Below are 114830 nucleotides of genomic sequence, written 5' to 3' on the forward strand. Positions count from 1 at the left end.
AATGCCACACCTGGCGACTACATCGAGAAAGCGGTGTCCTGGCAGAGGAATTCGCCGGACTCGCAGTTGAGGAAGGAATCCCTGCCTTACACGACCGACCTGCCGGATACGGGCGCTCACGGTTCGCGGTTCTCTGGCTGACAATGTTGCGTCTTACTCCGGATTACTAACCACAACTAATACGACACGTTACAAGCATGGCCGCACAGACTCACCCGCATCCAGCGCCAGCTCCCACACCCACATCAGCGCCACCCGGGCCGACTTCGGCGACTACGCCGCTAACGTGGCGCTACCCGTTTCCGGACAAGGACTACAAGGAGGTGACCAGCCCGCAGACCTTTTATCAGGCACTGGCCGGAATGGATGACGGCTTTTTCCCCCTTGGAGTCAACGGCTTTCCGCACGGCGGTATCCACTTGAACAACAGCGTCGGCATGTTCGGGACCAAGGACGGCGTGCGCTGCATTGCGGACGGGTACATCGTCGCTTACAAGATCGATGACGCGTATCCGCATCTGCAATTCAAGGACGGCAAATGGGCCATGTACTCGACCGGTTTCGTACTGGTACGCCATAGGTTGACGCTGCCACCTGCGCCCAACAGCACCGGCGTACAGCCCGCTGACGAATCACACGATATCTACAGTCTCTACATGCACACGGCGGACTGGGCAACCTACCTGGCCGATGAGAAACTGAAACGTCCGTGGTGGTGGCTGAACGTTGACGCGTTTCGGGTTCAGGGCAGGGATCGCCAGATGGCCGCGCCCAAGGACGGCACGACCGGGGCGGCAGGCGCATTTGTCTGGACGGAGCCGAAGGCTGGCAAGAAGCCAGGAAGCTTCACAGCGGGTGAGCGGGTTGGTTTCCTGCCTGAAGGCAGCGAGGTCATCATCAGCGAGACGCGTGGCCAGTGGGTGCACATCAAGCGCATCACTGCGGGTCATATGACCAGTCCGGTCAATGGCGGCTATTTCGGGGGTGAGGACGAGAATGTGCCGTGGAAAACCGAAACCAATAACGCAAAGGTCACGCCTGAGAACGACTGGGGCTGGCTCTACAAGCCGAACCTGAAGGGGATCAAGGAACCGGACCCGGTGGGTCAGGTGGTGATTCCGCCGGCACCGGTATTCGTCCAGGCCGGAACGCCGCTCGGGCAGATCGGTGAGTATCACGATTACGAGCGCGCGACGCCGCTGCCACCTGTACCGAAACGCCAGCTTTTGCACCTTGAAGTATTTGCCGACGATGGCTTCAGCGCGTTTCTCGACAAAAGCCGTGCGCGGGCGGCACAGTTCGTTCGCCCTGATCAGCTACCACTTCTCGTGATAAATGCCGGCGCGAAACTGGTGAAGGACGTCCTGCCGGCGGATCGCAAGCTGTGTGAGTGGCGTCCCCTGTACCGCGCCGACGTTACGCCGGATAGTCCGGCAAGCGGTCCCTGGGTCAAGGTGCAGCCGCGATATCAGGACTCAACCACGACCCTGCTTATGCAGGAGGGGACGCCTGTCTGGATTGAGCGGGAGAAACTTGCGACTGCAACGGCGACAACACCCGCCTGGACTCAGTTTCCGCTAAGCCTGCAAAAGGTGGCTGACCCGGCGAACGCGTTTACGCTCGTGTATTCACGCAGTCAACTCGATGGATTGAGTGCGCGGGAAAAGGCTGTGGATGATGCCAAAACGCAATGGTGGCGCGTGAAATTTGGCGACGCGGACGGGCATCCGGCTTCGGGCTGGGTCTGCGAAAAGAAGCATCCAAATACGCAGTGGCAGAGTCCGTGGGCGTGGCCTGGCTTTGAGAAGGTCGACGCCACTGGTATCAATCTCGCGGATGCCTTCAGGCGCAATCTGGTTCTCACCGGTTCCGCGGACTGGAAGGAGCAGACAGAATTCGAGCCGTCGGTTACGGCAGTCAACGGCAGTCCGCTGTTGCTGAAACTGGAGCAGACGATCGCAAAGCTGGCGCCCCCGCCGAGCTACGGTGCCAGTAGCAAGCCCAAAGAGAATCCGGCCGGCAAGGTCACGGCCAAGGCCATGCAGGCCGCCATGCGTACGCCGTGGCTCGCGCAGGCATTGTCACGTGTGATCCTTCGCTACGAAAGCGAATGGGGCGGTGACATGTCGCGATGGAACGCAATCACGCCGCTGATGCGAAACGCGAAAGATAACTGGCTGGTCGAGTTGCAGCGCATCCACGAGCTTCAATGGTGGAACGATGTGAAGGGCAAGGTTGCGGGGTTTCCTGTTAGTGCGACCGTGCATCACATTCATCCGATTGCGCTGGTTGCGAATTTCGCCACAAGACGAGGGCTGATTACTTTGGCAATGTTAAGAAAGATCTGGAAGAACGCCGCTGTGCCTGACGAGAGACTGCAAGGAATCGCCGATGAGATAAACGAGAATGCGGCACAGTATCGCCTTGATACCGAACAGCGGTTAACACATTTTTTCGCACAGGTTTTTCAGGAGGCTGGACCAGGATGCGCTCTTGAAGAAGACCTCCGTTACTACACCCCTCAGCGCCTGCATATTTTTGGATACTTTCAACGTCATCCTTCGGAAGCCCAACTCTACGGTTATCGCGCGCCGACGCCAGCAAATGCTGAAGCTATTGCCAATCGTGCATATGCTGGAAAAAATGGAAATAGTTCGGATGTAAATAGCGGCGAAGGCTGGAAATATCGGGGCAGAGGGCTGAAGCAGACTACCGGCCGAGGAAACTATAAGGCCTTCACTAATGGCTACGTGAAATACTGGACTTCCGATTATCAAAATTTTGAAGAAAATCCCGAGTTGCTGGCCACTACAAAATACGGGACGCGATCCGGCGTATATTATTGGATTTCGCACAAACTTTACGACATTGCTGATATAACAACTGAAGGGAATGCCAACTCGAAGGTTGATGCAATTACTGCTCAGATAAATAGAGGTACTGATAGCTACGGGCTTCGACGAGATAATTATCACAGAATCATGAAAGAAGGGGTATTTAAAGGTATCGGAGCATGAAGGGCGTTCTTCGCATTCTTGCAAAGCTCAATGTAGCTGTTGCGTTGATATTTTTGTCGACTTCAGTATGCGCGGAGTATTCTTCTGATGCGCCGAGTATTAAAAGGCTGCGTATTGATTTCGTTTCCGCTCCCGATTGGATCGAAATACACAATGTCGAAGAGGTGCCCGAAAAGCTTGTGATTCAACTTGCGCGAGGGGGAGGCATATTTCCCATTGCCGCATTTAATCAAGACGGCCCTGCCTTTCCGGAGTTGGTTAGCATTTTTAAGAATAAAGTTGGCGAGAGGAAGATTCTTTTTGTAATTGTCAAGTGGCGATACTATTTATCTGGGGTTGGCACAGAAGGCGATTATTATGAGGTGCATGCGTATGAGGCTAAAGGAGGTGGGCGCGGGGAAATTATTTTCTCTGAAAACAGGAGGATATCGGATTTTTTCGGTTCCGGATTTGACGGAAAGCAGGAAGGTAAGGTGGTGCATTTTCGATTTAAGGATGCTGCGGCGATTCGAAAGAGTCTGAGTCGTTGTAAGGACTGGACAACCAGGGAGTGATCTATTTATCCGTCGTGGGTGCGCGTAATCCGTGAGTTCGCGGGCGTCGCGAAATTCGATTAAACTTCTGATGTTTTTGATTATGATTAATTTAATTAAATTTCTTCGGTTCTGCCTGGCTTTTGTTTTTTTGCAACCTGCTCTGGTTTGGGCAGGGGGGCAATATCCCGATGCGCTTTCAGCCGGCAATATACAGCCTGGTTGCAATCTAAAAATTGTCAGATATGGGTATGACCCATCAGATGTTAAAAAATATGGATTGAGCCTAAACTGGCAATGTGCAGACTCGAATCCCTCTATTGTTGATTCATATGCTGTGGATAATGTTTCTCCAGAAGTGGTTACGGTCTTCTATACGAAAAAACGGGACGTGGTCGTTCTTGTAAGGTGGAAAAATCAGACGCAGGATTCAGTAACAACACGCTATAAGGTGTTTGCCTATCGCTATGTTGGTGACATCTCCGACACGCCTTTCGTGCGGTTGGACCGCCTGTCGGAACGGTTCGGGGAAGGGTTTGACGGAATAGTAAACGGCAAACAGACCGAGTATCCATTTAAAACCGCAGCGGATATTCGAAAACGCCTTGCGGAATTTGGGGAGTAAATTCTCATATCGACATGCCCTGCTCAATCCTGAGTTTGAGCAGTGGCATTTCGTCCCCTTCACAGACACACCTTAGCGGTGGCCTCTTAGAGATTTACTCAACGCATCACAGTCTTTCCAAGGAACCTATCATCAGTGAATCAACGTTTTGATATCTGCGATGGCGACACAACCACGGCGGGCGGCCGAGTCTTCGCCGGTTCTCGCGCGGATCTCCTCAACGGTCGCGCGGTCGCATATGAAGGCGATCAGGTTTCATGTCCCAAATGCGACTCGATGGGCTGGATTCTATGCGTCGGCGAGCGTCTTCCGAACAGGGGGGCCAATGGCCGCGAGCAGGCGTTGAGCTATGACTGGTGCGTGTGCAAGTGCGATCCGAAACCGTTATTGATTCCCTCGCAGAACCGGTCTGGGATGCGAGCATGACGGCGGTATGCATGGAAGGAAAACAACGACGGCTGAAAAGTGGATCGATTCAGATCAGTCAGTTAGCCAGGAACGAGTTACAAGCAGGAAAGTGGACTGGCAGCAGCAAAAAGCGTCGAGCACGTCGTCATTGACACGGTGTAGTTGTCCGAAGCGCGCGCCAGGCAACGGATTGTCGTCAATTTTGACAAGACCGTCGAGTGTCGCTTATTTGTCGACCGCCGCCCGACACGGTCGGCACAGCTTGACCCCAGCCGGCCATTGGCGCATCCAAGAGCATCGAACAATCGCGCTACGGCAAAGCGCCGACCGGCTTGCTGAACAGCATGAACGGCAAGACGGCCAAGATCCGGATCATCATTGCCGGAGGGTATCCGGGATGGCTGGGCAAGCCGTCTTCGGCCTCCGCTTCCGAGCGTTTGAATCGGGTGCAGATCCGCATTTCCACCGGCGGCGCATCCGCTCCGAAAGGGGAGCGGAACGCTGACACCCAGGGCCGCTTGTCGTCAAAAGCCATGTACATCGGTGTTGCGCAGCAACTCGCGATCATCCGTCTGGTCTTCGAGGGGGCGGTCAGCCTCATCGCCTGGAGTCGGTTTGCGCCCCGCGTGCAGGCAATGCGATCGCGGCGGAACACCATGAACTCCGTGGCGCCGTCGACGCTGGACGCTCGCCCTGAATTGGCGGGTGCGGCGAGACGTTGGGCTGCGGTCTGGCAGTCGTCGCAGTAGCACGCATTGACCATAATGGGCTGACCCCAGGCGCTGATCTCGACCGCGCCACATTGGCAGTGCGCCACGTGTGCTGGATTTTTTGTGGCCATAGGCTCTACTCAGTGAGGTTTGACTATCTCACGCGACAGTTTAAAAGCAATGCAGTTGGCAAGAGAGGCCAAAGCCGCAAGTTAGATGGCGGCGAACGAGCGAAACTGGCCGCAATGAGGCCAACGATGAACGGCTCAGGGCAACCCTGAGCGGCCCTTCGACTCGATGCGAGCGCTATGGCAGCTTCCAAACTGGAACTGCCAGGAGGTAGTTCAGGCGACGACCTTCTGCTCCCCGGCAGCCTGCTCGCGCATGCGACGGGCTTCGTCGCGCAGGAACTGCTGGTAATCGTCGAGATCACCGTCGAAGGGCTCGACGCCACCTTTGGTAACGAGCCAGAACTCGTCACAGACCGCGCGCAGCAGGGACCGGTCGTGACTGACCAGCAACACTGTGCCTTCGAATTCGTTGAGTGCCATGCCTAGCGCTTCGCGCGTGGCCAGGTCGAGGTGGTTGGTCGGCTCGTCGAGCAGCAGCAGGTTGGGACGTTGCCACACGATCATGCACAACACGAGCCGCGCCTTTTCGCCGCCGCTCATCGTGCCGACCGCCTGATGGACCATGTCACCACTGAAGTTGAAGGTGCCGAGGAAGGTGCGAAGCGATTGTTCGGTGCCGCTCTGGCCGGGGGCACGCAGGTGCGCCGGCGTGTCCTTCGCAAGGCGGATCATGTGTTCCAGCGGCGTGTCGAGGGGACGCAGCACGTCGAGTTCCTGCTGGGCGAAGTAGCCGATGTTCAGGCCTTTGCCTTCGCTGATTTCGCCGGCAATCGGCGCCAGCTCGTGCGCCACCGTCTTCACCAGCGTCGACTTGCCCTGACCGTTGGCACCGAGAATGCCGATGCGCTGCCCGGCCAGCACGGAGCGGTTGATGCCCCGCACGATGACCGTCGGCGGCGTGTCCGGCGCTGCGTCGGCCGGCGCGGGATAGCCGAAGCTCGCGTCCAGCATCGACAATAGCGGGTTCGGGACGTTGAGCGGCTCCTTGAACTCGAAGGTGAACTCCGCGTCGGCAAGCACCGGTGCGATCTTCTCCATGCGTTCGAGCGCCTTGACCCGGCTCTGCGCCTGCTTCGCCTTCGAGGCCTTGGCCTTGAAACGGTCGATGAATTTCTGCAGGTGGGCGATCTTGTCCGCCTGCCTCGCCATCGCGGCCTGCTGCAACAGCAGTTGCTCGGCGCGCATCTCTTCGAACTTGCTGTAGTTGCCGCCATAACGCACCAGCTTGGCGTTGTCGACGTGCACGGTCACCTGCGTCACCGCGTCGAGGAATTCGCGGTCGTGGCTGATCACAACCATGGTTCCCTCGTAGCGCTTGAGCCACGCTTCCAGCCAGACCAGCGCGTCGAGGTCGAGGTGATTGGTCGGTTCGTCGAGCAGCAGCAAGTCGGACGGACACATGAGCGCGCGCGCCAGCTGCAGTCGCATGCGCCAGCCGCCAGAGAAGCTGTTGACCGGCTGGCCAAGCTGCGCAGCACTGAAGCCCAGGCCTTGGATCAGCGCTTGGGCGCGTGAGGGAGCATCGTGTGCACCGGCGTCGTGCAGGGCCATGTAGGCGTGCGCCATGCGCATGCCATCGTCGCTGGCCTCAGCGGCGGTTACTTCGGCCTGCGCTGCCAGCAGGATGGTGTCACCCTCGATGACGAAGTCGGTCGCACTCTGCTCGGTCTCTGGCATCTCCTGCGCGACCTGGCCCATCTTCCACGCAGCGGGAATCGAGAACTCGCCACCGTCTTCGTGCAGCGTGCCGTTGAGAAGGCCGAAGAAGGATGACTTGCCGGCGCCATTGCGGCCGACAAGGCCAATCTTTTCGCCGGGGGTGAAGGTGACGGACGCGCGGTCGAGTACGACATTGACGCCACGGCGCAGCGTGACATTACGGACGGAAATCATAAGGAGCTACTTCGGAGAGGATAGGCATGATAGCCCACCGGACGTACAGGGCCGTTTCTTTTCTGGCCGAACGAGTGAAGAACCGCTTGCGCTTTGCGGCGCCCACCGGCCGCAAAGCGAGGCGGGCACTGGCGCACCGGGCGATCCGGATGCGGGGCCAGACGGTGAGTGACGGCTCCTGGCCGAACTCAGCTGGACGACGAGCGGCTCAGATCGACACAGTCCGCTCAGTCAAATTTCTACAAACCGGCCATTCGCTCGTCGTGGCGTGCAATAAGGCTACTGTCCCAGCGAGAACGAACCGAAGCGGCAAATGGCAACACCTACGCCAATCGCAGGTCCCACAACACATCAAGTACGTGTTGCGTGGAACGCTCAACGTACCCCGCGCGATGTGCAATGCCGAGTCGACGCCACAACGCCGGGCGCAGCGGACGCATGACAATGCGCTTGTCGGGTAGGGGCGTGGTGGCCTCATGGGGCAACAGCGCTGCGCCGTAACCTGCCGCTACGAGACTCTTGATCGCGTCGTTGTAGTTGAGCTGAATGCGCGGCACAGGATGGTGCCCCCCGGCCGCGAACCACTCCGCGGTCAGACGCGAGAGACGTGTGGTCGCGTCATTGAGAATGAGAGGCTGGGCGGCGAGCCATTCAGGCGTGACGCGGGCCGGGCACCGCCAATGCGCCGGCACGAAGGCCATCACGGGGTCGCGGCGCCAAGGCTTTATCACGAGTCCAGCCACCGGTGGCTGAGGCAGTGCGACCAGCCCGACATCCAGCGTTCCATCCGCCAGTCGGGACAGCGTTTCGTGCGACGTGAGTACTGCGATCTGAATGTCGATAGCGGGATGGTGTTGGCGCAGCACCTCAAGCGCTTGCGGCAACAGGTGCGCGATCGCGCCAGTCGACGCACCGAGCCGCGCGCGCCCTTCGAGGCCCTGCACCTGGCGTTGAATGTCGTCTAGTGCCTGCTCCGCATCGGCCAGCAGTCGACGCGCGCGCTCCACCAGCACCTCTCCTATCGCCGACGGCCGGACATGTCCGCGCTTGCGTGACAGGAGGGGAGCCCCAATTCGTTCTTCGAGTTCAGCGATGTGGAGGCTGACCGTTGGCGGCGCCAGGTTCAATGCACGCGCCGCATCGGCAAATGAGCCACGGTCGGTAATGGCGACCAGAGTGCGCAAGCGGTCCAGGCTGATCTCTCTCATGTCGGCGTCCAGATTCAGAAAAACTGAATATTCACGCTATGAAATTCAACTTTCTCTATTCTAGCCGTCCATGGAACATAAGGGCTCGTCTACTTGTTACAGCCCACAGTCAGCGGAGTATTCCATCTATGAGCTCTCCCGTTGTTTTCATCGACGGCGACCAAGGCACCACCGGGTTGCAAATTCACGAACGGCTGCGCGACCGGACCGATCTGAAACTGGTCACGCTTCCCGCGGCAGAACGCAAAGATCCGCGGCGTCGCGCAGAGGCCATCAACGCCTGCGACATCGCCATCCTCTGTCTGCCCGACGCTGCTGCGCGCGAGGCAGTGGACGCCATTGTTAATCCTGCCGTCCGAGTAATCGACGCAAGTTCCGCTCATCGCACGCAACCGGACTGGACATACGGCTTTCCGGAAATGACGCAGGGACAGGCTGAGCGCATTGTGAGCGCACGTCGGGTCACCAATCCCGGTTGCTATCCGACCGGTGCCATTGGCTTGCTGCGTCCGCTGTTGCAGGCTGGGCTCATACCAGGCAACTACCCTGTCAGCATTCATGCTGTGTCCGGCTACTCCGGACGGGGGCGTGCCGGCGTGGAGGAGCATGAGGGGCAGGGTGCTGCCAACGCGCCTTCATACCAGGTATATGGTCTAGAACTCGCGCACAAGCACACCCCGGAGATCCAGCAGCACGCCGGGCTCGCGCAGCGCCCCATCTTCGTCCCTGCGTATGGCGCATTCCGCCAGGGCATCGTACTGACGGTGCCCTTGGAGTTGCGGCTGCTGGCACCCGATGTGGATGGCGCCACGCTACACGCATGCCTCGCACGCCACTATGCCGAGGCGGCCCACGTACGTGTCTTGCCGCTGCACGAATCGTCCGTCTTGAAGCACCTGGATCCGCAAGTGCTGAACGGTACGAATGACATGCGCTTAAGCGTATTTCCTAACGTGGAACATGGGCACGTCCTGCTGTCCGCGGTTTTCGATAATCTTGGCAAGGGCGCATCCGGCGCTGCGGTTCAGAACTTGAACCTGATGCTTACGCGGCATTAGTGGTCGATGGCTTGAGCTAACGTTCGGCCGTAGCCATTTGCCAACGATTGTTGTCAGGCTGGTCGTGGCCCGTGGGCATTTGAGAGGCTTGCCCCTGGCCGACTTACTGCCTGCACCGTCATTTCGTTGGTAGCCCCAACTCGCGCAGAATTTGCCTGTTGTATGTCGGCCAGTCTCTTCCCGAATTTTCAATGGCGAGCTTGGTTAGCGGCAGTTCGCTAAATAAATCGTCGGTGAGCTGACGGTATTCCCGATAGAGGGAGATCAGCCCATCTAGTCCGGCGAACCCTTTGCGCACGCAGTAGGGAGCTGCGAGTTTCCAGTTGACCTGATAGTCGATCCATTCGGGGCCACGTTCTGCGCAGACCATTCTGACTGCTTCTTCGACATCTTCCTGCCAAAGGTAAAGGATGAGCGGATTGAGCGGCGCAATGATTTTTGCCAGATTCTGTATGTAGTCAAAAATGAGCGCGCGGTCGGCTTCCATCAGCAGTAGGTGAGTCAGGTCTCCGTGAAAAAGCTGACCGTCCAATACGGGAATCGAGATGTCTGTCCGCGTGTCGTCGACGAAAGCGCTCCATCTGGCCAATGCGCGGTCTGCGAGATTCTGTGGTGCTGCGTCTCGCCAAGGCTCAAACCAGTGTTCGAGTTCATCGGTCGCCCGCACGGGGTGTGGGTCGGTCCGTTCGTGGATAGGTAGCGCCGCGCGCCCCGCATCTTGTAGGCGTTTCGCAATGAAACGCATGGTCGTTGACTTGCCCGATCCCATGATGCCCTCAACAACCACCAGCCGATGGGGATTGCAAGATTCTCCCGCTAAGAGTCCGGTTTGACTTGGCATGTCAGTCACTCAACAGTCACGGACTTCGCAAGATTCCTCGGCTTGTCGATATCCGTGCCGCGCGCGAGCGCCGTGTGAAAAGCGAGCAGTTGCATTGGGATCGTGTGCAGGATAGGTGAGAGCAAGCCGTAGTATTCGGTAAGCCGGATCACCTCGATATCGGGACTCGGCGAAAGCCCGCAATCGATATCGGCGAAAACGAAAAGCTTGCCGTTACGCGCATTCACTTCATGCATATTTGATTTCAGCTTTTCGAGCAGGCGATCGTTCGGCGCGACGGCGACCACAGGCATCTGGTCGCTGATCAGTGCCAGCGGCCCATGCTTCAATTCGCCCGCCGCGTATCCTTCAGCGTGAATGTATGAGATCTCTTTCATCTTCAACGCGCCTTCGAGTGCAACCGGATAGTGCATGCCGCGCCCGAGAAACAGAATGTTTTCCTTGCGAGTGAGAATCTCGGACCACGCCATGATGTGCGGCTCGAGCGCGAGCACTTTGCCCATCGCATCAGGCAGATGACGCAGCGCACGCAGATGGGTTCTTTCGTCGTCCTCGGACAGACGGCCGCGCACTTGCGCCAACGTCAGCGCCAGCATGAAGAGCGCGACGAGTTGCGTCGTGAACGCCTTGGTCGACGCAACGCCAATCTCGATGCCGGCGCGCGTGATGAAATTCAATGCACATTCGCGGACCAGCGCACTGGTCGGCACATTGCAGATTGCGAGCGTCTTCAGCATGCCACGTTGTTTCGCGACTTGAATGGCGCCGAGTACATCCGCTGTTTCGCCGCTTTGCGATACCGCCACCACTAGCATGTTCGGATTGGCGACGCTTTCACGGTATCGGTACTCGCTTGCAATCTCGACATTGACGGGCAATTGCGCGAGGCTCTCGATCCAGTATTTGGCCGTTAGCGCTGCATGAAAACTGCCGCCGCACGCGAGCAGTACGACCGAGTCGACTGAATTCAGCACGCGCCAGGCGTTGTCGCCGAAGAGTTCCGGCATGATTGACGACACGTCCTGCAAGGTGTCCGCGACGGCGCGTGGCTGCTCGAAAATCTCCTTCTGCATGTAGTAGCGGTACAGGCCGAGGTCGGCCGCGCCGCTGTGCGCGGCAACTGTGTGAACGGGACGTTCGATGCGTCGCCCGGCAGCGTCCACGATCCAGTGGCGATGAAGCTGGACGTCCACGACGTCGCCGTTTTCGAGGTACGCGATCTTGTCCGTCACGCCCGACAGCGCAATCGCGTCAGACGCGAGGAAGTTCTCGCCTTCACCGATGCCGATCACAAGCGGCATGCCATCGCGCGCACCCACCAACCGATGCGGCTCGTCACGGCAAATCACCGCAATGGCGTAGCTGCCGCGCAGCCGTGCGACTGTTTCACGTACCGCGTCGAACAGATCGCCGTCGTACAGATAGTCGATCAGATGCGCGATGACTTCGCTATCGGTCTGGCTCGAAAATACATAACCGTGATCCCGAAGCGTCTCGCGCAATTCCTCATAGTTCTCGATGATTCCGTTGTGAGAGAGCGCGATTCGCGGTGATTCGGCATTGGGCGAGAAGTGCGGATGGGCGTTGGTCGTGACGGGCTTGCCATGCGTTGCCCACCGCGTGTGTGCAATGCCGGTATAGCCGGACAGGCCGCGATCGGATATCTCCTGTTGCAGGGTGGCGACGCGGTCTACGCTGCGTGCGCGCACGAGCTCCCGGTCCTGATAGAGCGCTACGCCACACGAGTCGTAGCCGCGATATTCGAGTCGCTTCAGGCCGTTGACGAGATCAGGCAGGATGTTTCGTTGGGCGACCGCACCGACAATTCCACACATCACTTTTCTCCGCAAAGGGTTCACAGGGAACCGATGCTGCGATAGTAAGGGTGGTCATATGAAAGTAAATTTCATAATTCATCAGAAAATAGAATTTTGAATCGGTGATGAAGTGTGGTGAAATTTAATTTCACTCTTTACTCGCTGCGAGGTCCGCGTGCCCGGCATCACACTTGACGAGCTTGACCTGCGCATTCTTGGCATTCTGCAAACCAATTGCTCGCTGTCGAATATCGAACTCGCGGAACGCGCGCATACGTCCCCGCCGACGTGTCTGCGTCGCGTGAACCGGCTTCGGGAGAGCGGCGTGATCAAGCGCGAGATTGCGATCCTCGATCACTCGAAGCTCGGCCCGACGCTGACCGCGATCATCGAGGTGAGTCTCGACCGGCAAACGGCGGAAGACCATCAGCGTTTCGAGTCGTATATCTGTGCGGAACCGGCCGTCACGCAGTGTTATCGCGTGTCGCCAGGGCCGGACTTCGTCGTGGTCGCAGATGTCATGGACATGGCTGCTTACGATGAGCTTGCTCGCCGTCTGTTCACGAGCTCATCGAACATTCGCAACGTCCGCACGTTTTTCTCGACGCATTGCGCCAAGTTCGAGGCGAACGCGCCCGTACGATCGCGCGGAGTCGGTTCAGACTGAAGTCAGTTAGACCCGACGCTCTCTGTCAACTATCTGAGAGCCGTGATTGAACGCCGGCTCCTGACCGGACAGTGCCCGGTCTCAGTGCACCGGTTCAATCTTGAAGTCGTCGACCGCTACACCAAGGTCCACGCCTTCACCGCTGCCGCTCAACGCCATCGACGTGGTTCCCTTGGTCAGCACCTGCGCAGTACCGCTCTTCCCCGCGCCGGCCGAAGCGCCGGCCTGCGCGTAACTGCCGAACACATCCTTGATGCTGTAGACATGGGTGATTTCGCCGCGGCCGCTGACGTGGAACTTGCCGGCGGTCAGGCCGCCGCCGTGCACGCTGATGGTGACAGCGGCCTTTTGTCCATTACTGCAGCTTACTTTGCCGCGTCCTTCGGCATGCTGATAAATCGCCGACCATCCGGACATGCTGTAGGTCAGATGGCATTTCACTGACGCGCTGCCTGCCTGAGCAGGGGTGGCGGTCAGACCCGTCAGGGCAACCGCGCACAGTAAGGTGGTGGTAATCGATACGAGGGCGTGCTTGCTCATAGAAGTCTCCTGGCACCTGAACATGGGTTATCGAGTGTAACCGTCATTTGCAGTGGGTCGGGTGACGGCCGCGAAAATGTCCATGAGACTGTGCGGGAGAATGCCGGTTCATGGCCAACCCGGTTCCGTGCCGGATTTCCGTGAACGACCCGCAACCGCCTGTCGAATCACCGTGACGAATGTCCGTAAGAGGGCTTCAAACTGGACACTCGATCGACGGCAAGTATTCTCCGTTGTCTGGACCCGGCAATGCGTCGATCTCCGCGCGAAGCGCAGCAACGACGCCAGTCCAATCGTCTCGCGTCGTTTGTCGAAACAAGCGCGCCTTTGCGTACCACGGACTATCGCTTCGGTCGAGTTGCCATCTCCAGTCCGGCATGAACGGCAAAGCAATCCATACCGGCTTCCCAAGCGCCCCAGCCAAATGCGCCACAGCTGTGTCGACGCTGATGACGAGGTCGAGGCGAGCGATCAGCGCAGCAGTCTCAGCGAATGTAGTGAGCCGCCCGGAAACATCACGCAGCACCCCGCGCTGCTCAAGTTGCGCGAGGCACGCGCGATCACTGTCGCGTACATCCGGTTGCAACGCGAAGAAATCCGCGTTTGCATCGAACACCGGCTTCAGTTGCTCAAGCGAAATGGACCGATTGTGATCGTTCAGATGCGTACGGCTTCCCGACCACACGATCCCAACGCTCGGCCGTCGAACGGAGCCTGTAAAAAGATCGTCCCATTGAGGGGCAAGCGCACCGTCTGCCTGCACATATGGACCGGATAGCGCGAGATCGGGTGCACGAACCTTGAGCGCAAACGGCAGACTCAGGGTTGGAATGTGATAGTCGAAATGTGGCACTTGCGCTGTCTCACCGATGACTTCGGCCGCACCCCGATAATTTTGGAGGAGCGGCAATAGGGCATCCTGAACACGCAACACGACGTGAGCGCCAGCTGCACTGAGCCGATCCACAAAGCGCACGAATTGCAGCGTGTCGCCGAACCCCTGCTCATGATGAACGAGCACTGTCTTGCCATCTATCGGTTGGTTGCCGGTCCATAGGGTGTTCTGCGGAAAACCGTGGCTGCAGGTGCCATCACGCCAACGCCATTCGTATTCGCGCCAGCCGTGTTCGAATTCGCCGAGCAGCAAATTCGTCTGAGCTCGATTGGTGCGTGCGCCGGCGTCGTTCGGATCGATCGAGAGCGCCTTCTTGAATTGAAGCAGTGCCTCATCAAAGCGCCCGAGATCTCGCAACGCGACTCCGAGATTAACGTATGCGCGTACGAACCGCGGCTTGAGCGTGATCGCCTGCCGGTAGGCATCCAGTTCGTCCTCATAGCGGGCCATCGTGCCGAGCAGCGTGCCACGGTTGTAATGCGCTTCGGCTGATTGTGGCTGGATCTTGCACAGATGCACCAACGCCTCGAGTGCCCGCTGCAATTCGCCAAGCTGTATCAGCGACATTGCGACACCATACAACGAGGCGGCATGGTGTGGAAACTGCGTCAGGCAGCGCTCGAACAGCGCTATCGCAGCATCGTGACGCTGCGCCAACTGACACACCTGTGCGGCGAAGTTCAGTTGATCCATAGACATTGACACGTGCGCTGATGCCTGCACCAGGTACTCCGCTGCGCGTGCATGATCGCCCTGGTTGGCGGCGATATAACCGAGACCTGAAAGGGCTTCGCCGTGGTCGGGGACGCTCGCCAGAATGCCGCGCAGCAGACCTGCGGCATCGTCGAGCCGACCGGCCTGGAGGTGCTCCTGCGCGGCTGCGAGAGCGTGTTCAATATCGTGATTCATGGCGCTGAAGGCTGGAGCAAAGTGCGATCTGTCGCGGGATTCGAAACGACTTATTGTACGGGATCGCGTATAGCGAGTCGCCAGAGCGAGCCGGCCAATTGCTGACGGCAATGGACGGGCGGTGAAGGAAGGGGAAAAGAGCTGAGCGTTGAGGTTTTCGCCGCGGCTGCGAACTTACGCTTCGTTACCTCGGTAAAAATGAAGTGTCCTGCGCTGTGTTTCGAGTATGTGAGGCCATGAAAGTCATGGAGCGTAAGGCGGCGAAACCGATGGAAACACCTATCCGGGGCTGTAATCGCTATGCTCTGAGTCATCTCCACCGGAAGACTCAAAGTGCATTCGATTCCCTTCTTTATCATTTTGGCAGTGTTGTGGTTTGTGCTCATCAAAGTCCCGCCGCACGACGAGTAACTCGGCTAGTGCGTGCCATCAATGCCAGCCCAATAACTGCTAAACCCGCGAAAAGCGCCGGCAGCAGGAAGACATTGGGAAGGCCGAGGAATGCCACTCCGAAACCGCCCGCGACGCCTCCTAACGCCGAGGCGAGAGCAGTCGAACTCATGAAGATTGCCGAGGCCGTCGCTACTGCATTGGGAAGCAGGCGTTGAGCGACGATGATGCCCAGAACCATAAATATGCCCCACACACCGCCCATGAGAATCTGTCCGGCGAACATGCCCGCTGCGGACGACCAGAGCGCAAAGCAAAGATTGGCACACACTCCCATGGCGGCCGCGATACACATCAACCACAGGTTGCCGAGCTTGCGGCCGAGGCCGATGCTGAAGGGCATGATGAGCAATTCGATGAACGGCTGTATTCCGATGACCGCTCCCCGTAGGGCCGGACTCAGCTTTAAGTGTTCTTCCATGTAGATCAGTAGGAATCCGTATTTCACTGGCTCCCCTGCGTAGACCAGAACGAAGAGTCCTGTGAACGTCAGCAGTGGAAGCATGGCACGTAGGCTGGAGTGATGCGCGTGCTCACTCGCCGACTCTGGCTTGATCCTGGCGGTCGGGTTCAGCGTTCCGAGGGGTACGATCTGTAAAAGCATGCAGATGGCGGTCATCCAAAGCATGGGGCGCAGGCCATAGGCAGCCGCCACCCACGCTCCCAGCACAGGCCCGATGATCCATCCGCCGGTCAGCGCCATACGGATGATGGCAACGACACTTTCATTTGCCTCGCCGGGCCTGTCGCTGAGTTCATCATGCACTGCCGCAAAAATTTGCGAGGCGGTCGCACCGGAAACGGCCAGCAAAGCGATGGCGATGACGAAGGGCATCCAGACCGAAGTAGAGAGGGCGAGCCCCGCCCAGCCCACAAAACCCGCCACAGCGCAAAGGCGAAAAAGACCGAGACGATTCCCTGTGCGATCGGAGTAGCGGCCGACGAAATACCCCGCGACTGGCGCGGCAAGGCTCGTCAAATAATAGAATCCCGCCAACGGCAGCGAGGCGCCGAGTTCTTTCGCGAGGAACAGAACAATCTGTGGCGCAGCCGCCGACGCGCCGAGACCCGACAGAAACATCGCAATCGTTGCGCCGAGAAAAAGTCTCGAAGCTGCAACTTGACGCAATGCAGATTGGCTACCGGTTGGGTCAGACATCGTGACAGTTTGACTACCGCGTTGGTCAGACATTGTGAAACGTCTCCCGGTTATGTTTCTGAACCTCTTTGGCAGCGACGGTCAGCGCGGCGCGCATGCTGGAGATTATCGCGACCGCTTCCCAATTGCTATGGTCAGGTCGAACTCGTTACTTTTTCCGCACTGCAGAAACAACGGGATGAGGCTTGAAATTGCAACTGCTCTAGCAAATCGCATTGCCGTCTAATAACGGATCTTCGATTTTATCTTTTATGCATAAATTTCTGTATCCCTAAACATTCCCACGTGCTGGGATAACAAAAAATTTTTGGAGTTCCAGAGCAGACCTGAATATAGTCACTCCCAAAACAGCCCTGCCGCAAGAGTCAAGCGTTCAACCAGGAGACAGACATGAACCTGCTCGTGTACAGACGTTGTGTCATTTCGCTGTTAACCGCATTAACCGTGAGTGTGTCGTTGGGTTTGTCGGGTTGTGGCGGAGATGCGTCGGACGGTAGTGGCGCCGCCGTCTCGCTGAAGAGTCAACAGACCGCCGCGGCGGTCTCTGCCGCGCAAAGCGAATCCGCGGCGCAACAAAGCCGCCGCCTCTCGCGTCAGATCGCCGTGGTGCCGCCGCCAACGGGATGGTCGTCATGGAACAGCCTTGCGGAGAACGTGAATTACAACACGATCAAGGCCGAAGCCGATGGCCTTTCCGCACTGAATGCGCAGATAAAATCCGGCGCGCAATACGAGTACGTGAACACCGATGAAGGCTGGTGGACCTCAGGAACGAGAGATGCCAACGGCAACTTCGTCATCGACAACACTCAATGGCCGGGCGGCATGCCAGCCATCGCGCAATATATCCACAGCAAAGGGCTGAAAGCGGGCATCTACATCGACGCCGGCCCGCAGGGTTGCGGCACCCGAACCAACGGCACGCATTTCGTCGGTAGTGATTTTGCGCATTACGATCACGACTTCCTGCAATTCGCGCAGTGGGGATTCGACTTCGTGAAGGTCGACTTCTGCGGGGGCAGCGCAGCCGGCTATGATCCGCAGCAAGCCTATACGGCCATTGCCGATGCAATCGACAAAGCGTACGTGCAGACCGGCCACCGCGTGACGCTCAGCATCTGCGACTGGGGCACCATCGCCAATAACAGCACGTACCCCGACTTCAACGAGGGACCGTGGGCGTGGGCCGCCGGAGTTGGCCGGATGTGGAGAACGACGGGCGACATCTATGGGCCGAACAGCGGCGCGCCGAATTTCGGCAGCGTGACCGGCAACTTTCTTGGCAACTATCACCCCGAGGGCCAGCACACCGGTTTCTACAACGACCCCGACATGATGGTGGTCGGCATGGGCATGACAGCGGTTCACGATCAGGCGCACATGAGCCTGTGGGCGATCGCCGGCGCACCGCTGATTCTCGGCAACGACCTGTCGAAGCCGCTGACCGCGGATGCCACGCAGTTGATGACCAATACCGGTGTCATTGCGGTCGACCAGGACCTGCTTGGCACACAAGGCGTAAAGGTCGCGCAGTCCGGCGCACAGCAGGTGTGGGCGAAGCTTCTGGCCGGCCAGGGACAGCGCGCTGTCGTGCTGTTCAACAACGGCGCGACGGACGCGCCGATGACGGTCACGTGGCAGCAACTCGGCCTGGTGTCGAACGCGCGCGCGAGTGTGCGTGATCTGTGGGCCAGCAAGCAACTCGGCTCGTTTGTCACTTCGTATACGGCCCCAACGGTGCCGGCGGGCGGCGCTGTGATGCTCCTGGTAAGCGGACAAGACATCGCCGCGACGACCTACCAGCCGACCTCACTTGGCGGTGGCGCGTCGTACACGCACTGCTCGGACTGCGACGGCGGCAAGATCGTTCGGGGACTTGGCACTGTAACCTTCGGCAACGTCGCATCGACCGGCACCGGCGGATACGTTGCGATTGCCTATGCGAACCGCTCTCGCGAAACGCTGACCGCGCAACTTTCGACAAACGGCGGCCAGCCGACCACCGTGGCATTTCCGCCGACCGGCGGCGAAGGGCGCATTGGCACGGTCGCGGTCTACGTGCCGCTGCAAACCGGTGGGGCTAATTCGCTGACGTTGTCGAGCGCGGACAGTAGCGCGCCCACGCCCGAGATCGGCACAGTCACTGTCGTCGCCGGCCCGGTGACGCTACCGCCGTTCAAGGCCGCTTACGAGGCAGAAGCGTCGACCAGCGTGCTCGCCGGTGGCGCGCGTATTTCGACATGCAGCGCTTGTTCGGGTGGCTCGGACGTCGGCTATATCGGCAACGGCGGGACGTTGACGATCAACGACATTAGTGTCCCCGCGGACGGTACCTACACCGTGTTGGTGGGTTATGCGAACGGCGACTCGGCGCCGCGCTCCGCGGACATCAGCTTTAACGGATCAACGCCTGTCACGGTGTCGTTTCCGCCGAGCGGTGGCTGGGGCACCGTCTCGACGCTCGCTGTAACGGGCACGTTCAAGGCGGGCAACACGAACGCGCTGATTTTCTCGAACCCTTCGGGTTGGGCGCCGGACATCGATGGCGTTAGCGCGCCGACAGCGCAATAGCTTCAGTTGAAGGAACTGCGCCGCCGTCTTCAACGGCGGCGCAGACTGCATGCGACCTGGGCGGTCGGCCAGGCTCCTCGACAACGGACATTCACATGCGCTAGTGATTGACCTCTCGCAGCACGTCTATGAACGCCCGCAGACCAGCAGGCACGTGGCGATGCCCGGGATAGTACAGGCAGAGCCCCGGGATGAACGGGCACCAGTCTTCCAGCACGGTAACCAGCCGGCCGTCGTCCAGCCAGTCGCGGGCCGTGGACTCCGGTACATACGCGAGGCCCAAACCATCGGACGCGGCCTCGACCATCAGACCGTTGTGATCCAGCGTGAGCACGCCGGGAACATCGATCGCCACCTCCTGCCCGTGCTTGCGAAACTCCCAGCGGTAGCGTTTGCCGCTCGGCAGACGTTGGCGAATACAGTCGTGGCTGTGAAGGTCGTCGGGCGTGATGAGTGGTGTTCGACCCGCGAGATACGAAGGCGCCGCAACGACTACGAAGCGAAGATCGTCGCTGATGCGCACCGCCACCATGTCGCGCGGGACCGACTCGCCAAGCCGTACTCCGGCATCGAAACCTTGCTCGACGATATCCACGAGCCGCCCCTCTGCAACCAGATCGAGCGCCATGCCGGGAAAGCGCTTCAGAAAACGCGGCACCACCGTTTTCAATAACAGTCGCGCTGCACCCTCATTGGCGTTGATCCTGAGCGTGCCGCTCGGATTGCCGCGCGCATCGGCGACGGCGTCCAGTGCCTCGTCGAGATCGCGGAGCACGGGCGCAAGCCGGGCGAGCAATGCTTCGCCGGCTTCTGTCGGCGACACGCTGCGCGTCGTGCGGTTGAGCAGGCGTACGCCCAATTCGCGCTCCAGGGCGAGCATGGCGTGACTTAGCGAGGAGCGCGAAACGCCGAGTGCATCGGCGGCACGGCGGAAACTCCGATGCGTTGCGACAGCGGAAAACGCGGTGAGATCGGCAAGTGTCGGCTTGGTCATTGGTGGCGAATTTTCACGGGGTCATACGTACTATAGAGACTTCTCTGACCAATGACGGGTCCCTAGACTGGTGATCAGGCAATGCCATTCCATCCACTCTATGGAGAGACACACCATGGTGAAGACCTGGTTTATCACCGGCACGTCGTCAGGCCTCGGCCGGCTACTCGCGGAGCGCCTGCTGCAACGCGGCGATCGGGTCGTCGCGACGCTGCGGCACGAGGGGGCGCTCGATGAGCTGAAGCAACAGTACGACGACCGGTTGCATGTGTTGACACTCGATGTCACCGACATCCGCGAGGTGCACACGAATATCTCCGCCGCATTCGAAGCGATGGGCCGCATCGATGTGGTCGTGAACAACGCGGGCTACGGGTTATTCGGCGCGGCCGAGGAAGTGACTGATGAACAGATTGAGCGGCAGATTGCCACCAATCTCACAGGATCGATTCAGGTCATCCGTGCGGCGCTGCCTCACCTGCGCCGCCAGGGCGGCGGCCGGATCGTTCAGGTTTCGTCCGAAGGTGGACAGATCGCTTACCCGAATTTCAGCCTCTATCACGCTACGAAATGGGGCATCGAAGGTTTCGTGGAGTCGGTAGCGAAGGAGGTGGGGCCATTCGGCATCGACTTCGTGATCGTGGAGCCGGGGCCGACGAGCACGCAGTTCGGTGCCGGTCTCGATCACGCGGTGCCGATGCCCGAGTACGACGATACCCCGGCGGGCGACGTCAGGCGGGCAATCGCATCCAACAGCTTTGCAATTCGGGGCGATGCCGGCAGGACGGTCACCGCAATGATCGTCGCGGCGGACTCGGCACATCCGCCGTTACGCCTGACGCTTGGCGGCGGTGCCTACGACTCGATCAGGGCTGCGTTGGCTGAGCGTCTGAGGGTGCTCGAAGCGCAAAAGGACATCGCGTTTTCAGTCGATTCGATAAGCTAGGCGTCGGAGCGCTTCAGTCGCCCCGCTCCGATAGCGCTCAGCGAGCCCACATCTAAGGGGCCGTCTCCGTTCGTGAACGCATCCCCTCGCGCTCGAGCCATGAGCGGAACAGCACGATCACGTCATCTGCAGACCTCCCATCCGGAACGTAAGTGCAATAGCTCCGCGACGGTAGGCGAGGGCCAGCGAACGGCGCGACAAGCCGGCCGGTAGCAAGGTCGTCTGAGACAAGCGCAGTCGGTCCCATCGCGATGCCTATGCCATCGATGGCAGCCTGCAACGTCAGATAGAAGTGATCGAAGGTGAGGGTGGCAGCCGGGCGGAGTGCGGAAATTTGTGCTTTCGCCAGCCAGTCCGGCCAGAGTCGCGGCAGACTCGACGTGTGCAGCAACGTATGCTCCCGTAGATCGTCTGGCATCCGAAGCGGCAGTCGCTGCAAGAGTGTCGGACTACAGACCGGGAGTCTCTCCTCGGACAGGAAAAGCTGCATCGAGTAGCCATAAAACGTGTCCGGGCCACCCCGGATAACGATGTCATAGATCTCTTTCAAGCTCTCCACCGACTCGTTCGACGTCTCCACCTTGACGTCCACGTCGGGATGCTCGGCGCGGAATTGCGCCAGTCTCGGCACCAGCCAGCGCAACGTGAAGGTCGCGGGCGCGTTCACGGACAGTGTTCGCGAGACCGTTTCGAGCAAACCATATCGGGCGGTTGCCTGCGAGAGCTGCTCGAACAAAGGACCGACTTCCGCCAGGTACGCCTCGGCCGCCGGGGTCAGCACCACGCGCCGGTTGTGCCGTTCGAATAAGGATGCGCCGAGCCACTCCTCGAGCAGTCGAACGTGCTGACTCACCGCACCGTGAGTGACGTGCAATTCCGCAGAGGCTTCCTTGAAGCTGCCGAGTCGGCCTGCGGCCTCGAAGGCACGCAATGCATTGAGTGGAGGCAATGTCCGCTTCATTCGAAATAGTTTATCTAACGCGAATGGCCAATTTATCTGGTTTGATGGTCCGCCACAAGATAGATATTCTTCTTAATACCTTCTCTTTCCGGAACTCGAATGCTCAGTTATACCGGCGGCTTCGTTCTCCTCGCCGCTCTGCTTCACGCGAGCTGGAACGCGATGCTGCACGGCAACGACGACCGGTTCCTGTCCATGACATGGATGAGCATCGCCATCGCGGCAGCCTCTACGGTCGTGATTCTGTTCACGCCGTTACCGTCCGACACGGCCTGGCCGTACATCGTCGCATCGGGGCTCGTGCATATCGTCTACAACGTGACGCTCGTACGGTCGTATCGCAGCAACGATCTGGCGCAGGCGTATCCGATCGCGCGCGGCTCGTCGCCCCTGCTCGTCACGCTCGGCGCGGCGCTCTTTGCGCATGAGTCGATCGGTCCGTTGCATGTGCTCGGGATCGTGATGATATCGGGTGGCATCGTCGCAATCGCCCTGGAGAGGGGGCGCGTGTCGCGTACAGGTTTGCTGGCCGCGCTGACGACCGGCGTGACGATCGCCATCTATACCGTGATCGACGGCATCGGCGTGCGTTTATCCGGTGGCGAGGCACTCGCCTACACCGCGTGGATGTTCCTGTTTTATTGGCTGATGCCGATGCTGTTCGTCGCAACGCGTGGGATTGCGGCGCTGTGGACTCCTGTAAAGACGGTGCCAATAGCAATCGGCTCATCGCTCTTCGGGGGCCTCGTGTCGATCGCGGCGTATGGCATCGTGATATGGGCGCTGCAGTCGGGCGCGATGGGTGCGGTATCGGCCTTGCGCGAGACCAGCGTGGTGTTCGCGGTGCTGATCGGGCGTGGGTTTCTGCGTGAAACGGTCAGTGGAAAACGCTGGCTCGCGTGCGTGATCGTCGCGGGTGGGGCGGTTTGTTTGGGCCTTTGACATTGCGCGTTTGCGCTCTTTTATACCGGCACTATCACGTGGAGGATCACTAAATGAATGCTGTTCCGCAGGCCCCGTTGATTCTGATAACGGGTGGAGGTCGCGGCGTAGGCGCGGCGACTGCGCGGCTTGCCGCCGCACAAGGTTACGATGTAGCGATCAGTTTCGTCTCCAACGAGTCTGCCGCCCTTGCGGTGGCGGCTGATGTGGAAGCGCTCGGGCGCCGGGCTTTAGCCATGCGCGCAGACAGCGCAGATCCAGAGCAGGTCGCTGAGCTATTCGCCGCGATCGACCGGAAGTTTGGCCGGATCGACGTGCTGGTGAACAACGCTGCGATCATTGCGCAGCAGTCCCGGCTGGAAGATCTCGAATTCGAGCGGATGCAGCGTATCTTCGCGATCAACTCGATCGGCGCCATCCTCTGTGCGCAGCAGGCGGTGAAGCGGATGTCGTATCGTCACAACGGGCGGGGCGGCGCCGTGATCAACATCTCATCGGCGTCGGCCCGGCTTGGCAGTCCAAACGAATATGTCGACTACGCGGCGTCGAAGGGTGCGCTTGAGACATTCACTATCGGCTTCGCCAAAGAAGTCGCGCGGGATGGGATACGCGTCAACTGCATTCGCCCTGGGCACATTTACACTGAGATGCATGCTAACGGCGGCGAGCCGGGACGGGTGGATCGCGTTAAAGACTCGATCCCCATGGGAAGAGGCGGTCAACCTGAAGAGGTTGCGCGGGCGATCCTATGGCTAGCAGGCGCCGAGGCTTCCTTCATCACCGGCACATTCCTCGATGTCACTGGCGGGAAGTAAGCAGCAGGGTACCGCTATGGCAGATTAGCGACCACCCGCTGACCCGATCCCGCGAAGCATGAGATCGATACCGGCTAGAAAATCGGCACGGTCGTCGTGACCGCGCAATATGCTCATGACTGTCTCGCCGGACCACGCGTGACACTTGCACCGGACTGTCTGCGCCGATAGTCGGTGTCCCGCGACGCGAGCCAGTAATACAGCGGCGATGTCAGAAGCAAGCCGATCACCCACGAGAGATCCGCACCGTCGAGATACTTCGGCACGGGACCCGTATACATCGGCGTGCTCATGAACGGAATCTGCACGACGATGCCGATCCCATAGGCAATCAGCGCTTGCGGATTGAAGCGGCCGTAGATGCCGCCGTCCACCTGGAAGATCGACTGGATGTCGTATTTCCCCTTGTGGATCACATAGAAGTCGATCAGGTTGATCGCAGTCCACGGCACCAGCACGACCAGCAGCGCGAGCACGAGATCAACCAGATTGCCGACGAAGTTCGTCGAAGCGCCGATCGCTCCGTAGCAGGATGCAAGGAGAATCGCAATCGACAGCACGGCACGCGCCTTCGCCGTGGGAATCCAGCGATAAGCGAATGTCTGCAGCGACGTGATGGCCGCGAGCACCGCGCCGTAAAGATTCAGCGCGTTATGGCTGATCACGCTCAGCAGGAAGAGGACGAGCATCGGCAGCCCGAGCGGTCCGGTGGCCTGCTTGACGGCGTCCATCGCGTCGGCGCCGGGCGGCACCGCGAGCACGGCTACTGCGCCGAAGACGAACGCGAGCGTTGAGCCAATCGTGCAGCCGAGGTAGGTCGCCCAGAACGTCGATGCGACGCGCACGTTTTGCGGCAGATAGCGCGAATAGTCGGACACGTACGGGGCGAACGCAATTTGCCAGAGCGCCGACAGCGAAACGGTCGCGAGCCAGCCGGCGAAGTTGAATCCGCCGCGCGTCAGGAAATCGCCTGTAGAGATATGCGTGAGGATATAGCCGAACCCGATGAAAATCCCGATTCCAAGCACCCAGGTGCCGATGCGATTCAAAATATGAATTAGCCGGTAACCGATGACCCCGATCAGCCCTGATCCCATCGCGCCGATCACGATGCCGACAGGAACCGGAATGCCATGTTCGATGCCATGCAGGGACTTCCCGGCAAGCACGATATTGGACGCGAAGAAGCCCACGTACATCACGCCTGCGATCACGGTGACGAGCAGCGCGCCCCATGAACCGAACTGCGCACGGCTTTGAATCATCTGCGGGATGCCCATCTGCGGGCCCTGCGCCGAATGCAACGCCATCAGCACGCCGCCGACCGCCTGACCGACGATGATCGCTACGATGCCCCACAGCAAGTTCAGGTGGAATATCTGCACGCCGAGTGCGCCGGTAACGATGGGCAATGGCGCGATATTGCCGCCGAACCATAGCGTGAACAGGTCGCGCACCTTGCCATGGCGATCTTCTGGCGGCACGTAGCCGATGGTGTGTTTTTCGATCAACGGCGAAGCGTCGCGTTCGGAAGTATTCAAGTTTGTCTCCAGTGTTGACAGGAGCTAGCGCGTTACTCTGGTCCCATGCAAAGCTCTTACTCCTGTCGCATGCTCTGCGCCTTGCGTAATCAGGCGTGTTCGGTCCACCGAATCGCCATGCCTGGCATTCGAAAGTATTTGAGTTACGTGGTCTTGCAGATCGTCTAACTTCGGCGCGAGACAGTGGTCTCGCTATTTGATGCATACGTCTCGCGACGCGGCCGTGGCCGAAATGTAATCTCCCAACCGAGCCAGCATCGCATCGCACTGGTGCAATTGCTCGACGGTGACGAATTCGTCCGGCTTATGCCCCTGGTCCATGCTGCCGGGTCCGCAGACAACCGTTGGAATGCCCGCCTTATCGAACAGTCCGCCCTCGGTGCCGAATGCAACCGTGCCGAACTCGTTGGAACCGCTGAGCAGCGCCAAAAGACGCGCCGCTTCACTGTCAGGCGACGTGGCTAATCCCGGATAGGCGGAGAGCGGCTGAAGGCGGATGTCAGTGTCGGATTGCACGGCGCGCATCTTCGGCAGCAGCTCAGCCTCGGCGTAGGTCAGCAACTCGTCGGCTACCTGGTTTGCGTCGAAACCAGGCAACGCGCGCACTTCAAAGTCGAATTCGCATTCGGCCGGCACGATGTTGAGCGCACGGCCGCCTTTTATCACGCCCGTCTGCACGGTCGAGAAGGGTGGATCGAATCGCTCGTCGTGATGCTGAGGCTGCGCCAACTGCTCGCCGATCTCTTCCAGGCGGCCGATCATCCGCGCCGCGTATTGAATCGCGTTGACGCCATACGGCGCATAAGCCGAATGACAAGGCGCACCTTTCACCTGACAGCGCATCGCCAGCTTGCCCTTGTGGCCCAGCACCGGCTTAAGCTCGGTCGGCTCGCCGATCAGGCACAGGGCCGGCTTGTGCGCACGCCGCTCAAGTTCCGCCAGCATCGGCCGCAGGCCGAGGCAGCCGACTTCCTCGTCGTACGAAAAGGCGAGGTGCACCGGCTGTTTCAGCTCGCGCTCGAGAAACCCGGGCACCGCTGCCAGCACCGAAGCGATGAAGCCCTTCATGTCGGCCGTGCCGCGGCCATACAGCCGCCCGTCGCGTTCAGTGAGACGGAATGGATCGACGGTCCACGCCTGACCATCGACAGGCACCACGTCGGTGTGGCCGGACAGCACGATGCCGCCGTGCTCACGCGGACCGATGGTCGCGAACAGATTCGCCTTGGTGCGCTCGGCGTTGTAGAACAGCTCGCTTTCGACACCGAGTTCTTCCAGGTAAGCCCGAATGAATTCGATCATGTCCAGATTGGAGTCCCGGCTGACCGTGGCGAAGCCGGTCAGCCGTTCGAGCAGCGCCCGGCTGGATCGGTCATTCATTGCCGGGCACTCCGTAGCTAGGCGCGGCGGTCGGATTCAACGCCCGGGTCAAGTAGTCCTGCATCTGCGGCCGATACGCTTGCCATAGTCCATCGAGATGGCCGATGGGGTCTTCATCAATCCAATCGACCCGCAAATCGACGATCGGCCAGCTCACGTCGCCTACGATCTTGAGCGCCGCTGAATGCACGGGCCCCGCTTCGCCGCCGGCAGCCATCGCGGCATGCATGGCCGCGAGCAGGCGATCGGCCAGTGTGCCGGATGCTTGCTCGAACGCCGGAAGCATTGCCTCGATTACTTCGATGCCGGCGAGCATGTTGCCTGCGGCTACGCACTGCTTGCCGGCGACAGCGTGATACGTGCCCAACGCTTCCTTGCCGCTGAAGAACGCCGTGCGCCCCTCGCTATCGATCACCGTCACTTGGCGGTACTCGCTCCACTCGCTCGCGCCGAGCACATGGTCCAATGCAACGGCGGGATCGAGTTGCCCGTTTCCGAGAAGATCGAGAATCTGCGGGCCGAGCGCGGGCAGGGTGACGTTCTGCGTCGCCACCGCGCCCACGCCTGCGCGCAACCATGGGCATCGAGCGCCCACCGCGATGCTGGACGAACTGATCGCGATGCCAAGCTGCCCGGATTCTGGACAACGTCCGACGATTGAGAATGTCATGTCCCTCTCCTTAGGCCGTCGGCGGCGTCCATCCATCCGGAATGACCGCGATAACGTCGATTTCCATCAACCACTGCGGCTGACCCAACGCGACCACAACCAGGCCCGTCGAAATAGGAAACACGCCCTTTAACCACTTGCCGACTTCCTGATAGACCGGCTCGCGGTAGCGGATGTCAGTCAGGAACGTTGTGGTCTTGACGATGTGAGACAGGTCGCTGCCGGCTTCTTCGAGCAACTGCTTAACGTTTTTCATCGCTTGCTCAGCCTGGGCGCGCGGATCGCCGATGCCGATCAGGCGACCTTCGAAGTCCGTGCCCACCTGGCCGCGGACATAGACTGTATTGCCGGCGCGCACGGCCTGACAAAGATCGTTGTCGAGCGTCTGGTTCGGATACGTATCCTTCGTGTTGAACATGCGGATACGGGTATGCGTAGGTTGGCTCATCAATGCACCTTAATGTAGGAAGAAATGGATCGCGGATTAAAGAGGCGTATGCATCAATTCACGCCCATCTCGCTGACTTTGTGGATGCGTGAGCCGGCGGAGGTGTTGTCAACGCTTTCAACCCTTTCCTCGCCGCGGCTCGGTGCCTGGCCTTGCGAGTCGTCGTAGTAAGCCAGGTATTTACGCTGCGTGACGATGTGATCGGCAATGTGCTTCGCGTCGTGCCACACGCCCCAGATGAATGCGGACCCTCGGCGCGATAGCCAGGGCAGGCCGATGAAATAGATGCCGGGCTCCTTCGATACGCCGCGCTGATGTTTCGGCTTACCCTTTTCATCGAAGGCGTTGACGTTCAACCAGCTAAAATCGACTGCATATCCGGTCGCCCAGACAATCGATGTCACGCCGGCTTTCGCCAGATCGAGATCGTGCAACGGGTGCGTCACGCATTCCGGATCCGCAGGAATGACGCGGGCTTCGGGCTCTTCGGGAAGATCGAGACCGTTACGCTCGGCGTACGCGTCGGCAGCGTCCAGCAGCGACAGATAGTTTTCGTCGCCGCGCGCGATGTTTTCCGCGAGATCGGCTTCGAAGGTCACCACGCCGTTATCGAACGATTTCGTGAGACCCACGAGCGTGATGCCCTGATTCGCGAGACGCCGAAAGTCCACCGTATGGCCGCCACGCGAACCGCTCACTGCAATGGTGACGTGCTCTCTGCCGGGCTTCATGACCTCTGCATCCCATTCGCCGAGCACGCCGAGCCACCAGCAGAAGTCGCGGCCGCGATAGGCGCGCGGTGGACGATCGTGCGCCCCGACCGACAGATAGACGCGCTTGCCCGCACGTTGCAACTCGTCCGCGATTTGCACGCCTGACGATCCGGCCCCGACCACCAACACGCCCCCTTCGGGCAATTGCCCGGGATTGCGATAGTCGGCGGAATGAATCTGCGTGAGACTCGAATCTTGCGGTGCGATTGGCGGAATGACAGGGCGCTGGAAGGGCCCCGTCGCGACTACCACGCGATTGGCCTCGATCGTGCCCTCCGATGTTTCGATGGTGAAGCCTGGGCGCCCCGCATTGCGCACGACCTTTTTCACTTCCACACCGGTGCGGATCGGCGCTTCAAACTTCTCCGCATAAGCGACGAAATAGTCCGCGACCTGCTCCTTCGACGCGAATGCGTTGGGGTCAAAGTCGGCGAACTCGAGATTGGGGAAACGATCGTGCCACGCGGGACCATTGGCAACCAGCGAATCCCAGCGTCCCGTGCGCCAGCGCTCGGCGATACGAGCGCGTTCGAGCACGAGATGCGGCACGCCAAGCTTGCTCAAATGTTCGCTCATGGCGACGCCGGCCTGGCCGGCGCCGACGACGAGCGTGTCGATTGACGTTGTTTCCACTGTCATAGCTGTGTCCTTCTGAAAAGGCGGAATGTTTCGATTCGATCGCAGCATCGAGGCATCGCGGCGCAGCGGCCTGCGAGGGCTCGCGATCGTGGCGGACCCGGTAGTGTTTTCCGACAGCGCGTCGCCACCTGGTCCGTTCGTCTTTCGTGAAAATCTACGCGCCCATTCAGAATCTGAAAAATATATTTAAAAAATGCATAGCATCGGATTTACCTATGCAAGCCTTTTTGATCGCTTCACAATGCCGCCCATTGGGGACTTTGAACACGGAGCGTTGCAGATGGAGAGTCAACCGTTGCGCTACTCGTTGCGCCAGTTGCGCTATTTCGTGGTTACCGCGGAAGCGCTGTCTTTCACTGCCGCCGCGAAGCGTCTGCACATTTCGCAGCCGTCGATCTCGACGGCGCTCGCGGACCTCGAAGTGTCGTTCGGTGTGCAACTCTTCATACGGCATCACGCGAGCGGTCTCTCGCTCACGCAAGCCGGTCGCGATCTGCTCGGGCAAGCGCGCAATCTGCTGAAGATTGCAGAGGAATTGCAGACGACCGCGAAGGAAATGGACGGCGGCATGACGGGCGTCATCACGCTCGGTTGCCTCGTCTCGCTTGCGCCGCCGCTCATGCCGCGGCTGATCAGCCGATTCGTCGACGAGCACGCGGGCATCTCGTTTCGCACAGTCGAGGCGCATCAGGATGGCCTCTTGCGTGGCCTGCACGACGGCTCGCTCGACATTGCGCTCACCTACAGCCTCGATTTGACAGAGGAAATCGCCTTCACGCCGCTGCTCTCGCTGCCGCCTTACGCAATCCTGCCGAGGACGCATCGTCTGGCACGCGCACGCAAGGTATCGCTCGCGGATCTCTTGCCCGAGCCCTACGTGATGCTCGACCTGCCGCACAGCCGCGAGTATTTCGCCGCGCTCTTCGATGCGGTGGGCAGCCGCCCCGTGCCCGCGTTCCGCTCGTCGCAGCCGGAAGTTGTGCGCGGCATGGTGGCCAACGGTCTCGGCTATAGCCTCCTGAACTTTCCGCTCAAATCGAATCGCACTGTGGATGGCGAAGAGTTCGTCATTAAGCGTTTCAAAGACAACGTCAACGCCACGATGCTCGGCATCGCGCAATCGCGCACGATGAAGCCGCGCCAGGTCGTCCATCGCTTCACATCATTCTGCGAAACCTATATACGGCGCCTGCATATCGACGCATGATCAGGAAAGCGCGATCGTCTGCTTTAAGCCCGCGCGCGCTGCATAGGCAAAACCTTTGCTTTGTATCTAAAAACAATATTTTGGCTTGCAATTTGGCTTGATAGATTGGTGTCCATGTTGAGCGCTACGCCGTAAAGCCTTGCGTTGCCGCGCTTTCACCGTGAAGAATCAAGGGGGACATCATGGCCAACCCGGCAAGGACGATCGCAGTGCAAGCGCTGGTCGACGAACTGCAGACGGGTTGCGAACGGTCATTCGGCGATGCGCATGCGATGCCGCCCGGTGTCTATACGTCGCCCGAATTCCTCACGCTGGAAGAGCGCGCTATCTTCGAGCGCGAATGGCAATGCGTCGGCCGCGCCAGTGCGCTCAAGGTGCCTGGCGATTACATGACGGCGCGACTTGGAGCGCAACCGATCGTCGTACTGCGCGACGAACAGATGCAGCTCAAGGCGATGTCGAACGTGTGCCTGCATCGCATGTCGGTGCTGCTCGAAGGACGTGGCAACGTACGCCGCATCGTCTGCCCCTATCACGCCTGGAACTATTCGCTGGATGGCGCCCTGCAAGGCGCGCCGCTCATGGATCGGCAAGAGGGCTTCTGCAAGGAAAGCTACAAGCTGCCCGCCGTGCGCTGCGAAGAATGGCAAGGCTGGATCTACGTGACACTCGACGAAAACGCACCGCCTGTTCACGCGCAGCTCGCCAAACTGAACGAGCTCATCGGTGCATACGGCATGTCGGACTACATCGAAACTTTCTATGAAGAGCACGTGTGGGACACGAACTGGAAGATCCTCGCGGAAAACTTCATGGAAAGCTATCACCTGCCCATGCTGCATCGCGCGACGGTAGGACCGCATTCGCGGCTCGATGAAATGGAATGTCCGCCGGGGTATCCAGCTTTTAACTATCACTGGATCACGAAGGAAGCGTCCTTGCCCATCGGCAACGCGCATCCGGACAATACGCGCCTCACGGGACATTGGCGCAAGACCACAGCGCTGCTCGCGATCTACCCGACGCATCTCGTCACGCTTACGCCGGGCTACTTCTGGTATCTCGTGCTGCAACCTCACGGCGTGGATCGCGTGCATATCCGCTTCGGCGGCGGGCTTGCGCCGGAGTTCGTCGCGGATACCGAGGCCAACGCGCACATGACGACGTTGAAGAAGCTGCTCGACGACGTGAACGCGGAAGACAAACGCGGCGTGGAAGCCGTCTTTCGCGGCGTGCACGCGCCGCTCGCGAAGCCCGGTCACTTAAGCCATCTCGAACGGCCCAACTATGATTTCGCCCGCTACATCGCTAGCAAAATCGCCGCGATGCAGCTCGAGAAAACGCATTGATCAAGACGCATCATCGACAGGACGCGATCACGATGTCAAACCCTTCCTTCATTTCGTTCTCGGGCGTAAGCAAGTCGTATGACGGCGCGCAATACGTCGTCGATGACTTGAACCTCGACGTGAGCAAGGGAGAATTCCTGTCGCTGCTGGGTCCGTCCGGTTCAGGCAAGACGACGACGCTCATGATGCTTGCGGGATTCGAATCGCCCACGCGCGGCGAGATACGCCTCGACGGACGGCGGCTCGACGACAAGCCTCCGCATCAGCGCGACATCGGCATGGTGTTTCAGAACTACGCGCTCTTTCCGCATCTGACGATTGCAGAGAATGTCGCGTTTCCGCTCTCTGTGCGGCGCGTCAGCCGCGCCGAGCAGAAGACGCGCGTGAAGCGCGCGCTCGAGATGGTCGAACTGCCGCATCTGGCGAACCGGCGTCCCGCGCAGCTCTCCGGCGGGCAGCAGCAGCGCGTGGCCCTCGCTCGCGCGCTCGTGTTCGAGCCGAGCGTCGTGCTGATGGACGAGCCGCTCGGTGCGCTTGACAAGCGCCTGCGCGAAACCATGCAGTACGAAATCATGCGCCTGCATCGCGAGTTGTCGCTTACGATCGTCTACGTGACGCACGATCAGGCCGAAGCGCTGACCATGTCGGACCGCGTCGCCGTGTTTTCCGATGGCCGTATTCAGCAAGCCGCCACGCCCAGCGAACTCTACGAGAACGCGCAGAACGCCTTCGTCGCCAACTTCGTCGGCGAAAACAACGGGCTGACCGGGCGCGTCGTCAATGCGAACGAGGAGTGGGCGACGCTCGCGCTCTCGGACGGCAGCGTCATTCGTGGCCGCTGCGAGCCCGGCCTGAGCATGGGCGACGAAGCGATGCTCGCTCTGCGCCCCGAGCGCGCACATATCCCGAGCGCCGAAGGCGCGCCCGTCGACGAACACAGCAACGTGGTGCGCGCACGCGTCGAGGAACTGGTGTATTGCGGCGATCATCATCGCGTGCACCTCGCGCTCGGTTCGCGCGACTCCTTCGTCGTGAAAGTGCCCAATACGCAGCGCCATGCGCTGCCTTCGCCCGGCAGCACGATCGAGATCGCATGGCGCCACGACGACTGCAAGATTCTCGCGATGAGCGTGCCACGCAGCGCGCCCGTGATTCCCGCATCCACACCGCTCTCACCTTCCATCATCACGACCGCACCAGCAGGAGCCAACTGACATGCGCACTCTCATCAAAGCACAAAGCGCCGCACTCGCCGTACTTGCATTCGCTACAGTGACTGTCCAGGCGGCGGAGACGCTTTCCGTCGTGACCTTCGGCGGCGCGTACGAAGCGGCGGCCAAGAAAGCCTATTTCGAGCCGTTCACGCAAGCCACCGGCATTGGCTTCTCGACCGAATCGTATGACGGCGGCCTCGCGAAGCTCTCCGCGATGGAGCAGGCGAAGAACACCACGTGGGACCTGATCGACCTCGAAACGAACGATGCGATCACTGCCTGCGACGAAGGCCTGCTGCAGAAGTTCGACAAGAAGACGCTCGGCAAGACGAGCGACTTCATCCCCGGCACGATCAGCGATTGCGCGGTTGCAAGCATGGTCTGGTCCACGGTCTACGCGTATGACACGAGCAAGCTGAAGACGGCTCCGACCACCGTCAACGACTTTTTCGATCTGCAGAAATTCCCCGGTAAGCGCGGCCTGCGCAAGTCGCCGAAGGTAACGATGGAATGGGCGTTGATTGCGGACGGCGTCGATCCGAAGGACGTCTACAAGGTGCTCGCTACGCCCGCCGGCGTGGATCGCGCGTTCAAAAAGCTCGACACGATCAAACAAAACATCGTGTGGTGGGAGTCGGGTGCCCAGGCGCCGCAGTTGCTCGCAGACGGCGCGGTCGTGATGACGCAGGCCTACAACGGCCGCATTTCCGACGCCGCGAAGAAGGACAACAAGCCGTTCAAGACTGTCTGGGACGCGCAGGTTTATGACTTCGACTGGTGGGCCGTTCCGACGGGCGCGAAGCACGCCGACGCCGCCGCGAAATTCATCGTCTCCGCTTCGCAGCCGAAGGCGTATGCGGATCTGTCGAAGTACATCGCGTATGCGCCGCCGCGCAAGGATGCAATCGCGCTGGTCGACAAGCAACGCCTCGCCGATCTGCCGACCGCACCCGAGAACTTCAAGCGCGCCTTGCAGATCAACGCGAACTTCTGGGCCGACAACGCGGACCAGATCAATAAGCGTTTCCAGGTGTGGCTGACGCAGTAACACGATCGTCCAACGAGAGCCCAACGTGACTACCCACATGCCCGTTTCGGCCCGAGCCACGGCCCCGGGCTCTCCGACGAGAGCCGACGGCCGCGCGTCGTTTCAAAAGGCGCGCCGCCGTGCGTCGGTGCAAGCGCTTTTGCTCGCGCTGCCGCTGATCGTGTTTCTGCTTTCGACGTTCATCGCTCCGATTGCGCTCCTGCTCGCGCGCAGCGTGGAGAACCATGAAGTGCCCGACAGCATGCCCGCGCTCACACGCGCGCTCGATGCATGGGACGGGCAGGGCGTGCCGGACGAGCGGATGTTCGCTCTGCTCGCTGCGGGGCTCAAAGAGGCGCAGCAAAGCGGGCAGCTCGGGACTGTCGCGCGGCGGCTGAACTTCGATCAGGCCGAGTTTCGTAGCCTGTTGATGCGCACCGCGCGCCAGTTGCCCCCCGATGCGCCGCCCGCGTGGAAACCGGCGCTCGTCGAACTCGACGCACGCTGGAATTCGCCGGAAATCTGGCGCTTGCTGAAGCGCGCCGCCACGTCGCCGACGCCGGACTTTCTGCTTGCGGCCGTCGATGCGCAAGTGACGCCGCAAGGTTCGGTCGCGTTCGTGCCGGACAACGCTTCGATCTATCGGCAGGCGTTCGTGCGCACGATTTCGATCAGCGCCACGGTCACGCTACTGTGCCTTGTGCTCGGCTATCCGGTCGCATGGCTGCTCGCGAATTTGCCCGCAAAAAGCAGTAACCGCCTGATGCTCTTTGTGATCGTGCCGTTCTGGACCTCGGTGCTCGTGCGCACAACTGCGTGGTACGTTTTGCTGCAACCTGGTGGCGTAATCAACAGCCTGCTGATGGGCCTTGGTCTCACTACCCATCCACTGCCGCTCATCTTCAATCGCGCGGGTGTGCTCATCGGTATGACGCACGTACTTTTGCCCTACATGATTCTCGCGATTTACTCGGTGATGAAGAGCGTATCGCCCGTGTATGTGCGGGCCGCGCAATCGCTTGGGGCGCACCCGTTCGTTGCGTTCGTGCGGATCTACATGCCGCAGACGCTGCCGGGCGTGGGGGCGGGCTGCTTCCTCGTGTTCGTGCTCGCGCTGGGCTACTACATCACGCCCGCGCTGCTCGGCGGTGCAGGCGACGAGATGATCAGTCAGCTCATCGCAATCCAGACCAACACGCAACTCAACTGGGGCCTCGCCGGTGCGCTCTCAGCCTATCTCGTGATCTTCACGGCGATCTTCTATTTCCTGTTCAACCGCATTGTCGGCATCGACCGTTTGCGCTTCGGTTGAGACCCGGTTGACACACGCGGATACGACGAGGGAACGATATGCCAGATAAACGCAACACGGTGCTGACGGAACGCGTCGCCGCGCGCTGGGTGCGGCTGCATACAGCGCTTGTCCTATTCTTCCTGATTGCGCCGATTCTCGCGATCATCCCGCTCTCGTTCAATTCGGGCTCGTATTTCTCGTACCCATTGCAGGGCTTTTCGCTGCGCTGGTATGAGCAGGCGCTCACGAGCGCGGCCTGGCAACGATCGCTCCTGAACAGCATCGGCATCGGCGCGGCTTCGACTTTGATCGCCACGTGTCTCGGCACGCTCGCCGCGCTGGGCATTTCGCGCGCGCAGTTTCCGCTGCGCTCGCTGATCATGCCGATCATCATCTCGCCGATGATCGTGCCGATTGTCGTTGTCGCCGCGGGCTTCTATCTGATCTTCGCGCCGCTTGGTCTTGTGAACTCGTATCCCGGCGTGGTGCTGGCGCATGCGGCCCTCGGCACACCATTCGTCGTGATCACCGTGACGGCCTCACTGCTTTCGTTCGATCAGAGTCTGTTGCGCGCGGCTTCCGGGCTCGGCGCGACGCCCTGGGTCACGTTCAGGCGCGTGACCTTACCGCTCATTACGCCGGCGGTTGCGACGGGCAGCGTCTTCGCTTTCGCGACCTCGTTCGACGAAGTCATCGTGATTCTGTTCATCGGCGGCCCGGATCAAACAACCGTGCCGCGACAGATGTGGAGCGGTATTCGCGACTCGATCGACCCGTCGATCCTCGCGGTGGCGACGATGCTGATCGTGTTCGCCGTGCTGCTCTTCGCGAGCATTAACTGGCTGCGCGGCCGCGCGGCCGCCGCCAGCAACGCTCTTATCTGACGCATCGAGGCTACCCAGGGCCATTCCCGACCGCTGCCAGGATGAGGGCAGGGAGCGGGCGGGGAGAAAAACAAAAGACCGCTGCCCTTACGGGCAGCGGTCTTTCTTATGATGGGTGGCGAACGAGGGACTCGAACTATTGGCCGGCCGGCGACGTTACGCTCGGAGTTGCCAGCGTGTTGTGACTCCCGGGAAGGTTGGTGAGGGACGTCGAGCTATTGCTCGTGCTATTCGGCATGCCTGAGTTCGGCGACGCGGCGCTCATGCCGCTGTCCGAATTGGTGGCGCCAGGCGTGCCGTAGCCGCTCGTTGCATTGGCTGGCGGCACGGCGGCCGGCGACACTACACTCGGGGTTGCCAGCGTGTTGTTGGCCTGTGCATAAGCGCCACCCGACAGCGTGAGTGCGGCGACGGCCGCGATTAATGTGCTGGTTGTCTTCTTCATGACCGGTTCCTCCTTGTTTTGACTGGAATTTCGACGCAAACGACTCATTCATATTTTTCCGTAGCGTCGTTGCACGCCTGGCTCGTGGCGATCAAACAAACTCACGCGACATTTCACGGTAATAACATGACGCAAACCACAGATCGCCGCCTAGGGCCATAGCAGGTAAAACAAAGTTTAGGGAAGCGGTCGCTGATAATTAAGCGCATTGTTCGCAAGGATGTATTTCGGTTTTTGGGGTTACCCCTAATCCGCTAAGGGAATGACCGCGGGCCTTTCAGGTCGCCGAGGCAAGCTGGAGGCGGAAGAATTGATATCCGAAATGCATTGACACTTCCTTCGGGTGCAATTAATTTCCCAATTCCTGGGACAAGTCATCCGGGTTATTCCGCGATGACACGGGCTAAATCAGTTGCGGCCCTTTTGAGCCGCGTTGCGTACACAGCAGAACCCATATTCGGTACGACGGCAATACTCAATGCGCAGAACGCTTTCACTTCTTATAGTGGTTACTGTATTGGCGGGGATAGTGCAGGCGGCGTCTGCCACCCAGATCGGTGTGGTGCTCGCCGGCTCGGGCCTGGATTTCTGGGGGCCGATGAGCAGGGGTATGCATCGTGCCGCTGACGATCTTCATGTCGAACTGCTAATGCGCAGCCCTTCCGACGGAATGTCACTCGGCGCAGAACCCAATATCCAGTTGAGAATGATCGACTACCTGGTGAAGAGCGGCGTAGCGGGTATCGTGTTGGCGCCCGAACCGCTGCAAGACGTAGCGACGCCGATTCCGATCGCCGTTCCTACGGTATTCGTCGACCGGAGCAGCACGGACTACAACGCGATTTCCACAGTCAGCACTGACAATTTCGCAGCAGGTAGAACGGCGGCCCTGAGTCTGGTACCCGTTCTGCGCAAAGGCGCCAGAATTGCAGTGCTGAGACTCGCGCCGAATATCAGTTCGACAACCGCGCGAGAAGAGGGGTTTTTGGCTGTCGCGCGTGAAATGGGGTGGCATGTGGTCATCGCCCCTTACGTCGGGTATCAGTTTCGTGAGACGGAAGCACAGGTGCGCAAGTCACTGTCCGGTGACGTAGGGCACCTCGACGCGGTCTTCGCTCCGAACGAGACGATAGCCTATGGGGCCTTGCACGTCGTCGAAGAGATGCCCGTGAGTACTCGTCCTCGTCTGGTTGTGTTCGATTGGCGCCCGGAATTTCTGCATGCGCTTGAGCACGGCGTGATACACGCGGACGTTGTGCAAGATTCTTACCGTATGGGTTATCGGTCGGTCGAGACGCTGGTCGCTGCCTTGCAGGGCCAGCCGCCTCGTCCCAAGATATTTGTCGACGTGGTGACGGTGACACGCGAAAACTTGAATGACCCGGCGATACGCGCCGTGTTAGCCAACTACAGGCGATAGCGGCGCGCGACAGGGCTTCCTAGGCCGGTATTTCACTGTATTGATGACATACAGTGCGGCGACAGCGTGATTCGGCATTGCGCGATGCATGCTACGTGACCCGCGAGGAACCGCTTCGCATAATCCGGTCGCCCACACTAGCCTCTTGCGTCATTTCGGAAGAATCAATTAAGACGTTTCAGCTCACCATCGTCCGCATACCAGTCGACGGTTTTGCCGCTTACATTGATCGTCACCGCGCGTGGCTCGCTGAACTGATCGAACGATTCGACGCCCGTCTCGCGCCCCACGCCGCTGTTCTTGAAACCGCCCCACGGCGAGGCCGGGTCGAGCCGGTGATGATCGTTGACCCAGACCATGCCGAATTCGAGTTTGCTCGCAACGCGATGCGCGCGCGCGACGTCCTGCGTCCACACGGAAGCGGCGAGGCCGAACTGCGTGTCGTTGGCGATGCGGATCGCGTCCGCCTCGTCGTCGAAGGGCATCACGACGGTGACGGGTCCGAACACTTCATCCTGACCGATCTCCGAGCGCGGATCGACGTCATACAGCACGGTCGGTTCGATGAAAAAGCCCTGCTTCAGGTTGGACGGTACGCCGCCGCCCGTCAGCACCTTCGCGCCCGCCGCCTGCGCGCGCTCCAGCATCGCGAGAATGCGCTGACGCGAACGGTCCGAAATCACTGGCCCGAGTTGGGTCTTTACATAGGCCGGATCGCCCACGCGAATGCCCGCGGCCTTCGCGCGGAAACGTTCGAGAAACTCCGTATAGATCGACTTCTGCACCAGAATCCGCGCGCCGCACACACAGGTCTGCCCCGCACCGATGAAGGCGGCGAACGCTGCGCCGTTGACCGCGCGCTCCATGTCGAAATCGTCGAACAGCATCACCGCGCCCTTGCCGCCGAGTTCGAGCGTCGTCAACGCGAAGGTGCGTGCCGCCGCTTCGCCAATCGAGCGGCCGACTTCCGTGCCACCCGTGAACACGACCTTGCGGATCAGCGGATGCTGCGCGAGCGCCGCGCCTGCCTCGCGTCCTTCGCCGTTCACGACGTTGACGGCACCCTTCGGCACGCCTGCTTCATCCAGCAGACGCACAAGGCGCACCGTGGTCAGCGGTGTCTGCTCGGATGCCTTGATGACGACGCTGTTACCCGTAGCGAGCGCGGGCGCAAGACTCTTCGACAGAATCATCAGCGGATGATTGAACGACGTCATCAACGCGACGACGCCGAGCGCCACGCGCTGCGTGTAGCACAGGTAGGGCCCTTCGATCGGAATCACGTCGCTGCGGCGCGTCAGCGCAAGCGCCGCGAAATAGCGGTAGAACTGCGGCAGACGTGAGATCTGCGCGCGCGTCTCCGAGATCGGTCGGCCGTTGTTCAGCGTTTCGAGTTTGTAAAACTGTTCGAGGTCCGCTTCGAACAGATCGGCGAAGCGGTTTAGCACACGCGCGCGTTGCTGGATCGGCATGTCGCGCCACGCACCGCTTTCGAACGCACGATGGCCCGCGCGCACCGCGCGGTCCACGTCCTGTTGCGACGCGGCCGCGAGCTCGCCGATCACTTCACCCGTCGCTGGATTAACGATGTCGAGCGTGCGGCCGGTGTCGGCGTCTATCCATGCGCCGTCGATGAAAAGCTGTGCATCGAGATGTGTCTGGTTCACTGTGTCCATAGAGATCAATTCCAGGTGGTTCACTTGAGAGACGATGCATGCGCATCGGCGCCCGGCGCGTCGGTGCGCATCGCATCGCTTGCTTGCAGGTTGGTGGGCTGTAGGTCTTCGAGACGCTGGCCGGTCGGCTCGACGCCGAGCCACGCGACCACGATGATCTGAATGACGAGCAGGCCGATCATCAACGCCAGCACACCGACAATGCCGTGCTGCGCATACAGTGCGACGACGATAAACGGCGTGACGATAGTTGCGCCGCGACCCAGCGTGTTGCAGATGCCCGATGCGCGCAGCCGGACTTCGGTCGGAAAGAGTTCGGGTACGTAAATCGCGAACAGCAGCGCGACCAGCACATAGATCGGAATGGTCAGTAACAGGCCGACAAGGGGCAGCAGCAGCGGATCCGAAACGAACGGATAGATCGCGCCGAACACGATTGCAGCGAACGACGCGCCGATGATGGTCGGCTTGCGGCCCCACGAGTCCGCCGTCAATGCGCCGATTGCGGAGCCGATTGGCGCGCCGAGCGACATGACGAGTGCGAAGCCGAACGACTTCGCGATGCTGAAGCCCTGATGCACGAAAAAGGTCGGCAGCCAGGTGACGAAGCCGTACAGCAGCGTATTGATGACGACGAGAGTGACGCAGCCCACGATCATCCGTTGCAGCATCGTGCCGCTGAAAAGCGATCCAAACGATAGCAAGGTTGCAGCTTGCCCGGGCGTCTTTGCCACAACAAGCGGGGGCAGCGGCTCGCCGCCGCGCGCTTCGATGACTTCGCCTTCGATGCGATTCAGGATCGCGTCGGCTTCCTCATGACGGCCGACGGAGTCGAGCCAGCGCGGCGACTCGGGCAGCGACTTGCGCGCATACCAGACACCTAGCGCGCCGAAGCCGCCCAGAACAAACATCGCGCGCCAGCCGAACGTGGGGATCAGCAGCAAACCGATCAGCCCGGCGACCGGCAATCCGGACACGACGAACACGGCCATCAGTCCTTGCAGCTTGCCGCGTTTTTGTGGCGGCACGAATTCGGTCAATGTCGAATAGCCGACGACATTTTCCGCGCCGAGTCCGAGGCCCATCACGAAGCGGCACGCGATCAGCACGCTCATGTTCGGCGCGAGGGCCGCACCGAGCGACGCGAGTCCGAACACCGCAAGATTTGCCTGATACGTGAAACGGCGGCCGAAGCGGTCGCCGAGAAAACCGGTGCCAAGCGAACCGAGCATCATGCCTAGAAACGTTAGCGACACGAACAGCGCACTCTGGCCGAGTGTCGAGAAACCGGTTTTGAGCGTTGCACCGAGCACGGTCGACGCGACGTAGATGTCGAAGCCGTCGAAGAACATGCCGATGCCAATCAACCACATGATGCGCCGATGAAATCCCGACATCGGCAAACGGTCGAGCCGCGGCCCTGCGTTGACGTTCATGTCTGTCTCCTGTCGACCGAGTTAGCGCTTTGGCACTTACTCTGGTCCCATGCAAGATGCTTGCTGCCGGCGTGCTGAAGAAACGCGGGCTTTCCCAGGACAAGTCCGCGCGCGCCATGTACGGACTTCGCTGGGTGAGCTCGCGCTCAGCGGCCGTGCATCAGTCGCAGGCTCGTGACGGTCAGCATGTCGGTCGCGCTGCGGAAGTTCTGTTCGATCGGGCTTTCTTCCGCCGCCTGAAAGAACGCCTTGCACTGGCGCACGCCCGCGTCGTCGAGCGCGAGGATGCGATCGGTGAGGGCGTCGGCGTCGCTGCGCAGCGCAGCAGGCTCGCAGACCTGCGTGATCAGCCCCGCCTGCAACGCGGCGGCAGGCGTCAACGTGTCGCCGAACAACACCATCGGAAACAGCGTCTTTGGCAAAGCGTAGCGGCCCACATAGGCCATGATCGCGGCGGGCGGCAAGCCCTTGCGCATCTCGGGAAACGCGAGCGTCGCGCGTGACGACACGAGCGTGAAGTCGCACAGAATCGCGAGTCCGAAGCCGAAGCCGTGCGCATCGCCATCCACTTCCGCTATCGAAATCATCGACGTGCCGCGCACGAGGCGCTTCAGTTCGATCAGCCGCGCGACCTCCGAACGGATCGACACGGCATCGCGCCCGGCGCGCTCGCGTCCGGTACAAAACACGTTGCCGCTCCCGCGGATGCGCAGCACGCGCGCGCTCGGCTCAGCGGCTTCGCTGCGTAACGCCGCCGTCATTGCCTCGAACATCAGGCCGGAAACCTCGTTGCCTGCGTCCGGGCGATTCAGCGTAAAACTCAGCACGTCGCCCGTTCGCTCGATCAAAACCGGCTGCGGGAATGGACTGCGATCCATAACTTCTCCTGTGTCGACCGGCGCTGACGCTTCAGCGCTTACGCCTGTGTCGTGCAAGTCATTGCGGGTGTATAATCTGTATACAGCGTATTCACATGATCACGAGGTGTCAATGCCTTCCAGTAAAACTGCAATGAAAACCGCCGAAGCCGCCGCACCGAAGCAGGCGAAAGGGGCACACGCAGGCGCACATTCGCTTGACAAGATCGCGAGCAAATATCACTCGCGCATGCGCACTGTCGATGCAACTAGTGACTCATTGAGCGAAGGCGTCGTGGTGCCCGCATTGCGCGAGGCGATCATCGAGGGCGTGCTTGCGCCGGGCAGCCGCCTTTCGGAAGTGCAGGTCGCGAAGCAGTTGAACGTAAGCCGCACGCCGATGCGCGAGGCGTTCGCGCAACTCGAACGCGAGGGACTGGTGACGGTGCTGCCGCGTGTCGGCGCGTACGTGCGTGCCGTGACGCTGCGTGACGTCGAGGAGATTTACACGGTGCGCGCGGCGCTCGAATGTCTTGCCGTACAACTCGCGTTGGAGCGCATCACGACGCTCGGCACCGCGCAACTCGACGACGTGATCGAGGCGATGCGAGTGAGCGTCGATGCCGGTGATCCGGTGGGTTACGTCGAAGCGCTAGACCGCTTCTACACAATCGTGATGACGATCGCCGACAACCGCACGCTGCAGGACAGTCACGCAGGATTGATCGGACCTGTGCGCCGCTTGCGGCGCATTGCGATGGCGCGTGGCGGCCGTATGCAGGCGTCGTTCAGTCAATCGGTCAAAATTCGCGATGCCATTGTTAACCGCTCGTCGAACGTGCAGGAGTTGATGCGCGAACAGCTGGCCGGCGCGTGTCGTGCCGCGCTGGACGTGCTGAACGACGCGAGTGAATAGTCAAGGAAACGAGTCATGCTTAATACGCAAACCACCCGCATTCTTTCCCGTTATAAAACCTGGGCCGACAATGTGCTATTCGATTGCATCGAAGCACTGCCGCCGGATGAAGCCGTCAAAACGCGGCAGACCTTGTTCAAGTCGATGATCGGCACGCTGAATCACATTTACGTGGTCGATCTGATCTGGAAGGCGCACCTCGAACGCAAGGAGCACGGCTTCACGGCACGCAACGTGGTCGTGCATGCCGATCTGCGCGACCTGCGTCGCGCGCAACAGGACATGAACGCGTGGTTCGAACGCTGGGCGGATGAACAGACCGACGCGTCGCTGGCTGAAGTGCTGTCGTTCGCGTTCATATCCGGTGAGCGTTCGGCAATGTCGCGCGGCGCGATGTTCATGCATCTCGTGAATCACGCTTCGTATCATCGCGGGTGGGTTTGCGAAATGTTCTTCGACGTTCCCGCCAAACCGCCCGCTACCGATCTGCCTGTTTTTCTTACGGCCCATCCGGAGTCCAGTTTCTCGCCCCCTTCCCCCGCGTCACACGATCAGGTGAACGCGTAGTACGAGGTGGCCTGGCAAATCGACCGTACGCACGCTTGTAAAAGCGTGCGTACGCAGGGGGAGGGTGTGCTTGGGTTGACACAGTAAGACTAGAATTGATGCCGGATTCCGACACGAGCGACCGCTTGATGACGATTCGAAGAAGGCGACAAATCGGCGATGTTCGCGACCGCCGCATGCCCGGTCGAGTCGTCTCCGCTCACCGTCTGCCATGCGCCTGAAATATAGACATCGGTGCGCTTGGACAGCTTGTGATTCACACCGGCGGAGAGCTGATTGTATTTGGCGCCCCCAATGGTTTCAGTCACTGCGTTCCCCTTCAGGAAGTTGTATGCGGCTCCCACCGACCAATCCAGGGCAATCAGATACTGCAGGCTGACTTCCGCGTCGTTGAAATCCGCACTGCTTTCGCTCAGCGCGGCAATGTTCGAATAGCGAATATTCGAATAGGTCGCGCCCACGACGACGTGTCCGAACGTATATGAACCGCCTGCCGCTACGACCTGGTACGTTCTTGCCGACGCATAGCCGCTGTAGATCGGGCTCGCGGTCAGCCCGTTCGACGTCGCGGTATCGGTTGGGTTGCTCCCGAACAAGGACGCCGCCGGATTGTTGACGTGTGAATATGCCACGGACATGCCGAGCGGGCCTCTCATAAAATGGGCTCCGAAAGAGTAGGCCTGGTTGGTTGCAAGCGAGCCTGGCACGCCGCCGAAGCTATAGAGACTTTCGAATCTTAAACCGCCGTAGTCGGGGCTTTGGTACTTGATCGAATTGTTCTGGCGACGTGTGAAATTGAAATTGTCGAGGTCACCGGGATGTGCGGCGTGATCCGAGCCAAGATTTGAATCACCGAACTCGTATATTCCGACGTAGTCGATGACGGGATCATATTGCCGCCCGAGCGTCACGGTGCCATACCGGTCGCTCGACAAACCGACAAAGGCCTGTCGGCCAAATTCATCGCCTCCTTGCGCGAGATTTCCGGTGTTGAGTTCAAAGCCGCTCTCGAGCGTGAAGATTGCTTTGAGGCCGCCGCCGAGATCTTCGGATCCTTTGAGTCCCCAACGGGACCCATTCAGACCGTTGTTGGCATCGAGCCGGAACAGCCTGCCGCCGCCTTTGCTGCCGGCAACAGGCGCGTTGCTGATTGCTTCGAAGCCCTCATCAATGATGCCGTACAACGTAATGCTGCTTTGCGCATGCGCGGCAGGGACAGATACAACAAAAGCACACGTCACCAGGACTTTTTTCATTAACGAACTCGCAGGATGCCGGCGTCGCCCGCAGCGCGTGGAGAGCGCAAGCAGGTCCGACAATGCCGAAGCGGAAGAAAGAAAAATCAAAGGCAATGGACGAAACGAGCGCCGGCCCAATTTATTCCGCAGACTTTTCAGAAAGTGAGTCAGTGACAGTTCGATCAGTACGTCAGCTTCCCGGCTCGATCCGCATCAGCCGTTCGTGCTTGTCCAGATGCAATGGCTCCTTGCAGACGTCGACTCATAAAAAACTTTGCAGCGAACGGAATGTTTGTGCAGGGACTGTGTTTGCACCTTCGTACACCAGAATCCAGCGCCCGCTTGCAGTCGTACGCATCGACGGGATGATTGACTGGGTATGGCTCGTCTTTCGACTCGCCATTGCGGCTGAGCGAAATTCGCGAATCTCATCCTTCACATACCTCGGAGAAGTCTCATGAAGTTGAATTCGTTTGTCCTGGCCGGTTTCGCCTGCGCCGCGCTGCTGAGTGCAACGACGTCATTCGCGCAGGACAGCACCGCTGCTTCGTCCGCACCGATCAAGAACGTCGTGCTGGTTCACGGGCTGTTTGCAGATGGTTCGAGCTGGGGGAAGGTGATTCCGCTGCTTCAGGCAAAGGGCCTGCACGTGACGGCGGTGCAGAATCCGACGACTTCGCTCGACGCGGACGTGGACGCGGTCAAGCGCGCACTTGCGCAACAGGATGGCCCGACGCTGCTAGTCGCGCACTCGTACGGCGGGATGGTGATCAGCCAGGCTGGCGATGATCCGAAGGTGGCCGGTCTCGTGTACATTGCCGCGCGTGCGCCGGATGCCGGCGAGGACTATCCGGCACTGACGAAGAAATTTCCGGCCGCGCCCGCATCGGCGGGGCTTCAGTGGTCGGCCGACGGCTACGGCCAGCTATCCGAGCAGGCATTTTTGAAAGACTTTGCCGGCGATCTGCCGAGGGCTGAAGCAGAGAAGTATTATGCGGTTCAGCAGCCGATTGGCAAGGCGATCACGATGGCGAAGACGACCGTCGCTGCATGGCACGACAAGCCGACCTGGTATGCGGTGTCGACTGAAGATCGGACCATCAACACCGATCTGGAGCGCTTCATGGCGAACCGCATGCACGCGCATACGATCGAGCTTAAGTCGAGCCACGTGTCGCTGCTGTCGCATCCGACTGAAGTGGCAAATCTGATCCTCGAAGCGACCGGCGAGCAGAAGTAAGGCGACGCTTGCAGACAGGCCGGTCATCGCCCTAGATAACAGATCCGTAATCCGCTTGACGCTCGCCGGTCAGAATCATCCCGGCAGAATCGTCCCATCGCGTCGTTCACGGGACGCTTGTTCAAAGCATAGCGGGAAAATCACGATGATCGGTCCACGTTCTGTCAACATGTTGCGCGCCGGCTTGCGTCCGCTTTCGGTTGCGGCGCTCGTCGGTTTCGCAAGTACCTGTCATGCACAATCCGCAGCGAATGTGCATGACACTGCCAATGGGACGGAGGCTCCGTCCATCGCAACCTGTGTCGCGTGCCACGGCGCATTGGGCGCCGGCACTGTAGCCGGTGGGCCGCGGCTTGCTGGCAAAGATCCGGATTATCTCGCGCACGCATTGTCAATGTTCAAGGCGGGTACGCGCGCAAGCGCTGTCATGCAGACGGTTGCACTCACTCTTTCCGATAGCGAAATACGCGAGCTCGCAAATTTTTTCTCGAAGCAGGACCCGCCGCTTGCCGAAGGTGCGCCACCGCAACAAAGCCTGGTGCTGGCCGGCAAGCAGCTCGCCGAGATGGGTGCGGGATCCGGCATTCCCGCCTGTTTCAGCTGCCACGCGGCCGGCGGCAAAGGCAACGGCGCGCGCTTTCCGAGCATTGCAGGCGAACCGGCGGCGTTTGTCGTTGCCCGGCTACACGAATTTCAGGCGCGCGCGAAGGGGAAAACGCCGGCGCCGGGAACGATGACAGCCGTCGCGGCCACGCTGAACGACGCACAGATCGAAGCGGCTGCGGCTTACCTTTCGGTGACCGAGCCTTGACGACCGGCAATGCGTGATCTACGCGTCAACACGGTGTTGATTGGCGTTGCAACTCCATGCCTAACAGCGTTTGCGACGGGTTTCCCGTACCGCAACCCATTCCCGTTGTGTCGAGTACATATGCAATTTACCGTGTGGCGTAATGTCGCCGTGGTATCCGGTCTGCTAATGATGCTTGCCGGCTGCACCGTGAGCAGCGACGGCTCAAATTTGAGTGCCGCGCAGAACCCGCAGCTACCTGAATCCTATCCTTGCCAAAGCTTGCACGTTAAGCCGATGACCTGTCCACCCGGATAGGAAGGCACCGACCGCGTTGGCTATCTCGTCGGTAGTGACGCGTTCGGGTGGGGGCAAGGGAGCCCGTTTCAGCCTGTGGTCGATCCTGACTGCAACGGCTTCCATTCCCGCTTGAGGAGCCCGTACACGCAGGAATCCGATACCTCGCCATCCACAATGCAGTCTTCTCGCAGGGTGCCTTCGCGGACAAACTGGAGCTTCTCCAGCACGTGGCTCGATGCCGTGTTGCGTGTGTCAGTCTCGGCCTGAACACGATTCAGATCCAGTGTGTCGAAGGCCCACTGCAACAAAGCGCTTGCGGCTTCGGTAGCGAAGCCTTGGCCCCATGCCGTTTCATCGAAGCAGTAGCCCATCTTCGCGCTGCGGTTGTTTGGATCCCATTTCATCAAACAGCACCAGCCGATGAATACACCGTCGACGGCACGCTCGATGGCCAGCCGCGCGCCGGTGCCTTCCTGCTCTATCTGCTTGCAAACAGCGATGAAGCGCTCTGCTTGCGCGCGCTCTTTCCAGGGCGGCGCGTCCCAGTAGCGCAGCACGCGCGGATTGCTCTGCAGTGCGTAGATGGAGCCCGTATCGGCTTCCGTGAAAGGGCGCAATAGCAGGCGAGGGGTATGCAGTGTCGGGCTTGGCAAAGACATGAGCGTATGTGTGTGTTGGTCAAGCACGGTGTGCACAGCGTTTTCGAGCCAAGATGTCCCGAAAGGAGAGGTGCCAACTAACTGCAGAAATCTTTGCGGAGATACGCCGTGACTGCCCCTGTCAGCGCGATGTTGTGCAATTCCTCTGGCGATGCCAGATGCGTGGCGATAATCTCACGATTATCAAGCCGCAGCTCGGGTATGAAATCGAGGTGCAGTTCAAAGAAATGCACCCGGTCTCTTCGCCCGTCCCAAGTGCCATAGACGCTGCCTGCGGGGAATAGTGTGTACGACGGCAGACCAATCTCCTCTTCCATCTCGCGCTGCGCCGCGGCATCAGGCGTCTCACCGGGATGGACACTGCCGCCGGGAAAATTCCACTCGGCCCGGTACGATGACTTCACGAGCAACAGCGCCTGCCCGACGTAGATTGCGACTAGTGCGCCTTCATGGCGAGGTCGCCGAAGGTGCCACCAGGCGCGAGCGAGCGGGTATGCGATGCGAAGTGCGATGCGCCAGAGAGAGTCGATAAGCATAGCCGGTCGCACCCGTTACCTGAGGTAGTAGAAGTCGATGGATGTCGCATTGTCGCCAACTTCTGATCAGCGGTCCAGCGACCGTAAGGTCGCTGTCGCAGATCACCCGGTCACACGAGGGGAATGTAGATGTCGGTTTGCCACTGATCCTGCGGCGTTTCCGGAAAAATACTCAGATAGTGAAAGAACAAGGGATGGTCCCGAAGTTCCTCTCCGCTCGCAGGAAGCCAGTCGCGGTAGATCGGATAGATAGTCTCGCCGACGTGGTCGGTCGATCCGGTATGCCGAACCACGGCACATCGACCGCCCGGAATGACGAGTTCGCGGATACCGTAGACGTTCGACGCGACCGGCTCGTCGATTTCTCCGCAGATATCGAAACGAAATGCATCGGCCGGTGTCGTGTCCGGGTTATTGCGCGGGATACCAAAATTTCTGCTCGACGCAACCGGAGATTGCCCACTTTGCTTGCGCCAGTCGATGAACTTGCGCACGCTCTCGTTGACAAGCCCAGGCGGTCCGCAGTGTTCAAGCGCGGCGACACGGGTTTCAGAAAAATCGACAATTTGTACTTGCATGGTGAGTTTCCTTGAAAGATAGGGGACGACAAAAGTCGCACTCCAGATCTGCCAGTTCGGATGCTGCCGAAACGAACTCGGCGCCGTGCCGAATGCGCGCTTGAATGCACGACTGAAGGCTTCGGGACTGTCGAAGCCCGCGTCGAACGCGGCGTCGAGCACCGAGCAGAACTCACGCGAAGCCAGGCGGTGGGCAGCCCGACGCAAGCGCATCAGTTGCACGTAGCGTGCGACCGGCACCCCCACATAGGCGGCAAACTGCCGATGAAAATGGAACTTCGAGAAGTTCGCAATGCGACTTAGCGCTTCTACTGACAGGTCGCCATCGAGGTTCGTTTCGATGTACGCGAGTACGGCATTGAAGCGCTTCGTGTAAGCATGAGTGGCGTCAACATGAGCTTGCATGGTCTGGATATCTGGATTGTGCGACTGGCGTTATGGTCGCTCATGGTCGAAACATCGCGCCTAGCCGTTCTTGCTCAATCTCCGGACTACGGAAACTCGCGGAGATAGGTGCCTGGCACGGGTGATAGACTTTTCTACGCACCTTGGTGCGTAGCTAACCGAACAACGCCGCGCGAACAATGCCGCGAACAACGACATCACAATCTATTCGGAGCCATCGCATGATCAACGAACGACATACGGTCACCCGTGCCAGCCCCTTGTCCGCAGACGGGTTGTGGATCCCCGAAGGTCCGGGTAAGTGGTCGCGGCCGCTGCGCTTCCTGAAAGATGGCCGCGGCTGGGTGGAACTGATGCGTCTGGAACCTGGTATCAAGCTCGGCCTGCACCGTCATACCGGTGAAGTGCACGCTTTCAACCTTGAAGGACAGCGTCGCCTCTGTACTGGCGAAATTGTCGAACCCGGCGACTACGTGCATGAGTCTACCGGCAACGTCGACTGGTGGGAGGCGGTCGGTGACAAACCACTGGTCGTGATGGTGGTGGTGATGGGCACTGTCGAGTATCTTGGCCACAATGGCGAGGTCAAACTCCGCATCACAACCGCCGATCGCCTTGCCGATTATCAACGCTACTGCACCGAGGCGGGCATCGAGCCGCAGGATCTGCTCGAGCGCTGAGCACGGCGCCCCAGCGTGCAGATGCAGGCGCTCATGTCCTCCTGGCGCCTGCGGTCTTCAGCCATCAGTTGAGACCGTGACAGACTCCCAGTCACGGATCTCTTTTCCCAACGCGGACAACTTGTCCCTCACGAGCCCGAGTGCATCGCTACCGAGCAAAAGATGCGTGGGAGGGTGGTCCGCGGCGATTGCTGCCAGCATCGCGCGTGCCGCCTTTTGGGGATCCCCCAATTGCTTGCCGCTCTTCTCTTCGCGCGCTTTGCGGATGGGCTCAAAGATCGAGTCGTAGTCCGCGATCGAACGGGGCGTTCGCGTCATCGAGCGACCCGCCCAGTCGGTGCGGAACGAGCCTGGCGCGACGGCTGTTACGGCGATGCCGAAAGACTTGACCTCTTTGCCAAGCGCCTCAGAAATGCCCTCCAAAGCGAATTTGCTTCCGCAGTAGTAGGTGATTCCGGGCATGGTGATATGGCCGCCCATCGACGTGATATTCAGAATGTGGCCACGTCTGCGTTCACGCATGAAGGGCAGCACGGCTTTCATCATGGCGACGGCGCCAAACACATTCACATCGAACTGTCTGCGCATCTCCGATAAGGGCGATTCTTCCATGACGCCTTCGTGCCCGTAGCCGGCGTTGTTGACCAGAACGTCCACGGGTCCGACGGTCGCCTCAATTTCCGCCACGATGCCGTCGATGGCATCGAAGTCGGTCACGTCAAGTACACGTCCAAAAGCAGCTGTCGCGGACAGAGATTCGAAATCACGCTTTGCTTCCGCGCTTCTCACCGTACCGACGACTTTGTGTCCCGCCGCTAACGCCTCTCCTGCGAGTGCACGGCCGAAGCCACTTCTGACGCCGGTGACGAGCAGAATTTTGCTGGATGCCATTGAAGCTTCTCCCAAATGGTGTCTGGAGAATGCATACTAGTCTGAGGGACGAAGCTGGCTAAGCCATATTCCGCTATTTTTCTTGCCTAAAACTATGAATGCGAAGCGGACCTCCACGTACATTCCGGATCTTTCCTCGGGAACCCAGAAACGCATGATTGCGTTGCTCCGCGCGTTGGCGCCGGAGGAGGGCTACAACCTCACGGCACTGCCGAGCGTGCGGATCTTGCGTTCAAACCGGCCTCTGTCACGCACGCCGGTTCTCTACGACCCCGGCATCGTGATCGTTTGCCAGGGCCGCAAGCGAGGTTATTTTGGCGACCAACTCTATCTGTACGACGAGCATCACTACCTGGCCGTGTCCGTGCCCGTTCCGTTCAGCATGGAAACCGAGGCAAGCCCGGAGCGCCCGTTGCTCGCGCTGTATCTGCACCTCGATTTCCCATTGGCCGCTGAACTCGCCGTACAGATCGATCGTGAAGGCGCAACGGAATACGTGCAGGCGCCTCAGAGCATGATGTCGACGCCGATGGATGACGCGATGCAGGCGTCCGTGTTGCGCTTCCTGGAGGCGATGCATCGGCCGCTCGAAGCTGCTGTATTGGGACCTGGCCTGCTGCGCGAGATCTATTTCCGTGTGCTCACCGGAAAGCAGGGAAGCTCGATGCGCGAGGCTTTGGCGATGAAAGGGCAGTTCGGCCGGATAGGCAGATCACTGCGCCTCATCCATGCCGGCTACGCGCAGCCGCTGGACGTGATGCAGTTGGCAGAGGAAGCGGGAATGAGCCTTCCGAGTTTCCACAGCCACTTCAAGACAATCATGCACGTTTCGCCGATGCAGTACGTGAAGTCAACACGTTTGCATCAGGCCCGCCTGTTGATGGTCCGTGAGGATTTGACTGCGGAGGGCGCGAGCCACGCAGTGGGTTACACGAGCGCGTCCCAGTTCAGCAGAGAGTTCAAGCGGCTTTTTGGCTTGACGCCAGCGGCGGAGGCGAAGCGTATGCGTGAGAGCTTTGCTGTTCCGGCTGCGTTCGATGATGCGATGTACGTTTCGTCGCACTAGCGCGCGCATAACGACGAAGATCAGGTACCTAGTCCGCAATGCCGCCCTCAAATTCCATCGCCCTTCCTATTGCCGCCTGCCGCGACTAAGCCAGCCATCGACGGAGAACGGTCCCGATCCCCCCATCATTAGCGCGGCAAGGCACGCAAGATAAAGCAGATCGGTCTCGTAGCCCGGCGGACCGAACTGCGGGCCGGCTGACGTGACAGCCATCAGCTTGATCGACAAGAACCCGTATGGAAGATGCACAGTCAGCGTCGCAACCATCAGTACCGCGATCATTGGCAGACTGACGAGCGGCACGAATGCGCCGGCAATGACCGCGAGACCCCCGACCAGTTCGATTGCGATGGTCGCCCACGCCATGAAGTGTGGTGCCGGCACACCGAGCGCGCGCAAAATTCCAGCAAATGCATCCGGATGCTTGACGATTTTTGAGTAGCCGTGCGCCATGAACCCGTAACCGACGATCAGCCGCAATGGCAAGGGTGCCCATCGCGCGAGGCTCCAGCGGTCCGTCAGCCAGGCGGGATCGGTGAAACGAAGCAGGTAGCGGACAGTGTTCATGCGCAAGGTCTCCTGATGAACGTTAGCGAAGAACAACGGGCGATGCAGGTGGGGTATGCATCGCCCGCTCTCTTTGTAGTTCGTCGGGGATGGATGCGAGGTTACAGTGAGGCTGAATATTTTTTTCTTGGCACGCGCCTGCGTTCGCTGTTGCCGGCCGCCTGCTGGTAACAGCCGGCTCAGAGAGGGCATGCCGATCCTCTTTGTTGAACTGAGGGTCAGCTTTGCGCGGCGAGTGGACGTTTGCGAACCGGCGACGAGGAGCCGCTCAGGACCGAACTCAGCCGGACGATGAGCGGCTCAGTTCGCCCCACATGGGACATGTGGAGGCCCCGTTAGCGGACATTCACATCTGATTCTGACGTCGACACGCGTGCAGAATTTCGTTAACCGCAAATGCGTCTCTCACGCTCTGCACATTCTGCAAGACACACACGTGATACGACCTTTCGCGAGGTAAAAGCAGCGCGCCGTTTCTGTAAAGCGCATCGCACGAGTCTCTGATCGCGCCCGCCGCCATGCGACTCTGGCTGTTTCTCAGCGAGAGCAGAATGCATTGATCGTAATCTGGATTATCGTTACCGAACGCCAACGCTGAAAGCGGCGAGGCAAGCGTGATCGAGAGAAGCAGATAGGCGACGTTGCGCATGGTTCTGGACGAGACGCAAGGATAAGGGCAGGTACCAATTGTCGACGATCTCCACATCGATGTCGAATGCTTCTTCCTGGCCGAACAGCGCCTTAGGGCCTTCGATTGCGCCGAAGCGTGCCTCCGTAGCGGGCCTTTTTGTCTATGCCGTTCGCTGTTTCCGGTAATGCCGCAGCGCCCGGTAGCCGGCAAAGATAAGTCCGCCAACCAGCAGCGTGGACACTACCCAGTACAGAAGTAGCGCGAGCATTTCCATGTCGTCGGGGTTCGCCATATCGCTGTTGCCGGTCACGGACAGCACGAAGCGGACGAACGTATTTACCGGGTGCGGCATCTCGATTGGCAACCGGCTGTAAAGGGCCGCCACGTACCAGCCCCCTATCACCGACACGACGACGAAGGCGACGACTAGCAGCGCTTTTACCGCAAACTCTTTTTTCATTTCACTTCAACCGTTCCATACGCCTTCATGGTCGTACCCGGGACCGGTGTCGTGAGCCCCTGTGACCGGATGTACTTCTGAAGTCCATCAAAGGCGTCAGGGTTGACGATCGTAATGCACCCTTCGCTCAGCCGGAGCGGTCCCATGGGATGCAGTCGAAAGTTTCCGCGTTTCACACCGTTGACGTTCGTCGTGTCGCCAGTCGCAGGGTTCCAGAGCATGAACCATGCGTGCCTGTCGGTTGAGCCATATCCGCCAACAAGCCGCCAATGATGCTACCGTCCGCGTTGCGTGCAAATACGCGCAACAACCTGAAATCTCTAACTGTGAAGGTGGCGTTGTAGGTACTGAGTTGCGTTGCCACGAATGAGTCATCCCGATCATTTCGCAGGTCAGTGACTTCGATTTTCATGATCTTGTCCTGCAACGTTAATGAGCCGGTTTTTCGTATAGTGACCAGACATAGCCACCGGGACCGGGTTCCTGCCACAGTCCTGCGCGGATAAAACCAAGCGACTCATACCAGGCGCATAGCTTCGCGTTGTGAGCGGCGCAGTCGAGCCGGACATAGCGACGGTTCAAGCCGCGCACTTTGCTAGCGCAGCAGTCAAGCATGAAGCCGCCGAGTCCTCGTCCGTTAAAGCCTGTTCGCACGCTCAGCCCGTGCACGTAAGCCGCGATTGGCTCCTGCGGCCCCCAGCGCCGCTCATCGTCCAGATCGAGCGAAAACATGCCCGCAGGAGTGCCGTCCAGCTCAACAACATACACTTCCTTTTGAGCGACAGTGTTTCGCATCCATCGCTCGGAAACGCCGTCTCCTTCCTTGCCCCACGCGTAGTCGCGGTGCGCTAGCTTCCATGTGTGTGCTTCGTTACGGATCCGTGTGAGCACCAGGACATCCTCTGCCGTTGCCCGGCGGATGCTTTTCGAGTCCATCACTCATATCTCCGTTGGACATTATTTGTGAACGAAAGACGTAAGACTGACGCAAATGAGCCTCGGATTGTCACCGATCTAGATACAGATGTCGAATGACTGCAACTGGCCGAGTCTGTGTCTGACGGATGCCGCCGCTAACCTACCAGGCGCGGCCTTACTATCCCCGTGTGCGGTCGATCACAGTATTCCAGATTGACACACTCCGCTCTAAATCAACTCCGCGACGCGTACGATAATGAGCGCGGCCGGTACGAGTATTATTTGTGCACACAAGGTTCCGACAACTCGTGCCCCAGCGAGGGTGGTGATAGCTCGTCGAAAGTTGTTTTCGGAGACTCGGCCTTCGATCACGTCGTCCGTCATGACGGAGACCTGCGGGTCGATGACCACCGCCAATACAACGGTCGCAAAGCCATTAATGACCGACGATAGATTGGCGCACGTCACGCGCAAATCTGGCTTGAGATATCCCGCGTAGAGCGACGCGAAAACACCGACAGTCCAGATGGCCATCGCAAAGATGTTGAGCGCTATCACCGTCCCGGATACGCCGGCACCGCTCGTTAGCTGGGAGATGTTTTGGCGCGACGGAACCCGCGCGCCGTCCCGCATATAGTTGATGCCGCCACGGCTGAAAATATGGAGCAGAAGGCGCGGCAATGAACGATTAGCTTGAAAGTGCTCGACAGCACGACTGAAATAACGCTGAAACGTTGGGATCAGCAACGCGCCGACTATGCTTGCGGCTGTAGCTGTAATCAGGAAGAGTCGAAAATCACCGAGCAGGCCACCCTCAAGATGCCGAGCAATATCGAGCTCTACGCGCTTGGCTATGAATGGTCCTTGAAAGGAGTTCGCCGTTCGGGACACAAGGGCAATAATTCCGAACAGTGAGAACGACACAGCGATACGTCGAGTGCGAACACCGGCGATCCGCACAGCATAAGCCAGCGTTGCGATGACGTGGATTACGAATGTAAGTCCGCAGATGATCAAAAGCTGGGTGTCCATGCGATCGCGGCGAGGTTGGGCGAGAGTTGCAGTCTATCGGAGCGCCGTCGTCGGTCCGATTTTCACCAAACCGACGGTCGATACCGAACGTCTGAAGCTGACTAGGGCACGACGGACGGTGGCCATCCGATCGTTCTTGCTGGACAGTGGAGTGAAGTCAACGACAGATGCACAGGTTCAATCCAAGCCCCGCCGACCAGATTCAACCGAATTATCAATCTGCTCCGAAGACTAAGGAAACCGCCGCCATGCGTATGCTCTCCCTCGTGATCGCCCTGCTGACACTCTGTGTCGCATCAACGGCGTGGGCACAAACGGCTCAATTCCATGCTGGTGTCACCCGCATTTCGGTATCTGGTGAAGATCGGTTGGACACCTTCATCTGGTATCCGACAGAGACTCAGGAGATACCTTGGCAAGCTGGACCGTTTCCTATATCAGCCAGCCGCAATGCGCCGGTTGCCGCCGGTCAGTTTCCTGTTCTGCTCCTGTCGCACGGCGGAGGCGCGGGAGGCGGTTCTCCGCTCGTTTTACGGAACCTTTCCACCTACCTTGCTCGCCAAGGCTTTATCGTAGTCGCACCGATCCACGGAAACACGGCCTTTCTTCACAGGCCTTACCAGATTACTGCTGCTTTTGAAGCCATGATGGCCGATCCTCGTTTCGCGATTCATGCAGACGCAGATAAGCTTGGCATGCTTGGCTTTTCGCTTGGCGGCGCAGTCGCGTTGCGGATCGCCGGTGGTGTACCTGATTTCGAGCATCTCGCAACTTATTGCGCGGCGCATCCGGACGATGCAAAGTCATGCGGCGCCGGCCCGGGCGGCAAAAGTGGGACGGCCCCCTCGAAGCAAACTCAATTCCTCGGCCAGTCGCCCCAAGCTCCGCGTCTTCCTTTGAAAGCGCTTGCTTTACTTGATCCTTTCGCGGTGTTGTTCACGCCTGCCGGGCTAACTTCTGTGAAGATTCCCACGCTCGTGTTCCGGCCGAAGCAGAGCGACCTCGGCGAGGAGAACTTGAACGCGCTGATAGCAGGCCTTCCGTACCCACCCAAGGTCGTCTATGTATCGGGCGGACATTTCGTCATGACGGATGTTTGCCCGCCAGCATTAAAGGCAGCCGCGCCCGAGGTGTGCGATGACGCACAGGGTGTTGATCGTGCGGCGATACAGACTGAAATCGAAGGGCAAATCGTCGCTTTTTTCCATAGCAAGCTTTAGCAGCCTATGCTGCTTCCAGCATGCCATATTCAGTCACAACGGCCGTCCAGGTCGAACGTCTATACCCACCCGAACTGATGATCGAGATCGCGGCGATCTCTGAAATTCCTCGCTCCCGGTTTCGCCAACCCGAGCGGGGCGATCAGGTGCTACGTGAGTGGCCTCTAACTCCTAATGTTCCGCTGTGACTCGACGAATATTCAACGTGCCGGCGTCACACTTTTCGCAGGATTGCCGGTGCTTCCGGCGCGCCGGACTCGGGGCTGCATGCCGCTCTGGCAGTGGCGCGTTGAACCGCTGGCTTGGTGGTCAGTTCACGTATTGCAATGAAGAACTCAAAGCCTTTGTCGTTCTCACGCGTCACCTGAAATCCAAGCTTGCGATGGAAAGCGATAGACAACCGGTTGGTTTTGTAGACATGACTTTTTAGCTCGCCGATCCCTTGTTCACTCGCCAGCTTCGCCATCTTTGCGAGCAGCTCAGTCATAACGGCATACGTTCGATACAACGGATGCGTACCAAACGCGCCAACGAACCAGCAAGCACCTGAATGCGGTCGAAGCATTGCATAGGCAACGAGTTTGCCTTCCCGCCGCACTGAGCACACCTCGCTGACCTCCAGGGACTTTCGCAACTGGACTCGGTGCTCATCAACATCGAAGGTATCACCAGCCTGCTCGGTGTGTTCGCGTAAGGTCAGCGCGTCAAGCGCGAGGAGTTCGTCGATAGACGGCAACATAGCAGGGATCTGGGCTATATGAAGACAATTCTCAAGAGTACTTCGAATCAAAATTCTCGCCAATTCACTTTGCTTTTATGGTTGATCGTTCTTGGTCGGACGCTGACAGATTCGGTTCGACCCATATCGGCCATACGGTGGCTGAGATTGTTCGCCCGCTAGTTGCCTTCGCAGCATTACCGCGGCAGCGCTGCTATGAAGGCACGCGTGTTGGAAAGGTCACTGGATGACGTTGACGAGGCTGGTATGCGCGGCCACTATAGCGCAACGCCCGACCAGAAAGAGTACGCCTTGGAGTGGCTTGGCCTGCTCTCGAATGGATGGTCGCGGGCGCTATTAAGAGCTTCAAGGGGATGTCATGACTGAGCGCGATAAGGTGTTTGCGGGTTCGATCCCGAAGTTCTACGACACGCTGATGGTCCCCCTAATCTTCGAGGCCTACGCTGCCGACCTGGCGGAGGTTGTTGCAGCCTTCGCGCCCGGCTCGGTGCTTGAAACGGCGGCCGGCAGCGGCGTGGTCACGCGGGTGCTTGAACCAAAACTTTGCGCTGGCGCGCGGTACGTGGCGACCGACCTTAACCAGCCCATGCTCGACTATGCCGCTACCAGGCAGGGGGCCGATAGCCGTATCGAATGGAGGCAGGCGGACGCGCTCGACCTGCCGTTCGAAGCTGCATCGTTCGACGTCGTTTGCTGCCAGTTCGGCGCGATGTTTTTCCCCAATCGGATCGTTGGCTATGCCGAGGCGCGTCGCGTGCTGAGACCCGGCGGGCGCTTTGTCTTCAATGTCTGGGACCGTATCGAAGAGAACGCCTTTGCCGACGAAGTCGCCAACGCCGTCGCCACGGTGTTTCCGCACGACCCTCCGAGATTTCTCGCCCGCACGCCGCACGGCTATCACGATATCGCGCTGATCCGAGAGGAGTTGAGCCGCGCAGGGTTCGCCGACATCGAGATCGCGACACGCGAGAAGGTGAGTTGCGCGACCTCGGCACGCGCCGCCGCCGCTGCTTATTGCCTGGGAACGCCGCTGCGCAACGAAATCGAGGCGCGCGACGCCGGCTTGCTTCAGCTGGCGACGGACCGAGCGACGGAGGCGATTGCCAACCGTCATGGCGAAGGCCCGGTGGTCGGCAAAATTCAGGCGCATGTGATTGTGGCGGCGGGATAGTGGAGTCTCGGAGCGAGGCTGTTGCAAGCCCGATCGGCATGTACGGCAAGCTAGTGATAGTTAACAAAGTTGATGATGTCATTGAGGAACCACGGCAGAATCAACTGCGTATCGGGATCGCTGACACCGACGCTGAGTCTAGGTCGCTTTGACGTGGAGCCACCAGGCGTCGCACCGTTGGTAGAGTGCAGAATGTAGGTATCCGTGTCGGCCGGACCTGGCCCGGTGGTCTGATTATTCGTGGGCGACCATGTCGAGGTGCAGCCGGCGGTGAGCAGGGCGAGGGCCGCTGCGAAGCAAAAACGTCTCATGATGGCGTGAACTCCAGCAACGTGGCTTTGACAATATGGCTGATGACGACTTCGGCACGGTACGTGGACGGATCTTCAAACGTAACGCGTTTTCTGCGCGGTGATGACGAAGCCGGCAAGTCAGGCTTCAGTCAATGCTGGTCATCGAACCCGGGCGAACCCAAGTAGCCGGCCTAGCGCAACACCTTACGCATCTTCGGACCACCTCCAGTACTACCTAATACGGCAACCACGGCGTCAATAAGCGGATTATCCCGACCAGTACTCCAGGCCACAGCCGTAGTCACCACACTTACATTTTCCTTGAGCGGGCGAAACACAACATTCTCAGGAGCCAGCTTCTTCAGCGAAGCCGGCACCAGAGCAATGCCTTGCCCGCAGCCCACGAAAGCAACCTGGGAAGCCACCGAACGGACCTCGTGCAGTATTCGCGGAGAGAACCCATTGGACCGGCAAGACGCCACCAGGCTATCGAAGTACACCGGGCTTACCTGCCGGGAAAACATGACGAAATCCTGATCCGCGAGCGACGCCAGCCTGATGCGTGAAGCTCCAGCCATCGCATGATCACGATGCATGGCCACCGCCAGCCGGTCCTGGGCCAGCGGCAATGACTGAATCGTCCCGCCAAGCTCGCCCTCCAGTCTGGCGAAAGCCAGGTCAATGTCACCGGCCTCGAGCGCTGGAACGGCCTCCACACTGTCGATCTCTTTGACCGATATTGTAAGTTGCGGGTACTCGGACTTTAGCCGCTCGACTAGCGGCGGCAGAACATCCAGCATCGCAGACGAAATCGCCCCAATTGTCAGGACGCCACTCCGTCCGGCGACCGCCTCGCGCACCGAGAGCTCAAGTCGCTCAAGCTGTTCCGCGAACTTACGCACCGCAGGCAGGATCGCAGCGCCAATCGGCGTAAGTTGCGTCCCACGCCGGGAGCGCTCGAACAGCTTCACCTTCAACGCCTGTTCGAGCGCCTGGATCTGCTCAGTCAGCGGCGGCTGGGACATATCCAGGCGCCGTGCCGCACGCCCGAAGTGCTGTTCCTCTGCAACGGCCAGGAAGAGCCATAAATGACGGATAAGCCGGAAGTTGATCATGATTGACTGATAGGTTTGACGTATCGAAAGCTTCTAAAATTCGGAATTTACATATCTAACTGTAGGCGTGAAAGTAGGGCATCGCAACCATCTCGCGGCGCTGCCATGACCTCGACCTCACTGCTTGATCGCTTTGCCGCGCTCGACACCAACACGGTATCGGACGCGCTGGACTTCCTTGGCATTCCCGGCGCTACGTTCGGCCTGCGCCCCTTGTGGGATTGTCCGAAGATCGTCGGGCGCGCCAGCACCATTCAACTGGGACTGAAGGCGGACGCGGGACCAACCGTCCACCTGATTTCGCCGGTCATCGCTCAGATCCAGTCAGGCGACCGGATTCTGGTTATTGCCGGCGGCATCGATGGGATTTCGTGCTGGGGCGACATCCTTGCCAATGCTGCCCAATTCAAGCGCATTCGCGGTTCAGTAATCGATGGCATGAGCCGTGATATCGACGGCAGCGAATCGATCGGATACCCGGTCTTTGGGCGTGGCGTCACGACGATCAGCGCACGCAATCGGGTCGTTCAGGTTTCCTCAGGCGAGCCCGTCCGCGCCGCCGGGGTGCTCGTCAATGAAGACGACTACGTCATCGCGGACCGTTGCGGCACGGTGTTCGTGTCGGCTGCGCGCATCGAAGAAGTCATTGAACTGGGTGAACGCATCGCGCGGCGCCAGGACGGGATGGTGCAGGCGGTGCGTGCCGGACGATCGGTCGCTGATGTCATGCACGACAAGGAATTCGACGCCATCAAGGAAGGGTGCAGGTAATGAATCACGAAGATCTGCAGCACCTGAACGTTCACCTTGCCAAGGCCCAAGCTTCGGCGACCTACCGCATGATGGACCACGTTGCGGTGCGCCGTGCCGCGGGTGCCAGGGTCCTCTCGCTCAGCGCGGGCGAGCCGGACTTCGACACACCCGTGCACATCTGCGACGCGGCAGTCGACGCGATTCGTGCCGGACACACGCGCTATACGCAGGTCGCCGGCATGCGGTCGTTGCGCGAAGCAGTGGCTGCGAAATTCCAGCGCGAAAATGGTCTTGACGTCAGTTGGCAGGACACGATCGTCTGCGGCGGCGGCAAACAGGTCATCTACAACGCGCTGGCCGCAACCCTCAACGAAGGCGACGAGGTCATCGTGCCCGCACCTTACTGGGTGAGTTACCCTGAGATGGTTCAGCTGTGCGGCGCGACCCCGGTCATCGTCACCTGCGGCAGCGAAGACGGTTTCAAGCTGACGCCCCAGGCGCTGGCCGACGCAATCGGACCACGCACGCGCTGGCTGATCCTGAACTCGCCTTCCAATCCGACCGGTGCGGTCTACACGCGTGAAGAGCTAGCCGCGCTTGCCGCAGTGCTATTGGCCAATCCGCATGTGCTGATCCTGTCGGATGATATCTACGAACATCTGATCTTCGATGGTGCGACCTTCCATACGATTGCTCAGGTCGAGCCGCGGCTGATCTCACGCACGCTGACGATGAACGGCGTGTCCAAAGCTTATGCGATGACGGGCTGGCGCATCGGTTTCGGCACCGGTCCGCGCTGGTTGCTGGATGCAATGGAAAAGCTTCAGGGGCAACAGACCTCGGGCGCCAGTGCTATCTCGCAGCATGCAGCATTGGCGGCGCTCACCGGCCCTCAGAACTTCATCGCCGAATCGCGATCCGTCTTCGAGCAGCGACGCGACCTGATGGTGAAGCTGCTCAATCAGGCCCCCGGTCTGACATGTGCCTTACCCAGCGGCGCCTTTTACGCGTTTGCCTCGTGCGAGGGGCTGATCGGACGCACGACGCCGGCCGGCGCAAAACTCAACACCGACGAGGACGTAGCAGCAGCCATACTGGACGAAGCCGGCGTCGCCGTGGTTCAAGGCAGCGCTTTTGGGCTCGGCCCCTACATCCGGATCGCCTACGCGCTCGATGACGACGCACTAATTGAAGCGTGCCGTGCGATCACGAGTTTTTGCCAATTACTTAGTCAGGAAAATCATGCCGTCGCCGAGTGAGCTTGCAAGAGAAACGCTGACGCTGAGCGTACAAGGTGTTGACCTCCAGATCGCCGCAATGCGCAGGGCAGGTGAACGGGCGCCGATCTTGTACCTGCACGGCTTCGGTTCGACCAAAGAAGATTTCGCCGACATCGTTCGCTATCCGGCGTTCGCGGGGCGTGCGGTCGTGGCATACGACGCACCTGGCTGCGGCGCAACACACTGCAGCGATCTGTCGAAGATTTCGATTCCGTTTCTGGTCGCGACTGCGAAGGCCGTGCTTGAGCACTTCGGCATCCACAGGTTCCATCTCGTCGGCCACTCAATGGGCGGCCTCACCGCGCTCATGCTGGGGCATGAAGAACCTCAGCGCGTGCTGAGCTTCACCGATATCGAGGGTAACGTGGCGCCCGAGGACTGTTTCCTGAGCCGACAGGTGATCGATTATCCGGCGGAGAACGCGCAAGCATTCTTCGATGACTTCATTGAACGGGCTTGGCGTTCGCCGTTTTATTCGTGTCCGCTCTATGCAGCGAGCTTGGGTCACAAGGTGCGCGCTGAGGCGGTGCCGGGCATCTTCAGATCCATGGTCGAACTGTCCGACCATGGTGACCTGATGACGAAATTCCTTTCACCGCCGTTCCCGCGGATGTTCATGTATGGCGAGCAGAACGCTGCTCTGTCGTATCTGCCGTCTCTTCGGGCGCACGGAATAGAGCTGGCGGAAATATCCCATAGCGGGCACTTTCCGATGTATTCGAATCCCGTCGAAATGTGGGCGCGCCTGGCGCAGTTCCTGGCGACAGCTTCGGCCGGTTGACTACCGGCTTCGTCATTGCCGCGCTTCGCGCAGCGCGTCCTGCATCACAACGCCAGCCGCCTCGATATGCGCTTTCGTCAAGCGCTTGGCGGCGCGCCGATCTCGTGCGAGCACTGCATCGAGGATCGCATGATGCTCTGCCAGCGAGATGCCCTGGTAGCGCTCTAGCTGCCAGACGAGCCGCAGATAGCGGTCAGTCTTGCGCCAGATTGCTTCCAGCGTCTCCAGCAGATGCCGCTTGTCGCTCGGCCGATAGATCGCTCGATGAAATGCCCAGTTGTCGATCGACCAGTTCTCGACCTCGTGCGCGTTCTCGTCATGCTTAAGAATTGCGCGGACCGCGGTCTCGTCGTCTGCGCCGAACGCATCGATAGCGGAGTCGAGCGCCAGCAGTTCGAGCGCGATCCGCATCTCCGTTAATTCTGACGCTTCGAGCCGCGTCATCGCGGAGACGAATGCGCCCCGGTTCGGCACGATCGTAACGAACCCGCTCGCCTGCAACTGCACGAACGCCTCACGCACCGGAATGTGACTGGTGCCGAATTCCTTCGCAATCAGATCCTGCCGCAGCTGCGTCCCGGGCACCAAGGTGCCGTTCGCGATGCGCTCGCGCAGGAGTTCGGCAAGCGAAGTCGAAGAGGGCTTGCTATCTGGAGATTTTTTCACTTTAATATATTAAAACGATAACGGAGGCCTGTGTGACAGTATCTCGCTTAAGAAATATTCCTGGCATTGGAGTCGACCGAATCGGCGACGCCGCGGATTCTCTGCGCGACGCGGACATTCTAAGGCTTGAAAATCTCGATACCGACCTGCGGCCGCCGGCGCAGGCGCTGGCTCACACGCACGAGGCCATCGACGACGACGCGGCAAACAGCTATCTGCCCTTCACCGGCCAGCGTGCATTACGCGAGGCGGCCGCCGAGCGGGTCGGCCGCGCCGTGGGCGTCGCATACGACGCAGCGAGTGAATGCATCGTCTCGGCCGGCGGCCTGGCGGGGATTTTTAACGTACTGCTCTCGATTCTTGAGCCGGGCGACGAGGTCGTGCTGACGGATCCGACCTACGCCGGCCTGATCAACCGGGTGCATCTGGCCGCAGGCGTGCCGAAGTTCGCGCGGCTGCAGCCGGGTGCCGACGGCTGGCGGCTCGATCTCGACAGTCTTGCTGCGGCGATCGGGCCGCGAACGAAAGCGCTGCTGATCATGTCGCCTTCGATGCCGAGCGGCTACGTCGCATCGCGGGACGAATGGCTTGCGATTGCGGAACATTGCAAGCGCAATGGCATCTGGCTGGTCTATGACGCGGCGATGGAGCGCATCCTGTTCGACGGGCGCGAGGTCATTCATCCCGCCGGTTTGCCGGGCATGCGCGAACGCACCATCACCATCGGCGCGGTGTCGAAGGAGTATCGGATGATCGGCTGGCGCGTTGGCTGGATCGTCGGGCCCGCATCGATCATGAACGACGTACGTCTCGTGAGTTTGTCGAACGTGGTGTGTCAGGTGGGAATCGCGATGCCCGGCGCCACTGCCGCGCTCACTGCAACCGACGACGGCGTGGCAGCTGCAGTCGCGGAATGGGAGCGTCGTCGCGACTTCCTGATGAGCGCGCTTGCTGATCTGCCGGTGATCCGTCCGCATGGCGGCTGGTCGATGCTCATCGATACCCGTGCGCTGGGTCTGGAGCCACCCGAGGCGTCGAAGCTGCTGCTCGAACGCGGCAAGATCGCGGCTACGCCGATGACGAATTGGGGACCCGGCGCGGACCGCTATCTGCGTTTCGTTTTCTCCAACGAAGCCGTTTCGCGCTTGCATGACATTCGTGAGCGCATACGCCGGTCGTGGCAGGTATGACTCCCGAGAAGTGGCTACATAAACGGCGCTGACCGCAAAAAACGAGCGCTTTCAGTGTGTCGTACGACCAGGTCGGCCTCCACATGTTCGCTAGGCATGCCTCAGTTGCCACGCGTACTCAATCGTCTTGAGGAACAAACGCCCGACTAGCGGCGCGCTGATTTATTACAAATTGTATTAGCGATAATATTGGCAAAATTCGGGTAGGCAAGCTCCACTTTCCCCACTATATGGGTGTCACGTCCGATTCCTTAGTCTGAGCATACGGGATTGTACTGAGGCGATAAGTCGATATTATTGACTAATATTATTACCTAACGCGGCGACCCTACCGTCTCGCGTCGTCAGGTGCTGTCCCGCAGGGCAGCCGATCGATACAACGATAGTGGAGACGAGCATGGCGAGCCGCTGTGTACCGCAATGGATGGTGGCGATGTTGGCCGCTGACCTCGTGTACTAGTCGCCCGCGCTCACGAACGCGATGAATACAATGCCGCGGTCCGTGGCCGGCGAGATCCTGCGTGACGGCCAGCCAACGCATTTCGACTGCCAGGCCGCCGCGCACGCCGTCATCTTTGCGGTCTACCAGACAATCAACTTCATTCCCGCGCACCGTATGGCTGGGGCGGTGTGTTACATCGCTTGGCAGCACGTTTTCTAGCTGACGGCAATGAGTGGCAGTTCTGAACCCGCCTGACCCGTGGTGATTTTTTATAAATCATTTTGCATGACTAAGTTGAACGAGTCCAATCAGAAGCTATGGCTTCATAGGAGGAGGTCATGATGTCCAGAGGAACCGGATTAATTGCTGTCTTGTTAGCGATGACCGTCGGGCTTGCCGCATGTAACGGAGATAGTAGTGGCACGTCCGCATCTCAAGCGACAGGGGTGTCGAACTCAAGTACGTCGCCGTCGCCGACGAATGACGCAGCCCAGTCAAATGACAGTACACAAGCGGAACAGGCGATCGCGAGCGCGCTACCTTGCGACGCCGCAGCAACTGCCAACACGCCGTGTTCAGCGGCTCATAGCGTGACACGCTTGCTGACAAAGAATTACAGAGGCCCGTTATTCCAGGTTCGACGTGCGTCCGATAGTGCAACGCAGGACATCTACCCCTATACGTCGGGTAGCTTGCCGAACGGCGCCGACCGCACGCTGATCGGCTCGGCCAACGTTAAGAGCGCAAACGCGTTCTGCAACAATACAAGCTGCTCCGTCACCTACATTTACGATCAGATCGACCTGGTTGCGCCGCTCAAGGGAGGAGCATTCGGCAATGTGCCGGCCACCCTCACACTCAACGCGGACGGAACAGAGTCACTGACCCTGCCGAATAGCGGCTCAGGGAAGCAAAAAGCGACGACTGTTCCGGTCCTCAACGGCTTTGCGACAATCACGCTTCCAGGAACCAGTGGAGCACTGACCGTTCAACTGCTCCAGCCCCCCACCGCGCTGACCACCCAGTCACCGACGCTCCAATTATCGATCGGAAACGATTTGCCGGCGCTCCCCGGTACGCCGGCCAAGTTAGGCTTCGTGCCGTTGCAAGGCGTTCAGATTCCAGCTCTCGGTACTTTGGCGGGACAAGCCTATCGCAACAGGTTCGGCACGGTGAACCAGTCGATTGGTGATAGCGATATCGCTGAATACATGGTGGCAGGAGCGCACTATAGCCAGTCCTCCACGTGCTGCGGGACCTATGGAAATATGGAAAGCAGTGCTAACCCGAGCACCTATGCGCATGGAGAAGTAGAAGGGGAAATGTTCGCGCTGGCGTTCTCGAACGGCAACGCAGCTGTGTTCGGCTATTGTGACGGCGACTCGAACCAGGCACCGAACGTAAAAGACCCCGTGTGCAACGCACTTGATATTAACTGGCCGGGCGTCGACGCGGAGGCAGGCGTTTATCTCTATGGTCCGCAGCAGCCTCCAAAAGAAAAGTTCGTCACGGTGCTTTCTAAATACTCACCGGTAACCGCGTCAAATATCTTCGTGGTCAAAGGCGGCTCTGCCTCGCAGAGCGTACTCACGGCACTCTATGACCAGGCGCCCCCAGAAGCCTTGAACTTTGGCAACGACGCGGGTCATGCATTTAATGGGCAATGGCAGGGCGGTCTTTCGCTTGGCGAAGGCGGCGACGGTAGCGGTGCTCCCATCCAGTTCTTCGAAGGAGCGATCATCACCAAGGCGACATCCGACACGACCGATAACGCGATCCAGGCGAGCATTGCAAAGTTTTACGGACCGCCTGCTGACAAGGCCGTGGCTGCCTGCTATGCAAACAATCTGATCAACTCGCCGCTAAATCTCGCCACACCGGATGCATGGTCGCAACAGAATGGAGGCACCGCTGTGCCTGCAACTGATGTCTCCGGAGTGAACAAGGGCGCTGCAATGGTTACCAGCACGAACGGCTCGTCAGTCTCGAATGTCCGCGAAATCATCAGGGTTCAGGGCGGCCAATCTTATAGCTTCACTGACTACGTTCTCGCCACTACGAACGCGGCGGTCTTTCCTGGGGGATCAATCCAGACCGATGACCCGAGCGGCACTGAATTTGGCTGGGTCCTCAACACGAATACGGGCGCTGTAGTGCGCGGAACATGGGGCGCCGGACAGGCAACTTCGCTGAGCGCAGTGAAATCGGGTAACTGGTGGAAAGTGACGATGACCCTCACCGCTCCCGCGGGATCGAACAATGCATCAGTTTTTATCGATCCGCCCACGTCTAATGCTGCTGGAGCTCGTTCACAGCAAGCGCCGTACTTGAGCGCAACACACTATTGCCCAAGCCTTGCAATCGTGACTAGCGCTGGAGCGTAGACGTGAACCGTGTGGTGGTTTCCGCAGACAGTCGCTCTTAAGGGAAGGGCGTCACGGAAAACATAAAGGAAAGGTCAGCAAAGTGGGTGACGGTGCCGGGTGAATGACCCGGCACCCGTCCGTCTTTACAGATAGCTGCAGACGTAGTCGAGCGTTTCGACCACATCGATATCGAAGCGGCTCTTGCCGGGCACCGAGAACGACTCGCCCGCGCCATACGTCTTCCACTCGTCGCTGCCTTCGAGGCGGATGCGGCATTGGCCGGCCTGCACCTCCATGAGTTCCGGCGCGTCGGTGCCGAAGTTGAGCGTGCCGGGCAGGATCACGCCGAGCGTCTTGCGCGTGCCGTCGGTGAAGAGAACAGTGTGCGAGACACACTTGCCGTCGAAGTAGACGTTGGCGCGTTTGATAACGGAAACCTGATCGAATTGCGTTGTGGCCGTCATGGCGGTCTTCCTTTGGGTCATCGTGAATGGATGCATTCGCGCCGCGTAGCGGCGGCGGGCGGTGCGCGATCTGCGCGGACCGCCGGCGCGGGCTTTCGTTGGACGCAAGCCCGCCATCATACAGGCGGCCGGCGGCGTCAGCCGCTAACCCACGTGCGTGTCAGGGCAACGCTGCGACGTGATTCTGACGACTAGCCAGCCCGGGACCAACGACCCGAGTCCGGACACACAATCACCTGTTCGCCGTTCAACTGGACTTGCTCGGTATCCGGTTGCGGCGAGGTCGAAGGGGCAACGTCGAAGGCCACCTTCAGTGCGTGCCCCACATGAGCATTTTCGATGGGAAGCTCCCAGGTCAGGAATATCTGGATCCAATCCTGGTCCGGCGGGAAGTCGGCCGCATTAAAGCCAGTGCTGTTGCGCTGGATGACGCCATGAGGCTGGCCAGTATCGAATATCACAACCGTTCCCCGGGTCAGAGGAATCCGCCGGCCCAGAGCCGGAAAGTGCAAGTCCAGACCTCGGTCCTCGCTCATGAAGAGATTGCAGAAGGCCGCGTCGCCATATTGCGCACCGTCGTGGTGATACCGCGCGCCGCGGCAGGCCATGAGGGCGACGTCACTGGCGGCAAGCACCTCAGGCAGTCCCTGCGCGTGCGTCCAATCGGACACGGCCTGCACGCAGCGCGTGTAGTCCGGCCAGCGCGCCCGCGCTCGCGGCAACGGCATGGGTTCGACGTCACCGGGTTCCAGGACCAGATGCGACGAGATCTCTCGCTCCCAATCCGCAAGCAGACGAACAGGGGGCATAGGAACGTCGACTGTGCCTGATAGCACGATGTCGCTCACGCTTCGGCTGCGAATAGCGTCGTCACTCCAGTAATAGGAGGTCAGCATGTGGCGCATTCGATTCAGTTGAGGGGGGAGTCATCCGGGCATTGTAACGATCCCGCGGGCCCGCTTCGGCGCGAGCCGGTCGTGCGCCGTGGCGCTCGCGAAGCTGTGCGGGGTTGACCGCGTCCGACTTCGTGGAGATTGTCTCGCGTAGTCAGCGGCCAGCAGATGCAGCGTGTGACGTATCGTGCGGGTTGACTCATATGAATGCGCCGGGCCTGACGTTGTAAGGCTGTGATGCCAGTCAGGTCCGGCCGTCTTTTTGTTGCACCCACGAGGTCGCGCTGGAGGTGCCCCCCGGGGCACCTCGCATTGCGGATTAATGCTTGGGTGTGGACGGCGTGCTGCTGCCGCCGAGTCCGCCTGTAAGTCCGCCGAGCAGGTTCGTCAACGGGGCGAGCGGAGACGAGCCGCCGCTTGCACCGCCGAGTACACCGGTCAGTGTGCCGACAAGGTTGGTCAGTGGTGCAACCGGATTGGACGCGGTGTTCGTCGACGATCCATGAGAGGTGCCGCCGCCCAGGCCTCCGGTTAGTCCGCCGAGCAAGGTGGTAACCGGTGCGAGAGGGCCGCTGCCTTGCGCTGTGCCGCCTCCCAACGCGCCGGTCAGTCCACCGAGCAGGGTGGTAACTGGTGCGAGAGGGCTGCTGCTGCCTTGCGAGCCGCCGTTCACCGAGGCCACCGACAGCCCGCCGAGCAACGCGGTCACAGGTGCCAGCAGGCCACCGGTGCTATGTCCGCTCGATCCGCCTGTGACGCCGTGTGAACCACCGGTTGTGCCGTTGGCCACACCGTTGCCATTGCCGCTACCACTGTTGTTGCCCACGGTGATCGGCACGATAGGCACGCTGATCGCGCCGACGCTGACGACCAGGTTTACGATCGGATCAAGCAGGCCGCCGGTGGTCTGACTGCCGCTGCTGGAGCCAACGCCAGTGTTGGAGCCGCCGGAGCCGCTGGTGCCGCCGTGACCACCGTTGCCACCGCCTGAGCCGCCCGAGCCGCCGCCGTTCCCACCACCCGAACCGCCTGAGCCGCCCGAGCCACCGGAGCCACCTGAGCCACCCGAACCTCCAGAGCCGCCGCCGTACCCGCCACCTGAGCCGCCGTGGCCGCCGTCTCCGGAGCCGCCGCCGTTCCCACCACCCGAACCGCCTGAGCCACCCGAGCCACCGGAACCGCCGGAACCTCCAGAGCCGCCCGAGCCACCCGAACCTCCCGAGCCGCCGCCGTACCCGCCACCTGAGCCGCCGTGGCCGCCGTCTCCAGAGCCGCCACCGTTCCCACCGCCTGAACCTCCCGAGCCTCCTGAACCGCCGGATCCACCCGATCCACCTCCGTATCCACCACCCGAACCGCCCGAGCCCGTGGAGCCACCCGAGCCGCCGCCATAACCGCCGTCTCCAAAACCGCCGCCCCATGCCGAGCCGCCGGCCCAAACCGAGCCGTTACCCGCACCGCTGCCGGCCCATGCGCCGGATGTGGTACCGCCTCCTGTCCACGCGTATCCCGATCCTGGTTGTCCGGTTGTCGTCCATCCGCCGCCTTGCGTAAACGAGGGCGGCGGTGTGGTCGTGACGTCTCCGGCCTGACAAGAAGTGGCTAGCGACCACCATAGGAGTGCGCTCGCCGATGCAACAAGAGTGTGTTTGAAGGGAGCCATGATTAGTCCTTTCGCGATGAAATCGCGTCCTGATTGGAAGGTGTAATCAGTGCCCCCGGAAAACCGCTGATCGGTCTTGCAGAAACGTTTGCTTTTCTAGCCCGAGACCGCGTTTGTGCGCGTCGCCTTCGATTAATTTTGGAGCTGGCGCGGTAGCGCCATGCTCGGATGTGGCTTGCTCGGGCAATTGGTCGCTGCAAGTTCCGAGCCAATGCGCCGGTTACGGAGCGCGGCATGTTCCGCGCACGCGCAGTGCAGAAATTGAGTGGTGTGCGGCGATGAGGGTCTTGCTGGACAGGGTAGATCGGGCGAGAGGGAGAACGCAGTGGCGGCATTGCGTGGGGCGTGTTACGTCCAAGGTGTTACGTGTTCCCGTCACGTCGAACGTAACCTCGCCGTTACACGTCGTGTTGCGCAATTAGTTCAGACAAAAGGCGGCGTTGCCATCATTCGGAATCCGATCTATTGAGGCACGTGTTGGAAACGCACGTTTAGATCTGTGCTGGCTCAATGACTTCTAACGCTCGCGATTCGAGGGTGCACCGGCTCACTTTGTTGCAAGTGCCTGCTTGTCTTCAATCAGGGATCTGATCCTCTCCTGATCGATCGGAGTCGCGGGGTTGTAGACGATCATCTGAAGATCCGGCCGCCCGTCGACTGCGAAGGATGAGTATTCCAGCGAGATCGGCCCGAGCACGGGGTGGCGCAGCCGCTTGACCCCCTCGCCGTAGGTCTGCACTTCATTGTCCCGCCACATGGCGGCGAACTCGGGACTCGAGCGGCACAGTTCGTCGACGAGCGGCGCCACCTCGGCGTCGGCGCCTGCGCGCGCGGCATCGATCCGGAAGGCGCCCACCACGAAGCGGGCCACGCTTGTCCAATCGAACTGCGCGGCACGGACGCGGGGGTCGCAGAAGATCATGCGCAGGACGTTGCGTTGTTCGGGTGGCAGGGAGCCGTAGTCGGTAAGCACGGTTGCGGCGGCGCGATTCCAGGCAACCACATCCCACGTCGCAGTCCTGACGATCGCGGGACTGTAGGGCAGTGCATCTAGCAGGCGCTGCAGTCGAGGCGTGATTGCGTCACCGCCGCGATAACGGACTTCGGGCGGATGACCGAGGCCGAGCAGGAACACGTGTTCGCGCTCGACTTCGGTCAGCATGAGTGCTTTGGCAATGCGGTCCAGCACGTCCGCTGATGGATTGCCGCCGCGCCCCTGCTCCAGCCATGTGTACCAGGCCGCGCTGATATTGGCGCGCTGCGCCACCTCTTCGCGGCGTAGTCCGGCCGTGCGCCGCCGGCCACCGGAAATGCCGAAGGACGCGGGATCGAGCTTGGTCCGCCGGTTCTTCAGATAGTTGCCGAGCCGGTTGCTGCTTTCGTCGTCGTTCACTTGGGCCATGCTTAACCTGTTAAGACGTATACCCGGATAAATTTGCCAATTTAACAGGATGATTCTGCCTCGTACGTTGCTCGCAATCAATCGAATTCGGAGGGGTTTCACATCGACATCGCGCGCGAGAAGGGTGTGTCGGCGTACGAGGGTGACGGCCTCAGAGAATCAAGGCGATCTCGGCTGATACCATGACGCTCACCCTGTTTAAGCGAGAAAACGACATGAGACTGAAAGACCGCGTTGCCCTGATTACGGGTGCTCAACGAGGCATTGGATATGCAATTGCGGAAAGGTTCGTGGCCGAAGGAGCAAAGGTGGTGCTTGCCGACGTAACAGACGCGACCGCCGAGGCAGACGCGCTGTGCGCCTCGGGCGGCGAAGCCTGCTACGTTCGTGCGGATGTGTCGCTGGAACCCGATGTGAGCGAAATGGTCCGCCTCGCTGAAGAACGATTCGGAAACGTGGACATACTGGTTAACAACGCCGGCATCGAATTCGCGAAAACTGTTCTCGATACGAGCGTTGCGGAATGGGACCAGCTGATGGCCGTTAACCTGAAAGGCGTTTTCCTATGTTCGAAAGCCATCATCCCGGCGATGCAACGGCGCGGTCGGGGCGTCATCATTAACATTGCATCCGAACTGGGACTCGTAGGCGAGGCCAATGTGGCGGCCTACTGTGCCTCGAAGGGCGGGGTGGTGATGTTGACAAAGGCGATGGCGATCGACCACGGTCGTCAAGGTATTCGCGTGAACTGCCTTTGTCCCGGACCCGTTACGACGCAATTGCTGGAGGACGTGTTTTCCAGCAGCGCCGATCCGGCCGGCCTGCGGCGCTCTTTCGAAGCTGCGACGGTGCTGGGCCGAATTGGTTCTCCTGACGAAGTAGCCGGCGCCGCAGTCTTTCTGGCGAGCGACGACTCGGCCTACATGTCTGGCGCAAATCTGGTCATCGACGGGGGATGGACCGCGCGGTAAATCCGGATCGAGCGCGTCGGAGCGGGGCGCGGCATCCGCGTGGCAAGGCCAGTGCTATCAGGGCGTGGCGGCGCGGAACGGACTTTTATATCACAACGAGATATAATGCTAGCGAGACGCGTTTTCATTTCGTGAGGATTTGCACCTTAAGGTGCAGTCCAATCCCACGTGATACCCGCCAACTTTCCCATCTAAACCTTGTCCCGCTACGCCCTCATCCGTTGGCTTTCCAGCTTCGCTCCTCATCCCATCGCTGTGCGGTGGCCGGAACGCCTGAGATCGTGTCTCGGTGCATTGCTAGGGATTGCGTTCACCGGCGGGACAATGCACGTTCTTCTCGGACCAGCGGCAAACATTCCGCTCCTCGTCGCGCCAATGGGCGCGTCGGCTGTGCTGCTGTTCGCGGTGCCCGCCAGTCCACTTGCGCAACCGTGGTCCATCATCGGCGGCAATATCGTCTCCGCGACGGTTGGCGTTGCCTGTGCAAGCTGGATCGCCGATCCGTTAGGCGCCGCTGCTTTGGCCGTCTCGCTGGCGATCTGTGCCATGTTCGCGCTGCGGTGTGTTCACCCCCCATCAGGCGCGGTCGCCTTGACCGCCGTTCTTGGCGGTCCGGCCGTGCATGCGCTGGGCTACCGCTTTGTGGTTGAACCGATTGCGATCCAGACGGTGCTGCTGCTGTGCGCGACGATCGTCTACCACGCTGCGACCGGGCATCGATATCCGCACGTCGCGCAGAATTCTGGCAAAGGCGCGGCTGCATCGTCTGCGGCCTCGAACGAAGGTTTCACGCGCGCGGACCTCGAGGCGGTGCTGAACCGGCGCGGGGAATTGCTCGATATCGACACGGACGATCTGGAGTCCCTGCTGCGCGACGTTCAGTTGCAGGCCTACGCCCGCACGTTCAATGAACTGACGTGCGCGGACATCATGTCGCGTTCGCTGGTCGCCGTGTCGGCAAACACGAGAGCGTCGGCAGCATGGAGTCTGCTGAAACAGCGCCATATCAAGGCGCTCCCGGTCACTGACGAGAGACAGCACGTAATCGGCATCGTGACTCGCGCCGACCTTGTCGACAAACGGGCGTATAGCAAAGGGGCCGGTTTGTCGTCCCCCGTGCAACGCTGGTTCCGGCGCAGCATCACGCCGGCACCGCTCGTCGGTGCGTTGATGAACGTCGGCGTTCACACGGTCGACGCGGCGACACCGATCGTCGAGCTGGTGCCGGTGTTCGCGAACTACGGGCATCATCACATCCCGGTTCTGGACTCGAATCAGAGGCTTGCAGGAATGATCACGCAGGCCGACCTCATCGCGGGACTCTATCGCCAGTCTTACGCCAGGCAGCGACACGCGGCATAGCAATGGCAATCGCACTATCGTAGGCACTTGCGCGTGAGTACGTGCGTAAATATCACAAAGTGATAGAATTTCACATCACCTATTTCTCCACAGTACTCCGATGAAAACACTCACGCGCGGCTTGACCAAGGCGAACTTCGAGCAACTGTCCGAGTTTCGCTACCAGATGCGTCGCTTCGAGCGTTTTTCTGAGCAGGCCGCGCAGGGTGAAGGCATCACACCGTTGCAGTATCTGTTGCTCCTGCATATCAAGGGTTATCCGGAGCGTGACTGGGCGACCGTCGGCGAGCTTGCGGAACGGCTTCAGGCGCAGCATCACGGCGTGGTCGCGCTCGTGTCCCGCTGCGAGGCGCTCGAACTGGTCCGCAGAAAGGTCAGTGAGACGGACCGTCGCCAGGTCGAGGTTCATTTGTTGAAAGCAGGCGAGCAACTGCTGGCCCGCCTCGCCGAGATGCACCGTGCCGAACTGAAGTCGCTCAAGGGCACGTTCAGTGTTCCCCAGATCGATGTTTGAGTCGCCATGAGTCTCGATACCCATAAGCGCGACTTTTCCACCAACGCGCGGCTTCCCGGTATTTCCGCACTCGCCGCGGCAATTGGTGCGCTCAGCACGCTTGCGGCGTTCGTGCTGCTGAGCCTGATTCATCTGTTCACCAATCTGTTTTTCTTCCAGCAATTTTCGTTTGCGGAGCGCTCGCCGGCCCTCAACACGTTGGGTATCTGGGTGGTGATCATCCCGGTGATCGGCGGTCTCATCGTCGGATTCATGGCCCGTTACGGTTCGGAAAAGATCCGTGGACATGGCATTCCCGAAGCGATCGAAGCCATCCTGTTCGGCAAGAGCCGCATGTCGCCGAAAGTGGCGATTCTCAAACCACTGTCGTCCGGCATTGTGATCGGCAGCGGCGGGCCGTTCGGCGCGGAAGGCCCGATCATCATGACAGGCGGCGCGCTCGGGTCGCTGATCGCGCAGTGCGTGAAGGTCACGTCCGCTGAACGCAAGACGCTGCTGGTTGCCGGCGCCGCGGCGGGCATGACAGCGGTCTTCGGCACGCCGGTGGCGGCCGTGTTGCTCGCAGTCGAACTGCTGCTGTTCGAATGGCGTCCGCGTAGTTTTCTGCCGGTTGCACTTGCGTGCGCAGTTGCGGGTTTTGCGCGTGCGGCATTCTTCGGCACGGGGCCGCTGTTTCCGCTTGAGACTGCGCCTCCCGGCGCGCTGTCGCTGGTGTCCTGCGTCATTGCAGGCTTGTTGTCCGGCGCGCTTGCATCGGGCCTGTCGGCCGCGTTGTACAAGACCGAAGACCTGTTCGGCAAGCTGCCCATTCACTGGATGTGGTGGCCCGCGCTCGGCGGCCTCGTTGTCGGTATCGGCGGCTTTCTCGAACCTCGCGCGCTGGGCGTTGGCTACGACGTGATCGGTGACCTGTTGCATCAGCACATTGCAATCCAGATCGCGCTGGCGATTCTGATCGTGAAGGCGATCATCTGGGTCGTGGCGTTGGGCTCGGGCACTTCAGGTGGCGTGCTCGCGCCGTTGCTCATGTTGGGCGCAGGGCTCGGCGTCGTGCTCGGCCACGTGCTGCCGGGCGGCGAACCTGCCCAGTGGCCGCTCGTCTGCATGGCGGCCACGCTCGGCGCTACCTTGGGCGCGCCATTGACCGCCATCGTGTTCGCTTTCGGTCTCACGCACGACAGCAACGCATTGCTGCCGCTGCTTGCCGCGACGCTGGTCGCGCACGGGTTTGCAACGGTCGTCATGAAGCGCTCCATCATGACCGAGAAAATTGCCCGGCGTGGCTATCACATCTACCGGGAATACGGCGTCGATCCGCTTGAGCGCCACCACGTGGATGAGGTGATGTCGCGTACGGTCGAGACAATCGATGGCGATATGTCCGTGAGTGAAGCGCTAGCAACGTACTTCGGCGCGACGCAGAGACATCGCGCCTATCCGGTCGTGCGTCAAGGCATGCTGGAAGGTGTGGTCGATCGCGCGCTACTGGAAAAAATGCGCGATGACGAGGCAGCGGATGCGCTCGATTCGCGCCTCGTTGACGTGTTGCGCCACCGTTCTCCCGCATTTGCATTGCCGAGCGAAACCTGCCGGCTCGTCGCAACGCGGCTTGCGGTGCAAGGTCTCGAACGCTTGCCGGTAGTCACGGACTCCGAAACGTTGCAATTGGTCGGCATTGTGTCGCGCAGCGATCTGGTCAAGCCGTCTCTTGCCCACTTCGACGAAGAGCACAAGAAAGAACGCTTCCGGCGCTTGCCAATCCACGCCGGCAAGCGGCACTTCCCACCGGTTCCTTAAGTCAGCGGCCAGTCATTGGCCGCTCATTGGCCGCTCATTAGCCGCTCAACAGCCGGAACAAATACCCGGTTTGCCGACGAGCAAACAACGCTCCGGCTCGTCTGCCACCACATCCCCACGCCACACGGTTGATGCCGAAGTCGGTGCCTGACTGAGTTCAGGCGCCCGTACCTTCGGCTAACCGGACGGCCTCAACGCCCCCATCCCGCATCCCCAATAAGCCCCCAGGGAAAACAACCAGTGGACGAGCACCCAGGGTGGTGTACGATCCAATCGTTACATCAAACAATGTAACAATAAAAAATGTCATCGTGACGGGTGGCCGCGCCCCCGTCGACAGCATATTCGGGAGGCATGTATGGGTGACAAGTCCATTCCACACGTCGACGTGGAAGAATTGACGCAGTTCCGCGAAGTCCAGCAACTGGCCTATCGCTGCGTCGAGAGCGTCGGCGAAATGCTCCAACCGGGCATGACGGAGAAGGACGCCGCCCGGCTGCTGACCGAATGGCTGCAGGATCACGGCGTGCGCGACTGGCTGCACAAACCCTTCGCCTGGTTTGGCGACCGTACCGCCTTTGAAGGTTTTTCCGGGCTGTCGCACATGGCCGGCTTTAACCTGGCATTCTTTCCGAGTTCGCGTCGGCTGGAAGAAAACATGCCGGTCATTCTCGACGTGGCGCCGGTGCTGAACGGCGTGATCGCCGATGTCGGCTACGCCACCTGTGTCGGCACGAATCCCACTCTCGAACAACTGAAAGACGACCTGGCCGAGCACCGCGAGTTGATCGTCACCATGGTGAAGCAACGGCACACGCTTGCCGACGTAGCGCGTGCGGTCGACCTGTTGTGCAGAAAACAGGGCGTCGAGCCGCGCCACAAGGCCTATCCGTTCAAGGTGCTCGCGCATCGTGTCGCGAAGCTGAACCAGCCGGCCAAGCCGCGTTTCGTGGCGCGTTTCGGCCTGAACGCGACGCGCAACCTCGTCCTCGATCAGGTTAGCGCGGGCAGGAAGGAGGGCTGGTCGCCGTTATGGTCGATCGATCGCCGCTCCGATCATGCACCGACGCCTGGCCTCTGGGCCGTCGAGCCGCATCTCGGCTTTCAGGGTGTAGGCGCCAAATTCGAAGAGTTGCTGGTCATCACCGATGACGACGCCTACTGGCTCGACGACGACCTGCCGCATGTACGCCGCTGGGCGCAGCGCGGGCGGGCGTTGGCCGCAGCATGACGGAGGCGCACATGCAACTTCTAACCGAACCGATATCGCCCACGCTGTACGAGGCGCCACCCGTCACGCGCCGCACCGAATTCACAGTGAACTCGGGCGACGTGACGCTTGCCGCCAGAGCATGGGGCGACCCCGCCCGGCCTACTGTGGTGTTAGTGCATGGCTACCCCGACAACTGCGAAGTCTGGGACGCAGTGGCCGCATTGTTGGCGCAGGATTTCCATGTGATTGCCTACGATGTCCGCGGTGCGGGGCAATCCACCGCGCCCAAAGGGACGGCTGCTTACCGTCTGGGAAAACTCACCGACGACTTCATCGCCGTCATCGACGCCGTGAGCCCGAATCGCGCCGTCCATCTGGTCGCGCACGACTGGGGCTCGATCCAGGGCTGGGAGTTCGTCACCGAAGAGCGCTTGCGCGGACGCATTGCGTCGTACACGTCGTGCTCGGGCCCTTGCCTCGACCACGTCGCTTACTGGATCCGAGCACGCTTGTTGCATCCCACGCCGCGTTCGATCGGCAAGCTATTGGGTCAACTGGTGCGCTCCTGGTATGTGCTGCTGTTCCATTTGCCGGTGCTGCCAGGTTTGACCTGGCGAGTGTGGCTCGGCCGCGGGTGGCCGCGTGTATTGCGTCGCGTGGAAAAGACGCAGATCGCACCGCGCCCGACGCAAACGCAGGACGGCGTGCGCGGCGTCTCGCTGTACCGCGCCAACTTCATCCGCTGCCTGTTCACGCCGCGCAAGCGTTACGCACACGCGCCGGTCCAGGTGATCGTGCCGACGCTGGACAAATACGTTAGCCCGGCCTTGTCCGAAGATCTTTCGCGGTGGGTGCCTAAGTACTGGCGCCGTGAGCTGACCGCGCGGCACTGGTTGCCGGTCACGCACCCTGAACAGATGGCCCGGATGGTGCGTGAACTCGTCGATCACACTGAAGGCGGCGTCGAACCGGACACGCTGCAACGCGCCCGCATGGACGCCGCACGCAAACCGCTCAGCGGCAAGCTCGCGGTTGTGACTGGCGCAGGCAGCGGCATCGGGCGATGCATTGCACTGGAATTCGCGAAGCAGGGCGCCGCAGTGGTCGCGGTCGATATCGACACAGCAAGCGCGGAACGCACGGCTACGCTGGCCAGGTTGTCAGGCTGCAAGGCGTACGCACGCAAGGCCGATGTTGGCAGCGCCGAACAGATGGAAGCGCTGGCGAATTGGGTAGGAACGGACCTCGGCGGCGCGGACATCGTGGTCAACAACGCCGGCATTGGCATGGCGGGCGGCGTGCTCGACACCTCGGCACAAGACTGGGAACGCATTCTTCACGTCAACCTGTGGGGCGTGATTCACGGCTCACGCCTGTTCGCCCGGCAGATGGTGAAGCGCGGCAATGGCGGTCACATCATCAATACGGCGTCCGCCGCGGCCTTCGCTCCTTCGCGCGATCTGCCGGCCTATGCGACCACCAAGGCTGCCGTGTTGATGCTCAGCGAGTGCATGCGTGGAGAACTCGCTGCACACGGGATCGGCGTCAGCGCAATCTGCCCGGGGTTCGCCGAAACCGGAATCATGGCCTCAACCCAGTATGTCGGCGCCAGTGCTCAGGAACAGGACCGCATGCGCCAGAAAGCCACCAGGCTTTACCAGTTGCGCGGCCTGCAACCCGAAACGGTCGCGAAAGCCGCGTTCCGTGCGGTATTGCGCAACAAGCCTGTGGTCGCCATCGGCTTCGAGGCGCATTCAATGCGTTTCATCTCGCGCTACATGCCTGGACTAAGCCGCGTGATCGCCCGCATCGGCATGGTGCCGCGTTGATCTCACTCACCGGATGCCGGAGACCGTCATGACCCAAGAGCACACTCAATACAAGATCAGGGCGCGCCATGTGAAGTTCGACTGGAGTCAAACGCCGATCCAGTGGATTCCTGGCGACCCGTCGAGTACGCACATCATCAATGTGCTGAACCTGCTGTTCCCCGCCGGCGAACTATGGTTTTGCCGCGTCTACAACAAGGCGTTGCCGCTGATCACCGACCCGGCGCTGCGCGACGACGCAGAGGGGTTTCTCAGGCAGGAAGCGGTGCATTCGCGCTCGCACGGCGGTGTGCTCACGCACTACTACAAGGCGCACGGCATCGACACGCAGCCTTTCACAAAGAAACTCGACTGGCTGTTTGGCAAGCTGCTCGGCGAGCAGCCGCTTGGACTGAAGATCGGAAAAACGCGCTTCTGGCTGCGTCAACAGTTGGGTGTCATCGCCGCGCTGGAACATTTTTTTGGTTATCTCGGCAATTGGGTGCTCAATGCCGACGGCCTCGATGCCGCTCATGCGGATCCAACCATGCTCGATCTGCTGCGCTGGCACGGCGCCGAGGAAGTGGAGCATCGCACCGTAGCCTTCGACATCTTCCGGCATATGGGTGGTACCTACTTCGAACGCTGCTTCCACATGCTGTCGACGGTGTTGCTCCTACTGTACTTTCTCACGCACGGCGCGCGCTTCATGCACCAGCGCGATCCCGACGCCGGTACGTACCGGGGTTTTATCCTCGCCTGGCGCGCCGGAGCGCGGCGCGGTTGCCTGCCGTCGTTCTGGAAAATGATCGCGGCAGCGCTACGCTATTTCAATCCGCGCTATACGCCGCATCACGAAGGCTCGACCGAGCAGGCGCTCGCCTATCTTGCCACCTCGCCCGCTGCGCAGGCCGCGGCGCATGGAGGCAACTGGGTGCGCGATGCGAATTGATACGGCGGCGTGAACAACTAAGTCGTTGCTGTTTTCAACGCCTCGATGTCACGACGGGGTGGCGCTCCAAACATACGCGAGTATTCGCGGCTGAATTGCGATGCGCTTTCGTAGCCCACCTGATAGGCTGCCGCTTCGGCATTGGCAATGCCTGCCACCATCAGGTTGCGCGCTTCAAGCAGGCGAAGCTGCTTCTGGTATTGCAACGGCGTCATCGATGTCAGCGCCTTGAACTGCCGGTGGAATGCCGACGGACTCATTTGTGCAACGGCGGCCAGGTCTTCGATGCGTATGGTCTCGGTGAATTGGCCTCTTAACGCGTGGATGGCAGTCACGACTTTATGCACATGGCTGGTTGCCAGAACGACCCGTGCGACCTCGTTGCCGTGACGTCCCGTTAGCAACCAGTAGCAAATTTCTCGCTTGATCATCGGCGCGAGAATGGGAATAGCGTGAGGCGTATCGAGGAGACGCACCATTCGCAGCATGCAGTCGGCGAGCGGCCCGTCAATCTCGGTGACAAACACGCCGTGGCCGAGCTCGTCTTCCGGCGCAGGTGGCGTATCGAGACATGCCATGACATCGCGCATGATGGCAAGGTCGAACTCCATGGCAATAGCGAGGTAAGGCTCTGTTGGACTGGCCTTCACAATCCTGCTGAACGCCGGCATCTCAACGTTGACGATCAGGGCTTGTCCTGCCCTGTAGTCGTACCGCCTGTCACCGAACGTCGTCCACTTGGCGCCTTGAACGACGACACAGAGAGCCGGCTTCATGATCAGATGAGAAGGGTGTTTTTCATGATCCGACCGGATGATGATCAAGCCCTCGATGGCGGTCATGAACGGGCCTTCGCTCCCGGCTTGATTGTCGGTGTAGCGTTTGACACCTTCGACCAAGGCATTTGACATATGAACTTCCTCCGCGCCTGCATTTCCGCATGTTACTGCCTCCCGTGTCGAGCTGCAGAGCCTGAGCAGGATTAGGCAAGAAGAAGGACAGTTAGGGCATTCAGCCTCGCCATCGGCCGGAATAAGCTGCGTCTACACCTCTAACGTGGAGCGCAAAAATGACAGCAGGACAATCGGCAGACGCCATTTCGAAAATTGCCATCGTGACAGGCGGGAGTCGCGGCTTGGGGCGCAATACGGTCGTGAGCCTTGCGAAGCGCGGCGTCAGTTCCGTATTCACCTATCGCGCCAATCAGGCGGAAGCCGACAAGGTTGTCGGCCTCGTGGCGGAGGAGGGGCAAAGAGCCATTGCGCTGCCACTCGATACCGGAAAGGTGAGCACATTCGACGCGTTCGTGGAGCAGGTTCGGGCGTCGCTTGCGCAGTTGGGCGCCGAGCGTTTCGACTACCTTGTCAACAACGCCGGCACTTCGAATCACACGCCGTTCGAAAAGACAACCGAGGAGGAGCTGGACAGTCTTTACCATGTCCATTTCAAGGGCGTGTTTTTCCTGACGCAAAAGCTTCTGCCGTTGATCAAGGAAGGTGGCCGCATCGTGAATATCTCCTCGGGACTGACCCGTTTCACCTTCCCAGGCAGTGGGTCCTATGCATCCATGAAAGGCGCGGTCGAGGTTCTGACTCGCTATCTCGCGAAGGAACTCGGTCCGCGTCGAATCGCCGTCAATACCGTCGCGCCAGGCGCAGTCGCCACCGACTTCAGCGGCGGCATGGTGCGCGACAATCCCGAGATCAACAAGCTGGTTGCGGACGGCACGGCACTCGGCCGTGCGGGCTTGCCCGACGACATCGGCCCGATGATCGCGTCGCTGCTGTCCGAGGACAATCGCTGGGTCAATGGCCAGCGCATCGAAGTCTCGGGCGGCATGTCTCTGTAGCTGTGCCAGAATCGGCATTCTCCCAACGAGGACAGAATGCCGATATGGCCGACAATCACAACAACAGCCTGGATATCCGAAGGCTTTCCCCAACAGAATGGGCACAAGCCTTTCCGGTGATCGCGCAATTGCGGGCACTTGATCAAGACGAATTTCTCAGAAGAGCCAGGCTGCAATCGCATTCTGGCTACGAGCTTGTCGGCGCTTTTCAAGGCGGCAAACTTGTTGGCGTGATGGGGATGAGGCCGGTCCACACGTTGGCGCGCGGGGCGCACTTGCATATCGACGATCTCGTCGTTGACGAGACGACACGGGGCGGCGGTGCGGGTCGCGCCTTGACGGAATATGCGGAAGCCGACGCACGTGCTCGCAATATGACTGCGGTGTTTCTAGATGCCCGGCCGGATGCCGTTCCCTTCTATGAACGACAGAATTACGCGGTCCATCCTGCACCGTCGATGAAAAAAGTCCTCTTGCCCTCGTAGGCGTGAAATGGGTTAACGTCAACAATATTCGCCCACAGGAGGATCGAAAGTCATGACCGGTAAGCAAGATGCAGCGCCAGACAGCACAGCAGCGCGAGTCGCCTTGTGGCGCGCGCTCCACGTCTGGTCCGACCCGCCGCCGCATGTGCTGGAAGACGTAATCGGCCTTAAGCTGCTGGCCCCGGATGCGGGTTGGCGCAGCCGCGGCGACATGGACCCTCAATTCACGCGACCCTTTCGCGCTTCGATCGTGGCGCGTGCCCGCTTCATTGAAGACCTGGTTGTGGAGCAGGCCGGCCGCGGTCTTGATCAGTACGTCATCCTCGGCGCCGGCCTCGATAGCTTCGCTCAGCGGCGGCCGGAGATCGCATCTCATCTTAAGGTGTTCGAGGTCGACCAGCCGGGTCCTCAGGCATGGAAGCGTCAGCGTCTGATCGAGCTGGGCTTCGGCGTTCCGGACTGGCTGCGTTTCGTGCCGGTCGATTTCGAGGCGGGGGGAAGCTGGCGAGACGGGCTCGTGACCGCCGGCTTCGATGAGAGCAAGCCCGCAATCGTGGTCTCCACGGGCGTCAGCATGTATCTCACGAAGGATGCGAACGCGGCCACGCTGCGCGAAGTCGCGTCCCTTGCTCCAGGATCGACGCTCGCTATGACGTTCCTGCTTCCGCTTGAGATGGCGGACCCTGAGGTGCGCCCCGGGCTTGAGATGGCAGAGAAGGGCGCACGATCAAGCGGGACACCGTTCATCAGTTTCTTCACGCCGCCGGAGATTCTGGCGCTGGCTCATGAAGCGGGCTTCGGAGAAGCACGGCACGTCTCGGCGGCCGATCTTACCGAGCGCTACTTCACGGGCAGGACCGATGGTCTGCGGCCGCCAAAGAATGCTGAGGAGCTGCTGGTGGCCAATACCTAGCCGCTCGCTCAAAGGAACCAGCGGTATTCCCGCGCATTCACTTCGTTCATGAAATCCAGATGGTCCTGGCGTTTGTTCTCGCAGTAGACCATCACGAACTCTTCGCCCAAGCCTTTGCCTACGACCGGATGGTCCTGCATCGCGGCGACGGCCGTGAGCATGTCTTGCGGAAAGTCGACGCCGCTTTGGCGGTCTTCGTTGAGCGGTGCGATGGGTTCGCGGCCTGCATCCAGCCCGTGTTCCATGCCGGTGAGAATAGCGGCGAGGACAAGGTAAGGGTTCGCATCGGCGCCCGCCAGGCGGTGTTCGATGCGCAGGTTGCGGTCATCCGATTCCGGAATGCGAATGCAGGCGTCGCGGTCTTCGAAACCCCAACTGGCACGGCTGGCCGCATTCGTCTTCCAGCCATAGCGGCGAAACGCGTTGTGGTTGGCGGCGAAGACAGGCATGCAATGCGGTAGCAAGGCGAGGCACCCGGCCACTGCATGGCGCAGCGGACGCTGGCCGTCAGCGGCCAGCAGGTTGTTGCCCGCTTCGTCGTAGAGACTCACATGCACGTGCATGCCGCTGCCCGGCGCGTGCAGGTACGGCTTGCTCATGAAGCTCGCGCGGTAGCCGTGTTTCAGCGCCACGCCGCGCGTGCTGCGGCAGAACAGGGCAGCCCAGTCGGCGGCGCGCAGACTGTCGTCGTTGTGGCCAAAGTTGATCTCGAACTGTCCGGGCCCGAGCTCGGCAGTAATCACCGTAGCGTCCACGCCTTGCTCGCGCGTAGCGTCGACCATCTCATTGAGCACACTGGAGAAGCGCGACAAGCGCTCGATGTGCATATTGGACTGGTCGTCTGGATCTTCGCAGAACGGGTCGCGGGGGAATTGCGGAAGACCGTCCGCCAGCCTCGCGTCGAACAGATAAAACTCCAGTTCGAAAGCGACAACCGGGCGGATGCCACGCCGCTCGAAGCGTTTCAGCACACGCGCCAATACCTCGCGTGGCTCGAACTCGATGGGCGCCTCGGTGCCGTCCGAGCTGATCAGCATCTGTCCCAATGGTTTGTTTTCCCATCGCACGGGCTTGAGGGTGCCGGCGATCAGGCGGCGCTGCGCATCCGGATCGCCGTCGTTGAAGCAATAGTCGCCGATCGGGAACACGCCACCCTGCGCACCGAGCAAAATGCAGTTCTGCGGCAGTTTCAGGAGACTGCCGGCAGCGACTTTCTCGAGCATGTCTATGGGGTAGCGCTTGCCGTAGAAGTGCCCGGGGATATCCAGGCAAATGAGATCGACGTAACGCACCTCGGGATACGCCGCGCGGAAGGCGCGTACTTCGCTGAGCAGGTCGGCGCTGGGGGAAGTCATATTGTTGTCCTTCTCACGCAAGAAGACGCGATGATTGAGATTCAGTTAAAAGCTACCGTGGAAAAAAACAGGCAAGTCGACCACATAGCAGAAACGAACGCGGTAGTCACGGCGCCGTCCATTAGTCATCCGAATTGACATTCAACGCAGCGTTCGCTGCTACGTTATGTACTGCCTGAATCCTAGGTGAACACCCAAAGTACCCGCGTGGGTTCGTCGGAGAGATTGGCGTAGCGAAACCGCGTGTGCGCCGGCACCTGGAAGCCGTCGTTAGGGCCGAGGGTCGCCGGGTGCTCTTCGTCGTCCAGCCAGATGGTTAACTCGCCTTCGAGGACGAAGCCACCTTGCTCGTCGCTGTCATTCAACGGTTTGTCGCCGCTGCTGGCGCCCGGCTCCAGGTGGCTTTCCAGCATCGAAAAACCCGCTGACATGTTCGGCGACACGAGCACGTCAGTCACGCCCTCGGCGTAATACAGCGTGCGGCGTTCATCCGGCCGGGTCACCCAAGGCAGCGCGCGGGGCTTGCTCAGGCTATAAAAATAGGTGGTGGGTACGCCAAGGGCCTCGCCGATGGCGGTCAGATCGCCCACGGTCGGACGTGAGAGGCCGCGCTCGATCTGGGAAAGGAAACCCACCGAGCGGCCGATCTTTTCCGCCAACGCGCCCAACGTCACTTTCTTATGCTTGCGCAGGTCCCGAATCAGTATCGCGAGACCTTCGATTTCTTCCTGCTTGTTCATCTTCTGCCTCTTCTCTCAGACTCTGTCGCGCAGACGATACCAGGTCTTGCCAATGACCTCCAGCGGCGCGGCCAGTAGCGCACCGCCGGGAAAAGGCGGATTGTCGATGGCCTGATACAGGTCGAGCAATTCGTCGTCGCCGAGGATGGCGTCGGCGACCGCCCGGCCGGCGGCGAGCGTAGGCAGCACGCCGTGCCCCGAATAGCCTTGCAACCAGTAGCGCTCACCTTGTCGACCGATATCCGGCGTGCGCTTCATGCTGATGTCGATATGCCCGCCCCACGCAAACTCGAGTTCCACTCCGCGCAGCTGCGGGAATGCGCGCTCCAGGTAAGGCCGGGTCGCCGCCGCAATATCCTTTGGAATGCCGCCCGCGTAGGTGCAGCCGCCGCCGAACAGCAGGCGGTTGTCAGGACTTAAGCGGAAGTAGTCGGGAACGAACTGGTTGTCGATCACGCAGCTGTTGCGTGGCAGTAGCGAACAGGCCACCTCCGGCCGCAGCGGCGACGTGGCCACCTGATAGGTGCCAACGGGCAGCATGCGCCTGGAAAGTTTGCGGTCGAGCCGGTCGATATAGGCATTGCAGGCGAGTACCAGGACATCCGCGCGCACCTCGCCTTTATCGGTGCGCGCGACAAAACCGCCAGGCGTCTCGCGGTAGTCCAGCACCTGGCTTTGCTCGAAGATGCGTCCGCCGGCCTGTTCGATCGCCGCGGCCAGGCCTTGGGCCAGTTTCAGCGGATTCAGATGGCCTGCCTCGGGATCGTAGAGCGCCGCCTGATAGCGTTCGCTTGCAATCCATTGAGGCATTGCCTCGCGAGGGATGAAGCGCATCTTGTCGTAGCCCCACTTTTCCTCGGCTTCCTGTTGGGCCTGCTCGAGGAGGGCGGTGCGGCGCGGCAGCACTGCCGCCCACAGACTTCCCGCACGGTAGTCCGCATCGAAGCCATGCCGCGCCGGCAGTTCACGTATCTCGCCGGCGGCCCAACGCATGCTGTCCCACAGTTGGCGGGCACGTTCCAGACCCAACGCTGCTTCCAGCGGAGGCATGTCGCAAGACCAACCGAGCAGAGCCTGGCCGCCGTTGCGCCCGGACGCCGCCCAGGCTACCCGGCTGGCTTCGAGCACCGTGACACGCTTACCCGCGAGGGCCAGACGCAGCGCCGTGTGCAGGCCACTGAACCCCGCGCCGACGATCAGCACTTCCGTGTCGAGACGCTCTTCCAGCGCCGGCCGCAGAGGGATCGGGGCAGGATAGGTGCGTGCGTAGTAGCTCGCGACGTGCTCGGCTGACTGGTCGAACATGTTGGCTCTCGTGAAAAATTAAGCGGTAAATTTCATGAAAAAATACCATTAATTTTTCACGGGCGCAAGCGCGCGTCAAAATGCCGACGTTCTTTTCATCGATCAACCGACGGAGAAACGCGCATCGGGCATCGGGCCGAGTTCGGCCAACGCGAGACAGCTATTGCTGTTCAGCCCCGAAGGCGCGTGGACCCGCACTTCCGGCTGGACGGTGGTAACCTTCCCCCGCCTATTCAACCGGCCGGCGCGGCATCTTCCGCGCCGGCATCCAACATCGACCGAAAGAGTGATCATGACCAGTTCCATCTACAGCGCATCCGTCCCCGTCTTCAAGCAAATGCTGACGGCATTGTCCGAGGTGCTGAAGAAAGCCGAAGCGCATGCTACCGAAAAGAACATCGAGCCGAACGCGTTGCTGCAGGCGCGCCTGTTCCCGGACATGTTCCCCCTGGTGCGCCAGGTGCAGATCGCCGCGGATTTCAGCAAGGGCGTCAGCTCGCGCCTGGCCGGCGTGGAGGTGCCGTCGTGGCCCGACACTGAAGTGACGTTTGCCGACCTGCAAGCGCTGATCGCCAAAGCGTTGGCCCACCTCGGCACGCTCGACGCCGCCCAGTTCGAGGGTAGCGAGAACAAGGAAATCGTCCTGCGCCCGGGTACGCCGAAAGAGAAGAAGCTGGTCGGCAGCGCCTATTTGCAGAACTACGGTCTGCCCCAGTTTTTCTTCCACGTCACAACGGCCTACGCGATTCTGCGCCACAACGGCGTTGAAATCGGCAAGCGCGACTATATGGGCGCGTACTGATCGTCGGCGCACGGGCAGGGCGGTCGTTTCATCTGCACTTGCCGTCCGGCCCGCATGCCTTTGTTCGATCGTTCGGTTTGATGCGTAAGCGATGAATGACGGGTAAGCCGTGGAGGGATATCGCGTGCCACGCGAAAGATTTTCTTTCGCTACGGACAAGATATCGTCGATAGTCGATGAGTCTGCGAGCACGCATACTCCTTCCCCGGCAGACCCGTTTCAACGCCCGTCACCCACCTACGCAAAACCGACCGATCAGGGACATGAATCTGAGAACCATAAGCCTCATCGCAGCAACCTTCTTCGCGTGCGCTGTCACAACCGTCGGCCATGCGGCCGACGATCAGCAAAACAGAATCAAACGTACGGTCGACCACGCCATACAACCAGTTATGGCGAACGATGGTATTCCCGGCATGGCGATTGGCATCATCGACGGTGACCGGCATTACGTCTTCAACTACGGCCTGGCGTCGACGAAAACCAGAACGCCGGTTACCTCCGACACTTTGTTCGAACTGGGTTCCGTCAGCAAGACATTGACGGCGACGCTCGCGTCCTATGCGCAGGTGAGCGGTTATCTGTCTCTGTCGGATCAGTCGAGCAAGTACCTCCCGTCCCTGCGCAATAGCGAATTCGGCAAGGTCAGTCTTCTCAATCTGGGCACGCACACGCCCGGAGGACTCCCGCTGCAGGTGCCGGACAGCATTCGCAACGACGATCAACTGATGCAGTATTTCAAGCAGTGGCAGCCCACCTATGCGCCGGGAACCCATCGGACGTATGCCAACCCCGGCATCGGCGCGCTCGGCCTGATAACGGCGAAGAGCATGGGGCAGGATTTCAGCGCGCTGATGGAAAATCGTCTGTTTCCCGCGCTTGATATGAAGCGCAGTTACATCAACGTTCCCGCGGGGAAGTTGAACGACTACGCTCAGGGCTACACGAAAGATGGTGGGCCGATCAGAGTGGCGCCTGGGGTGTTGTCCGCTGAGGCCTACGGTGTGAAGACCACGGCTGCCGACATGGTTCGTTTCGTGGAAGCCAACATGAATCTGATCCAGTTGGACCCGAAGCTCCAGCGCGCGATTGCGGACACCCACACCGGATACTTCAAGGCGGGGGGCATGACCCAGGACCTGATATGGGAACAGTATCCCTATCCCGTCAAATTGCAGACGCTTCTGGACGGAAACTCGTCGGCGATGATTTTCAACGCAACGCCGGTCACTGAAATCGTGCCGCCGCAGCCGCCTCGTGAAGACGTCTGGATTAACAAAACCGGCTCGACCAACGGCTTCGGCGCGTACGTCGCATTCATTCCGCAAAAGCGGCTGGGGATCGTCATTCTCGCGAACAAGAATTTCCCTATTGATGAACGCGTGACCGCCGCATACCGGATTCTCACGTCGCTGGCCAACGACGAACAATGAGTGTGTAAGGCGCTATTATCGATCGTAGTCCCCAAAGGAGAACACCCGATGAGCCGACCCGATTTCATCAAGCATTGGACCGAGCTGGAAGAACCGGATGCGCATTCCTATCGCGGCGATACCGAGAAAATGGCGCTCGACGCGCCGCTTTCCGCCGCACTCGGCATCACGCGCATTGGCATTCATCACGTGAGGCTTCTGCCCGGCCGGCGCACGTCATATCCGCACGCCGAAAGTACCGAGCAGGAGTTTGTGTACGTGCTCGAAGGCAAGCCCGATGTCTGGATCGACGGCGTGCTTCATTCGATTGCTGAAGGCGATTCCGTCGCGTTTCCGTCAGGCACGGGTATCTGCCACACCTTCATCAACAATACGAAGGACGAAGTCAGGCTGATGGTGATCGGCGAACGTCCACGCGACGACAACCGCATTCGTTATCCGGTCAACGAAGCGTACGAACAGACCCGCGCGGACCGCTGGGTGGACTGGCCCACGAGGCCGCTCGGCGACCACAACGGGATGCCGGACTGAGGGCCACGCCGCAGATGAACGCTTCGGCGTACATCCGGAGCGCGGTCCTGCAGAAATCAGCGATTCAGGCTAGGCTACCCTGTGGGTCGTTTTGCGTCGCAGCGAAGCGGCCGCGCCACAGGTTATTTCAGTCAGGAAAGCAATGAAACAACAGCTAACAATCGATTTTGTCTCCGATATCGCATGCCCGTGGTGTGCCATCGGCCTGTCGTCACTCGAGCTTGCACTATCGCGCTTGAGCGATACGGTCGACGCTCAAGTCACCGTGCATCCCTTCGAGCTGAATCCGGACATGGGGCCGGACGGCGAGGCCATTGTCGATTATCTCGGCAAGAAATACGGACGCACGCCAGAGCAGATCGCGGAAACCCAGGCCATGATCCGCGAGCGCGGGGCGAGCGTTGGTTTTACTTTCGGCCCACGTGAGCACGTCTATAACACCTTCGACGCGCACCGCCTGCTGCATTGGGCCGGTATCGAAGGCAAGCAGTTGCCGCTCAAACTGGCGCTGCTGCGGGCCTATCATGCCGAGGGCAAAGACCCGAGCAATCACGAGGTCCTGGTTGAAGCAGCCCAGTCCGTGGGGCTCGACGCCGCGCAAGCAGCTGAGGTGCTGCGCAGCGGAATCTATGCCGACGACGTCCGTGCGGAAGAACGGGAATACCAGGCGAAGGGCATTCAGTCCGTGCCGGCGATCATCTTCAACGGTCGCTATCTGGTGAGCGGCGGACAACCCGTGGAAACCTTCGAGCAAGTCATCCAGCAGATTCTCGCCGAAGCGTAGGGCGGCAAATCGGCAATCGTGCCGGCGACCCGTTGCGCGCAACGGGTCGTCACCGGGTTCATTGCCCACACACCGAATCCCGCCACACTTGTCACTCACACCGTTCGATGCACGGCAGTAGTGTGCTCTACAAGGACGAGGCTGGTGATGTGTTCCATAGCGCCTCGACATCCATAGGAGAGACGCTCGTGATGGATCGCATCATGGCGATGCAGACTTTCGTACGCATCGTCGACGCCAACAGTTTTACCCGCGCCGCGCAGTCGCTCGGGATTCCGCGCGCCAGCGCGACAACACTCGTGCAGAGTCTCGAGGCCATGCTCGGCATCCAGTTGCTCGTGCGCACCACGCGCCGGCTCAGTCTGACTGCCGAGGGGGCCGCGTATTACGAGCGTTGCGTGCAGATTCTCGCCGACATCGACGATATCGAGGCGAGCCTGCGGCATCCCGATGACCGGCCGCGCGGACGGCTGCGCGTTGAGATGCCGGCGGTCGTCGCGAACGCGATCGTGTTTCCGGCCCTCGACGATTTTCACGCGCGCTATGAGCACATCCTGCTCACCTTCGGCGTCAGCAACCGCCAGGTCGAACGGGTCGGCGAAGCGATCGATTGCTGCGTTCTGACTGGAAAGCCACCGGATGCAGGCCTCGCCGCTCGCCGACTGGGCGCGCTCGAGCGTGTGACCTGCGCGAGCCCGCTGTATCTCGCGCGATACGGCACACCGCAACGGTTCGAGGAGCTAAGCGGTCACGCCGCGGTGAACCACACGTGCGCGCAAACAGGGCGTGCGGCGGATTTCGATTTTCAGGTCGAAGGCGACACGGTCAACGTGTCGCTTGGGGGTTTTGTGCAGGTGAGTGACGAGCACGCGTACCTCGAATGCGGCCTGCGCGGACTTGGACTGATCCAGCCGCCACGGGCGTTGGCCCAGCCCTATCTTGACTCCGGGCGGCTGCGTGAAGTGCTGCCGCATCACAGACCCGCGGCGCTGCCGGTATCGGTCGCGTATCTGCGTCATCGCCGCGCTCCGCCTCGCGTACTTACCTTCGTCAACTGGCTCGCGGAACTGTTCGAAACAGCGCGGCATGTAAGCCATGAGCAGCCGCCCGTGCAGCAGAGTCTGCGTGGCGTGGAGACCGCCGAACCGGCCTGAAACGAGCGGCAAACCACATAGTGGGAACCGGGCGTGAGATACCTGTGCGCACGACACTAGGGAATGCCTACGCTTGAGCCGTTGCCATTCAGCGTCGTAAAATCGTGGCACATCAGTTTGGGTGGCCCAGCAATGTGTCTGGCTTCTCGTTACGATTTCAGCCGCGATACCCGGCAATGCCCGGCGCAGCGGCTTCCCGCGCTTTCTCGACCCGCTCCCCGAATTGAGGCCAGCGGCGGTCGCGGAATTGTCGATCCATCCGCGCCATGATCCCGCTCATTTCCGTTACAAGGCTCAACAAGCGCTTTCCCGGCGTGCGGGCGCTTCACGAAGTCCAGTTCGAACTCATGGCGGGCGAAGTCCACGCGCTGATGGGCGAGAACGGCGCCGGCAAGTCGACGTTGATGAAAATCCTCGCCGGCGTCTACACCCGGGATACGGGCGACATCCTCTATGACGGTCAGCCGGTCGAGTTCTCGAGTCCGCGCGAGGCGCAGGCTCTCGGCATCGGCATCATTCATCAGGAACTCCAGCTGATGAATCACCTGACCGTCGCCCAGAATATGTTCATCGGCCGCGAGCCGCGTGGGCGCCTCGGTCTGTTCCTCGACGAAGACAAGCTCAATGCGCAGGCGCACGACATTCTCGCCCGCATGCATGTGAATATCGACCCGCGCGCGGTCGTCAGCACGCTCACCGTCGCGAAGCAGCAGATGGTCGAAATCGCCAAGGCCTTGTCCTTCGACTCACGCGTGCTGATCATGGATGAGCCGACTTCGGCGCTCAACGACGCCGAGATCGCCGAGCTATTTCGCATCATTCGCGAGTTGAAGAGCCGGGGTGTGGGCATCGTCTATATCTCCCATAAGATGGACGAGCTGAAGCAGATCGCCGACCGCGTCACCGTGTTGCGTGACGGGGAATATGTGGCCACCGTCACCGCGAAAGACACCAGCGTCGACGCGATCATCGGCATGATGGTCGGTCGCACCTTGACCGACGTCGCGCCTTCTGTGAACGTGACAGGCACGGGCGAGGTCGCGCTCGAAGTCCACAATCTGAACGCCGGCCCGCTTGTCAGAGACGTCAGCTTCACACTGCGCAAAGGTGAGATATTGGGTTTTGCTGGCTTGATGGGCGCCGGCCGCACCGAGGTCGCGCGAGCGGTGTTCGGCGCCGATCCGATCGAATCGGGTGAAATCATCGTGAAAGGTGTGAAGGCGACGATCAGGAATCCGAGCGATGCGGTGGCGCGTGGCATCGGTTATCTCTCGGAAGACCGCAAGCGCTTCGGTCTCGCGACCGGCATGAACGTCGAATCGAACATCGTCATGTCCAACCTGCGCAAATTCCTGTCGCTCAACTTTTTCTTGCGCCGCACTGAAATCCGCCGGACAGCCACCCATTTCATCAATCTGCTCGCTATTCGTACGCCCTCCGCGACGCAGGAGGTGCGGCTTCTCTCAGGCGGCAATCAGCAGAAAATCGTCGTTGCGAAATGGCTCGAACGCGACTGCGACGTGCTGTTCTTCGACGAGCCGACGCGCGGCATCGACGTCGGCGCCAAGAGCGAAATTTACAAACTCCTGCGCTCGCTCGCCGGCGAAGGCAAGGCGATCGTAATGATCTCGTCGGAACTGCCGGAGATTTTACGCATGAGCGACCGCATCGTCGTGATGTGCGAGGGCCGCATTACCGGCGAACTTTCAGCCACGGAGGCGACGCAGGAGCGCATCATGCAACTGGCGACGCAACGCGAAACCTTAAAAGCGGCGTGAGCCCGAAGAGGAGAGATCCAGTTTATGACACAGCCATCGGATACTTCGACGCTCGCTAACGAGGGACGGTTGTCCGGCCTCAGAGCCCGCGTCTTCACGCCGACTGCTCTGCAAAAGCTGCTCGCCTTCGGGAGCCTGATCCTGTTGCTGGTCTTTTTCAGCTTCGCGTCCCCTGCGTTCATGCAGATGGACAACATGCTCGGGATTCTGCAGGCGACCGCCGTCAACGGCGTGCTGGCGATTGCCTGCACGTTCGTCATCATCACCGGCGGCATCGATTTGTCCGTCGGCACCTTGATGACCTTCACGGCCGTGATTTGCGGCGTGTTTCTGACCTATTGGCATTTGCCGATGTGGACCGGCGTCCTGGCTGCGATCGGGACGGGCGCAATCTGCGGGACTATTTCGGGCACCCTCACGGCGAAGATGAAAATACCGCCGTTCATTGCCACCTTGGGCATGATGCTGCTGCTGAAAGGCCTTTCGCTCGTCGTCTCGGCAGACAAGCCGATCTATTTCACCGACACCGAAAACTTCTACATGATTTCCCAGGATTCGCTGATCGGCTCGTTCCTGCCGAGCCTGCCGGTTCCGAATGCGGTCCTGATCCTGTTTTTCCTTGCGGTGGTGAGTTCGATCACGCTCAATCGCACGGCGCTTGGCCGCTACACGTTTGCGCTCGGCAGCAATGAAGAAGCGGTGCGTCTTTCGGGCGTGAATGTCGACCGGTGGAAGATCGCCATTTACGGCCTCGCTGGGGCCATTTGCGGCATCGCTGGGCTGCTGATCGCCTCGCGGCTGAATTCGGCGCAGCCGGCGCTAGGCCAAGGTTACGAACTCGAAGCGATCGCCGCCGTGGTCATCGGCGGGACGTCGCTCAGTGGTGGTTCGGGCACGATTCTGGGCACGATCATCGGCGCGTTCATCATGAGCGTGCTGACCAACGGCCTGCGCATCATGTCCGTCGCACAGGAATGGCAGATCGTGGTGACCGGCCTCATCATCATTCTCGCCGTTTACGCCGACATTTTGCGGCGCAAGAAAAGCTGACGAAGGTGGACGCTACGCGAAACAGGATCAAGAATCAGGATCAAGAAAAGGGAGCGCCCAAGGCTCCCCGCACGGCTGAAGGTTGATGGCCAACTTAGGAGGAGAACCCCATGTTGAAAAGAAAACTAGTCGGTGTCGTGGTCGGCGTTGGCGCGCTCATTGGCGGAACGAGTGTGACGTTCGCGCAAGACACCTACATCCCGCTGATCTCGAAGGGCTTCCAGCACCAGTTCTGGCAGGCGGTCAAAGCCGGCGCGGAACAGTCGGCCAAGGAGCACAACGTCAGGATCACCTTCGAGGGTCCGGAAACCGAGGCCATGGTCGATAAGCAGATCGACATGCTGTCTGCCGCGCTCGCCAAGAAGCCCCAGGCGCTCGGCATCGCCGCGCTCGATAGCAAGGCAGCCATTCCCCTGTTGAAGCGGGCGCAGGCCGCCAAAATACCTGTGATCGCCTTCGACTCGGGCGTCGACAGCGACATTCCGTTGACCACGTGCGCGACCGACAATCTTGCCGCGGCGGCACTCGCCGCTGACAAGATGGCCGAGGCGATCGGCAATGCCGGGGAGGTCGGTCTGGTGGTGCATGATCAGACCAGCCGCACCGGCATCGATCGCCGCGACGGCTTCCTGAATGAGATGAAAACGAAGCACCCGAACATCAAGATCGTCTCAGTCCAGTATGGCGGCGGCGACCACTTGAAGTCGGCGGAAATCGCCAAGACGATGATCCAGGCCAACCCCAATCTCAAGGGCATTTTCGGGGCGAATGAAGGGTCGGCGGAAGGTGCGGCGATCGGGATCAAGGAATCAGGCAAAAAGCTCGTGCTGATTGGCTATGACTCCGGCAAGGAGCAGAAGGACGACATCAATTCGGGCTTGATGGCCGGCGCCATTACGCAGAATCCGGTCGGCATCGGCAAATGCGTCGTCGACTCTGCAGTGAAGGCGTTGAAGGGCGAGAAGCTGCCCAAGAAAGTCGACACGGGCTTCTACTGGTACGACAAGAGCAATATGAGCGATCCGAAGATCGCGGCTGTGCTCTACGATTGACCGGCACTGCCTGACGCGAAGAGAGAGGAGGGGGCATGGAGCTCCCTTTTCTTTTCTCGTGCTGCCAAGTGTCCGCTTGGAACGAAGGTGGCTGCAAAGAGGTGAGGCGTGCACGTACGGCCTCTTTGCTTATAAGCAGAAGACGATAGCTGTCGCAGAGGAGGGGTTTAGATGCCCACGATCACCAAGCTGTCCGTCCGGGACATTCGGTTCCCGACCTCGCGTTCACTCGACGGCTCAGATGCGATGAACGCCGCACCGGATTACTCCGCCACCTATGTGACGCTCGAAACCGATTCGCCGACGGGTCTCACAGGCCATGGCCTCACCTTCACCATCGGCCGCGGCAACGAGATCTGCGTGAGTGCGGTAAAGGCGCTTGCCCCGCTGGTCATCGGCACAAAGCTCGAGGATATCGCTGCGAACATGGGCGCCTTCTGGCGCACGCTGACGTCGGACAGCCAGTTGCGCTGGATCGGTCCGGACAAGGGTGCGATTCATCTGGCGACCGCGGCTGTGGTGAATGCGGCCTGGGACCTGTGGGCCAAAGCGGAAGGCAAGCCGGTGTGGAAACTGCTCGTCGACATGAGCCCCGAAGAACTCGTGCGATGCCTCGACTTCCGCTATGTGACCGATGCGATCACGCCGCAGGAAGCCATCGCCATGCTGCACCGTCATGCAAAGACAAGAGGCGAGCGCGAAACGGAAATGCTGGCGCATGGCTATCCGGCCTACACGACGTCGGCCGGCTGGCTCGGCTACGACGACGACAAGATTCGCCGGCTCGCACGTGAAGGCGTCGCGCAGGGCTGGACGCACTTCAAGCAGAAGGTGGGCGGCAATCTTGAAGAAGATATGCGCCGTGCCCGCATCCTGCGCGAAGAAATCGGCGAAAACCTGAAACTGATGATGGATGCGAATCAGGTGTGGGATGTCGACGAAGCGGTCGCGAACATGCGGTGCCTGGCGGAATTCGATCCCTGGTGGATCGAGGAACCCACGAGTCCCGACGACATTCTCGGCCACGCCGCTATCCGCGAGCGGATTCGGCCTATCGGTGTCGCGACGGGCGAGCACTGCCATAACCGGGTGATGTTCAAGCAGTTGCTGCAGGCGCAAGCCATCGACTTCTGTCAGGTCGATAGCTGCCGCCTGGGCGGTCTGAACGAGGTGATCATCGTCCTGTTGATGGCGGCGAAATTCGGTGTTCCCGTGTGTCCGCATGCGGGCGGGGTCGGTTTGTGCGAGTACGTCCAGCACATTTCACTGTTCGACTATATCTGCGTGTCGGCGTCGCTGGACAACCGGGTGCTCGAATACGTGGATCATTTGCATGAGCATTTTGTTGACCCTGTCGTGATTCGAAACGGCCGTTATATGCCGCCGCAACGAGCCGGCTACAGCATCGAAATGCATGCGGCGTCGCTCGATGAGTATGACTTTCCCGAGGGGCCGGCCTGGCGGGTTTGAAGCGGCACGCGCGGGCCCCTCTGCGGCTATTGGCTAACTTGTACTCGCCAAGGCGACGATAAAGTCAAGAAACACCCTTGTCTTGGCCGGCGTGTGGTGTCGTGATGGATGGTACGCATAGAGCGGGAAGCGTTCATCCGGCCAGTCTGGGAACAGGTTGACGAGCCGTCCCTCCCGAATCAGGGGTTCCGCTCCGAGCAGAAGCATCTGCGCGATGCCGGAGCCGGCCAGGCACGCGTTGAAGAGTGCGCTCGGATCGTTCACCGTAAGCCGCCCATTCGTTTCGACAACCAGCTTTTTGCGCTTGCGGTGAAACTCCCACGGATACGGCTTGCCGGTTTCCGGGTTTCGGAACTCGAGGCACCGGTGCGCCCCGCGACCCAGATCTTGAGGCTCCTCTGGCCGCCCCCGGCGCGCGAGGTACGAGGGTGCTGCGACGGTGACAACTGCCGTGTCCAGAAGCTTTCGCGCAATCAGACTGGACGAGCGAGGTTCGCCAAATCGCAAGGCCAGATCGAAGCCGTCCACGATGAGGTCGCCGAGCTGATCTCTCGCAATGAACTCGAGTTCAAGTTCAGGATGCGCATCCATGAATTCGTCGAGCTTCGGGCCCAGAACGATTCGAAAAAAAGCGGGATCAAGATTGATTCGCAGCTTCCCGCGTACTGTCGCGGTGCCGCCTGAAGCGGCGGCCGCCGCTTCCTCCATTCCCCTTAAGTGCGGCATGACCTGCTCGTAGAACCGTTTGCCCTCTTCGGTAAGTGAAACGGCGCGGGTCGTGCGATTGAAGAGCCGTATTTTCAGCCGCTTTTCGAGCCGGGCGATTGCCCGGCTAACTCCGGGGGGTGACATACCCATTACTTCGGACGCAGCTGCGAACGTCCCCGCATCGACGACGGCCGCAAATACGCTGATACCGCTAGAGAGATTCTCGCTGGACGATCTCATTGACGCTCCCCGCGAAGTGCTTCAAAAACCGCACTATGGCCCATTAGTGACTGTCTGTCACTTCACAAGTGTCATTCGTATCATTTAGTTTCTCATCGAGTTTACTCACAATGCATCCCAACGGTCCGTTTCGACCGCAACGATCCAAAGGAGCATTGCCATGAATACCCGTTATTTCGCAGTTGCTATTGCCGCGGCCATCGCCTTCCCTGTCGCTGGCTACGCTCAGGAATCCTCGACCGTCACGCGTGCACAGGTGCGCGCGGAACTCGTCCAGCTGGAAAGCGTGGGCTACCAGCCCGGCCGCGCCAATGATCCGCATTACCCCACCGACATTCAGGCAGCCGAAGCAGCAGTGGCCGCGCGGAAGGGCGCCGAGTCGAACGTCGCCAGCGGCGTGGGCGGTGTGCGCAGCGGTTCGTCCGATTCGGGCAATCGCGTTGCCGGGGCAGCTCTCGCGAATGCACCGTTCAACTCGCTTTATGCACATCGTTGATCGGCGCGTCACACCAATCATCGTTCATTCCAATTTCGAAGGAGTAGGAGATGACCGTTCAACTCACCCGCCGCGACCTGTTGAAGCGGGCGTCCGGCCTCCTGGCGGTCGCCGCCGTGGGCGGATTGACCAGCATCGGAACAGAGGCCGCGGAGGGTCATCAGGAGCGTCATCGTGTTCTGGTCCGCAACCCTGCCTTTGCCGCGATTGATCTTTCCCTGCGGCAGGCCGTCGACAACGGCGCCGTAGCCGGTGTGGTGGCGATGGGTGCCTCGCAGCGCGGGCTCGTCTACGAGGGCGCATCGGGCCATGCCAATCCCCAGACGGGTACGGCGATGACGCCCGACACGGTGTTCTGGCTGCTATCGATGACCAAGGCGATCACTGCGACCGCCTGTATGCAACTCATCGAGCAGGGCAGGCTCTCACTCGATCAACCCGCGGGCGACATTCTCCCGGAACTGAAGTCGCCGCAAGTGCTGGACGGCTTCGACGCATCCGGACAGCCGAAACTGCGCCCTGCGCGTAACACGATTACCGTGCGTCATCTGCTGACTCACACGTCCGGCTTTACGTACAGCATCTGGAGCGAAAACATGAGCCGGTACGAAAAGGTGACCGGCATGCCGGATATTGGCTACTCGATGAACGGCGCGTTCAAGGCGCCGCTGGAGTTCGAGCCTGGCGAGCGCTGGCAGTACGGCATCGGAATGGACTGGGTGGGCAAGCTGGTTGAGGCGGTGACCGATCAATCGCTGGAGGTTTATTTTCGCGAGCACATCTTCGCACCGCTCGGCATGAGCAATTCGGGATTTCTGATCAGTGGCGCGCAGAAGCAACGCGTGGCGACCATGCACAACCGGCAACCCGATGGATCGCTCAAGCCCGCTCCGTTCGAGATCAACCAGCGACCCGAATTCTTTATGGGCGGCGGCGGGGCATTCAGCACGCCGCGCGATTACATGGCGCTCCTGCAGATGCTCGTGAACGGCGGGACGTACCGCGGCGAGCGGGTCCTGCGCGCCGACACCGTTGCGACGATGTTCCAGAATCACATTGGAGATCTTCAGGTAACCGAAATGAAGACAGCACAGCCGGCGTGGTCGAATAGCTTCGATCAGTTCCCTGGGATGCCGCACAAGTGGGGGCTTTCCTTCGACATCAACACGCAGCCGGGTCCGCATGGCCGCAGCGCGGGCAGCGTTAGCTGGGCGGGACTGCTGAACAGCTATTTCTGGGTCGATCCTGTCAGGAAGGTGACCGGTACGCTGTTCACGCAGATCCTGCCGTTCTACGACCCTCGCGTGGTGGATCTGTATGGACAGTTCGAGCAGGGGTTGTACCACGGCTTGCAACACGCCTGAGCACTGGTCAGTGATCGGCACTCGGGACACATCTATTTATGCAAGGAGAAACTGCAATGTATGCAATCACAGGGATAACAGGAAAGGTCGGCGGCGCGGTGGCGCGCACGTTGCTCGCAGCGGGTCAGCCAGTTCGCGCGGTTGTACGCGATGCGGCCCGGGCACGTTCGTGGGCTGAGCGCGGCTGTGAAGTGGTGACGGCCGACATGGACGACGAGGCATCGCTAACCGCCGCTTTCGAAGGCACGCAAGGCGTCTTCATCCTGCCGCCGTCCGAGTTCGATCCGTCGCCGGGCTTTCCCGAAGCACGTGCTGTCATCAACGCTGTGCGTGGGGCGCTGCAGTCTGCTGCGCCTGGCAAGGTGGTCTGCCTGTCGACGATCGGCGCGCAAGCCACCGAGATCAATCTGCTCACGCAACGTACGCTGATGGAGCAGGCGCTTCAGGATTTGCCGATGCCGGTGACATTCCTGCGTCCCGGCTGGTTCATGGAAAACGCCGCGTGGGACGTGGCGCCGGCCCGCGACACAGGGGTGATCCCCAGCTTTCTGCAGCCGCTCGACAAGGCGGTGCCGATGGTCGCTACCTCGGACGTGGGTCGCGTTGCCGCGCAACTGCTTCAGCAAACCTGGCTTGGCGTGCGTGTCGTCGAGCTGGAGGGACCGCAACGTGTGAGCCCGAACGATCTGGCCGCGGCATTTGCCCAGGTGCTCGGTCGTCCGGTTCGTGCGGAGGTGGTGCTGCGCGAAACATGGGGCGAGCTGTTCCGCTCCCAGGGCACGACGGACCCGTTGCCGCGCATGCGCATGCTCGACGGCTTCAATGAAGGCTTCATCGCCTTCGAAGGCGATGAAGCCGACATCGTCAAGGGCGAGGTGGAACTGGAAACCGTTCTGCGAGGCCTCGTTTCGCAGGCGGGCTAACGCGGGCACACCCGGTGGCGTGTGCAGATCCCGCGTCGCCGGGTGCTTTCCGCTCATCGTTCGCAAGGGACTCATATCAAGGGGTTCGCTATGGATTCTAGATTTTGAACTGACCAGAAACATGTCCCCAAGGAATTACCCTGGCCGCAGTCAAACCGCTTGACATCCTGAATTTGGCTTCATAAATTCGCTTCGACTGAGCCGTCATTGTTTCCGGCGGCTCCACGGCAACGATGCCGTGCTACATATGAATGGCTATGCAGCCCCCGAACTTGCGTCCAACGCTGGTTCGGGGGCTTTTTGCTTTTGGGAGAAGAAATGATGACGTTGCAGTACAACCCCGCGGAACGTGGTGTCGCAGATATGGTGGTCGCGTGCGTTCAGATGGAACCTCATGTCGGCAGTAAGCACGACAACGTGGCGCAATGCATCCGCCACATTGAAGCCGCGGCGCATCACGGCGCGTCTCTGGTGGTGTTGCCGGAGCTGGCCAATAGCGGCTACGTGTTCAACGATCGCGATGAGGCGCTCGCGCTGGCCGAAACGCTGCCGGAAGGGGAAACCGCGCAATTGCTTGCGGAAACGACGCAGCGCCTTGGCATCCATGTCGTGATGGGTATTGCCGAGCGGGCGGGCAAGCAACTCTACAACTCAGCGATCCTGACTGGCCCGGCGGGTCACATCGGCGTCTATCGCAAACTGCATCTCTGGAACAACGAGCATCGCTTCTTCGAACCGGGCGATCGTGGCGTTCCGGTGTTCGACACGCCACTGGGACGAATCGCCATCGCAATCTGCTACGACGGCTGGTTTCCCGAAACATACCGGCTTGCCGCGATGCAAGGCGCGGACATCGTCTGCGTGCCGACCAACTGGGTGCCGATGCCGGCGCAGCCGGACGATCGGCCCGCCATGGCCACGACGCTCACCATGGCGGCCGCGCACAGCAATGGCGTGGTGATCGCATGTGCAAACCGCATCGGCACGGAGCGTGGTCAACCGTTCGTCGGCCAGAGCCTGATTGTGGGCGGCAACGGATGGCCGGTCGCAGGCCCGGCCAGTGTCGATCGCGAAGAAATCCTGTTCGCCGCAATCGATCTGACGCGCACCCGTTCGGAACGCACGCTGAACGCCTTCAATCACGTGCTGAGCGATCGGCGCGCGGACGTGTATGACCCGATGCTCGGCACCGGTTGGCCGACCTCGCGCGCATGAGGCATCCGATGGCACACCCGTACGAAACACAAGAATTTCATTCGACCACTGTGAGGAAAAATCCATGACTCCGTTCAATAGACAAATCCTTGGCGCCGCCGCGGCGCTCGTCGCGGCCTGCACCTGCATGAGCGCGCTCGCTGCCGATCCGATCAGGATCGGCGTAGCAGTGGGGCTCTCTGGCGCAAATAGCGTGGTCGCGCCGGCCGTCGTGCAGTCGTCGCAACTCGCTGTCGACGAAATCAACGCAGCAGGTGGGATCATGGGCCGCCAGTTGCAGCTCGACATCACCGACGACGCGTCCGGTGCAGTCGGCGCGCAGAAAGCGTACGACACGCTCGTGTTCCAGAAGAACGTCGACGCGATCATTTCCATGGAAACGAGCGCCGCGCGTAACGCGGCGCTGCCGATCGTGGCGCGTGGCAAGAAGCCGTTCGTATATACGTCGTTTTACGAGGGCCGTTCGTGCAGCCCGTGGATGTATGTCAATGGCTGGGTGCCTGAGCAGCAGGTCGCGCCGGTGGTCGATTACTTCGCGAAGAGCAAGGGCGCCAAGACCTTCTATCTGGTCGGCAACGACTACGTTTTTGGCCGCGGTATGCTTGGATTCACCAGAAAATATATCGAGGAGCACGGCGGCAAGGTAGTCGGCGAGGAGTACTTGCCGATCGACGGCACCGACTGGACACCGATTCTCTCCAAGATCCGCGCGGCTCATCCCGATGCGTTGATCAGCGCGACGGCCGGCGGCGCGCCTAACGTGTCGCTCGCCAAACAGTTGAAGGGCTCCGGCATGACGCTGCCTTATGGCAACCTGGCGATCGACGAAGGCACGGCGAAGAGTATGGGCGACGTCGCCACGGGCATGTATATGTCGGGCTCCTACCTGACGGGCATCGATACGCCGGGCAACAAGAAGTTTCTCGCGGCCATGGACAAGAAATTCGGCAAGGATCTGAAGACGCCGAACGAGTTGTCCGAGCCGCAGTACGAGGCCTTTTTCCTGTACAAGGCTGCGGTTGAAAAGGCGGGCTCAACCGACGCTGACAAGGTGATCAAGGCGCTGGGCCAGGTGTCGTTCGACGGGCCACGCGGACCAGTGGCCATGAACAGGAGCCGCCACACGCCTCTCGCCATGCGCCTTGGCCAGATACAGGCAGATGGCTCGATCAAGATCTTGCAGACCTTCCCGAGCGTGGATCCGGGCGCGCAGTGCCCGAATATCAAGTAGACGCAACTGGAAATACAGCATCCGCCTGATGCACATTCGCAGGCGGATGCGACCGGAGAAGACAATGGTTCTGGCACTCGACATTTTCACAACCGCGGCGGTGCTGTTCATCGTGACCGCAGGGTTGATGGTGATTTTCGGCGTGATGAAAATCGTCAATTTCGCCAACGGTGCGCTACTAACAATAGGCGCATACGCGAGCTTCGTCGTGACGCAACTCAAACTGAGTCCATGGCTCGGACTGCCGCTCGCGGTCGTGGTGGGTACCGTCGTGGGCATGCTCGTCGAGCAGGTGATCGTGCGCCCGCTCTACAAGCGCCCACTCGACGCGATCCTTGCTACCTGGGGTCTCGGCATCGTGATTGGGCAGCTCATCGTGATGACCTTCGGCCGCGAGGCGCAATTCGTGGAGACGCCGCTCAAAGGAGCCGTCACCATCGGTGGGACCGATTACTCGGCCTATCGTTTGCTGCTGATCCCGATCGCACTCGGTCTGTGCATTCTCATGACCGCGCTGCTCACGGGAACGCGCTTCGGCATCAAGACGCGCGCGGTGATCATGAATGAGGATCTGGCGCGAGGGCTCGGCATTCATTCCGGCCGCATCCGTTTTATCACCTTCAGTCTGGGCGCTGCGCTCGGTTCGCTCGCCGGCACGCTCATTACGCCGCTGTCGAGCGTCGACCCTGATATGGGACTGCCGTGGCTGGTGAGCGCGTTCATGCTGGTCATGGTTTCAGGACATTCGATGCTCAGTTTGCTGGTGACGTGCCTCGTATTCGGCGCTTGCCAGGTGCTGGTCAGCACGTTCGTCAGTCCGGTGCTGGGCGGATTGACTATCGCGGTGCTGGCAGCGCTCACGCTGCGCATTCGTCCCAAGGGGTTCTCTCATGGTTAAAGTCGACGCATCGCCACATGGAGCCGGAGATCAAGCTGTACAAAACGATGAGCGGGTAAGCAACGGACGAACGATTCACGGACGCGGTCTGCTCGTGGCCGGCGGCCTAGCCGTCGTGCTGCTGGCCGCGGGTCCGCTTGTCTTCGGCCCGTATCTGCTCAACGTCCTCATTCAGGCCTTCTTCTTTTCGATCGTGGCCGTGACCGTGGATATTCTTTGGGGGTACACCGGGTATCTGACGTTCGGGCAATCGGCGTTCTTCGGTCTGGGCGCCTATGCCGCGGGTCTTGTCTTTACACACGGCGGCTTTTCGGCGGGTTATGTGGCGCTTGCCGTGGGAGCGGCGATCGCGGTGACCGCGGCCGTGGCCGCATTGCTCGGCTGGCTGTCGTTCTATCGCGGTGCGTCGCCGTTCTTCGCGACGGTGATGTCGCTCGTATTGCCGATCGTTCTCAGCCAGTTGCTGCTCTCCGGCGGCGCGTGGACGGGCTCGAGTTCGGGACTCACCGGCTATGAGACCTTCGATCTTTCGCTGCAGGCCTGGTACTGGCTCGCCGGCGCTGCGCTGCTGGCTGTTGCATCGATTGCGTGGCTATTTGTTCGTAGCGACGGCGGCCGCGTGCTGGCTGCTATCCGCGACAACGAATCACGCTGCGCATATCTCGGCATCAATACGTCGCTCGTCAAGATCGTCTTGCTGGTTGCAACCGCGGCCATCGCCGGCGTTGCCGGATTTGGCTACGGATCGTTTAGCGGCGTGGTCGCGCCTGAGCTGGCCGGGTTTGTCCTCGGCACCCAACTGATTATCTGGGTCGCGCTCGGCGGCCGGGGAACGTTGTGGGGGCCGGTGATCGGCGCGCTTCTGATCAATGTCGGGACCGCCTATCTCAGCGGCAGCATGCCGTTCGCGTGGCAACTGATTCTGGGTGCTGCATTCGTCGCCGTGATTGTGCTGTTGCCGCAAGGTTTGGTGCCGCTGTTGCTCAAGCCATTGCGCCATCTGGCGGGTCACGGCGCCGAACCGGATCTGGTTGAGCGCGACGTCGGCGTAGCTCATGAACGGGCGCTATCAGTGCCAGCGCTGCAGATGAACGGTGTCGCCAAACATTACGGCAGCCTGAAAGTGTTGCAAGGCATCGATCTGAACGCCGATGGCGGTGAACTGGTTGGCCTCATCGGCCCGAACGGCGCCGGTAAAACGACGCTTATGCGCTGCATGAGCGACGGCGCGGAACGTTCTGCCGGCACGGTCACGCTGTGTGGCAACGATGTCCGGCAATTGCCGCCGGACCGATGTGTGCATTTCGGCTTGGGGCGCAAGTTCCAGAACGCAAATATCTTCGAGACGCTTACCGTTGCGGAGTGCCTGAGAATCGCCGGCACCATCATCGAGCGGCCATCGCTCCTGCGACGCTCCACGACGCTTGCACTGCCTCCCTATGCGCTGGAGGTGCTGCGTACCACCCATCTCGATCAGAGGCTGGGCGCTGTCGCGAAGGATCTTTCGCATGGCCAACAGCAGGCGTTGGAACTGGCGATGGTGCTCGCACTGGAGCCGCGTATCGTACTGCTCGACGAGCCCACGGCAGGCTTGACCAAAACGGAGCGCACGCAAATCGGCAATGTGCTCGCCGCGTTGGCTCACCAGTATCGGCTTTGTTGTCTGCTGGTGGAGCACGACCTCGACTTCGTGGCCGAAATTGCCACGCGTATTGTGGTCCTGCATCAGGGGCGCATCGTGATGCAAGGCAACTTCGACGAAGTCGTCAACTCGGAGCTGGTCAGAACGATTTATGCCGGGACTGCGCAAAGCGCCGCGGCAGGCGAAAACGTCGGACAACGGGAGGCGTCATGAGCCAGATTGCGCTGGAGTTGCAGGACGTGACGAGCGGATACAAGGCTTCGGTCGTGCTGCGCAAGCTCTCGATGACCGTTGCCGACGGCGAGGCCGTCGCGCTGCTCGGCAAGAACGGCATGGGCAAGACGACGGTGCTCAAGACGATCATGGGCTATCTGCCGAAGAAAGCCGGCGCCATCCGTGCGCGCGGGCAAGATATCACGCGTATGGCGCCTCATCAGATCGCGCGCGAGGGCATTGCTTACGCGCCGCAGGAACATGCATTGTTTCAGGACCTCACCATTCGCGACAATCTGCGTCTTGGGCTCCAGAAGGCGTCGGCGTTCGACGAACGCTTTGCCGCGATCGAGCCCGTGTTCCCGGTATTCGCAAGTCGCCTGAAGCAGTTGGCCGGCACGCTTTCCGGCGGCGAACAGAAGATGCTGCTGGTGGCGCGCGCGCTCATGATGCGTCCTTCGCTCATTTTGCTCGACGAGATTACGGAAGGGTTGCAACCGTCCGTGATCGACCGTCTCGGCGACGCACTGCTATGGGAACGCAGCCAGCACGGCACGACGCTGCTGCTGGTAGAGCAGAATGTTCCCTTTGCGCTGAAGGTTGCCGACCGCTACGCGGTACTCAAGCAAGGCGAGATCCTCGAGCATGGCAACGCGAAAGATGAAGCAGCGGTAGGATCGATCTTCGAACACCTGCGTGTGTAAGTAACATTCAGGACGACCATGACGATAGGCGGCACATGACGAACGCAAACTCTTTTTATCGACCCCGCTCAGGATTGGACCTGCTCGAGCAAACCGCCAGCGACCCGCGCGAGCGCGAACGTGCCGTTCTCGAGTCCTTTGCGCGCATCGAGGAAGTCGAGCCCGAGGTGAGGGCGATGACGGCCGTCGCGCAGCGGGAACCGGCATTGACCTCGGCCGCCGGTGCAACAGGTCCGTTGGCTGGCATACCGATCGCGGTGAAAGATATCTTCGACACGAGCGACCTGGTCACCGGCTATGGCTCGCCAATTTACGAAGGCCATCAGCCGAAGTCCGATGCCGCGATTGTGACGTTGGTGCGGCGTAACGGCGGCATTGTCATCGGCAAGACCGTCACCAGTGAATTCGCCTACATGACGCCGCCAGTGACGCGCAATCCGTGCGACCTGACGCGTACCCCTGGCGGATCGTCATCCGGGTCGGCTGCCGCAGTGGCAGCCGGCATCGTGCCTTTCGCGATCGGCACGCAGACTGGCGGCTCGACCATTCGGCCCGCTTCGTTCTGCGGCATCGCCGGCTACAAGCCCACACTCGGCATGTTGCCGACCGTCGGCATGAAGTGCTTCTCGTGGTCGTTCGATACGGTCGGCTTGTTCGGCGCCGGTGTGCGTGACGTGGCTTACTTCGCACAGGCCCTGTCGGGCCGGTCGCTTGCCTTGAGCGGCGTGACGGCTGGCCCGGTGTTCGGCGTGCCGGACAGCTACCCATGGACCGCGCCGTCAGCGAATGCGAGTGACGTACTCGACAGAGCGGTGCGCGCCATCGAGCAGGCGGGAGGGCGCGTGCGGCGTGTGCGTTTCGCGCCGTGGATGGCCGACCTGGTCGCCGCGCACAACACCATCCAGAGCTATGAGGCGTATCAGTCGTTGGGCTTCGAGTACGATCATCATCGTACCGATCTATCGCCGATGCTCGCCGGTTTTCTTGATCGTGCAGCGAGGGTCGATACCGCAACCTACATCGAGGCATGTGTGCTCGCGGAACAGGCGAAGGCGAGGCTTGCTGAACTATTCGACGGCATCACCGGCTTGCTGACACCGAGTGCGCCCGACGAAGCGCCCGAGGGCCACGCGTCAACGGGCGACCCCGCGTTCAATCGCAATTGGACCTTGCTCGGTTGCCCGTGCGTGAACGTGCCGGGATTGAGGGGCGCACGAGGCGCCCCGATCGGCGTGCAGGTGATCTGCCGCCCTTGGGACGACGCCCGATGCCTCGACGCCGCCGCATTTGCCGAGCAGGCGATCGCGGCAGCAGTGGGACGTTTTCCCGCGACCTGAGCAACGAGGAAGCGATGCAAGGAGGAGACGAAATGGAGGCGAGCTCGCGACAGCCGGCCAATCCGGCGCCCGCGGACGATGGTTGGCGTATCGGCGTGTTGTACTCGCGTACGGGCGTGACCTCAGCGACCGGGTCGGAGCATTTTTTCGGCACCGTGCTCGCGATCGAGGAAGTCAACGCGGCCGGCGGCGTGGGCGGGCGCCTGCTCGACCCCGTTGTTTACGATCCGAAGAGCGATCCTGACGAATATCGCCGGCTCGCCACGCGGATGCTGCAGGAAGACGACGTGACCGTGATTTTCGGCTGTTCGACTTCGTCGAGCCGAAAGGCGGTTTTGCCGGTGATCGAACGCACCAACGCATTGCTCTGGTACTGCTCGATCTATGAAGGGTTTGAGTATTCGCCGAACGTGATCTACACCGGCGGGGTACCGAACCAGAACAGCATGCAACTGGCCGCTTATCTACTGCGCAATCACGGCCGCCGTTTTTTTCTGGTTGGCGCCGACTACATCTATCCGCGAGAATCGAATCGGATCATGCGCGACATGGTCGAGCAGCATGGCGGCGAAATCGTGGAAGAACTCTATCTGCCGAGCGATGCGGATCCAGCGGCGCTGGAAGAAGTGGTGCGGCAGATCAAGGACATCGCGCCCGATGTGGTGTTCTCCACGCTGATCGGGCGAGGTGCGCGCGACTTTTATCGGCTGTATCGCGAGCACGGTATCGACCCCGCACAGATTCCGATCGCAAGCTTGACAATGACCGAGGGCGAAACGCGGATGATCGGCTCCGAACTGTGTGGCAGCCACATCGTCTCGGCGAGTTACGTCAACACGCTGAACCTCGCGAGTAACCAGCGCTTTCTGAAATCATGGCATGCGCGATTCGGAGATCAACCGGCCAGCATGTGGTCGGAGATGGCGTATAACCAGGTGCATCTGTTTGCGCTGGCGCTGGCCCGTACCGGAAGTCTCGATACGGCCAGACTGGTGGAGGCGGTACACGAAGTCGAATTCGATTCGCCAGAGGGAGTGCTGAAAATCGATCCGGAGAACAATCACGCGATACTGACGCCGCGCATTGCCGTGTGCAGGCCGGACGGCTCGTTCGATATCGTCTGGGAGGGCCGAGGTCCGGTCAAACCCGATCCCTATCTGACGACGTACGGATTCGCGGAATTCTGGCTCGACGGAGAATCGGCATGAGCACGGGGGCCCGTCGTCTGTTCGACGATCTACGCACGCTGCGCGTCCTCGTGATTCATCCGCCGGGCGAGGATCGCATTGTTCTGGAAGAGCAGTTGCGCCGCATCGGCTGCCAGGTGCACGTGCTCTGGCCGTTTCCCTCGCAACTGCCCGCCGATGTCGACGCGATTTTCTTTCTCGTCGGCCCCGAAACTCGCAGCGCGGGCAATTGGTGCGCAGCCGATACCGAAGCCACGTTGATCGCGTTATCCGACTACGAGAATCCAACGGCTCTAAAAATGCTGGTGGACACGCAGGCGCATGGCGTCATCACCAAGCCCTACCGGTCTACGGGCATTCTTAGCACCCTGGTGCTCGCGCGTGCGTCTTCAGGCTACCAGCAGCGCTTGCACAGCAAGGTCTCCAAGCTCGAGGAAGCGATCAAGGCGCGACGCCACATCGAGAAGGCCATCCGCATCCTCATGGAGGCGCACCAGCTCAGCGAGAGTAACGCATACGAGCACATGCGCTCGAGAGCGACAAGTCTCCGGGTCACGGTGAGCGAGATCGCCACATTGGTGATCGATGCCCATGAGGCAATGGAAAAGCTCGGCCTTGGCAAGGGACCAAAGCCTTGAGCCTCACACGCTAGTCAGGGATCACCGGCTCGACCAGCTTCGCCAACTGAACCAGCGACTCCTGCCAGCCGAGGTAGCACATCTCCACTGGAATGACCTCGGGCACACCCTCCTGCACAATCGTGAGCTCGGTTCCGCAGGACACCGCCCGCAAGGAAATAGTGACGTCCATCTGGCCGGGCAGGTTGGGGTTGTCGAAACGGTCCGAGTAGCGGATCTTCTCGAACGGCACCAGTTCGATGTATTCGCCGCCGAACGAGTGACCATTGCCGGTGCCGAAGTTACGGAAGGACATCTTGTGAGTGCCACCCACGCGTGCATCCATGTGGTGGACCTGACAGGTGAACCCATAGGGAGGAAGCCACTTAGCGATCGCATCGGGTTCGAGGAAGGCCCGATAGATGCGTTCGGGAGTAGCGTTCAAGACGCGATGGAGACGGATTGTTCCGGTAGTCATGGTGTGCTGGTCCTTCACTGGAGAAGTTGAACATACCCCTACGACGATCCGACGACGCCGGTATCGACATAGGGTAAGACCAGGAAAAACCCGTAGGTGGCAAAGAGCATCACCTGTTATCGCTTCTATCCCGCCACAACACGGTTACGGCCATCGTGCTTGGCCCGGTAAAGGCGTTCATCGGCGACGCGTAAGAGGGTGTCGATCGTGTCGCCGTCGCGGCCGAACTCGGAGACGCCGACACTGACGGTAACGGCGACGGTCCGCCCGGTTCCGGTATAGAACTCCTCGGTCGCTACGGCGCCCCGAACGCGCTCGGCGATCGAACGTGCCACGTCCAGCGCGGCTCTAGGCAGCAGCACCATAAACTCTTCGCCACCCACTCGCGCCACGCCGTCATAGGGCCGAATGGCATCAAGGCATTTCTGCACGAATCGCTGCAATACCTCGTCACCCACCTGATGACCGTAGTTGTCGTTGATCAATTTGAAGTGGTCGAGATCCAGCGCCAGCAACGAGAACGGTGCGCCACCTCGCCTCGCGCGTGCGATTTCGGCCTCCACTCGCTGGATAAACTCGCGCCGGTTCGCGGCACCCGTCAGCGGATCGGTCGCGGCGAGGTGCTCGAGCTTGTGATTGGTGCGTTGGAGTTCCTGCAGCGCGCTTTCCGTGCGTGCCATCGCTTCGGCGAGGCGAGCCATCAGTTCTTCCTGGCTGTAGATCGTCGAAAAGGAGCGCGTCGTGCGAAACGCCTGAACGACGCCATAGCTCAGCAGGAAAAAGCCCGCGGCGAAGATCGCGTGTGCCAGCCACCACATATGATTCCACGGCTTGCCGAGAATGAATGCGAGCGACGCCAGCGCGAAGAAGGTGATGGAGATGCCGTAGACCACCATCAGCGGCGAGCGAATGCGACGCAGCATCAGCACCGTGACGTTCAGCGTCGAGAAGACGAGCGCCCCGCCTTCCATGGATAGCCGCACGGCGAGGTTGCCCGCGATGGGCGAGTTTGCAATGACTCCGACGACCAGGTCGATCACGACGAACACGGCGATCCACGTTAGCCACGGGCGCGGATTCGAGCGCTCTTTGAGCGCGTCCGGCGCGCGGTGGTACGAGAGAAGCCCAACCAGCAGCAGCACCGACATCACCAGACGCGATGCGGGTCCGTAGAGCAGGAATAGCCAGATATTGTGGTGAGCCATGCCGGTGAACGCGCCGTGCAGCGCATAGACCAGCACAAAGCCCAGGAAACCCAAAGTCAGCCACCGCAACAGCGGTTCACCCGACGACAGATAACAACGCCAGGTCACATAGGTGACGAACAGCCCCTCGAGCGTTGCCGCTGCAATCGCGATTTCGTGGAAGCCGTGGTTTTCGAACTTCAGGCTTGGGTCTTGAAAGAAAGCCAGATAGGCAATCAGGTAGGCGGGAAGGAGCGCAAAGCCAATGACCAGCAAACCCGAGTAGATTTTGGTCACGATCCCAATGAGGCGAGGCGGCTCTTCGATTGAAATTGTCGTGCTCATGTGCCCGTCTCCGGCAATACTACGGTGGTTTTTCGTATTGCCGAGCGATTGAGGCTTGGATCAGCCGACTCGGACACGACACCATGCGGTTATGCTTGGCCAAACATACCGCGTAGCGGACTACCTTAAGACAATTGAAAGTATAGCGGACTGCGATTTGAATCGGTGGTATATCGGTCGTGCAATTAGCGCCTGATATATCGTGCCGTTGTCTTCTGAAAATATCAGAGGCCGCAGTCGGCGGTCGCCAGCCGTTAAATCCGATTCAGCCTAGGCTGCGGCGCCGCGTAAATCCCTTATATGCTGATATACAGTCGCACGGCCCATGCCCAGAACGTTGGCAACATAGTTAGCCGCGCTCTTTCCTTTGAAGGCTCCTTCTTCCCACAGCGCCTCGACAAGTTCGCGACGGTGTTCCCGGGTCAGGGAGTTGAGTGCCAGCTGGCGTTCCTGAAGCCATGCATGGAGAAACGTGTTGATGCGTTCCTGCCAGTCGTCCTTGAACAGCTCCTCAGGCTGCTTCACCAGACCTGCGCCCGACACCACGCGATCGATGACATGTTTCATGTCCTCAAAGACGGCGATGTTGTAATTGACGCACATCACGCCGACAGCCGCGCCTGCGTCGTCAAAGAGCACCGTGCTGACACAGCGCATTCGTCTGCCATCCCAATTGATCTTTTCGTACGGACCGATCGTGCCTGACTGCGCTGAATGATCAATCTCTTCCAGCGCCGATTCGTCGCCCAGCTCACGCTTTGACAGGTTGTTTGCAATGTACGCGATCGTCTGGCTATGCAGGTCATGAATGACGATCTCGACGTACGGAAAGAAGAGCAGCGCAATACCGTCGGCGACACGGCCGTAGCGATCCAGCAAAAGCCGGCGCGCGGGTGTGATCTTAGTCTTTCGCATAGGGAAGCATGAGATTTTTCGGTTTGGCCGAGTCTGCCGGCGTGTGCGTCAATGTGCAACGCATGTTCGTGCGATGCACTATTTTGCCACGGGCAATATTCACCTCTGTTTGCGGCAACCCACGCACCGCCGCATCGGTCTGGTTCAACCGATCGGTTGCCCGCTCACGTGCCTGAACAACGCGTAGGCGATCGCTACATCTTCCAGTCCGAGTCCGATTGAGCGAAAGAAAACGTGCCGCCGCCAGGAGGGTTTCCTGGCTCTGCCGGATACGAGTTCGGGCAAATCGCCCAGAACGCTTTCTGGTGACCAGTCATGCAGTTGCGCCGCCAGTTTCATTTCACCTGCGTTGGCGGGCGTGGTTCGCCGGTAGTCGCAATAGACGTCCATGTCTTGAATCCACGCCGGTGGAATTTCATGCGCATTGGCGACATTCGTGCTGATCGACGTGATGAGTGCTGGCTTAGTCAGCAGGTTGTCCGACAGTACAGGCGTGCCTGAGGATGTGCACAAGGCGATCACGTCGGCATCGCGCACACACTCATCGAGGTGGGTGCAAATCCGCACGCGTTCATCAAGGGCGGCGACCTCCGCGCGCTTTGCCTCGTTGCTCGCAAGCTCGGGTGAAAACACATTGATCGAGGCCCACGCTCGCAGCGGTGCAAGGTGACGCAAATGCGCCTGCCCCACGGCACCCGCGCCGACGATGGCGAGCCGGCGTGCGTCGGGCGCCGCAAGGTGTTCCACCGCAAGTGCCGTTGCGCCGGCTGTGCGTTCGTTGGTGAGCAGACCCGCATCGCACCACATCAAAGGTTGCCCCGTTTCCATGGACATCAGTGCGGTCCATGCCGTAATGACCGGTTTCGCTTCGGTCACGATGTACGGAGACATCTTTGCTCCGAATACCTTGGCGTCCGCCAGGACCCCTAAGTACGTAATGAAATCGCCAGCCCCTTGTGGAAACGGGGTGAAGGTCTGGGGCGGCTGCACCGCGGAGTCGTTGGCAAGCGAGAGAAACATGCGTGTCAACGCGCCGCGCACGTCGAGGTGGGACAGTGCTTTACGCACCGCGTCCTGCTGGACGATCAACGGGAATTCTTTGTCTGTGCTGCTCATGGGCCTGCTCTCCACATCGTTGCCGGCTAGCGGCGTCAGCCCAATTCTAAAGTCAAAAAGTCCAGTCTGGACTTTTATTTTGAAAATCACTTGCATTTGTGAGTGTCCAGAATAGACTGTCATTCCAGAACGAGTGTGAGAACAGGCCTTTCTGGCACCTCATGCATCTTCTCGAGGTCGCGCCGTCAGTTACCGCCCCGTGCCCTAATTTTGTGAACCCCAATTTCATAGGGAACCATCATGCGTCTGAAGCTTTCACTCTCACTTTTCGTCGCTGCTGCTTTAATCGGTTCGGTTGGCACTGTCAGCGCCGAGACTCAAAGCACCTTGCGCTTCGGCATCGAGGCCGCGTATCCGCCGTTCGAAAGCAAGTCGCCGACGGGGCAATTGCAGGGATTCGACGTCGACGTCGGCAACGCGGTCTGCGCGAAGATGGG

The 114830-nt window shown here is 60.3% G+C and carries 110 protein-coding genes (2 of these 110 only partly in view); 63 read left to right on the forward strand and 47 right to left on the reverse strand.

Going from position 1 to position 114830, the window contains the following annotated elements:
• The 6 genes from M0D68_RS09815 to M0D68_RS09840 form a co-directional block, all read left to right on the forward strand.
• Window positions 1-141 carry the end of a type VI secretion system Vgr family protein gene (locus M0D68_RS09815; RefSeq protein WP_266224219.1) on the forward strand. 2208 nt of this gene lie to the left of the window's left edge, so the window shows 141 of its 2349 coding nt (coding positions 2209-2349); its start codon lies beyond the left edge, outside the window; the stop codon is at window positions 139-141.
• Between the two features lie 182 nt (window positions 142-323).
• Window positions 324-3017, forward strand: coding sequence for a lytic transglycosylase domain-containing protein (locus M0D68_RS09820; protein ID WP_234486649.1), 2694 nt, complete (start codon window positions 324-326; stop codon window positions 3015-3017).
• Window positions 3014-3571 carry a hypothetical protein gene (locus tag M0D68_RS09825; RefSeq protein WP_093646184.1) on the forward strand — a complete coding sequence of 186 codons (558 nt, stop codon included), beginning with the start codon at window positions 3014-3016 and terminating at the stop codon, window positions 3569-3571. Before M0D68_RS09820 ends, M0D68_RS09825 begins: the two co-directional genes overlap by 4 nt.
• Before the next feature lie 70 nt (window positions 3572-3641).
• Window positions 3642-4175: a hypothetical protein gene (locus M0D68_RS09830; protein ID WP_266224220.1), complete on the forward strand. Its 534-nt coding sequence runs from the start codon at window positions 3642-3644 to the stop codon at window positions 4173-4175.
• A 135-nt stretch (window positions 4176-4310) separates the two neighbouring features.
• Window positions 4311-4601 (forward strand): PAAR domain-containing protein, encoded by a 291-nt coding sequence (locus M0D68_RS09835; RefSeq protein ID WP_093646182.1) that lies wholly within the window; start codon window positions 4311-4313, stop codon window positions 4599-4601.
• 326 nt (window positions 4602-4927) lie between these two features.
• Window positions 4928-5332: a hypothetical protein gene (locus M0D68_RS09840; RefSeq protein ID WP_200619139.1), complete on the forward strand. Its 405-nt coding sequence runs from the start codon at window positions 4928-4930 to the stop codon at window positions 5330-5332.
• Window positions 5333-5637: 305 nt separating this feature from the next.
• Here M0D68_RS09840 and M0D68_RS09845 read toward each other — a convergent pair whose 3' ends face one another.
• Window positions 5638-7317, reverse strand: a complete 1680-nt coding sequence (locus tag M0D68_RS09845) for an ABC-F family ATP-binding cassette domain-containing protein (RefSeq protein WP_200619140.1) — start codon at window positions 7315-7317, stop codon at window positions 5638-5640.
• Window positions 7318-7640: 323 nt separating this feature from the next.
• Window positions 7641-8525 (reverse strand): LysR family transcriptional regulator, encoded by an 885-nt coding sequence (locus M0D68_RS09850; protein WP_200619141.1) that lies wholly within the window; start codon window positions 8523-8525, stop codon window positions 7641-7643.
• 128 nt (window positions 8526-8653) lie between these two features.
• Between M0D68_RS09850 and argC the strand changes: the two genes are divergently transcribed.
• A complete protein-coding gene (gene argC / locus M0D68_RS09855; RefSeq protein ID WP_200619189.1) occupies window positions 8654-9583 on the forward strand; it encodes an N-acetyl-gamma-glutamyl-phosphate reductase in 930 nt (309 codons plus the stop codon).
• 118 nt (window positions 9584-9701) lie between these two features.
• On the opposite strand, the gene M0D68_RS09860 is transcribed toward argC, so the two are convergent.
• Together M0D68_RS09860 and glmS are read right to left on the reverse strand one after the other, a co-directional pair.
• Window positions 9702-10424, reverse strand: coding sequence for a hypothetical protein (locus tag M0D68_RS09860; RefSeq protein WP_234486650.1), 723 nt, complete (start codon window positions 10422-10424; stop codon window positions 9702-9704).
• Window positions 10425-10429: 5 nt separating this feature from the next.
• Window positions 10430-12259, reverse strand: a complete 1830-nt coding sequence (gene glmS, locus M0D68_RS09865; protein ID WP_200619142.1) for a glutamine--fructose-6-phosphate transaminase (isomerizing) — start codon at window positions 12257-12259, stop codon at window positions 10430-10432.
• A 157-nt stretch (window positions 12260-12416) separates the two neighbouring features.
• Here glmS and M0D68_RS09870 point away from each other — a divergent pair, with 157 nt between their 5' ends.
• Window positions 12417-12908: an Lrp/AsnC family transcriptional regulator gene (locus M0D68_RS09870; protein ID WP_200619143.1), complete on the forward strand. Its 492-nt coding sequence runs from the start codon at window positions 12417-12419 to the stop codon at window positions 12906-12908.
• A gap of 81 nt (window positions 12909-12989) precedes the next feature.
• Here M0D68_RS09870 and M0D68_RS09875 read toward each other — a convergent pair whose 3' ends face one another.
• From M0D68_RS09875 to M0D68_RS09885, 3 genes are all read right to left on the reverse strand, one after another.
• On the reverse strand, window positions 12990-13448 hold the full coding sequence (locus M0D68_RS09875) for a hypothetical protein (protein ID WP_093646159.1): 459 nt from the start codon (window positions 13446-13448) through the stop codon (window positions 12990-12992).
• A gap of 196 nt (window positions 13449-13644) precedes the next feature.
• Entirely contained in the window at window positions 13645-15252 is a 1608-nt protein-coding gene (locus tag M0D68_RS09880) for a tetratricopeptide repeat protein (RefSeq protein ID WP_200619144.1), read from the reverse strand.
• Window positions 15253-15637: 385 nt separating this feature from the next.
• Window positions 15638-16894 (reverse strand): MFS transporter, encoded by a 1257-nt coding sequence (locus M0D68_RS09885; protein ID WP_200619145.1) that lies wholly within the window; start codon window positions 16892-16894, stop codon window positions 15638-15640.
• 357 nt (window positions 16895-17251) lie between these two features.
• Here M0D68_RS09885 and M0D68_RS09890 point away from each other — a divergent pair, with 357 nt between their 5' ends.
• The gene (locus M0D68_RS09890) at window positions 17252-19432 is read left to right on the forward strand and encodes a carbohydrate-binding protein (protein WP_234486651.1); all 2181 of its coding nucleotides are present in this window, start codon (window positions 17252-17254) and stop codon (window positions 19430-19432) included.
• Between the two features lie 100 nt (window positions 19433-19532).
• Here M0D68_RS09890 and M0D68_RS09895 read toward each other — a convergent pair whose 3' ends face one another.
• Window positions 19533-20426 (reverse strand): LysR family transcriptional regulator, encoded by an 894-nt coding sequence (locus tag M0D68_RS09895; protein WP_200619146.1) that lies wholly within the window; start codon window positions 20424-20426, stop codon window positions 19533-19535.
• A gap of 115 nt (window positions 20427-20541) precedes the next feature.
• Between M0D68_RS09895 and M0D68_RS09900 the strand changes: the two genes are divergently transcribed.
• Window positions 20542-21372, forward strand: coding sequence for an SDR family oxidoreductase (locus tag M0D68_RS09900; RefSeq protein ID WP_200619147.1), 831 nt, complete (start codon window positions 20542-20544; stop codon window positions 21370-21372).
• Between the two features lie 52 nt (window positions 21373-21424).
• Here M0D68_RS09900 and gcvA read toward each other — a convergent pair whose 3' ends face one another.
• Window positions 21425-22333, reverse strand: coding sequence for a transcriptional regulator GcvA (gcvA, locus tag M0D68_RS09905; RefSeq protein WP_200619148.1), 909 nt, complete (start codon window positions 22331-22333; stop codon window positions 21425-21427).
• 99 nt (window positions 22334-22432) lie between these two features.
• On the opposite strand from gcvA, the gene M0D68_RS09910 reads away from it, so the two are divergent.
• On the forward strand, window positions 22433-23275 hold the full coding sequence (locus M0D68_RS09910; protein ID WP_093646144.1) for a DMT family transporter: 843 nt from the start codon (window positions 22433-22435) through the stop codon (window positions 23273-23275).
• A 53-nt stretch (window positions 23276-23328) separates the two neighbouring features.
• A complete protein-coding gene (locus M0D68_RS09915; RefSeq protein ID WP_200619149.1) occupies window positions 23329-24090 on the forward strand; it encodes an SDR family oxidoreductase in 762 nt (253 codons plus the stop codon).
• A 113-nt stretch (window positions 24091-24203) separates the two neighbouring features.
• On the opposite strand, the gene M0D68_RS09920 is transcribed toward M0D68_RS09915, so the two are convergent.
• The 5 genes from M0D68_RS09920 to M0D68_RS09940 form a co-directional block, all read right to left on the reverse strand.
• Window positions 24204-25631 carry a cytosine permease gene (locus M0D68_RS09920; protein WP_093646140.1) on the reverse strand — a complete coding sequence of 476 codons (1428 nt, stop codon included), beginning with the start codon at window positions 25629-25631 and terminating at the stop codon, window positions 24204-24206.
• A 192-nt stretch (window positions 25632-25823) separates the two neighbouring features.
• A complete protein-coding gene (gene argE / locus M0D68_RS09925) occupies window positions 25824-27011 on the reverse strand; it encodes an acetylornithine deacetylase (protein ID WP_200619150.1) in 1188 nt (395 codons plus the stop codon).
• Window positions 27004-27681, reverse strand: a complete 678-nt coding sequence (locus M0D68_RS09930; RefSeq protein WP_200619151.1) for a DUF1028 domain-containing protein — start codon at window positions 27679-27681, stop codon at window positions 27004-27006. Before M0D68_RS09930 ends, argE begins: the two co-directional genes overlap by 8 nt.
• Before the next feature lie 10 nt (window positions 27682-27691).
• Window positions 27692-28129: a RidA family protein gene (locus M0D68_RS09935; protein WP_054041383.1), complete on the reverse strand. Its 438-nt coding sequence runs from the start codon at window positions 28127-28129 to the stop codon at window positions 27692-27694.
• Between the two features lie 53 nt (window positions 28130-28182).
• Window positions 28183-29541, reverse strand: a complete 1359-nt coding sequence (locus tag M0D68_RS09940) for an NAD(P)/FAD-dependent oxidoreductase (RefSeq protein WP_200619152.1) — start codon at window positions 29539-29541, stop codon at window positions 28183-28185.
• 280 nt (window positions 29542-29821) lie between these two features.
• On the opposite strand from M0D68_RS09940, the gene M0D68_RS09945 reads away from it, so the two are divergent.
• The 6 genes from M0D68_RS09945 (at window position 29822) to M0D68_RS09970 (ending at window position 36516) form a co-directional block, all read left to right on the forward strand.
• The gene (locus M0D68_RS09945; protein ID WP_093646132.1) at window positions 29822-30748 is read left to right on the forward strand and encodes a LysR family transcriptional regulator; all 927 of its coding nucleotides are present in this window, start codon (window positions 29822-29824) and stop codon (window positions 30746-30748) included.
• A gap of 182 nt (window positions 30749-30930) precedes the next feature.
• A complete protein-coding gene (locus M0D68_RS09950) occupies window positions 30931-32097 on the forward strand; it encodes an SRPBCC family protein (RefSeq protein WP_200619153.1) in 1167 nt (388 codons plus the stop codon).
• A 32-nt stretch (window positions 32098-32129) separates the two neighbouring features.
• Window positions 32130-33311, forward strand: a complete 1182-nt coding sequence (locus M0D68_RS09955; RefSeq protein WP_200619154.1) for an ABC transporter ATP-binding protein — start codon at window positions 32130-32132, stop codon at window positions 33309-33311.
• 1 nt (window position 33312) lies between these two features.
• The gene (locus tag M0D68_RS09960; RefSeq protein ID WP_093646128.1) at window positions 33313-34359 is read left to right on the forward strand and encodes an ABC transporter substrate-binding protein; all 1047 of its coding nucleotides are present in this window, start codon (window positions 33313-33315) and stop codon (window positions 34357-34359) included.
• Window positions 34360-34396: 37 nt separating this feature from the next.
• On the forward strand, window positions 34397-35650 hold the full coding sequence (locus M0D68_RS09965; protein WP_200619192.1) for an ABC transporter permease: 1254 nt from the start codon (window positions 34397-34399) through the stop codon (window positions 35648-35650).
• 38 nt (window positions 35651-35688) lie between these two features.
• Window positions 35689-36516 (forward strand): ABC transporter permease, encoded by an 828-nt coding sequence (locus M0D68_RS09970; RefSeq protein ID WP_093646123.1) that lies wholly within the window; start codon window positions 35689-35691, stop codon window positions 36514-36516.
• A gap of 136 nt (window positions 36517-36652) precedes the next feature.
• Here M0D68_RS09970 and M0D68_RS09975 read toward each other — a convergent pair whose 3' ends face one another.
• On the reverse strand, window positions 36653-36961 hold the full coding sequence (locus M0D68_RS09975; protein ID WP_200619155.1) for a hypothetical protein: 309 nt from the start codon (window positions 36959-36961) through the stop codon (window positions 36653-36655).
• A 478-nt stretch (window positions 36962-37439) separates the two neighbouring features.
• Between M0D68_RS09975 and M0D68_RS09980 the strand changes: the two genes are divergently transcribed.
• On the forward strand, window positions 37440-38381 hold the full coding sequence (locus M0D68_RS09980; protein WP_200619156.1) for a substrate-binding domain-containing protein: 942 nt from the start codon (window positions 37440-37442) through the stop codon (window positions 38379-38381).
• A 164-nt stretch (window positions 38382-38545) separates the two neighbouring features.
• Here M0D68_RS09980 and M0D68_RS09985 read toward each other — a convergent pair whose 3' ends face one another.
• From M0D68_RS09985 to M0D68_RS09995, 3 genes are all read right to left on the reverse strand, one after another.
• Complete coding sequence (locus tag M0D68_RS09985) at window positions 38546-40057, reverse strand: aldehyde dehydrogenase (RefSeq protein ID WP_200619157.1); 1512 nt, start codon at window positions 40055-40057, stop codon at window positions 38546-38548.
• A 20-nt stretch (window positions 40058-40077) separates the two neighbouring features.
• On the reverse strand, window positions 40078-41493 hold the full coding sequence (locus M0D68_RS09990) for an MFS transporter (protein WP_200619158.1): 1416 nt from the start codon (window positions 41491-41493) through the stop codon (window positions 40078-40080).
• Between the two features lie 146 nt (window positions 41494-41639).
• Window positions 41640-42371, reverse strand: a complete 732-nt coding sequence (locus tag M0D68_RS09995) for an enoyl-CoA hydratase/isomerase family protein (RefSeq protein ID WP_200619159.1) — start codon at window positions 42369-42371, stop codon at window positions 41640-41642.
• Window positions 42372-42483: 112 nt separating this feature from the next.
• Between M0D68_RS09995 and M0D68_RS10000 the strand changes: the two genes are divergently transcribed.
• Together M0D68_RS10000 and M0D68_RS10005 are read left to right on the forward strand one after the other, a co-directional pair.
• Window positions 42484-43266, forward strand: coding sequence for a GntR family transcriptional regulator (locus M0D68_RS10000; protein WP_200619160.1), 783 nt, complete (start codon window positions 42484-42486; stop codon window positions 43264-43266).
• A gap of 15 nt (window positions 43267-43281) precedes the next feature.
• A complete protein-coding gene (locus M0D68_RS10005; RefSeq protein ID WP_093646108.1) occupies window positions 43282-43833 on the forward strand; it encodes a DinB family protein in 552 nt (183 codons plus the stop codon).
• Between the two features lie 89 nt (window positions 43834-43922).
• Here the strand turns inward: M0D68_RS10005 and M0D68_RS10010 are convergent, their stop codons facing one another.
• Entirely contained in the window at window positions 43923-45089 is a 1167-nt protein-coding gene (locus tag M0D68_RS10010) for a porin (protein WP_200619161.1), read from the reverse strand.
• Between the two features lie 439 nt (window positions 45090-45528).
• Between M0D68_RS10010 and M0D68_RS10015 the strand changes: the two genes are divergently transcribed.
• The gene (locus M0D68_RS10015) at window positions 45529-46311 is read left to right on the forward strand and encodes an alpha/beta hydrolase (protein WP_211702583.1); all 783 of its coding nucleotides are present in this window, start codon (window positions 45529-45531) and stop codon (window positions 46309-46311) included.
• Between the two features lie 145 nt (window positions 46312-46456).
• Complete coding sequence (locus tag M0D68_RS10020) at window positions 46457-47122, forward strand: c-type cytochrome (protein WP_200619163.1); 666 nt, start codon at window positions 46457-46459, stop codon at window positions 47120-47122.
• A 365-nt stretch (window positions 47123-47487) separates the two neighbouring features.
• On the opposite strand, the gene M0D68_RS10025 is transcribed toward M0D68_RS10020, so the two are convergent.
• From M0D68_RS10025 to M0D68_RS10035, 3 genes are all read right to left on the reverse strand, one after another.
• Window positions 47488-48096, reverse strand: coding sequence for a GNAT family N-acetyltransferase (locus M0D68_RS10025; protein ID WP_200619164.1), 609 nt, complete (start codon window positions 48094-48096; stop codon window positions 47488-47490).
• A gap of 41 nt (window positions 48097-48137) precedes the next feature.
• Entirely contained in the window at window positions 48138-48596 is a 459-nt protein-coding gene (locus tag M0D68_RS10030; RefSeq protein WP_200619165.1) for an NUDIX domain-containing protein, read from the reverse strand.
• A 110-nt stretch (window positions 48597-48706) separates the two neighbouring features.
• Window positions 48707-49579, reverse strand: a complete 873-nt coding sequence (locus tag M0D68_RS10035; protein ID WP_200619166.1) for a GyrI-like domain-containing protein — start codon at window positions 49577-49579, stop codon at window positions 48707-48709.
• Between the two features lie 221 nt (window positions 49580-49800).
• Here M0D68_RS10035 and M0D68_RS10040 point away from each other — a divergent pair, with 221 nt between their 5' ends.
• Complete coding sequence (locus tag M0D68_RS10040) at window positions 49801-50259, forward strand: cupin domain-containing protein (RefSeq protein WP_200619167.1); 459 nt, start codon at window positions 49801-49803, stop codon at window positions 50257-50259.
• Window positions 50260-50316: 57 nt separating this feature from the next.
• Here M0D68_RS10040 and M0D68_RS10045 read toward each other — a convergent pair whose 3' ends face one another.
• Window positions 50317-51150, reverse strand: coding sequence for an oxidoreductase (locus M0D68_RS10045; protein WP_200619168.1), 834 nt, complete (start codon window positions 51148-51150; stop codon window positions 50317-50319).
• A gap of 94 nt (window positions 51151-51244) precedes the next feature.
• Here M0D68_RS10045 and M0D68_RS10050 point away from each other — a divergent pair, with 94 nt between their 5' ends.
• A complete protein-coding gene (locus M0D68_RS10050) occupies window positions 51245-52216 on the forward strand; it encodes an AraC family transcriptional regulator (protein WP_200619169.1) in 972 nt (323 codons plus the stop codon).
• 66 nt (window positions 52217-52282) lie between these two features.
• Here M0D68_RS10050 and M0D68_RS10055 read toward each other — a convergent pair whose 3' ends face one another.
• From M0D68_RS10055 to M0D68_RS10085, 7 genes are all read right to left on the reverse strand, one after another.
• Complete coding sequence (locus M0D68_RS10055) at window positions 52283-52783, reverse strand: DoxX family protein (RefSeq protein ID WP_200619170.1); 501 nt, start codon at window positions 52781-52783, stop codon at window positions 52283-52285.
• A gap of 346 nt (window positions 52784-53129) precedes the next feature.
• The gene (locus M0D68_RS10060) at window positions 53130-53432 is read right to left on the reverse strand and encodes a VF_A0006 family four-cysteine protein (protein ID WP_211706878.1); all 303 of its coding nucleotides are present in this window, start codon (window positions 53430-53432) and stop codon (window positions 53130-53132) included.
• A gap of 142 nt (window positions 53433-53574) precedes the next feature.
• Window positions 53575-53874, reverse strand: coding sequence for a hypothetical protein (locus tag M0D68_RS10065; protein WP_200619171.1), 300 nt, complete (start codon window positions 53872-53874; stop codon window positions 53575-53577).
• Window positions 53871-54095 (reverse strand): tlde1 domain-containing protein, encoded by a 225-nt coding sequence (locus M0D68_RS10070; protein WP_200619172.1) that lies wholly within the window; start codon window positions 54093-54095, stop codon window positions 53871-53873. The genes M0D68_RS10065 and M0D68_RS10070 overlap by 4 nt, the downstream gene beginning before the upstream one ends.
• On the reverse strand, window positions 54047-54286 hold the full coding sequence (locus M0D68_RS10075; RefSeq protein WP_200619196.1) for a hypothetical protein: 240 nt from the start codon (window positions 54284-54286) through the stop codon (window positions 54047-54049). The genes M0D68_RS10070 and M0D68_RS10075 overlap by 49 nt, the downstream gene beginning before the upstream one ends.
• Before the next feature lie 17 nt (window positions 54287-54303).
• Window positions 54304-54810 (reverse strand): GNAT family N-acetyltransferase, encoded by a 507-nt coding sequence (locus M0D68_RS10080; protein ID WP_200619173.1) that lies wholly within the window; start codon window positions 54808-54810, stop codon window positions 54304-54306.
• 210 nt (window positions 54811-55020) lie between these two features.
• A complete protein-coding gene (locus M0D68_RS10085) occupies window positions 55021-55824 on the reverse strand; it encodes a lipid II flippase Amj family protein (RefSeq protein ID WP_200619174.1) in 804 nt (267 codons plus the stop codon).
• Between the two features lie 167 nt (window positions 55825-55991).
• Here M0D68_RS10085 and M0D68_RS10090 point away from each other — a divergent pair, with 167 nt between their 5' ends.
• Window positions 55992-57044 (forward strand): dienelactone hydrolase, encoded by a 1053-nt coding sequence (locus M0D68_RS10090; RefSeq protein ID WP_266224221.1) that lies wholly within the window; start codon window positions 55992-55994, stop codon window positions 57042-57044.
• A 214-nt stretch (window positions 57045-57258) separates the two neighbouring features.
• Here M0D68_RS10090 and M0D68_RS10095 read toward each other — a convergent pair whose 3' ends face one another.
• On the reverse strand, window positions 57259-57783 hold the full coding sequence (locus M0D68_RS10095) for a GNAT family N-acetyltransferase (protein ID WP_200619176.1): 525 nt from the start codon (window positions 57781-57783) through the stop codon (window positions 57259-57261).
• Window positions 57784-58141: 358 nt separating this feature from the next.
• Here M0D68_RS10095 and M0D68_RS10100 point away from each other — a divergent pair, with 358 nt between their 5' ends.
• Window positions 58142-58954 carry a class I SAM-dependent methyltransferase gene (locus M0D68_RS10100; protein ID WP_266224222.1) on the forward strand — a complete coding sequence of 271 codons (813 nt, stop codon included), beginning with the start codon at window positions 58142-58144 and terminating at the stop codon, window positions 58952-58954.
• Between the two features lie 50 nt (window positions 58955-59004).
• On the opposite strand, the gene M0D68_RS10105 is transcribed toward M0D68_RS10100, so the two are convergent.
• Window positions 59005-59265: a hypothetical protein gene (locus M0D68_RS10105; RefSeq protein WP_200619178.1), complete on the reverse strand. Its 261-nt coding sequence runs from the start codon at window positions 59263-59265 to the stop codon at window positions 59005-59007.
• Between the two features lie 173 nt (window positions 59266-59438).
• Window positions 59439-60362: a LysR family transcriptional regulator gene (locus tag M0D68_RS10110; protein ID WP_200619179.1), complete on the reverse strand. Its 924-nt coding sequence runs from the start codon at window positions 60360-60362 to the stop codon at window positions 59439-59441.
• Window positions 60363-60467: 105 nt separating this feature from the next.
• On the opposite strand from M0D68_RS10110, the gene M0D68_RS10115 reads away from it, so the two are divergent.
• From M0D68_RS10115 to M0D68_RS10125, 3 genes are read left to right on the forward strand one after another with little or no spacing between them, the layout of a single operon-like run.
• Window positions 60468-61133, forward strand: coding sequence for an RraA family protein (locus M0D68_RS10115; protein WP_200619180.1), 666 nt, complete (start codon window positions 60468-60470; stop codon window positions 61131-61133).
• A complete protein-coding gene (locus M0D68_RS10120) occupies window positions 61133-62374 on the forward strand; it encodes a pyridoxal phosphate-dependent aminotransferase (protein ID WP_234486652.1) in 1242 nt (413 codons plus the stop codon). The genes M0D68_RS10115 and M0D68_RS10120 overlap by 1 nt, the downstream gene beginning before the upstream one ends.
• Complete coding sequence (locus M0D68_RS10125; RefSeq protein ID WP_200619194.1) at window positions 62358-63176, forward strand: alpha/beta fold hydrolase; 819 nt, start codon at window positions 62358-62360, stop codon at window positions 63174-63176. The genes M0D68_RS10120 and M0D68_RS10125 overlap by 17 nt, the downstream gene beginning before the upstream one ends.
• A gap of 12 nt (window positions 63177-63188) precedes the next feature.
• On the opposite strand, the gene M0D68_RS10130 is transcribed toward M0D68_RS10125, so the two are convergent.
• On the reverse strand, window positions 63189-63842 hold the full coding sequence (locus M0D68_RS10130) for a GntR family transcriptional regulator (protein WP_200619181.1): 654 nt from the start codon (window positions 63840-63842) through the stop codon (window positions 63189-63191).
• Between the two features lie 32 nt (window positions 63843-63874).
• Between M0D68_RS10130 and M0D68_RS10135 the strand changes: the two genes are divergently transcribed.
• Both M0D68_RS10135 and M0D68_RS10140 read left to right on the forward strand, forming a co-directional pair.
• Window positions 63875-65032, forward strand: a complete 1158-nt coding sequence (locus tag M0D68_RS10135) for a pyridoxal phosphate-dependent aminotransferase (RefSeq protein WP_266224223.1) — start codon at window positions 63875-63877, stop codon at window positions 65030-65032.
• A gap of 780 nt (window positions 65033-65812) precedes the next feature.
• Window positions 65813-67858, forward strand: a complete 2046-nt coding sequence (locus tag M0D68_RS10140; protein WP_200619183.1) for an arabinofuranosidase catalytic domain-containing protein — start codon at window positions 65813-65815, stop codon at window positions 67856-67858.
• A gap of 125 nt (window positions 67859-67983) precedes the next feature.
• Here the strand turns inward: M0D68_RS10140 and M0D68_RS10145 are convergent, their stop codons facing one another.
• From M0D68_RS10145 to M0D68_RS10160, 4 genes are all read right to left on the reverse strand, one after another.
• Complete coding sequence (locus M0D68_RS10145; RefSeq protein ID WP_200619184.1) at window positions 67984-68304, reverse strand: pyrimidine/purine nucleoside phosphorylase; 321 nt, start codon at window positions 68302-68304, stop codon at window positions 67984-67986.
• A 191-nt stretch (window positions 68305-68495) separates the two neighbouring features.
• The gene (locus M0D68_RS10150) at window positions 68496-69200 is read right to left on the reverse strand and encodes a hypothetical protein (RefSeq protein WP_200619185.1); all 705 of its coding nucleotides are present in this window, start codon (window positions 69198-69200) and stop codon (window positions 68496-68498) included.
• A gap of 316 nt (window positions 69201-69516) precedes the next feature.
• On the reverse strand, window positions 69517-70860 hold the full coding sequence (locus M0D68_RS10155; protein WP_266224224.1) for a hypothetical protein: 1344 nt from the start codon (window positions 70858-70860) through the stop codon (window positions 69517-69519).
• A gap of 547 nt (window positions 70861-71407) precedes the next feature.
• Window positions 71408-72262: a helix-turn-helix transcriptional regulator gene (locus tag M0D68_RS10160; protein WP_200619187.1), complete on the reverse strand. Its 855-nt coding sequence runs from the start codon at window positions 72260-72262 to the stop codon at window positions 71408-71410.
• Between the two features lie 182 nt (window positions 72263-72444).
• On the opposite strand from M0D68_RS10160, the gene M0D68_RS10165 reads away from it, so the two are divergent.
• From M0D68_RS10165 to M0D68_RS10195, 7 genes are all read left to right on the forward strand, one after another.
• Window positions 72445-73233, forward strand: coding sequence for an SDR family NAD(P)-dependent oxidoreductase (locus M0D68_RS10165; RefSeq protein ID WP_211702603.1), 789 nt, complete (start codon window positions 72445-72447; stop codon window positions 73231-73233).
• A gap of 198 nt (window positions 73234-73431) precedes the next feature.
• Window positions 73432-74595, forward strand: a complete 1164-nt coding sequence (locus M0D68_RS10170; RefSeq protein ID WP_200621648.1) for an HPP family protein — start codon at window positions 73432-73434, stop codon at window positions 74593-74595.
• Between the two features lie 100 nt (window positions 74596-74695).
• Window positions 74696-75109: a MarR family winged helix-turn-helix transcriptional regulator gene (locus M0D68_RS10175; RefSeq protein WP_054043339.1), complete on the forward strand. Its 414-nt coding sequence runs from the start codon at window positions 74696-74698 to the stop codon at window positions 75107-75109.
• 6 nt (window positions 75110-75115) lie between these two features.
• Window positions 75116-76906, forward strand: coding sequence for a chloride channel protein (locus tag M0D68_RS10180; protein WP_200621647.1), 1791 nt, complete (start codon window positions 75116-75118; stop codon window positions 76904-76906).
• A 358-nt stretch (window positions 76907-77264) separates the two neighbouring features.
• Window positions 77265-78137 (forward strand): M24 family metallopeptidase, encoded by an 873-nt coding sequence (locus M0D68_RS10185; RefSeq protein ID WP_200621646.1) that lies wholly within the window; start codon window positions 77265-77267, stop codon window positions 78135-78137.
• A gap of 11 nt (window positions 78138-78148) precedes the next feature.
• Window positions 78149-79948: an SDR family oxidoreductase gene (locus tag M0D68_RS10190; protein WP_200621645.1), complete on the forward strand. Its 1800-nt coding sequence runs from the start codon at window positions 78149-78151 to the stop codon at window positions 79946-79948.
• A gap of 28 nt (window positions 79949-79976) precedes the next feature.
• Window positions 79977-80879, forward strand: coding sequence for a metal-dependent hydrolase (locus tag M0D68_RS10195; RefSeq protein WP_093633206.1), 903 nt, complete (start codon window positions 79977-79979; stop codon window positions 80877-80879).
• A 17-nt stretch (window positions 80880-80896) separates the two neighbouring features.
• Here the strand turns inward: M0D68_RS10195 and M0D68_RS10200 are convergent, their stop codons facing one another.
• A complete protein-coding gene (locus tag M0D68_RS10200) occupies window positions 80897-81790 on the reverse strand; it encodes an AraC family transcriptional regulator (protein WP_200621644.1) in 894 nt (297 codons plus the stop codon).
• 158 nt (window positions 81791-81948) lie between these two features.
• Between M0D68_RS10200 and M0D68_RS10205 the strand changes: the two genes are divergently transcribed.
• Genes M0D68_RS10205 through M0D68_RS10215 form a run of 3 tightly spaced genes read left to right on the forward strand, consistent with a single transcriptional unit; the run spans window position 81949 to window position 84126 of the window.
• Window positions 81949-82728 (forward strand): SDR family NAD(P)-dependent oxidoreductase, encoded by a 780-nt coding sequence (locus M0D68_RS10205; RefSeq protein ID WP_200621643.1) that lies wholly within the window; start codon window positions 81949-81951, stop codon window positions 82726-82728.
• Window positions 82729-82772: 44 nt separating this feature from the next.
• Window positions 82773-83213 (forward strand): GNAT family N-acetyltransferase, encoded by a 441-nt coding sequence (locus M0D68_RS10210; RefSeq protein WP_200621642.1) that lies wholly within the window; start codon window positions 82773-82775, stop codon window positions 83211-83213.
• A 52-nt stretch (window positions 83214-83265) separates the two neighbouring features.
• On the forward strand, window positions 83266-84126 hold the full coding sequence (locus tag M0D68_RS10215; RefSeq protein ID WP_200621641.1) for a class I SAM-dependent methyltransferase: 861 nt from the start codon (window positions 83266-83268) through the stop codon (window positions 84124-84126).
• A gap of 8 nt (window positions 84127-84134) precedes the next feature.
• Here the strand turns inward: M0D68_RS10215 and M0D68_RS10220 are convergent, their stop codons facing one another.
• From M0D68_RS10220 to M0D68_RS10230, 3 genes are all read right to left on the reverse strand, one after another.
• On the reverse strand, window positions 84135-85481 hold the full coding sequence (locus M0D68_RS10220) for a glutamine synthetase family protein (RefSeq protein WP_200621640.1): 1347 nt from the start codon (window positions 85479-85481) through the stop codon (window positions 84135-84137).
• A 182-nt stretch (window positions 85482-85663) separates the two neighbouring features.
• The gene (locus M0D68_RS10225) at window positions 85664-86221 is read right to left on the reverse strand and encodes a helix-turn-helix domain-containing protein (protein WP_200621639.1); all 558 of its coding nucleotides are present in this window, start codon (window positions 86219-86221) and stop codon (window positions 85664-85666) included.
• 15 nt (window positions 86222-86236) lie between these two features.
• Window positions 86237-87526 carry an FAD-binding oxidoreductase gene (locus M0D68_RS10230; RefSeq protein WP_200621638.1) on the reverse strand — a complete coding sequence of 430 codons (1290 nt, stop codon included), beginning with the start codon at window positions 87524-87526 and terminating at the stop codon, window positions 86237-86239.
• 292 nt (window positions 87527-87818) lie between these two features.
• On the opposite strand from M0D68_RS10230, the gene M0D68_RS10235 reads away from it, so the two are divergent.
• The 9 genes from M0D68_RS10235 (at window position 87819) to M0D68_RS10275 (ending at window position 97580) form a co-directional block, all read left to right on the forward strand.
• Window positions 87819-88328, forward strand: a complete 510-nt coding sequence (locus tag M0D68_RS10235; RefSeq protein WP_200621652.1) for a DUF1993 family protein — start codon at window positions 87819-87821, stop codon at window positions 88326-88328.
• A gap of 263 nt (window positions 88329-88591) precedes the next feature.
• Window positions 88592-89761 carry a class C beta-lactamase gene (ampC, locus tag M0D68_RS10240; RefSeq protein ID WP_200621651.1) on the forward strand — a complete coding sequence of 390 codons (1170 nt, stop codon included), beginning with the start codon at window positions 88592-88594 and terminating at the stop codon, window positions 89759-89761.
• A 48-nt stretch (window positions 89762-89809) separates the two neighbouring features.
• Entirely contained in the window at window positions 89810-90292 is a 483-nt protein-coding gene (locus M0D68_RS10245; RefSeq protein WP_200621637.1) for a cupin domain-containing protein, read from the forward strand.
• A 142-nt stretch (window positions 90293-90434) separates the two neighbouring features.
• Window positions 90435-91076, forward strand: coding sequence for a DsbA family oxidoreductase (locus M0D68_RS10250; protein WP_093633195.1), 642 nt, complete (start codon window positions 90435-90437; stop codon window positions 91074-91076).
• 188 nt (window positions 91077-91264) lie between these two features.
• The gene (locus M0D68_RS10255; protein ID WP_200621650.1) at window positions 91265-92230 is read left to right on the forward strand and encodes a LysR family transcriptional regulator; all 966 of its coding nucleotides are present in this window, start codon (window positions 91265-91267) and stop codon (window positions 92228-92230) included.
• Between the two features lie 266 nt (window positions 92231-92496).
• A complete protein-coding gene (locus M0D68_RS10260) occupies window positions 92497-94008 on the forward strand; it encodes a sugar ABC transporter ATP-binding protein (protein ID WP_200621636.1) in 1512 nt (503 codons plus the stop codon).
• Between the two features lie 24 nt (window positions 94009-94032).
• Window positions 94033-95058, forward strand: a complete 1026-nt coding sequence (locus M0D68_RS10265) for an ABC transporter permease (RefSeq protein WP_093633192.1) — start codon at window positions 94033-94035, stop codon at window positions 95056-95058.
• Window positions 95059-95168: 110 nt separating this feature from the next.
• Entirely contained in the window at window positions 95169-96110 is a 942-nt protein-coding gene (locus M0D68_RS10270; protein WP_200621635.1) for an ABC transporter substrate-binding protein, read from the forward strand.
• Window positions 96111-96281: 171 nt separating this feature from the next.
• Window positions 96282-97580 carry an L-fuconate dehydratase gene (locus M0D68_RS10275; protein WP_200621634.1) on the forward strand — a complete coding sequence of 433 codons (1299 nt, stop codon included), beginning with the start codon at window positions 96282-96284 and terminating at the stop codon, window positions 97578-97580.
• A gap of 33 nt (window positions 97581-97613) precedes the next feature.
• On the opposite strand, the gene M0D68_RS10280 is transcribed toward M0D68_RS10275, so the two are convergent.
• Window positions 97614-98528 (reverse strand): LysR family transcriptional regulator, encoded by a 915-nt coding sequence (locus M0D68_RS10280; RefSeq protein WP_211702617.1) that lies wholly within the window; start codon window positions 98526-98528, stop codon window positions 97614-97616.
• A gap of 160 nt (window positions 98529-98688) precedes the next feature.
• On the opposite strand from M0D68_RS10280, the gene M0D68_RS10285 reads away from it, so the two are divergent.
• The 11 genes from M0D68_RS10285 (at window position 98689) to M0D68_RS10335 (ending at window position 110376) form a co-directional block, all read left to right on the forward strand.
• Window positions 98689-99024 (forward strand): DUF4148 domain-containing protein, encoded by a 336-nt coding sequence (locus M0D68_RS10285; protein WP_093633188.1) that lies wholly within the window; start codon window positions 98689-98691, stop codon window positions 99022-99024.
• Between the two features lie 50 nt (window positions 99025-99074).
• The gene (locus M0D68_RS10290; RefSeq protein ID WP_200621633.1) at window positions 99075-100388 is read left to right on the forward strand and encodes a serine hydrolase; all 1314 of its coding nucleotides are present in this window, start codon (window positions 99075-99077) and stop codon (window positions 100386-100388) included.
• Between the two features lie 56 nt (window positions 100389-100444).
• Complete coding sequence (locus M0D68_RS10295) at window positions 100445-101311, forward strand: NmrA family NAD(P)-binding protein (RefSeq protein WP_200621632.1); 867 nt, start codon at window positions 100445-100447, stop codon at window positions 101309-101311.
• 318 nt (window positions 101312-101629) lie between these two features.
• Window positions 101630-102526, forward strand: coding sequence for a nitrilase family protein (locus M0D68_RS10300; protein ID WP_200621765.1), 897 nt, complete (start codon window positions 101630-101632; stop codon window positions 102524-102526).
• 64 nt (window positions 102527-102590) lie between these two features.
• A complete protein-coding gene (locus M0D68_RS10305; protein WP_093633184.1) occupies window positions 102591-103757 on the forward strand; it encodes a substrate-binding protein in 1167 nt (388 codons plus the stop codon).
• 64 nt (window positions 103758-103821) lie between these two features.
• The gene (locus M0D68_RS10310; protein ID WP_200621766.1) at window positions 103822-104655 is read left to right on the forward strand and encodes a branched-chain amino acid ABC transporter permease; all 834 of its coding nucleotides are present in this window, start codon (window positions 103822-103824) and stop codon (window positions 104653-104655) included.
• Complete coding sequence (locus tag M0D68_RS10315) at window positions 104648-106510, forward strand: ATP-binding cassette domain-containing protein (protein WP_200621767.1); 1863 nt, start codon at window positions 104648-104650, stop codon at window positions 106508-106510. The genes M0D68_RS10310 and M0D68_RS10315 overlap by 8 nt, the downstream gene beginning before the upstream one ends.
• Complete coding sequence (locus M0D68_RS10320) at window positions 106507-107214, forward strand: ABC transporter ATP-binding protein (RefSeq protein WP_200621768.1); 708 nt, start codon at window positions 106507-106509, stop codon at window positions 107212-107214. Before M0D68_RS10315 ends, M0D68_RS10320 begins: the two co-directional genes overlap by 4 nt.
• A gap of 35 nt (window positions 107215-107249) precedes the next feature.
• Complete coding sequence (locus M0D68_RS10325; RefSeq protein WP_200621769.1) at window positions 107250-108551, forward strand: amidase; 1302 nt, start codon at window positions 107250-107252, stop codon at window positions 108549-108551.
• Between the two features lie 32 nt (window positions 108552-108583).
• Window positions 108584-109759 (forward strand): transporter substrate-binding domain-containing protein, encoded by a 1176-nt coding sequence (locus M0D68_RS10330; RefSeq protein ID WP_093633179.1) that lies wholly within the window; start codon window positions 108584-108586, stop codon window positions 109757-109759.
• Window positions 109756-110376: an ANTAR domain-containing response regulator gene (locus M0D68_RS10335; protein WP_200621770.1), complete on the forward strand. Its 621-nt coding sequence runs from the start codon at window positions 109756-109758 to the stop codon at window positions 110374-110376. Before M0D68_RS10330 ends, M0D68_RS10335 begins: the two co-directional genes overlap by 4 nt.
• A gap of 10 nt (window positions 110377-110386) precedes the next feature.
• On the opposite strand, the gene M0D68_RS10340 is transcribed toward M0D68_RS10335, so the two are convergent.
• The 4 genes from M0D68_RS10340 to M0D68_RS10355 all read right to left on the reverse strand — a co-directional run bounded on the left by M0D68_RS10340 (window position 110387) and on the right by M0D68_RS10355 (window position 114393).
• Entirely contained in the window at window positions 110387-110833 is a 447-nt protein-coding gene (locus tag M0D68_RS10340) for an SRPBCC family protein (RefSeq protein ID WP_093633177.1), read from the reverse strand.
• 125 nt (window positions 110834-110958) lie between these two features.
• On the reverse strand, window positions 110959-112362 hold the full coding sequence (locus M0D68_RS10345) for a GGDEF domain-containing protein (protein WP_200621771.1): 1404 nt from the start codon (window positions 112360-112362) through the stop codon (window positions 110959-110961).
• A gap of 270 nt (window positions 112363-112632) precedes the next feature.
• Complete coding sequence (locus M0D68_RS10350) at window positions 112633-113277, reverse strand: transcriptional regulator (protein WP_200653693.1); 645 nt, start codon at window positions 113275-113277, stop codon at window positions 112633-112635.
• 144 nt (window positions 113278-113421) lie between these two features.
• Window positions 113422-114393, reverse strand: coding sequence for an ornithine cyclodeaminase family protein (locus M0D68_RS10355; RefSeq protein ID WP_200621779.1), 972 nt, complete (start codon window positions 114391-114393; stop codon window positions 113422-113424).
• Window positions 114394-114633: 240 nt separating this feature from the next.
• On the opposite strand from M0D68_RS10355, the gene M0D68_RS10360 reads away from it, so the two are divergent.
• Window positions 114634-114830 carry the beginning of an ABC transporter substrate-binding protein gene (locus M0D68_RS10360; protein WP_200621773.1) on the forward strand. The gene runs 592 nt beyond the window's last position, so the window shows 197 of its 789 coding nt (coding positions 1-197); the start codon lies at window positions 114634-114636; its stop codon lies off the right edge, out of view.

Origin of the sequence: Paraburkholderia sp. SEWSISQ10-3 4 (assembly GCF_030464785.1) — a bacterium.
GTDB lineage: Bacteria > Pseudomonadota > Gammaproteobacteria > Burkholderiales > Burkholderiaceae > Paraburkholderia > Paraburkholderia aspalathi.

Bases quoted from the DNA above. Each gene is read 5' to 3' on its own strand.
- M0D68_RS09825 (WP_093646184.1), top strand. From the start codon at position 3,014: ATGAAGGGCGTTCTTCGCATTCTTGCAAAGCTCAATGTAGCTGTTGCG.
- M0D68_RS09830 (WP_266224220.1), top strand. From the start codon at position 3,642: ATGTTTTTGATTATGATTAATTTAATTAAATTTCTTCGGTTCTGCCTG.
- M0D68_RS09840 (WP_200619139.1), top strand. From the start codon at position 4,928: ATGAACGGCAAGACGGCCAAGATCCGGATCATCATTGCCGGAGGGTAT.
- M0D68_RS09845 (WP_200619140.1), bottom strand. From the start codon at position 7,317: ATGATTTCCGTCCGTAATGTCACGCTGCGCCGTGGCGTCAATGTCGTA.
- M0D68_RS09850 (WP_200619141.1), bottom strand. From the start codon at position 8,525: ATGAGAGAGATCAGCCTGGACCGCTTGCGCACTCTGGTCGCCATTACC.
- argC (WP_200619189.1), top strand. From the start codon at position 8,654: ATGAGCTCTCCCGTTGTTTTCATCGACGGCGACCAAGGCACCACCGGG.
- M0D68_RS09860 (WP_234486650.1), bottom strand. From the start codon at position 10,424: ATGCCAAGTCAAACCGGACTCTTAGCGGGAGAATCTTGCAATCCCCAT.
- glmS (WP_200619142.1), bottom strand. From the start codon at position 12,259: ATGTGTGGAATTGTCGGTGCGGTCGCCCAACGAAACATCCTGCCTGAT.
- M0D68_RS09875 (WP_093646159.1), bottom strand. From the start codon at position 13,448: ATGAGCAAGCACGCCCTCGTATCGATTACCACCACCTTACTGTGCGCG.
- M0D68_RS09880 (WP_200619144.1), bottom strand. From the start codon at position 15,252: ATGAATCACGATATTGAACACGCTCTCGCAGCCGCGCAGGAGCACCTC.
- M0D68_RS09885 (WP_200619145.1), bottom strand. From the start codon at position 16,894: ATGTCTGACCAACGCGGTAGTCAAACTGTCACGATGTCTGACCCAACC.
- M0D68_RS09890 (WP_234486651.1), top strand. From the start codon at position 17,252: ATGAACCTGCTCGTGTACAGACGTTGTGTCATTTCGCTGTTAACCGCA.
- M0D68_RS09895 (WP_200619146.1), bottom strand. From the start codon at position 20,426: ATGACCAAGCCGACACTTGCCGATCTCACCGCGTTTTCCGCTGTCGCA.
- M0D68_RS09900 (WP_200619147.1), top strand. From the start codon at position 20,542: ATGGTGAAGACCTGGTTTATCACCGGCACGTCGTCAGGCCTCGGCCGG.
- gcvA (WP_200619148.1), bottom strand. From the start codon at position 22,333: ATGAAGCGGACATTGCCTCCACTCAATGCATTGCGTGCCTTCGAGGCC.
- M0D68_RS09910 (WP_093646144.1), top strand. From the start codon at position 22,433: ATGCTCAGTTATACCGGCGGCTTCGTTCTCCTCGCCGCTCTGCTTCAC.
- M0D68_RS09915 (WP_200619149.1), top strand. From the start codon at position 23,329: ATGAATGCTGTTCCGCAGGCCCCGTTGATTCTGATAACGGGTGGAGGT.
- argE (WP_200619150.1), bottom strand. From the start codon at position 27,011: ATGAATGACCGATCCAGCCGGGCGCTGCTCGAACGGCTGACCGGCTTC.
- M0D68_RS09930 (WP_200619151.1), bottom strand. From the start codon at position 27,681: ATGACATTCTCAATCGTCGGACGTTGTCCAGAATCCGGGCAGCTTGGC.
- M0D68_RS09935 (WP_054041383.1), bottom strand. From the start codon at position 28,129: ATGAGCCAACCTACGCATACCCGTATCCGCATGTTCAACACGAAGGAT.
- M0D68_RS09940 (WP_200619152.1), bottom strand. From the start codon at position 29,541: ATGACAGTGGAAACAACGTCAATCGACACGCTCGTCGTCGGCGCCGGC.
- M0D68_RS09945 (WP_093646132.1), top strand. From the start codon at position 29,822: ATGGAGAGTCAACCGTTGCGCTACTCGTTGCGCCAGTTGCGCTATTTC.
- M0D68_RS09950 (WP_200619153.1), top strand. From the start codon at position 30,931: ATGGCCAACCCGGCAAGGACGATCGCAGTGCAAGCGCTGGTCGACGAA.
- M0D68_RS09955 (WP_200619154.1), top strand. From the start codon at position 32,130: ATGTCAAACCCTTCCTTCATTTCGTTCTCGGGCGTAAGCAAGTCGTAT.
- M0D68_RS09960 (WP_093646128.1), top strand. From the start codon at position 33,313: ATGCGCACTCTCATCAAAGCACAAAGCGCCGCACTCGCCGTACTTGCA.
- M0D68_RS09965 (WP_200619192.1), top strand. From the start codon at position 34,397: ATGCCCGTTTCGGCCCGAGCCACGGCCCCGGGCTCTCCGACGAGAGCC.
- M0D68_RS09970 (WP_093646123.1), top strand. From the start codon at position 35,689: ATGCCAGATAAACGCAACACGGTGCTGACGGAACGCGTCGCCGCGCGC.
- M0D68_RS09975 (WP_200619155.1), bottom strand. From the start codon at position 36,961: ATGAAGAAGACAACCAGCACATTAATCGCGGCCGTCGCCGCACTCACG.
- M0D68_RS09980 (WP_200619156.1), top strand. From the start codon at position 37,440: ATGCGCAGAACGCTTTCACTTCTTATAGTGGTTACTGTATTGGCGGGG.
- M0D68_RS09985 (WP_200619157.1), bottom strand. From the start codon at position 40,057: ATGGACACAGTGAACCAGACACATCTCGATGCACAGCTTTTCATCGAC.
- M0D68_RS09990 (WP_200619158.1), bottom strand. From the start codon at position 41,493: ATGAACGTCAACGCAGGGCCGCGGCTCGACCGTTTGCCGATGTCGGGA.
- M0D68_RS09995 (WP_200619159.1), bottom strand. From the start codon at position 42,371: ATGGATCGCAGTCCATTCCCGCAGCCGGTTTTGATCGAGCGAACGGGC.
- M0D68_RS10000 (WP_200619160.1), top strand. From the start codon at position 42,484: ATGCCTTCCAGTAAAACTGCAATGAAAACCGCCGAAGCCGCCGCACCG.
- M0D68_RS10005 (WP_093646108.1), top strand. From the start codon at position 43,282: ATGCTTAATACGCAAACCACCCGCATTCTTTCCCGTTATAAAACCTGG.
- M0D68_RS10010 (WP_200619161.1), bottom strand. From the start codon at position 45,089: ATGAAAAAAGTCCTGGTGACGTGTGCTTTTGTTGTATCTGTCCCTGCC.
- M0D68_RS10015 (WP_211702583.1), top strand. From the start codon at position 45,529: ATGAAGTTGAATTCGTTTGTCCTGGCCGGTTTCGCCTGCGCCGCGCTG.
- M0D68_RS10020 (WP_200619163.1), top strand. From the start codon at position 46,457: ATGATCGGTCCACGTTCTGTCAACATGTTGCGCGCCGGCTTGCGTCCG.
- M0D68_RS10030 (WP_200619165.1), bottom strand. From the start codon at position 48,596: ATGCTTATCGACTCTCTCTGGCGCATCGCACTTCGCATCGCATACCCG.
- M0D68_RS10035 (WP_200619166.1), bottom strand. From the start codon at position 49,579: ATGCAAGCTCATGTTGACGCCACTCATGCTTACACGAAGCGCTTCAAT.
- M0D68_RS10040 (WP_200619167.1), top strand. From the start codon at position 49,801: ATGATCAACGAACGACATACGGTCACCCGTGCCAGCCCCTTGTCCGCA.
- M0D68_RS10045 (WP_200619168.1), bottom strand. From the start codon at position 51,150: ATGGCATCCAGCAAAATTCTGCTCGTCACCGGCGTCAGAAGTGGCTTC.
- M0D68_RS10050 (WP_200619169.1), top strand. From the start codon at position 51,245: ATGAATGCGAAGCGGACCTCCACGTACATTCCGGATCTTTCCTCGGGA.
- M0D68_RS10055 (WP_200619170.1), bottom strand. From the start codon at position 52,783: ATGAACACTGTCCGCTACCTGCTTCGTTTCACCGATCCCGCCTGGCTG.
- M0D68_RS10060 (WP_211706878.1), bottom strand. From the start codon at position 53,432: ATGCGCAACGTCGCCTATCTGCTTCTCTCGATCACGCTTGCCTCGCCG.
- M0D68_RS10065 (WP_200619171.1), bottom strand. From the start codon at position 53,874: ATGAAAAAAGAGTTTGCGGTAAAAGCGCTGCTAGTCGTCGCCTTCGTC.
- M0D68_RS10070 (WP_200619172.1), bottom strand. From the start codon at position 54,095: ATGCTCTGGAACCCTGCGACTGGCGACACGACGAACGTCAACGGTGTG.
- M0D68_RS10075 (WP_200619196.1), bottom strand. From the start codon at position 54,286: ATGAAAATCGAAGTCACTGACCTGCGAAATGATCGGGATGACTCATTC.
- M0D68_RS10080 (WP_200619173.1), bottom strand. From the start codon at position 54,810: ATGGACTCGAAAAGCATCCGCCGGGCAACGGCAGAGGATGTCCTGGTG.
- M0D68_RS10085 (WP_200619174.1), bottom strand. From the start codon at position 55,824: ATGGACACCCAGCTTTTGATCATCTGCGGACTTACATTCGTAATCCAC.
- M0D68_RS10090 (WP_266224221.1), top strand. From the start codon at position 55,992: ATGCACAGGTTCAATCCAAGCCCCGCCGACCAGATTCAACCGAATTAT.
- M0D68_RS10095 (WP_200619176.1), bottom strand. From the start codon at position 57,783: ATGTTGCCGTCTATCGACGAACTCCTCGCGCTTGACGCGCTGACCTTA.
- M0D68_RS10100 (WP_266224222.1), top strand. From the start codon at position 58,142: ATGACTGAGCGCGATAAGGTGTTTGCGGGTTCGATCCCGAAGTTCTAC.
- M0D68_RS10105 (WP_200619178.1), bottom strand. From the start codon at position 59,265: ATGAGACGTTTTTGCTTCGCAGCGGCCCTCGCCCTGCTCACCGCCGGC.
- M0D68_RS10110 (WP_200619179.1), bottom strand. From the start codon at position 60,362: ATGATCAACTTCCGGCTTATCCGTCATTTATGGCTCTTCCTGGCCGTT.
- M0D68_RS10115 (WP_200619180.1), top strand. From the start codon at position 60,468: ATGACCTCGACCTCACTGCTTGATCGCTTTGCCGCGCTCGACACCAAC.
- M0D68_RS10120 (WP_234486652.1), top strand. From the start codon at position 61,133: ATGAATCACGAAGATCTGCAGCACCTGAACGTTCACCTTGCCAAGGCC.
- M0D68_RS10125 (WP_200619194.1), top strand. From the start codon at position 62,358: ATGCCGTCGCCGAGTGAGCTTGCAAGAGAAACGCTGACGCTGAGCGTA.
- M0D68_RS10140 (WP_200619183.1), top strand. From the start codon at position 65,813: ATGATGTCCAGAGGAACCGGATTAATTGCTGTCTTGTTAGCGATGACC.
- M0D68_RS10145 (WP_200619184.1), bottom strand. From the start codon at position 68,304: ATGACGGCCACAACGCAATTCGATCAGGTTTCCGTTATCAAACGCGCC.
- M0D68_RS10150 (WP_200619185.1), bottom strand. From the start codon at position 69,200: ATGCTGACCTCCTATTACTGGAGTGACGACGCTATTCGCAGCCGAAGC.
- M0D68_RS10155 (WP_266224224.1), bottom strand. From the start codon at position 70,860: ATGGCTCCCTTCAAACACACTCTTGTTGCATCGGCGAGCGCACTCCTA.
- M0D68_RS10160 (WP_200619187.1), bottom strand. From the start codon at position 72,262: ATGGCCCAAGTGAACGACGACGAAAGCAGCAACCGGCTCGGCAACTAT.
- M0D68_RS10165 (WP_211702603.1), top strand. From the start codon at position 72,445: ATGACGCTCACCCTGTTTAAGCGAGAAAACGACATGAGACTGAAAGAC.
- M0D68_RS10175 (WP_054043339.1), top strand. From the start codon at position 74,696: ATGAAAACACTCACGCGCGGCTTGACCAAGGCGAACTTCGAGCAACTG.
- M0D68_RS10180 (WP_200621647.1), top strand. From the start codon at position 75,116: ATGAGTCTCGATACCCATAAGCGCGACTTTTCCACCAACGCGCGGCTT.
- M0D68_RS10185 (WP_200621646.1), top strand. From the start codon at position 77,265: ATGGGTGACAAGTCCATTCCACACGTCGACGTGGAAGAATTGACGCAG.
- M0D68_RS10190 (WP_200621645.1), top strand. From the start codon at position 78,149: ATGCAACTTCTAACCGAACCGATATCGCCCACGCTGTACGAGGCGCCA.
- M0D68_RS10195 (WP_093633206.1), top strand. From the start codon at position 79,977: ATGACCCAAGAGCACACTCAATACAAGATCAGGGCGCGCCATGTGAAG.
- M0D68_RS10200 (WP_200621644.1), bottom strand. From the start codon at position 81,790: ATGTCAAATGCCTTGGTCGAAGGTGTCAAACGCTACACCGACAATCAA.
- M0D68_RS10205 (WP_200621643.1), top strand. From the start codon at position 81,949: ATGACAGCAGGACAATCGGCAGACGCCATTTCGAAAATTGCCATCGTG.
- M0D68_RS10210 (WP_200621642.1), top strand. From the start codon at position 82,773: ATGGCCGACAATCACAACAACAGCCTGGATATCCGAAGGCTTTCCCCA.
- M0D68_RS10215 (WP_200621641.1), top strand. From the start codon at position 83,266: ATGACCGGTAAGCAAGATGCAGCGCCAGACAGCACAGCAGCGCGAGTC.
- M0D68_RS10220 (WP_200621640.1), bottom strand. From the start codon at position 85,481: ATGACTTCCCCCAGCGCCGACCTGCTCAGCGAAGTACGCGCCTTCCGC.
- M0D68_RS10225 (WP_200621639.1), bottom strand. From the start codon at position 86,221: ATGAACAAGCAGGAAGAAATCGAAGGTCTCGCGATACTGATTCGGGAC.
- M0D68_RS10230 (WP_200621638.1), bottom strand. From the start codon at position 87,526: ATGTTCGACCAGTCAGCCGAGCACGTCGCGAGCTACTACGCACGCACC.
- M0D68_RS10235 (WP_200621652.1), top strand. From the start codon at position 87,819: ATGACCAGTTCCATCTACAGCGCATCCGTCCCCGTCTTCAAGCAAATG.
- ampC (WP_200621651.1), top strand. From the start codon at position 88,592: ATGAATCTGAGAACCATAAGCCTCATCGCAGCAACCTTCTTCGCGTGC.
- M0D68_RS10245 (WP_200621637.1), top strand. From the start codon at position 89,810: ATGAGCCGACCCGATTTCATCAAGCATTGGACCGAGCTGGAAGAACCG.
- M0D68_RS10250 (WP_093633195.1), top strand. From the start codon at position 90,435: ATGAAACAACAGCTAACAATCGATTTTGTCTCCGATATCGCATGCCCG.
- M0D68_RS10260 (WP_200621636.1), top strand. From the start codon at position 92,497: ATGATCCCGCTCATTTCCGTTACAAGGCTCAACAAGCGCTTTCCCGGC.
- M0D68_RS10265 (WP_093633192.1), top strand. From the start codon at position 94,033: ATGACACAGCCATCGGATACTTCGACGCTCGCTAACGAGGGACGGTTG.
- M0D68_RS10270 (WP_200621635.1), top strand. From the start codon at position 95,169: ATGTTGAAAAGAAAACTAGTCGGTGTCGTGGTCGGCGTTGGCGCGCTC.
- M0D68_RS10275 (WP_200621634.1), top strand. From the start codon at position 96,282: ATGCCCACGATCACCAAGCTGTCCGTCCGGGACATTCGGTTCCCGACC.
- M0D68_RS10280 (WP_211702617.1), bottom strand. From the start codon at position 98,528: ATGAGATCGTCCAGCGAGAATCTCTCTAGCGGTATCAGCGTATTTGCG.
- M0D68_RS10285 (WP_093633188.1), top strand. From the start codon at position 98,689: ATGAATACCCGTTATTTCGCAGTTGCTATTGCCGCGGCCATCGCCTTC.
- M0D68_RS10290 (WP_200621633.1), top strand. From the start codon at position 99,075: ATGACCGTTCAACTCACCCGCCGCGACCTGTTGAAGCGGGCGTCCGGC.
- M0D68_RS10295 (WP_200621632.1), top strand. From the start codon at position 100,445: ATGTATGCAATCACAGGGATAACAGGAAAGGTCGGCGGCGCGGTGGCG.
- M0D68_RS10300 (WP_200621765.1), top strand. From the start codon at position 101,630: ATGATGACGTTGCAGTACAACCCCGCGGAACGTGGTGTCGCAGATATG.
- M0D68_RS10305 (WP_093633184.1), top strand. From the start codon at position 102,591: ATGACTCCGTTCAATAGACAAATCCTTGGCGCCGCCGCGGCGCTCGTC.
- M0D68_RS10310 (WP_200621766.1), top strand. From the start codon at position 103,822: ATGGTTCTGGCACTCGACATTTTCACAACCGCGGCGGTGCTGTTCATC.
- M0D68_RS10315 (WP_200621767.1), top strand. From the start codon at position 104,648: ATGGTTAAAGTCGACGCATCGCCACATGGAGCCGGAGATCAAGCTGTA.
- M0D68_RS10320 (WP_200621768.1), top strand. From the start codon at position 106,507: ATGAGCCAGATTGCGCTGGAGTTGCAGGACGTGACGAGCGGATACAAG.
- M0D68_RS10325 (WP_200621769.1), top strand. From the start codon at position 107,250: ATGACGAACGCAAACTCTTTTTATCGACCCCGCTCAGGATTGGACCTG.
- M0D68_RS10330 (WP_093633179.1), top strand. From the start codon at position 108,584: ATGGAGGCGAGCTCGCGACAGCCGGCCAATCCGGCGCCCGCGGACGAT.
- M0D68_RS10335 (WP_200621770.1), top strand. From the start codon at position 109,756: ATGAGCACGGGGGCCCGTCGTCTGTTCGACGATCTACGCACGCTGCGC.
- M0D68_RS10340 (WP_093633177.1), bottom strand. From the start codon at position 110,833: ATGACTACCGGAACAATCCGTCTCCATCGCGTCTTGAACGCTACTCCC.
- M0D68_RS10345 (WP_200621771.1), bottom strand. From the start codon at position 112,362: ATGAGCACGACAATTTCAATCGAAGAGCCGCCTCGCCTCATTGGGATC.
- M0D68_RS10350 (WP_200653693.1), bottom strand. From the start codon at position 113,277: ATGCGAAAGACTAAGATCACACCCGCGCGCCGGCTTTTGCTGGATCGC.
- M0D68_RS10355 (WP_200621779.1), bottom strand. From the start codon at position 114,393: ATGAGCAGCACAGACAAAGAATTCCCGTTGATCGTCCAGCAGGACGCG.